This window comes from Streptomyces sp. NPDC005263 (assembly GCF_042872365.1).
Lineage (GTDB): Bacteria > Actinomycetota > Actinomycetes > Streptomycetales > Streptomycetaceae > Streptomyces.
This window is the reverse complement of the sequence record NZ_JBIAKJ010000006.1, coordinates 401710-515003: the sequence shown is the minus strand read 5'-3', so window position 1 is coordinate 515003 and position 113294 is coordinate 401710. Positions and strand designations below refer to the sequence as shown.

Annotated in this window: 99 protein-coding genes and 3 pseudogenes (2 of these 102 only partly in view); 57 read left to right on the top strand and 45 right to left on the bottom strand. The window is 71.6% G+C overall.

Annotated elements, in window-relative coordinates:
* Positions 1-905: the 3' portion of a 4,5-dihydroxyphthalate decarboxylase gene (locus tag ACFYRY_RS28235; protein WP_389151409.1), read on the top strand. It extends 94 nt beyond the left edge of the window; the window shows 905 of its 999 coding nt (coding positions 95-999); its start codon lies beyond the left edge, outside the window; its stop codon occupies positions 903-905.
* Between the two features lie 188 nt (positions 906-1093).
* Here ACFYRY_RS28235 and ACFYRY_RS28230 read toward each other — a convergent pair.
* The 3 genes and pseudogenes from ACFYRY_RS28230 to ACFYRY_RS28220 all read right to left on the bottom strand — a co-directional run.
* A pseudogene (locus ACFYRY_RS28230) lies at positions 1094-1375 on the bottom strand (helix-turn-helix domain-containing protein); the annotation flags it as partial.
* A gap of 8 nt (positions 1376-1383) precedes the next feature.
* Positions 1384-2387, bottom strand: a pseudogene (locus ACFYRY_RS28225) (IS481 family transposase); the annotation flags it as partial.
* Positions 2384-3355, bottom strand: a complete 972-nt coding sequence (locus ACFYRY_RS28220; RefSeq protein WP_389151406.1) for an SDR family NAD(P)-dependent oxidoreductase — start codon at positions 3353-3355, stop codon at positions 2384-2386. The gene ACFYRY_RS28220 and the pseudogene ACFYRY_RS28225, both read right to left, overlap by 4 nt.
* A 55-nt stretch (positions 3356-3410) precedes the next feature.
* Between ACFYRY_RS28220 and ACFYRY_RS28215 the strand changes: the two genes are divergently transcribed.
* The 3 genes from ACFYRY_RS28215 (at position 3411) to ACFYRY_RS28205 (ending at position 5003) form a co-directional block, all read left to right on the top strand.
* Positions 3411-3833: a MerR family transcriptional regulator gene (locus ACFYRY_RS28215; RefSeq protein WP_389151403.1), complete on the top strand. Its 423-nt coding sequence runs from the start codon at positions 3411-3413 to the stop codon at positions 3831-3833.
* Positions 3834-3984: 151 nt separating this feature from the next.
* On the top strand, positions 3985-4491 hold the full coding sequence (locus ACFYRY_RS28210) for a GNAT family N-acetyltransferase (RefSeq protein WP_389151400.1): 507 nt from the start codon (positions 3985-3987) through the stop codon (positions 4489-4491).
* Positions 4492-4598: 107 nt separating this feature from the next.
* Positions 4599-5003 carry a VOC family protein gene (locus ACFYRY_RS28205; protein ID WP_389151397.1) on the top strand — a complete coding sequence of 135 codons (405 nt, stop codon included), beginning with the start codon at positions 4599-4601 and terminating at the stop codon, positions 5001-5003.
* Here the strand turns inward: ACFYRY_RS28205 and ACFYRY_RS28200 are convergent.
* The gene (locus tag ACFYRY_RS28200; protein ID WP_389151395.1) at positions 4983-5672 is read right to left on the bottom strand and encodes a helix-turn-helix domain-containing protein; all 690 of its coding nucleotides are present in this window, start codon (positions 5670-5672) and stop codon (positions 4983-4985) included. The two genes, ACFYRY_RS28205 and ACFYRY_RS28200, sit on opposite strands and share 21 nt — an antisense overlap.
* 57 nt (positions 5673-5729) lie before the next feature.
* Entirely contained in the window at positions 5730-6893 is a 1164-nt protein-coding gene (locus tag ACFYRY_RS28195) for a YihY/virulence factor BrkB family protein (protein ID WP_389151393.1), read from the bottom strand.
* Positions 6894-7339: 446 nt separating this feature from the next.
* Here ACFYRY_RS28195 and ACFYRY_RS28190 point away from each other — a divergent pair, with 446 nt between their 5' ends.
* The 20 genes from ACFYRY_RS28190 to ACFYRY_RS28095 all read left to right on the top strand — a co-directional run bounded on the left by ACFYRY_RS28190 (position 7340) and on the right by ACFYRY_RS28095 (position 29914).
* Positions 7340-9781, top strand: coding sequence for a Pls/PosA family non-ribosomal peptide synthetase (locus tag ACFYRY_RS28190; protein ID WP_389151390.1), 2442 nt, complete (start codon positions 7340-7342; stop codon positions 9779-9781).
* A 103-nt stretch (positions 9782-9884) separates the two neighbouring features.
* On the top strand, positions 9885-11993 hold the full coding sequence (locus ACFYRY_RS28185; protein ID WP_389151387.1) for an amino acid adenylation domain-containing protein: 2109 nt from the start codon (positions 9885-9887) through the stop codon (positions 11991-11993).
* A gap of 59 nt (positions 11994-12052) precedes the next feature.
* Entirely contained in the window at positions 12053-13048 is a 996-nt protein-coding gene (locus ACFYRY_RS28180) for a TauD/TfdA family dioxygenase (protein WP_389151384.1), read from the top strand.
* On the top strand, positions 13045-14079 hold the full coding sequence (sbnB, locus tag ACFYRY_RS28175; protein WP_389151380.1) for a 2,3-diaminopropionate biosynthesis protein SbnB: 1035 nt from the start codon (positions 13045-13047) through the stop codon (positions 14077-14079). Before ACFYRY_RS28180 ends, sbnB begins: the two co-directional genes overlap by 4 nt.
* A gap of 36 nt (positions 14080-14115) precedes the next feature.
* Positions 14116-15087: a 2,3-diaminopropionate biosynthesis protein SbnA gene (gene sbnA, locus ACFYRY_RS28170; RefSeq protein ID WP_389151377.1), complete on the top strand. Its 972-nt coding sequence runs from the start codon at positions 14116-14118 to the stop codon at positions 15085-15087.
* 143 nt (positions 15088-15230) lie between these two features.
* On the top strand, positions 15231-16865 hold the full coding sequence (locus ACFYRY_RS28165) for an acyl-CoA dehydrogenase family protein (RefSeq protein ID WP_389151374.1): 1635 nt from the start codon (positions 15231-15233) through the stop codon (positions 16863-16865).
* Between the two features lie 534 nt (positions 16866-17399).
* The gene (locus ACFYRY_RS28160; RefSeq protein WP_389151371.1) at positions 17400-18695 is read left to right on the top strand and encodes a hypothetical protein; all 1296 of its coding nucleotides are present in this window, start codon (positions 17400-17402) and stop codon (positions 18693-18695) included.
* A 155-nt stretch (positions 18696-18850) separates the two neighbouring features.
* Positions 18851-19423 carry a GNAT family N-acetyltransferase gene (locus ACFYRY_RS28155; RefSeq protein ID WP_389151368.1) on the top strand — a complete coding sequence of 191 codons (573 nt, stop codon included), beginning with the start codon at positions 18851-18853 and terminating at the stop codon, positions 19421-19423.
* Positions 19424-19550: 127 nt separating this feature from the next.
* Positions 19551-19634 (top strand): putative leader peptide, encoded by an 84-nt coding sequence (locus ACFYRY_RS28150; protein ID WP_356763453.1) that lies wholly within the window; start codon positions 19551-19553, stop codon positions 19632-19634.
* 126 nt (positions 19635-19760) lie between these two features.
* On the top strand, positions 19761-21458 hold the full coding sequence (locus tag ACFYRY_RS28145; protein WP_389151365.1) for a nitrite/sulfite reductase: 1698 nt from the start codon (positions 19761-19763) through the stop codon (positions 21456-21458).
* Positions 21455-21634: a hypothetical protein gene (locus ACFYRY_RS28140; RefSeq protein WP_389151362.1), complete on the top strand. Its 180-nt coding sequence runs from the start codon at positions 21455-21457 to the stop codon at positions 21632-21634. The genes ACFYRY_RS28145 and ACFYRY_RS28140 overlap by 4 nt, the downstream gene beginning before the upstream one ends.
* Positions 21631-22350 (top strand): phosphoadenylyl-sulfate reductase, encoded by a 720-nt coding sequence (locus ACFYRY_RS28135; RefSeq protein WP_389151359.1) that lies wholly within the window; start codon positions 21631-21633, stop codon positions 22348-22350. Before ACFYRY_RS28140 ends, ACFYRY_RS28135 begins: the two co-directional genes overlap by 4 nt.
* A complete protein-coding gene (cysC, locus tag ACFYRY_RS28130; RefSeq protein ID WP_389151356.1) occupies positions 22347-22922 on the top strand; it encodes an adenylyl-sulfate kinase in 576 nt (191 codons plus the stop codon). Before ACFYRY_RS28135 ends, cysC begins: the two co-directional genes overlap by 4 nt.
* The gene (gene cysD, locus ACFYRY_RS28125; RefSeq protein WP_389151353.1) at positions 22919-23857 is read left to right on the top strand and encodes a sulfate adenylyltransferase subunit CysD; all 939 of its coding nucleotides are present in this window, start codon (positions 22919-22921) and stop codon (positions 23855-23857) included. The genes cysC and cysD overlap by 4 nt, the downstream gene beginning before the upstream one ends.
* A gap of 2 nt (positions 23858-23859) precedes the next feature.
* Positions 23860-25194, top strand: a complete 1335-nt coding sequence (locus ACFYRY_RS28120; protein ID WP_389151350.1) for a sulfate adenylyltransferase subunit 1 — start codon at positions 23860-23862, stop codon at positions 25192-25194.
* 223 nt (positions 25195-25417) lie between these two features.
* On the top strand, positions 25418-26527 hold the full coding sequence (locus ACFYRY_RS28115) for an aliphatic sulfonate ABC transporter substrate-binding protein (protein ID WP_389151347.1): 1110 nt from the start codon (positions 25418-25420) through the stop codon (positions 26525-26527).
* 12 nt (positions 26528-26539) lie between these two features.
* The gene (locus ACFYRY_RS28110) at positions 26540-27343 is read left to right on the top strand and encodes an ABC transporter ATP-binding protein (RefSeq protein WP_389151344.1); all 804 of its coding nucleotides are present in this window, start codon (positions 26540-26542) and stop codon (positions 27341-27343) included.
* Entirely contained in the window at positions 27330-28235 is a 906-nt protein-coding gene (locus ACFYRY_RS28105) for an ABC transporter permease (protein WP_389151341.1), read from the top strand. Before ACFYRY_RS28110 ends, ACFYRY_RS28105 begins: the two co-directional genes overlap by 14 nt.
* 5 nt (positions 28236-28240) lie before the next feature.
* On the top strand, positions 28241-28981 hold the full coding sequence (locus ACFYRY_RS28100; RefSeq protein WP_389151338.1) for a sirohydrochlorin chelatase: 741 nt from the start codon (positions 28241-28243) through the stop codon (positions 28979-28981).
* An 84-nt stretch (positions 28982-29065) separates the two neighbouring features.
* The gene (locus tag ACFYRY_RS28095) at positions 29066-29914 is read left to right on the top strand and encodes an aldo/keto reductase (RefSeq protein WP_389151335.1); all 849 of its coding nucleotides are present in this window, start codon (positions 29066-29068) and stop codon (positions 29912-29914) included.
* Positions 29915-29917: 3 nt separating this feature from the next.
* Here the strand turns inward: ACFYRY_RS28095 and ACFYRY_RS28090 are convergent, their stop codons facing one another.
* The 3 genes and pseudogenes from ACFYRY_RS28090 to ACFYRY_RS28080 form a co-directional block, all read right to left on the bottom strand.
* Complete coding sequence (locus ACFYRY_RS28090) at positions 29918-30469, bottom strand: DUF1697 domain-containing protein (RefSeq protein WP_389151332.1); 552 nt, start codon at positions 30467-30469, stop codon at positions 29918-29920.
* A gap of 148 nt (positions 30470-30617) precedes the next feature.
* Positions 30618-31694 carry a CU044_5270 family protein gene (locus tag ACFYRY_RS28085; RefSeq protein ID WP_389151329.1) on the bottom strand — a complete coding sequence of 359 codons (1077 nt, stop codon included), beginning with the start codon at positions 31692-31694 and terminating at the stop codon, positions 30618-30620.
* Positions 31691-32086, bottom strand: a pseudogene (locus ACFYRY_RS28080) (RNA polymerase sigma factor); the annotation flags it as partial. The pseudogene ACFYRY_RS28080 and the gene ACFYRY_RS28085, both read right to left, overlap by 4 nt.
* A gap of 172 nt (positions 32087-32258) precedes the next feature.
* Here ACFYRY_RS28080 and ACFYRY_RS28075 point away from each other — a divergent pair.
* The gene (locus ACFYRY_RS28075) at positions 32259-34505 is read left to right on the top strand and encodes an MMPL family transporter (protein ID WP_389151327.1); all 2247 of its coding nucleotides are present in this window, start codon (positions 32259-32261) and stop codon (positions 34503-34505) included.
* 99 nt (positions 34506-34604) lie between these two features.
* Here the strand turns inward: ACFYRY_RS28075 and mgt are convergent, their stop codons facing one another.
* The 4 genes from mgt to ACFYRY_RS28055 form a co-directional block, all read right to left on the bottom strand.
* Complete coding sequence (gene mgt, locus ACFYRY_RS28070) at positions 34605-35795, bottom strand: macrolide-inactivating glycosyltransferase (protein ID WP_389151324.1); 1191 nt, start codon at positions 35793-35795, stop codon at positions 34605-34607.
* A 42-nt stretch (positions 35796-35837) separates the two neighbouring features.
* A complete protein-coding gene (locus ACFYRY_RS28065; RefSeq protein WP_389151321.1) occupies positions 35838-36401 on the bottom strand; it encodes a hypothetical protein in 564 nt (187 codons plus the stop codon).
* Positions 36398-37840, bottom strand: a complete 1443-nt coding sequence (locus ACFYRY_RS28060; RefSeq protein ID WP_389151658.1) for a sensor histidine kinase — start codon at positions 37838-37840, stop codon at positions 36398-36400. The genes ACFYRY_RS28065 and ACFYRY_RS28060 overlap by 4 nt, the downstream gene beginning before the upstream one ends.
* Positions 37841-37983: 143 nt before the next feature.
* Complete coding sequence (locus tag ACFYRY_RS28055; RefSeq protein WP_389151318.1) at positions 37984-38673, bottom strand: response regulator; 690 nt, start codon at positions 38671-38673, stop codon at positions 37984-37986.
* A gap of 140 nt (positions 38674-38813) precedes the next feature.
* Here ACFYRY_RS28055 and ACFYRY_RS28050 point away from each other — a divergent pair, with 140 nt between their 5' ends.
* Positions 38814-39746: a DUF3152 domain-containing protein gene (locus ACFYRY_RS28050; protein WP_389151315.1), complete on the top strand. Its 933-nt coding sequence runs from the start codon at positions 38814-38816 to the stop codon at positions 39744-39746.
* A 16-nt stretch (positions 39747-39762) separates the two neighbouring features.
* On the opposite strand, the gene ACFYRY_RS28045 is transcribed toward ACFYRY_RS28050, so the two are convergent.
* Genes ACFYRY_RS28045 through ACFYRY_RS28035 form a run of 3 tightly spaced genes read right to left on the bottom strand, consistent with a single transcriptional unit; the run spans position 39763 to position 42799 of the window.
* A complete protein-coding gene (locus ACFYRY_RS28045; RefSeq protein ID WP_389151313.1) occupies positions 39763-41043 on the bottom strand; it encodes an ABC transporter substrate-binding protein in 1281 nt (426 codons plus the stop codon).
* Positions 41043-41876, bottom strand: coding sequence for a carbohydrate ABC transporter permease (locus tag ACFYRY_RS28040; RefSeq protein ID WP_389151310.1), 834 nt, complete (start codon positions 41874-41876; stop codon positions 41043-41045). The genes ACFYRY_RS28045 and ACFYRY_RS28040 overlap by 1 nt, the downstream gene beginning before the upstream one ends.
* Positions 41873-42799, bottom strand: coding sequence for a carbohydrate ABC transporter permease (locus ACFYRY_RS28035; protein ID WP_389151656.1), 927 nt, complete (start codon positions 42797-42799; stop codon positions 41873-41875). The genes ACFYRY_RS28040 and ACFYRY_RS28035 overlap by 4 nt, the downstream gene beginning before the upstream one ends.
* Positions 42800-43011: 212 nt before the next feature.
* Here ACFYRY_RS28035 and ACFYRY_RS28030 point away from each other — a divergent pair, with 212 nt between their 5' ends.
* Positions 43012-43875, top strand: a complete 864-nt coding sequence (locus ACFYRY_RS28030) for a phosphotransferase enzyme family protein (RefSeq protein ID WP_389151307.1) — start codon at positions 43012-43014, stop codon at positions 43873-43875.
* Positions 43876-43945: 70 nt separating this feature from the next.
* On the opposite strand, the gene ACFYRY_RS28025 is transcribed toward ACFYRY_RS28030, so the two are convergent.
* From ACFYRY_RS28025 to ACFYRY_RS28010, 4 genes are all read right to left on the bottom strand, one after another.
* Positions 43946-44668, bottom strand: a complete 723-nt coding sequence (locus ACFYRY_RS28025) for a 3'-5' exonuclease (protein WP_389151304.1) — start codon at positions 44666-44668, stop codon at positions 43946-43948.
* 147 nt (positions 44669-44815) lie between these two features.
* On the bottom strand, positions 44816-46105 hold the full coding sequence (locus ACFYRY_RS28020) for an SAV2148 family HEPN domain-containing protein (protein WP_389151302.1): 1290 nt from the start codon (positions 46103-46105) through the stop codon (positions 44816-44818).
* A 64-nt stretch (positions 46106-46169) separates the two neighbouring features.
* Positions 46170-47519, bottom strand: coding sequence for a copper amine oxidase (locus tag ACFYRY_RS28015; RefSeq protein WP_389151299.1), 1350 nt, complete (start codon positions 47517-47519; stop codon positions 46170-46172).
* A 55-nt stretch (positions 47520-47574) separates the two neighbouring features.
* A complete protein-coding gene (locus ACFYRY_RS28010) occupies positions 47575-48411 on the bottom strand; it encodes a Tat pathway signal sequence domain protein (protein ID WP_389151297.1) in 837 nt (278 codons plus the stop codon).
* Positions 48412-48609: 198 nt separating this feature from the next.
* Here ACFYRY_RS28010 and glgX point away from each other — a divergent pair, with 198 nt between their 5' ends.
* From glgX to ACFYRY_RS27995, 3 genes are all read left to right on the top strand, one after another.
* The gene (glgX, locus tag ACFYRY_RS28005) at positions 48610-50727 is read left to right on the top strand and encodes a glycogen debranching protein GlgX (RefSeq protein ID WP_389151294.1); all 2118 of its coding nucleotides are present in this window, start codon (positions 48610-48612) and stop codon (positions 50725-50727) included.
* A gap of 128 nt (positions 50728-50855) precedes the next feature.
* Positions 50856-53231, top strand: coding sequence for a malto-oligosyltrehalose synthase (gene treY / locus ACFYRY_RS28000; RefSeq protein WP_389151291.1), 2376 nt, complete (start codon positions 50856-50858; stop codon positions 53229-53231).
* A 208-nt stretch (positions 53232-53439) separates the two neighbouring features.
* On the top strand, positions 53440-54690 hold the full coding sequence (locus ACFYRY_RS27995; RefSeq protein WP_389151288.1) for a M14 family zinc carboxypeptidase: 1251 nt from the start codon (positions 53440-53442) through the stop codon (positions 54688-54690).
* A gap of 112 nt (positions 54691-54802) precedes the next feature.
* Here the strand turns inward: ACFYRY_RS27995 and ACFYRY_RS27990 are convergent, their stop codons facing one another.
* The 3 genes from ACFYRY_RS27990 to ACFYRY_RS27980 form a co-directional block, all read right to left on the bottom strand.
* Positions 54803-55222, bottom strand: a complete 420-nt coding sequence (locus tag ACFYRY_RS27990) for an SSI family serine proteinase inhibitor (protein ID WP_389151285.1) — start codon at positions 55220-55222, stop codon at positions 54803-54805.
* A complete protein-coding gene (locus ACFYRY_RS27985; RefSeq protein WP_389151282.1) occupies positions 55219-56583 on the bottom strand; it encodes a M14 family zinc carboxypeptidase in 1365 nt (454 codons plus the stop codon). Before ACFYRY_RS27985 ends, ACFYRY_RS27990 begins: the two co-directional genes overlap by 4 nt.
* A gap of 206 nt (positions 56584-56789) precedes the next feature.
* Positions 56790-57341 (bottom strand): FHA domain-containing protein, encoded by a 552-nt coding sequence (locus tag ACFYRY_RS27980; protein WP_389151280.1) that lies wholly within the window; start codon positions 57339-57341, stop codon positions 56790-56792.
* Between the two features lie 186 nt (positions 57342-57527).
* Between ACFYRY_RS27980 and treZ the strand changes: the two genes are divergently transcribed.
* Positions 57528-59273, top strand: coding sequence for a malto-oligosyltrehalose trehalohydrolase (gene treZ, locus ACFYRY_RS27975; protein ID WP_389151277.1), 1746 nt, complete (start codon positions 57528-57530; stop codon positions 59271-59273).
* 115 nt (positions 59274-59388) lie between these two features.
* Here treZ and ACFYRY_RS27970 read toward each other — a convergent pair whose 3' ends face one another.
* The 7 genes from ACFYRY_RS27970 to ACFYRY_RS27940 form a co-directional block, all read right to left on the bottom strand.
* The gene (locus tag ACFYRY_RS27970) at positions 59389-60345 is read right to left on the bottom strand and encodes an aminoglycoside phosphotransferase family protein (protein ID WP_389151274.1); all 957 of its coding nucleotides are present in this window, start codon (positions 60343-60345) and stop codon (positions 59389-59391) included.
* Positions 60346-60389: 44 nt separating this feature from the next.
* Positions 60390-61517, bottom strand: coding sequence for an aminopeptidase P family protein (locus ACFYRY_RS27965; protein ID WP_389151271.1), 1128 nt, complete (start codon positions 61515-61517; stop codon positions 60390-60392).
* 174 nt (positions 61518-61691) lie between these two features.
* A complete protein-coding gene (locus ACFYRY_RS27960) occupies positions 61692-62276 on the bottom strand; it encodes a PDZ domain-containing protein (RefSeq protein WP_389151269.1) in 585 nt (194 codons plus the stop codon).
* A 126-nt stretch (positions 62277-62402) separates the two neighbouring features.
* Positions 62403-64559: a germacradienol/geosmin synthase Cyc2 gene (gene cyc2, locus ACFYRY_RS27955; RefSeq protein WP_389151267.1), complete on the bottom strand. Its 2157-nt coding sequence runs from the start codon at positions 64557-64559 to the stop codon at positions 62403-62405.
* A 98-nt stretch (positions 64560-64657) separates the two neighbouring features.
* Positions 64658-65902, bottom strand: coding sequence for a damage-control phosphatase ARMT1 family protein (locus ACFYRY_RS27950; protein WP_389151265.1), 1245 nt, complete (start codon positions 65900-65902; stop codon positions 64658-64660).
* Between the two features lie 72 nt (positions 65903-65974).
* Entirely contained in the window at positions 65975-66622 is a 648-nt protein-coding gene (locus tag ACFYRY_RS27945; protein WP_389151262.1) for a ScbR family autoregulator-binding transcription factor, read from the bottom strand.
* Between the two features lie 67 nt (positions 66623-66689).
* Positions 66690-67559 (bottom strand): ScbA/BarX family gamma-butyrolactone biosynthesis protein, encoded by an 870-nt coding sequence (locus ACFYRY_RS27940; RefSeq protein ID WP_389151259.1) that lies wholly within the window; start codon positions 67557-67559, stop codon positions 66690-66692.
* 216 nt (positions 67560-67775) lie between these two features.
* Here ACFYRY_RS27940 and ACFYRY_RS27935 point away from each other — a divergent pair, with 216 nt between their 5' ends.
* From ACFYRY_RS27935 to ACFYRY_RS27925, 3 genes are all read left to right on the top strand, one after another.
* Entirely contained in the window at positions 67776-68423 is a 648-nt protein-coding gene (locus tag ACFYRY_RS27935; RefSeq protein ID WP_389151256.1) for a ScbR family autoregulator-binding transcription factor, read from the top strand.
* A complete protein-coding gene (locus ACFYRY_RS27930; RefSeq protein WP_389151253.1) occupies positions 68420-69274 on the top strand; it encodes an NAD(P)H-binding protein in 855 nt (284 codons plus the stop codon). Before ACFYRY_RS27935 ends, ACFYRY_RS27930 begins: the two co-directional genes overlap by 4 nt.
* A 186-nt stretch (positions 69275-69460) precedes the next feature.
* Entirely contained in the window at positions 69461-70420 is a 960-nt protein-coding gene (locus tag ACFYRY_RS27925) for a lytic polysaccharide monooxygenase (protein ID WP_389151250.1), read from the top strand.
* A 42-nt stretch (positions 70421-70462) separates the two neighbouring features.
* Here ACFYRY_RS27925 and ACFYRY_RS27920 read toward each other — a convergent pair whose 3' ends face one another.
* Positions 70463-71113, bottom strand: coding sequence for a Tat pathway signal sequence domain protein (locus tag ACFYRY_RS27920; RefSeq protein WP_389151247.1), 651 nt, complete (start codon positions 71111-71113; stop codon positions 70463-70465).
* Between the two features lie 646 nt (positions 71114-71759).
* On the opposite strand from ACFYRY_RS27920, the gene ACFYRY_RS27915 reads away from it, so the two are divergent.
* Together ACFYRY_RS27915 and ACFYRY_RS27910 are read left to right on the top strand one after the other, a co-directional pair.
* A complete protein-coding gene (locus ACFYRY_RS27915; RefSeq protein ID WP_389151245.1) occupies positions 71760-72452 on the top strand; it encodes a DUF6230 family protein in 693 nt (230 codons plus the stop codon).
* Positions 72452-72982, top strand: a complete 531-nt coding sequence (locus ACFYRY_RS27910; RefSeq protein WP_389151242.1) for a DUF6114 domain-containing protein — start codon at positions 72452-72454, stop codon at positions 72980-72982. Before ACFYRY_RS27915 ends, ACFYRY_RS27910 begins: the two co-directional genes overlap by 1 nt.
* 88 nt (positions 72983-73070) lie before the next feature.
* Here the strand turns inward: ACFYRY_RS27910 and tatA are convergent, their stop codons facing one another.
* Positions 73071-73346, bottom strand: coding sequence for a Sec-independent protein translocase subunit TatA (tatA, locus tag ACFYRY_RS27905; protein ID WP_389151239.1), 276 nt, complete (start codon positions 73344-73346; stop codon positions 73071-73073).
* An 81-nt stretch (positions 73347-73427) separates the two neighbouring features.
* Here tatA and ACFYRY_RS27900 point away from each other — a divergent pair, with 81 nt between their 5' ends.
* Entirely contained in the window at positions 73428-74945 is a 1518-nt protein-coding gene (locus tag ACFYRY_RS27900) for an LCP family protein (protein ID WP_389151236.1), read from the top strand.
* A gap of 5 nt (positions 74946-74950) precedes the next feature.
* On the opposite strand, the gene mgtA is transcribed toward ACFYRY_RS27900, so the two are convergent.
* Together mgtA and ACFYRY_RS27890 are read right to left on the bottom strand one after the other, a co-directional pair.
* On the bottom strand, positions 74951-77521 hold the full coding sequence (gene mgtA, locus ACFYRY_RS27895; RefSeq protein WP_389151233.1) for a magnesium-translocating P-type ATPase: 2571 nt from the start codon (positions 77519-77521) through the stop codon (positions 74951-74953).
* The gene (locus ACFYRY_RS27890) at positions 77511-77864 is read right to left on the bottom strand and encodes an ArsR/SmtB family transcription factor (protein WP_389151230.1); all 354 of its coding nucleotides are present in this window, start codon (positions 77862-77864) and stop codon (positions 77511-77513) included. Before ACFYRY_RS27890 ends, mgtA begins: the two co-directional genes overlap by 11 nt.
* 480 nt (positions 77865-78344) lie before the next feature.
* Between ACFYRY_RS27890 and ACFYRY_RS27885 the strand changes: the two genes are divergently transcribed.
* From ACFYRY_RS27885 to ACFYRY_RS27865, 5 genes are all read left to right on the top strand, one after another.
* Positions 78345-79349 carry a sugar ABC transporter substrate-binding protein gene (locus tag ACFYRY_RS27885; protein WP_389151227.1) on the top strand — a complete coding sequence of 335 codons (1005 nt, stop codon included), beginning with the start codon at positions 78345-78347 and terminating at the stop codon, positions 79347-79349.
* A gap of 63 nt (positions 79350-79412) precedes the next feature.
* Positions 79413-82076, top strand: a complete 2664-nt coding sequence (locus ACFYRY_RS27880; protein WP_389151225.1) for a nitrate- and nitrite sensing domain-containing protein — start codon at positions 79413-79415, stop codon at positions 82074-82076.
* Positions 82077-82090: 14 nt separating this feature from the next.
* A complete protein-coding gene (locus ACFYRY_RS27875) occupies positions 82091-82522 on the top strand; it encodes a roadblock/LC7 domain-containing protein (RefSeq protein ID WP_389151222.1) in 432 nt (143 codons plus the stop codon).
* 22 nt (positions 82523-82544) lie between these two features.
* Positions 82545-82904: a DUF742 domain-containing protein gene (locus ACFYRY_RS27870; RefSeq protein WP_389151219.1), complete on the top strand. Its 360-nt coding sequence runs from the start codon at positions 82545-82547 to the stop codon at positions 82902-82904.
* Positions 82891-83463 carry an ATP/GTP-binding protein gene (locus ACFYRY_RS27865; protein ID WP_389151217.1) on the top strand — a complete coding sequence of 191 codons (573 nt, stop codon included), beginning with the start codon at positions 82891-82893 and terminating at the stop codon, positions 83461-83463. Before ACFYRY_RS27870 ends, ACFYRY_RS27865 begins: the two co-directional genes overlap by 14 nt.
* A gap of 19 nt (positions 83464-83482) precedes the next feature.
* Here the strand turns inward: ACFYRY_RS27865 and ACFYRY_RS27860 are convergent, their stop codons facing one another.
* Together ACFYRY_RS27860 and ACFYRY_RS27855 are read right to left on the bottom strand one after the other, a co-directional pair.
* Positions 83483-84985, bottom strand: a complete 1503-nt coding sequence (locus ACFYRY_RS27860; RefSeq protein WP_389151214.1) for a M81 family metallopeptidase — start codon at positions 84983-84985, stop codon at positions 83483-83485.
* A gap of 66 nt (positions 84986-85051) precedes the next feature.
* Entirely contained in the window at positions 85052-86350 is a 1299-nt protein-coding gene (locus tag ACFYRY_RS27855; protein WP_389151212.1) for an ROK family protein, read from the bottom strand.
* 174 nt (positions 86351-86524) lie between these two features.
* Here ACFYRY_RS27855 and ACFYRY_RS27850 point away from each other — a divergent pair, with 174 nt between their 5' ends.
* Genes ACFYRY_RS27850 through ACFYRY_RS27830 form a run of 5 tightly spaced genes read left to right on the top strand, consistent with a single transcriptional unit; the run spans position 86525 to position 92896 of the window.
* Positions 86525-88318, top strand: coding sequence for a peptide ABC transporter substrate-binding protein (locus ACFYRY_RS27850; protein ID WP_389151210.1), 1794 nt, complete (start codon positions 86525-86527; stop codon positions 88316-88318).
* A gap of 3 nt (positions 88319-88321) precedes the next feature.
* Positions 88322-89281 carry an ABC transporter permease gene (locus ACFYRY_RS27845; RefSeq protein ID WP_389151207.1) on the top strand — a complete coding sequence of 320 codons (960 nt, stop codon included), beginning with the start codon at positions 88322-88324 and terminating at the stop codon, positions 89279-89281.
* Positions 89278-90156 carry an ABC transporter permease gene (locus ACFYRY_RS27840; RefSeq protein ID WP_389151204.1) on the top strand — a complete coding sequence of 293 codons (879 nt, stop codon included), beginning with the start codon at positions 89278-89280 and terminating at the stop codon, positions 90154-90156. Before ACFYRY_RS27845 ends, ACFYRY_RS27840 begins: the two co-directional genes overlap by 4 nt.
* A complete protein-coding gene (locus tag ACFYRY_RS27835; protein ID WP_389151202.1) occupies positions 90153-91964 on the top strand; it encodes a dipeptide ABC transporter ATP-binding protein in 1812 nt (603 codons plus the stop codon). Before ACFYRY_RS27840 ends, ACFYRY_RS27835 begins: the two co-directional genes overlap by 4 nt.
* On the top strand, positions 91961-92896 hold the full coding sequence (locus ACFYRY_RS27830; protein WP_389151199.1) for an ROK family protein: 936 nt from the start codon (positions 91961-91963) through the stop codon (positions 92894-92896). Before ACFYRY_RS27835 ends, ACFYRY_RS27830 begins: the two co-directional genes overlap by 4 nt.
* 145 nt (positions 92897-93041) lie before the next feature.
* On the opposite strand, the gene ACFYRY_RS27825 is transcribed toward ACFYRY_RS27830, so the two are convergent.
* Positions 93042-93998: an ABC transporter substrate-binding protein gene (locus ACFYRY_RS27825; RefSeq protein ID WP_389151196.1), complete on the bottom strand. Its 957-nt coding sequence runs from the start codon at positions 93996-93998 to the stop codon at positions 93042-93044.
* A 389-nt stretch (positions 93999-94387) separates the two neighbouring features.
* Between ACFYRY_RS27825 and ACFYRY_RS27820 the strand changes: the two genes are divergently transcribed.
* Genes ACFYRY_RS27820 through ACFYRY_RS27805 form a run of 4 tightly spaced genes read left to right on the top strand, consistent with a single transcriptional unit; the run spans position 94388 to position 98842 of the window.
* Positions 94388-97300, top strand: coding sequence for an ATP-binding protein (locus ACFYRY_RS27820; protein WP_389151193.1), 2913 nt, complete (start codon positions 94388-94390; stop codon positions 97298-97300).
* A complete protein-coding gene (locus ACFYRY_RS27815) occupies positions 97297-97773 on the top strand; it encodes a roadblock/LC7 domain-containing protein (RefSeq protein ID WP_356763176.1) in 477 nt (158 codons plus the stop codon). The genes ACFYRY_RS27820 and ACFYRY_RS27815 overlap by 4 nt, the downstream gene beginning before the upstream one ends.
* Before the next feature lie 36 nt (positions 97774-97809).
* Positions 97810-98256, top strand: coding sequence for a DUF742 domain-containing protein (locus ACFYRY_RS27810; RefSeq protein ID WP_389151189.1), 447 nt, complete (start codon positions 97810-97812; stop codon positions 98254-98256).
* The gene (locus ACFYRY_RS27805; protein WP_389151186.1) at positions 98243-98842 is read left to right on the top strand and encodes an ATP/GTP-binding protein; all 600 of its coding nucleotides are present in this window, start codon (positions 98243-98245) and stop codon (positions 98840-98842) included. Before ACFYRY_RS27810 ends, ACFYRY_RS27805 begins: the two co-directional genes overlap by 14 nt.
* Before the next feature lie 68 nt (positions 98843-98910).
* On the opposite strand, the gene ACFYRY_RS27800 is transcribed toward ACFYRY_RS27805, so the two are convergent.
* The 6 genes from ACFYRY_RS27800 to ACFYRY_RS27775 all read right to left on the bottom strand — a co-directional run bounded on the left by ACFYRY_RS27800 (position 98911) and on the right by ACFYRY_RS27775 (position 104370).
* Positions 98911-99579: an ABC transporter permease gene (locus ACFYRY_RS27800; RefSeq protein WP_389151183.1), complete on the bottom strand. Its 669-nt coding sequence runs from the start codon at positions 99577-99579 to the stop codon at positions 98911-98913.
* The gene (locus ACFYRY_RS27795; protein WP_389151181.1) at positions 99576-100289 is read right to left on the bottom strand and encodes an ABC transporter permease; all 714 of its coding nucleotides are present in this window, start codon (positions 100287-100289) and stop codon (positions 99576-99578) included. The genes ACFYRY_RS27800 and ACFYRY_RS27795 overlap by 4 nt, the downstream gene beginning before the upstream one ends.
* Positions 100286-101443, bottom strand: a complete 1158-nt coding sequence (locus ACFYRY_RS27790) for an ABC transporter ATP-binding protein (protein ID WP_389151178.1) — start codon at positions 101441-101443, stop codon at positions 100286-100288. The genes ACFYRY_RS27795 and ACFYRY_RS27790 overlap by 4 nt, the downstream gene beginning before the upstream one ends.
* A gap of 125 nt (positions 101444-101568) precedes the next feature.
* The gene (locus ACFYRY_RS27785; protein WP_389151175.1) at positions 101569-102306 is read right to left on the bottom strand and encodes an FAD:protein FMN transferase; all 738 of its coding nucleotides are present in this window, start codon (positions 102304-102306) and stop codon (positions 101569-101571) included.
* A gap of 2 nt (positions 102307-102308) precedes the next feature.
* Positions 102309-103022 carry an FMN-binding protein gene (locus tag ACFYRY_RS27780; RefSeq protein WP_389151172.1) on the bottom strand — a complete coding sequence of 238 codons (714 nt, stop codon included), beginning with the start codon at positions 103020-103022 and terminating at the stop codon, positions 102309-102311.
* 10 nt (positions 103023-103032) lie between these two features.
* Complete coding sequence (locus ACFYRY_RS27775) at positions 103033-104370, bottom strand: ferric reductase-like transmembrane domain-containing protein (RefSeq protein WP_389151169.1); 1338 nt, start codon at positions 104368-104370, stop codon at positions 103033-103035.
* A 90-nt stretch (positions 104371-104460) separates the two neighbouring features.
* On the opposite strand from ACFYRY_RS27775, the gene ACFYRY_RS27770 reads away from it, so the two are divergent.
* Genes ACFYRY_RS27770 through ACFYRY_RS27760 form a run of 3 tightly spaced genes read left to right on the top strand, consistent with a single transcriptional unit; the run spans position 104461 to position 107728 of the window.
* The gene (locus ACFYRY_RS27770) at positions 104461-105219 is read left to right on the top strand and encodes a response regulator transcription factor (protein ID WP_389151166.1); all 759 of its coding nucleotides are present in this window, start codon (positions 104461-104463) and stop codon (positions 105217-105219) included.
* The gene (locus ACFYRY_RS27765) at positions 105216-106673 is read left to right on the top strand and encodes a sensor histidine kinase (RefSeq protein ID WP_389151163.1); all 1458 of its coding nucleotides are present in this window, start codon (positions 105216-105218) and stop codon (positions 106671-106673) included. Before ACFYRY_RS27770 ends, ACFYRY_RS27765 begins: the two co-directional genes overlap by 4 nt.
* A gap of 53 nt (positions 106674-106726) precedes the next feature.
* On the top strand, positions 106727-107728 hold the full coding sequence (locus tag ACFYRY_RS27760; RefSeq protein WP_389151160.1) for an NAD-dependent epimerase/dehydratase family protein: 1002 nt from the start codon (positions 106727-106729) through the stop codon (positions 107726-107728).
* 60 nt (positions 107729-107788) lie between these two features.
* Here ACFYRY_RS27760 and ACFYRY_RS27755 read toward each other — a convergent pair whose 3' ends face one another.
* Complete coding sequence (locus ACFYRY_RS27755; RefSeq protein ID WP_389151157.1) at positions 107789-108901, bottom strand: sensor histidine kinase; 1113 nt, start codon at positions 108899-108901, stop codon at positions 107789-107791.
* 5 nt (positions 108902-108906) lie between these two features.
* Complete coding sequence (locus tag ACFYRY_RS27750; RefSeq protein ID WP_389151154.1) at positions 108907-109623, bottom strand: response regulator transcription factor; 717 nt, start codon at positions 109621-109623, stop codon at positions 108907-108909.
* A gap of 103 nt (positions 109624-109726) precedes the next feature.
* Here ACFYRY_RS27750 and ACFYRY_RS27745 point away from each other — a divergent pair, with 103 nt between their 5' ends.
* The 3 genes from ACFYRY_RS27745 to ACFYRY_RS27735 are packed head-to-tail and all read left to right on the top strand — an operon-like array spanning position 109727 to position 111866.
* Positions 109727-110452, top strand: a complete 726-nt coding sequence (locus tag ACFYRY_RS27745) for a glycosyltransferase family 2 protein (RefSeq protein ID WP_389151152.1) — start codon at positions 109727-109729, stop codon at positions 110450-110452.
* Entirely contained in the window at positions 110449-111069 is a 621-nt protein-coding gene (locus tag ACFYRY_RS27740; RefSeq protein ID WP_389151150.1) for a DUF2064 domain-containing protein, read from the top strand. Before ACFYRY_RS27745 ends, ACFYRY_RS27740 begins: the two co-directional genes overlap by 4 nt.
* Positions 111066-111866, top strand: a complete 801-nt coding sequence (locus ACFYRY_RS27735; RefSeq protein WP_389151147.1) for a class I SAM-dependent methyltransferase — start codon at positions 111066-111068, stop codon at positions 111864-111866. The genes ACFYRY_RS27740 and ACFYRY_RS27735 overlap by 4 nt, the downstream gene beginning before the upstream one ends.
* Positions 111867-112191: 325 nt before the next feature.
* Here the strand turns inward: ACFYRY_RS27735 and ACFYRY_RS27730 are convergent, their stop codons facing one another.
* Positions 112192-113294, bottom strand: the 3' portion of a protein-coding gene (locus tag ACFYRY_RS27730; RefSeq protein WP_389151144.1) for a molybdopterin-dependent oxidoreductase. The gene runs 142 nt beyond the window's last position; only the last 1103 of its 1245 coding nucleotides appear in the window; its start codon lies beyond the right edge, outside the window — the gene reads right to left on this strand; its stop codon occupies positions 112192-112194.

The following is a 113294-nucleotide window of genomic DNA, read 5'->3' as shown; positions in this document are numbered from 1 at the left end:
CGATGAAGACGGCAGCGACCCTGCCGGAGCTCTTCGAGCGGCTGATCCGCGGAGACGAGTTCGACGTCGCCGAGCTCGGGCTCACGTTCTACCTGCGGCTACTGGGGTCCGGACTGCCGTTCGTGGCACTGCCGGTCTTCCCCAACCGCGTGTTCCGTCACTCGTGCGTCTTCGTCAACGTGCACAGCGGGATCACGAAGCCGAGCGATCTTGCGGGCAGGACCATCGGCGAGTTCGGCGTCTACGGTCAGGACTCCGGTGTGTGGGCCAAAGGGATCCTGATGGACGAGTACGGATTCAAACCCGAGGAGAGCCGTTGGGTGATCGGCGGCCTGGAGCACCCCACTCCCCCCTTCGACTTCATCCCTCATCCGCACCCGCCCGAAGTCGACGTTCGTGTCGCGCCCGAGGGAAAGACACTGAGCGCGATGCTCGACGCCGGTGAGATCGACGCGCTGTTCTCCGCGAACGTCCCGCAGTGCGTGCTGGACGGATCCCCGAACGTCGCTCGGCTGTTCCCCGACTTCGAGCCGCTGGAACGCGACTACTACCGGCGAACCGGCATTTTCCCGATGATGCACACCATCGTCATCCGGCGGGAACTGCTGCGGGACCGTCCTGGACTCGCGCACGACGTCTACCGTGCCTTCTCCCGGGCGAAGGACGTCGCCGCCGAACGCTACCGCCAAAGCCGCAGGCTCTTCCAGGTCCAGACCATGATTCCGTGGATGAACGCCCTGGTGGAACGCAACGGTGAAGAGTTCCCCGAGGACTGGTGGCCCTACGGCATCGCGGCCAACCGCGCCGCCCTCGACACCTGCCTGCGCTATCACCACCAGCAGGGGCTGACCAGTCGTCAGTGGAGGATCGAGGACCTCTTCGCGGCGGAACTGCTGGACACTTGACTTGCTCCTCGGGCTGAAGCCCGAGGATTCTGGCCTTCCCGACCGTTGCTGTGCCGCTACGCGGCACAGGGTTGGGTCGGGAATCCGTGGCTTCCTGTTTCTTCGCGCTGTGCCGGGATGGCTCCCGGTCTTACCGGCGCTCCGCAGGCCGTCACCGCCAGTCCGGCGGCCGTCTTCACGTTGATCGCGGACTTGCACCGGGGCGGGCCCATTCTCGGGCCCTTCCGCGCACCCTTGAGGGAGGCGAAAAAGTTGCGGTACGCCCTCTCGGCTTCCCGCAGGGACTGCTACAGGACGACGGCGGACACCTCACCCAGCCAGAACCGCTCCGGCGTCCGTTTCGCTTCCGTGATCAGGCAGGTGGACAGCTGCCCGGCCGTCGGGAACGGCCGCCCGGCCTTACGGGCGTCCTCGCGGGCACGCACGGCATCGTTGAACACGACACGAGCACACCCGAACGCCCTGGCCAGCGCGGCCTGTAGGAGGGCCGAACGTTGGTGACGCCGTTCTTGAGGCGTGCTGCGGGCGGCAGGCCGCCCGTTCCGCTGTGCGGGCGGTGGTAGTTGTAGTGGATGTTCCAGTTGCTGAGGGCGGCGGCGCGGTCTTCTTCGCTGGTGAACTCGCGGGCGTAGAGGATCTCTTCGGCCATGATCCGTTGGTAACGTTCCACTTCCCGTTGTGGCGGGGCGTGTAGGGCTTGGTCTTCTGGTGCCGGGTTCGGTTGCCGATGATGCGGGCGAAGTCGCGCGAGCGGTAGCAGGCGCCGTTGTCGGTGACGACGCGCTGGAGGTGGTTGATGCCGTGGGCGGCGAACCAGACCTTCGCCCGGGCCAGAAAAGCGGCTGCCGTGGCGCCCTTCTCGTCAGCGAGCGGCTCGGTGTAGGCGAGCCGGGAGAAGCCGTCGATGGCGGAGTGGAGGTATACGTAGCCACGCTTCGCGCCCGCTGACTTCGCGCGGCCTGCTGCCTTGGCCTCTTTGGAGTCGCGACCGTGGATACGCCAGCCGCCACCGTGGGGAATCCGTCCGACCTTCTTCACGTCCAGGTGCACCATGTGGCCGGGCCAGCGGGCGGTGATCTTGCCTGGCGTCCGGTTGCTGGCTCCGCACGGATCGAGGAACCGACGGCGTCCGAGTCCCAGCCGGGTCAGATGCCGTGTGACGGTGCGGCGGTTGACCGTGCAGCCAAGCTCGGCCAGCTCGTAGGTGATCCGCTGCGCGGACCACTTCTTCTGGCGCCGCCAGGATTCGATCTTCTCGATGACCCATGCCGGGGTCGCACGCGGGATGTGGTGTGGGGTCGACGGACGGTCGAGCAGACCGAGGTCACCATGACGGCGCCACCGGTGGACCCACTTCGAGGCGCACGCCCGAGAGATGCCCATCTCAGCGCCGACGTGCGCGATCGGGCGGCCACGGCAGCGTTCTACGAGGCGACGTCGGCCTTCGATGGTCAGTGGTGCGTTGCGGTGTGGTGGCGTCATCGGATGATCGGAGCGGTGCCGGTCGCGGCGATGGACAGGTCCCACAGCCGTGCGGCTGCATCGGGGGCGATGGCGTAGGCGCGGACGCCGCCGTCGTCCATGGACGCTTCGGGGGCGGAGATGCCGGCGATGTCGCAGTCCTCCAGGTAGAGGCCGCCGCGGTCGGCGAGGAGAGGGGAGGTGGCGGCCCACAGGCCGGTGGCGGCGCCCTGGGAGGGGACCTTGAAGTCGGTGGCGATCACGTTGCCATGCTCGTCCACCCACCCGCGGTCGATCTGTTCTTGGAGTGCCATTTCCCGCTGCAGCCCGGTGATGATCTTGCCTGGATGAAGTGAGAACGCCCGGACGCCGTCGCCGCGCCCGAGCGTGTCGAGGTGTACGGCGAAGAGGGCGTTGGCGGTCTTGGCCTGGCCGTAGGCCAGCCACTTGTCGTAGCCGGTGCGGAAGTGCGGGTCGTGCCAGCGGATGTCGGTCAGGGTGTGGCCGGCGGAGCTGTTGACCACGACGCGTGCACCGTCGGCGGCGGCCAGGAGCGGGTAGAGCTCGCAGACGAGGGCGAAGTGCCCGAAGTGGTTGGCGGCGAGCTGGCCCTCCCAGCCGGGTCCCACGCGCCGTTCGGGAGTGGCCATGACTCCGGCGACGGCCATGAGCAGATCGAGCCTGGCCAGGGAGTCGCGGATGTGTGCGGCGGCGGCCCGCACGCTGGCGAGGTCGGTCAGGTCCATGGGGATGACCTCGCAGCCCTTCACATTCGCGAGTGCGGCCCGCGCGATGTCAGGCCGGCGCGCCGGAACGATGACGCGGGCTCCGGCGGCCGCGAGGGTACAGGTGGTTTCCAGGCCGAGCCCGGAGTAGCCCCCGGTCACCACGGTGTTCGTGCCGGACAGATCGAGGCCCGCGGTGACGTCCTGGGCAGTGCTGGTGGCGGAGAAGGGCGAGCCGAGCGGCTGTTGATCAATGCTGGTCATGCCGTCGAAGCTACGATCTAGAGCGAGGTCTAGATCAAGTCCTAGACTGCGACGCATGGCTGGCACCGAGACTCCTGCAACGCCACTGAGCATCGGCGACGTGGCCGAGCAGACCGGACTCAGCGTCCACGCGCTGCGCTTCTACGAGCGCGAGGGACTGCTCGTCGGACCGGTCCAGCGAACCTCCGGAGGCCGGCGACAGTACAGCGCGTTCGACGTCGACTGGCTGCTGATCTGCGTCAAGCTACGGGAATCCGGGATGCCGCTGGCCGACCTCAAGCAGTTCGCCGAGCTGGTGCGGCACGGTCCGGGAAACGAGGCGGAACGCCTGCAGCTTCTCGAAGCCCACCGGCGGCGCGTCGACGCACAGATCCAGGCACTGGAGGAGTGCCGGTCCGTCATCACCTGGAAGGTCGGCGTCTACGCCGACCACCTCGCCCGCGGCAAGGCCGAAGGACTCTGGGACCCCACGACCTGAAACCTCACCGGCAGCGTCAGCAACCTTCTGCCCCGCAACATCTAGTGCCGCATCAGGCAACGTTCACCCTGCACGCAGCCGCCGCCGGTGGATCGCAGTCGGGGGACGCTTAATCGGTGGCGTCCTGCGGCGTGCTCTGGACAATACGTCCATGCGTATCCGAGCCGTGCGCCTGGAGGAACTGCCCGTGCTTCAGGACATCGAAAGGGCCGCCGGGCAGTGCTTCCGGGACATCGGCATGCCGGAGATCGCCGAGGACGAGCCGCTGCCGCTCGGTGAGCTCGCCGGCTATCACCACGCCGGGCTGGCCTGGGCCATGGCGGACGACGCCGACGCCCCGGTCGCCTACCTGATCGCCGACCGCGTCGAGGGCAACCTCCACGTCGAGCAGGTCTCGGTGCACCCGGACAGCGCGCGTCGCGGTGTCGGCCGGTCGCTGCTGGAACACCTGGCGGCCCATGCCGGGCGCGAGGGCGCGCCTGCCCTGACCCTCACCACGTTCACCGAGGTCCCGTGGAACGCCCCCTACTACGCACGCTGTGGATTTCAGCTCATCGACGACAGCGGGCTTACTCCCGGTCTCCGGAGGATCCGTGAGCGGGAGGCGGCACACGGCCTGGACCGGTGGCCGCGGGTCTGCATGCGCCGGGATGTGTGACACCACGGTGCCGTCACGAAACGCCCGGCTCGGCGCGGGCCCGTGACCTTCGGGTGACGTCCGATTCGTTCAAGACTCACCGTCGCCGCGCTGCCTACCGTGGCCGTATGACTCCACGATTCGACGCGATCGGCATGGTGGCCTCCGACATGGCCGCCTCGATCGCCTTCTACCGTCGTCTCGGCTTCGTGTTCCCCGACGGAGCCGAGAAGGAACCGCACACCGAGGCCGGGCTGCCGGGCGGGCTGCGGCTGATGCTGGACAGCGAGGAGGTGGTCCGCTCGTTCGATCCGGAATGGCGGCCGGCGGCCGGGGACGGACGCATCGCGATCGCCCTGCTCTGTGAGAGCCCGGCCGAGGTGGACTCGGTCTACCAGGACATGGTGGGCGCCGGGTACCGGGGCCCGCGCAAGCCGTGGGACGCCGTGTGGGGGCAGCGTTACGCGAGCCTGCTCGACCCGGACGGCAACGGCGTCGACCTGTTCGCGCCGCTAACCGGAGCGGGCCAGTAGCCGGCTGAGCGGCATGCCCGCCAACTCCCGTACGTCCCTTGCCAGATGGGCCTGGTCCGCGAACCCGGACCGGGTCGCTGTCTCCGCGAAGGGGACCCCGGCGCGGGCCAGCGTGAGGGCGCGTTGCAGTCGGAGCACCCGGGCGAGTGTCTTGGGGGCGTAGCCGAAGGACGCCAGGGAACGGCGGTGCAGCTGGCGGGCGCCGAGGCCGAGTTCGTCGGCGACGGCGGCGACCGGGCGGCCGCTGTCGAGGGCGGTGACGAGCCGTCGTAGGAGCGGGTCGGGGGGTTCGGTGGCGGCGGCCCAGCGCAGGGCCACCTCCTCCAGGCCGCTCGCCGGGTCGGCGGCGGCGTTCACCTGCGCGGTGAGCCGCCGCACCTCGGCGGCCGGACGGAGGTTGGCCAGCAGCACCCGCCGGTCGCACAGCTCGTGCGCGGGGACGCCCAGGAGGGCGGGCGCGGTGCCGGGGTAGAAGCGCAAGCCCGCCCAGTCGCTCGCTCCGTCGGGGGTGACGTGGGCGTGCGTGTCAGGACCGGCGACCAGCAGCCGACCCTCGTTCCACAGCAGGTCCATGCAGCCGTCGGGCAGGACAGGCCCCGCCGCGGACCCGGACGGGGTGCTGGTCCACACCACCGCTCCGGTCAGCCGGGACGTCCACTGCGCGTACACATGCCCGAGGCTACGCCGTGCGGCGGGCCGCACCCCGCACCCCGGGCTTCGCGGTTTCTAGGACCCCTCCGGCTTGTGCGGCGGGTGCGGGTGGGTGTTCTTCACGTGGGTGCGCAGGCGGGAGGTGACGTCCTCCGGGGGCAGGAAGCGGGACCAGCGTTCCGGGAACTCGGAGGGCATGTCGGGGTCGTCCGGGTCGTAGGGGGCGTGCGGGTCGGACTCGCGGGCCGCGGCCGCGCGGGCCACGTACTCGGCGACCTGGGCGTCACGCATGCGTTCGTTGGCGGCGCGGGCCGCGGCCGTCGCGGCGGCCGGCCAGACCCGGTCGATGGCCGCGTTGACCGCGGCGCCGACCAGGACGGCGAACGCGGACACACCGATCCACAGCAGCACGGCGACGGGCGCGGCGAGCGAGCCGTAGATGGTGGGGCCCTCGACGGTGTTGGTGAGGTAGATACGCAGCAGGAAGCTGCCGAGCACCCACATGGCGAGGGCGACCAGGGCGCCGGGCACGTCCTCGATCCACGGGGAACGCACGGGCACCGACACGTGGTAGAGCGTGGTCAGGAAGACGATGGACAGCACGATGACGACGGGCCAGTAGAGGACCTGCACGACCGTCGTGGACCACGACACGATGTTCACCACCGCGTCCGGACCGGCCACCATCAGCGGCAGTGCGACCGAACCGATCAGCAGCGCCACGACGAACAGCAGGAACGCCATCAGGCGGGTCTTCACGATGCCGCGGACACCGTCGAGGCCGTACATCACGGTGATGGTGTCTATGAAGACGTTCACCGCTCGGGAGCCCGACCACAGGGCGAACAGGAAGCCGATGGAGATGACGTCGGGCCGACCGCCCTTCATCACGTCGTGCAGGATCGGCTGGGCGATCTGTGCGACGCCCTTGTCGGACAGGACCGTGCGCGAAGCCTCCAGGAGGTTGGTCTCCAGGCTCGCGATGGTGTCGGCGCCGGTCCAGTCGTCGACGTAGCCGAGCAGCCCGATCATGCTGAGCAGCAGAGGGGGGACGGACAGCAGCGTGAAGAAGGCCGCCTCGGCGGCCAGGCCCAGGATCCGGTACTCCATGCACGAGTTGACGGTGTCCTTGAGCAAGAGCCAGGCGGTCCTGCGCTTCGAGACGTTGCGGTAGAGGGCGCGCGCCCGGTGGAGACGGCCGGAGGCGTGTGGTTGGGGAGATTCGCTTGCTGCCTGCACGATCCAACGGTATCCGTCGCGTGAGGCTGCGCTCATCCCGCGGTGTCCCCGCCGTGATTGCGCGGCGATCGATAATCGCTCATGCGTAAATCGAACCATTTTTCTGTCATGTCCGCGTTGGCCGGAATGTCGCACCCGGGGAGGCCGAATCCGAAGGACGCTCACACGGGCCTTTCAGTGAACCCCCTGGTCGGAGACGAAAAGGGCTCGAAAACCTGTCCGGTCGATTCGATGAGCGCCGCCGAAAAAGCGCCAATGACTGAAATGCCCTTGAAGCGTTCATGAATTACTCGCAAGAATTCCGACTGCATTGAAGCGCCCTCGACCAGGGCGACCTCACACATCCGAGCCATTCCACCCCTTTCACGCGGGCATCACGTTCCTCTTCTTTTTCATCTTGTCGCATTTCATGTACGACGTATCAGAAACAGCAACAAGGAGCGCCCGTGGGGGGAATCTCCGGCGCCGGCACCGAAAGCGTTCTGGCCGAGGTGCTGGCCGGTGTAGTACGCAAGGAACACGTACCGGTCGACAGTCACTTCTTCGACGATCTGGGCGCCAACTCACTGGTCATGGCCCACTTCTGCGCCCGTGTCAGAAAACGCCCGGAGCTGCCCGCGGTGTCCATGCGGGACGTCTACGGGCATCCGACGATCCGCCGGCTGGCAGCGGCTCTCGCCGAGACGCCGGCCGAGACACCCGTCGCCGTCCCGGCCGAGCCGCCGCCCGCACCGGGCAGCACGGCACGGTACGTCCTGTGCGGCACCCTGCAGTTCCTGGTCTTCGCCGGGTACTGCCTGCTCGCCGGGACAGCCACCGCCCGCGGCTACGACTGGGTCTCCGGCGGCGACGGCGTGGCAGCGGTCTACGGCCGCTCGGTGGTCTTCGGCAGCGCCCTGTTCGCCGCCGCCTGCGCTCTTCCCGTCCTGGCGAAGTGGCTGCTGGTCGGCCGCTGGAAGGAGACCGAGTTCCCGGTCTGGAGCCTCTCCCATCTGCGTTTTTGGACAGTGAAGGCGTTGCTGCAGGCCAACCCGATGGTCCTGTTCGTCGGCAGCCCGCTGTATGTGCTGTACCTGCGGGCGCTGGGCGCGCGCATCGGCCCCGGCGTGACGATCCTGTCCCGCTCGGTACCGGTCTGCACCGACCTGCTGACCGTCGGCGCCGGCACGGTGATCCGCAAGGACTGCCACTTCCTGTGCTACACGGCGCGAGCCGGCCGGATCCGTACCGGCCGCGTCACCCTGGGCAGCGGGGTGTACGTCGGCGAGAAGACCGTCCTCGACATCGGCACGACGATGGGCGACGGCTCCCAACTCGGCCACTCCTCCGCCCTGTACGACGGCCTCACGGTCCCGGCGGGCCAGCGCCGGCACGGCTCACCGGCCCAGCGCACCGACGTCGACCACGTCCGGATCCCGCCGGCGCACTGCTCCACCGCGCGCCGGTTCGGATACGGGCTGGCGGGCCTGCTCCAGACGCTGCTGCTGTACGTCCCGCTCGGCGTGGGCGGCGCGCATCTGCTGCTCACCGCGGCCCCCGAACTGGAGGTGCTGGTCGCGCCGGACTCCCAGGACCTGGCCTCGGCCCGCTTCTACGTGGAGGCGCTCGCCCTGTCCGTCGCGCTGTTCGCGGGCTTCCTGGTCATCGGCCTGGCCGTGGTGACCCTGGTGCCCCGGCTGCTGCGGCCGTTCCTGCGCCCGGACCGGGTCTACCCGCTCTACGGCTTCCACTACTCGGTCCAGCGCGCGATCGCCCGCCTGACCAACATCAAGTTCTTCACCTGGCTGTACGGCGACAGCTCGTACATCGTCCCCTATCTGCGGGCCCTCGGTTACGACCTCTCGACGGTGGAGCAGACCGGCTCCAACTTCGGTACCGAGGTGCGGCACGAGACGCCGTATCTGGCCACCGTCGGCAGCGGCACGATGGTCGCCGACGGACTGTCGATCGTGAACGCCGACTTCTCCGCCACGTCCTTCCGGGTCTCGCGCACCACGATCGGTGCGCACAACTTCCTCGGCAACCACATCGCCTATCCGGCGGGCGGCCGCACCGGCGAGAACTGTCTGCTGGCCACGAAGGTGATGGTCCCGCTCGACGGGGAACTCCGCGAGGGCGTGGGCCTGCTCGGTTCGCCCTGCTTCGAGATCCCCCGCTCGGTGGAGCGCGACACCCGTTTCGACCACCTGCGCGAGGGCGACGAACTGCGCCGCCGGCTCAGCGCGAAGAACCGGTACAACCTGCGCTCGATGGGCCTGTTCCTGTTCATCCGCTGGCTGCACTGGTTCGGTCTCACCGTGCTCGGCTTCGCCGCCGTCGACCTGTACGGCGTCCACGACGCCGTCGGCGGCCTGCTGATCGGCGCCGGTCTGATGGCGTCCCTGGTGTTCACCACCTTCTACTACGTCCTGGTGGAACGGCTGATCGGGCACTTCCGGCCACTGAAGCCGCTGCTGTGCTCGATCTACGACCCGCGCTTCTGGCGGCAGGAACGCCTGTGGAAGATGCCGGACAACCACCTCGTGGTGCTCAACGGGACCCCGTTCAAGAACCTCGTCTGGCGGCTGCTGGGTGTCCGGCTCGGCCGCCGGGTCTTCGACGACGGCTGCTCCATCACCGAGCGCACGCTCACCGCCATCGGCGACGACTGCACGCTCGCCGCGCACACCAAGGTGCAGGCCCACTCGCAGGAGGACGGCACGTTCAAGTCCGACCACATCACGATCGGCGCCGGCTGCACGCTCGGTACCGGCTCGCTCGTGCACTACGGCGTCTCGATGGGGGACGGCGCCGTACTCGCTCCCGACTCCTTCCTGATGAAGGGCGAGGAGATGCCTCCGGGGGCGCGGTGGGGCGGCAATCCGGCGGTCGCACCGCGGCACACCTGACCGCGTCAGGCGCGACAGGCGCCGCCTGTTCGCACCGCACACAAGCGCAACACGCGCAACACGCGCAACACGCGCAACAGCAAGGGCAATGGGGGAATCAGGCATGGCAACAGTTCCGCGCTGGGCGCTCGATCCGGTGCCGGGTACGGCCGAGTACGACGTGCCGCTTCCGGTGGGGGTGACCGCCGGGCCCGCCGAGGTGCTCGCCGCCCACCAGCGGGTCCTGGCGGCGCTGTCCGGCGAGAGCGAGACCACCACCGACGACTCCGGGCTGCGGGTGAGTGTCACCGGCCGCACGCTGCGGCTGCGGTACCGCACCGATCTGCTGGACGCCGAGGCGGCCGCCCGGGTCGCGGGCTACCACCTCACCGCCCTCGCCGAACCCGAACGACGGAGCCTGTTGTCCGAGGACGAACTCCGGTACCAGCTGGAGGGACTGGCGGGCCCACGCCGGGAGCTGCCCGACCGGCGGGTCCACGAACTGTTCGAGGAGCGCGCCGCCGCGCACCCGGACGCGGTGGCCGCCGTCCAGGGCGAGGAGTGCTGGACGTACGCCGAACTCAACTCCCGGGCCAACCAGTTGGGCCGGGCCCTGCTGGCACGGGGCCTGGAGCGCGAGGGCGTGGTCGCCGTCGTGATGGAGCGGAACCTGGACTGGATGGCGGCCGTGCTGGCCGTCCTGAAGGCCGGCGGGGTGTATCTGCCCGTCGAGCCGCACTTCCCGGCCGCGCGGGTCACCGCCACCCTCGACCGCGCGGGCTGCGGCCTGGTCCTCACCGAGCAGGGCAGCGACGCCGCCGTCGAGGGGACGGCCCGGACCCTGTTCGTGGCCGACGCGTACGCCGAGGCCCACCCGGACGGCGATCTCGGGGTGTCCGTCTCGGCCTGTCAACTCGCCTACATCTACTTCACGTCCGGCTCCACCGGTGAGCCCAAGGGCGCGATGTGCGAGCACGCCGGGTTCCTCAACCATGTGCTCGCCAAGCTCGACGACCTCGGGGTCGGCGCCGGGGACGTGGTCGCGCAGACCGCGCCCCAGTGCTTCGACATCTCGCTGTGGCAGTTGCTGGCCGCGCCGGTGTCCGGCGGGCGGACCCTGCTGGTCGGCCAGGAGACGATCCTGGACGTGCCCCGGTTCGTGGACACGGTCGAGCGGGGCCGGGTCAACGTGCTCCAGCTCGTGCCGTCGTACCTCGAAGCCGTGCTCGCCGAACTGGAGCAGCGACCGCGTGCGCTGCCGGACCTGCGCTGTGTGTCGGTCACCGGGGAGGCGGTGAAGAAGGAGCTGGTCGAGCGCTGGTTCACGGCCCGGCCCGGGATACCTCTGGTCAACGCGTACGGGCTGACGGAGACCTCGGACGACACCAACCACGAGGTCATGCTCCGGGCGCCCGACGAGGACCGGGTGCCGCTCGGGCGGCCGATCGCCAATGTGCGGGTGTACGTCGTCGACGAGGATCTGACGCCCGTGCCGCTGGGGGCGCCCGGCGAGATCGTGTTCTCCGGGGTCTGTGTCGGCCGCGGGTACGTCAACGATCCCGAGCGCACGAAGGCCGCGTTCACCGATGACCCGTACCGGCCAGGTGAGCGGCTGTACCGCAGCGGCGACCACGGGCGCTGGCTGCCCGACGGGAAGCTGGAGTTCCTGGGCCGCCGGGACAGTCAGGTGAAGATCCGGGGCTTCCGGATCGAGATCGGCGAGATCGAGAACGCGCTGCTGCGGGTGCCCGGCGTCCGGGACGGCGCGGTGGTCGTGGTCCGCGGCACCCGGCTGGCGGCCTTCTGCACCGGCCCCAAGCCCGTCGGCGCGGACACGGTACGGGAGCGGCTGGCCGCCTCGCTGCCCGCGTACATGGTCCCGGCGGTCGTCCACTGGCGTCAGCGGCTGCCGCTGACCGCCAACGGCAAGACGGACCGCCGCACGCTCACCGCGCTCGCCGAGGACCTCGACGCGGGCACCGGCGAGGGCACCGGGACGCCGGACCGGCCGGGGACGCCTGACGAGCGGCGGATGGCCGCCGCCTGGGCCGAGGTGCTCGGTGTCCCCGAGGACCGGATCGGCCGTCTCGACCACTTCTTCGACCGCGGCGGCACCTCGCTGGCGGCCGTGAAGCTGGCGATCGCCCTGGACCGGGCGATCACCCTCAAGGACGTCACCCGCCATCCGGTCCTCGCGGACCTGGCCGGGCTCCTCGAACGACCGGCCTCGTGAACCGCGGGCGCCTCTCCCCGATCGACCGCTCAAGCGCACCACCCGAAAGGAACACCGAGATGCCGCCCTCGCCTGAGACGCTGCTCCCCGACGTCGAGTTCGCGCCCGGCAGTCCGCCCCTGGTGCACGCCGACGCCGCCGGCGATCCGGCGCGCTGGACCGCCGCGCACCGCGACGCACTGCGGGCCACGGTCGCCGGGCACGGCTCGGTCCTGGTCCGAGGGCTGGGCCTGACCGACGCCGTCGGCACCGAAGCCGTCTTCCGCCGCCTCACCAGCGATCGCCTGATGGCCGACCGGGAACCCTTCGCGCCCCGGCGCCGGTACGCGGACGGCGTGTACTCCTCCACCAAGTGGCCGGCGAACCAGCAGATGTGCATGCACCACGAGTCGAGCTACGCGCTGGAGTTCCCGGGCCTGCTGCTGTTCGCCTGCCTGGAGGCACCCGGCGCGGGCGGCGCGACCTGCCTGGCCGACGGCTCGGCGGTGCTCGACGCGCTGCCCGCCGAACTGACCGAGCGGTTCGAACGGGAGGGCTGGCTGCTGAACCGGACGTACAACGACGAGATAGGCGCTTCGGTGGCAGAGGCCTTCGGCACCGACGACCGCGGCGCCGTCGAACGGTACTGCCGCGGCAACGGCATCGCCTGGGAATGGCGGCTCGACGGTTCGCTGCGCACCAGCCAGCACCGCAGCGCCGTGGTCCGCCACCCCGTCACCGGCCGCCGCTGCTGGTTCAACCAGATCGCCTTCCTCAGCGAGTGGACGATGGATCCCGAGGTCCGCGAGTACCTGGTGGACGTGTACGGACCCGACCAACTGCCGTTCACCACCCGCTTCGGCGGCGGCGACCCGATCGACGAGGACATCGTCCGCACGGTCAACGAGGTGTACGAGGCGCACACCGTGCGCGAACCGTGGCGCGCCGGGGACCTGCTGCTCGTCGACAACATCCGCACCGCGCACAGCCGGGAGCCCTTCGACGGCCCGCGCGAGGTGCTGGCCGCGCTGGGCGACCCGGTGCGGCGCTCCGACTGCGAGGTGAGGACCGTATGAGCACCGTCCAGAGCGTGCCGCCGTTCGCGGTGATCACCGGCGAGCAAGTCCAACGGGCGCTGCACGGGCGGGAGTCGGAGATCGGCGAGCTCGTCGAGGGCGTGTACCGGCTGCATGGTGCCGGTGACTCGGTGAACCCGCCCTCGTACTTCCTGCGTTTCCCGGACCGGCCCTCGTCACGGATCATCGCGCTGCCCGCCTCGCTGGGCGGGCCGCTGCGGGTGGACGGCGTGAAGTGGATCTCCAGCTTCCCGGAGAACACCAGGTCGGGGCTGCCGCGGGCGTCGGCGGTGCTGATCCTCAACGACCCCGGCACCGGCTATCCGTACGCCTGTCTGGAGAGTTCGGTCATCAGCGCCACCCGCACGGCGTCCTCGGCGGCGCTCGCCGCGCACCGGCTCGGCGCCGGGCGGGAGCGGCCGCGGCGGGTCGGATTCTTCGGCGCCGGTCTGATCGCCCGCTACATCCACACCCATCTCACCGCCACCGGCATGGAGTTCGAGGAGACGGGCGTGTACGACCTGTCCGCCGACAGCGCGGCGGGCTTCAGGGGGTACCTGGAGCGGTCGGGCGCGCAGGGGCGGATCACCGTGCACGAGAAAGCCGAATCCCTGGTGCGGTCGAGCGACCTGCTGGTGTTCGCGACGGTCGCCTCCACGCCGCACGTCCACGATCCGATGTGGTTCGCGCACCATCCGCTGGTGCTGCACGTGTCGCTGCGGGATCTCGCACCGCAGATCCTGCTGGGGTCCGCCAACTTCGTCGACGACGTCGAGCACTGTCTGAAGGCGGAGACCTCTCCGCACCTGGCCGAACAGGTCACCGGGAGCCGGGAGTTCGTCAACGGCACGCTGGACGACGTACTGACCGGGCGGGCCGCCGTCCCGACGGACCGCACGGTGGTGTTCTCGCCCTTCGGGCTGGGGGTGCTCGACCTCGCGGTCGGCAGGTTCGTCCACGACGAGGTGGCCCGGCAGGGCGAACTGCGCGTCGTCGACGGGTTCTTCCACGAGCTGCGCCGGTACGGCTGACCGACGGGCACGTGGTGCACGAGGAGGGGGGGCAGCATGCCCGTCATTTCCGATCCCGCGCAGTTCAACGAGGAGGATCTCTACGTCGACCTGCGGGCCGCGTTGGGACTTCCGCTGTATCTGAAGTGCGAGGGGTTCAACTTCGCCGGGTCGGTCAAGCTGAAGGCCGCTGCCGAGATGGTCGACGCGGCCGAACGCGAGGGCCGGCTGCGACCCGGTTCGGTCCTGGTCGAGTCGTCGTCGGGGAACCTGGGCGTGGCGCTCGGCATGATCGCGGCGAGCCGGGGCCACCGGTTCCTGTGCGTGACCGACGCGCGCTGCAACCGGGCGAGTGTCCGCCTGATGGAGGCGCTCGGCAGCCACGTCCACATGATCGACGAGCCGGACCTGCACGGGGGGTTCCTGGGCGCCAGGATCGCGTACGTGCGGGCACTGTGCGCGGCCGACGAGAGATACGTGTGGCTCAACCAGTACACCAATCCGGGGAACTGGCGGGCGCACTTCCGCACCACCGCGCCCGCCATCGCGCGCAGCTTCCCGGACCTGGACGTCCTGTTCGTCGGGGCCGGCACCACCGGGACCCTGATGGGCTGCGCCCGCTGGTTCTGGCAGTGGCGGCGCCGGGTGCGGGTGGTCGCCGTCGACAGTGTCGGCTCGGTGACCTTCGGCGCCACCCCGGGCCCACGCATGATCCCCGGGCTCGGCACCAGCGTGCCGCCGCCGCTGCTTGACGAGTCGTACGTCGACGACGTGGTCCACGTCGAGGAGAAGGACACCGTACGGGTGTGCCGTCTGCTGGCCGGGCGGGGCTTCCTCTTCGGCGGCTCGACCGGGACCGTGGTCAGCGGGGCGGGCCAGTGGCTCGCCCGGCACGGCGGTCGCGAGCTCACGGCCGTGGCCATCGCACCGGACCTCGGCGAGCGCTACCTCGACACCGTCTACCGCGAGGGCTGGCCCGCGGACGTCACGGAGACGGAGGTGCCGGCCGCCTTGGCAGGGCTCGCGTGAGCGGCTCGCCGGAAGGCCCGGTCCGGGGAACGGGCCGGGGCGGGCGGGCGCGGCGGCCGACGGACCGCACCTCCCGCCTCACCCGCCCCCGCCGCCCGCCATGTCATGGTGGTGACCTCCGCCACGAGGGGTAGGTTCCTGACATGGCAGGCAGCACCCACACTGTGACCAATCAGCCTCCGCCGCTGGTCGGATATGACGTCTTCACCGCCGACCGCGCCCTGACGGACGCGGTGGAGCGGCACACCGACGCCGGTCTGCTCGACGAGGTGCGCGGCGAGCTGGCCGCGCTCGGCGAGGCCGCCGGTTCGGCGCAGGTACAGGAGTGGGGGACGCAGGCCAACGAGAACCCGCCGCGCCTGCGCACCCACGACCGCTACGGCCACCGCCTCGACGAGGTCGACTTCCATCCGGCCTGGCACCGACTGCTCGGCAAGGGCGTCTCGGCGGGCCTGACCGCGGCCTGGACCCGGCCCGCCGGGCATGTCCGGCGCGCCGCCGCGTTCCTGGTGTGGACGCAGGTCGACGCCGGCAACCTCTGTCCGCTGTCCATGACCCACGCCGCGGTGCCCGCCCTGCGCACCGACCCCGCGCTCGCCGCGGAGTGGGAGCCGCGGCTGACGTCCATGGTCTACGACCGCGGGCTGCGGCCGGCCCCGACCAAGGCCGGGGCCCTGTTCGGCATGGGCATGACGGAGAAGCAGGGCGGCAGCGACGTACGCGCGACCACCACGGCCGCCACCCCCCTCGCAGAGGACGGGACGTACGAGCTGACCGGGCACAAGTGGTTCTGCTCGGCGCCCATGTCGGACGGCTTCCTGGTGCTGGCGCAGGCGCCGGAGGGGCTCACCTGCTTCCTGGTGCCGCGCGTGCTGGCGGACGGCGACCGCAACGTCTTCATGATCCAGCGCCTCAAGGACAAGCTGGGCAACCGGTCGAACGCCTCCGCCGAGGTCGAGTTCGACGGGACCTGGGCGCGCCGGGTCGGCGAGGAGGGGCGCGGGGTACGCACCATCATCGAGATGGTGGCGGCGACCCGCCTGGACTGTGTGCTGGGCTCGGCGGGCCTGATGCGGCAGGCCGTGGCGCAGGCCGTCCACCACTGCACGTACCGCGAGGCGTTCGGTGACACGCTCGCCGACCAGCCCCTGATGCGCAACGTGCTGGCCGACCTCGCCCTGGAGTCCGAGGCGGCGACCACCCTCGCGCTGCGGCTCGCGGCGGCCTACGACGACGGTGGTGAGCAGGAGCGGGCGCTGCTCAGGATCGCCGTGCCGGCCGCCAAGTACTGGGTGACCAAGCGGTGCCCGCCGGTGGCGGTGGAGGCCGCCGAGTGCCTGGGCGGCAACGGGTACGTCGAGGAGTCGGGCCTGCCCCGGCTGGTGCGCGAGTCACCGCTCAACTCGATCTGGGAGGGCGCCGGGAACATCCAGGCGCTGGACGTGGTGCGGGCGTTGCAGCGGGAGCCGCAGGCCCTGAACGCCTTCCTCGTGGAGGTCGGCAGGACCCGCGGCGCCGATCACCGTCTGGACACGGCGGTCAAGGACCTGCTGACCGAACTCGGCGATCTGGACGGCGTCGAGGGACGGGCGCGGCGGCTGGCCGAACGGCTCGCGCTGGTGCTCCAGGGCTCGCTGCTCGTGCGGTACGCGCCCTCGGAGGTCGCCGACGCGTTCTGCGCGTCCCGCCTGGGCGGCGACGGCGGCGCGGCCTTCGGCACCCTGCCGAGCACCCTGGACCTGGCGTCGGTGGTGGAACGGGCCCGGCCGGAGTTCTGACCCGTCGGAGGCGCCGGGCGGCCTGATCCGCCGATGGCGCGATCTGCGCGGCGCCGGTACTGACGGTCTGATCCGCGCCGCCCCCGGGGAGGCGCCCCGGGTGTCCGGGCGCGGGACGCGGGGGTGATGCCGCGCCGACACGGCACCACCCCCGCCGTGGGCCCTCTCCAGGGCGGTGACACCGCTCGGGGCGGCGTCCCTCAAGTTTCGGACACAGCGCGCCCGCCCCGCCAGGGTTGCGGGGGGTTGCAACTTGGTGGTGTCTGTGTGCGGACTGTGCCCTTCCGTCCTGCCCTTCCGTCCTGCCCTTTCATCCTGCCCTTCCGTTCTGCCCGGACGGCATGATGAGACGGTCGGTCAAGACAGCTGGTCGGCCTCGTTCCCCTGCACCCCAGGAGTACATCTTCCGCATATTTGCAGGGTCTTCGTCCCGCACGGGCCCCGACTGCCGTAGCATCCCTCTACGGGCCACCCCACCTGCTCCTCGGTCAACGTACGGATCACCAGGCGCAGTTGCCCGCCTCGGGAGGATGCATGAAACAGCGCGGCAGACACCGTCGGCGCAAGCGGGGCAGGGCGGTGCGTGCCTTCCTCGCCGGGACCGCCCTCGCGCTGACCGGCGCGGCCACCATGATCAGCGTTTCGCAGGCCACGGTAGACGGCAACCCCGGGGCGCTGAAGCCCCTTTCCTCGACCACCGACACCGCCGCGCTGGGGCTCCAGGCGCAGCGGGTACCGCAGGCCTCCCTGGACCGGCTCGCCTCGGCGATGGGCCGGCCGGTGGGCGTCGACGCCGTCCTCGACCACGCCGACAAGAGCCTGCGCGCCCCGGACTCCTGCGCGGGCGAGGAACACAGGGCGCTGCCCGTGGAGCCCGCCGCCACCCGCGCCTACTGCTGGAACGCCGCCGACACCCGCTCCTGGCGGGCCGGCGCGGTCACCACCTCCGGGGACGCCGACGACGACGGCGTCTGGGGCCAGAACCGGGTCATCCTCTCCGGCTGGTCCCAGGCCACCGGAACGCCCGGCCGCGGTCTCGCCCGGGTCGCCTTCGTCGACGCCAACGACCTGGGCCACCTCCGCTACACCTCGGTGCTGCTGGTCGTCCCGGTCGACGGCGGCCGTGACTACCGGGCGCTCGCCTCGCGGCTGTCCGGCATGGTCTGGTACGAGGACAAGCTGCTGGTCACCGCCGACGACAAGGGGCGCGACGCCCTGTACGTGTACGACATGAACCGGGTCCAGCGCACGACGGTGGACGCGGACGCGGTGGGCCGGGTGCACGGCGGCTGGGCGGCGCACGGCTACCAGTACGTGCTGCCCGCCGTCGGGTCGTACCGGCTGACCGGGACGGACGGCGCCACCCGCCCCGAGAGCATCTCCCTGGACCGCACCACGACACCCGACAGCCTGGTCGCGACCTCACAGCCCGCCGGCGACGAGGACGGGCCCACTCGCCTGTGGCGCTACTCCTTCTCCACGGCCCCGACCCTGACCGCCCGCGCCGGACTGCTGGCCACCGACACCACCGGTCGCGCCGACCCGACCGAGGTGTACCGGACCGACGGCTCCGACATCGGAGGCGTCCTGTCGTACCACGACAGTTGGTACGTGGCCCGCGTCGGCTCGGGCGACGGACACGGCACGCTGTGGCGGCAGACCCGGGACGGCGCGCAGGCCACCCGGTGCGGGCCCGAGGAACGGCGCAACTGCTGGATCCCCGACACCCCGTCCCTCTCCTACTGGGAGGAGAGCGGCGAGGTCTGGACCCAGTCGGAGCGAATGCTCTTCGCGCTGCCGCTGGCCTCGATCGACAGGGCCCTCGAGTAGGGAGGCGGCCGGGCAGCGCTCCCAGGCCCGGTAGCTCGCAGGCCCCGCGGCTTGCAGACGCAGGCCCCGCGGCTCACTGTCGTCGGCCGGTAGCTCGCGCGGAGCGGTCGGGTGGCGATCGACAGACCGATCGGGCTCGTGATTCTCTGACCGCCATGACCAACATCCCCGTGACCACCTGGTCCCTGGAGCAGACCTCCCCGACCGACCTCCTGCCGGCCGCCGCGCCGGAGGGGGACGTGCGGATCGTGCGCGCCGAGGTCCCCTCCCCCGAGTTCAGCCGCTTCCTGTACGCGTCCGTCGGCGGCGACCTGCGCTGGATCGACCGGCTGAGCTGGACGTACGCCCGGTGGCAGGAACACCTGAACCGGTCGGGAGTGGAGACCTGGGTGGCCTACGACCGGGGGACGCCCGCCGGGTACGTGGAGCTGAACGCGCAGGACGACGGTGTCGTGGAGATCGTGTACTTCGGCCTGATTCCGGCCTTCCGCGGGCGGCGGATCGGCAGGCACCTGCTGTCGTACGGGGCCGCCCGCGCCTGGGACCTCGCGGACCGCCAGCCCGGAGTGCCGCCGACCAAGCGGGTGTGGCTGCACACCTGCAGCCTGGACAGCGAGCACGCGATGAACAATTATCTGCGGCGCGGCTTCACGCTCTTCGACACCAAGGTCCAGGAGGAACCGCAGGTGACCGCACCCGGCCCCTGGCCCGGTGCCCGACTTGGCTGACCTGCGCGGACAAGACCGCGTCGGCAGCATGTGACTGACACCACCTTCGTCTCACCATTCGAGACAAGGATGTCCACATCGCAGACAAAGCTGGACTGTGTCCAGATCGCCATGACACGCTTCCGCCATGTCTGGAACTGGAATTGCCTTGGTGAGTCGGCGGCACGTCGACCTCGGCCGCATGTCCAGCGCCATCTGTCCATCGATCTGACAGCCCCGGCAATGCCCGACATTCCCCTTCTGTCTCATTTCCACGCAGCGTCGCGCACATCCACTCCCGTGCGCGCATGCGCAGGTCAGAGCAGCTTATCCGCCTGTCCCGAAGGACGTATCAACCATGGCCGCCACCCCGCAGAAGCCTGACGCCGCGCCCGTCCGCCGCAAGGTGAGCCGTCACCGCGGTGAGGGTCAGTGGGCCGCGGGACACTTCACCCCGCTCAACGGCAACGAGCAGTTCAAAAAGGACGACGACGGTCTCAATGTGCGGACACGCATTGAGACGATCTACTCCAAGCGCGGGTTCGACTCGATCGACCCCAACGACCTGCGCGGCCGGATGCGCTGGTGGGGTCTGTACACCCAGCGCAAGCCCGGGATCGACGGCGGCAAGACCGCGATCCTGGAGCCGGAGGAGCTGGACGACAAGTACTTCATGCTGCGGGTCCGCATCGACGGCGGCCGGCTGACCACACGCCAGCTGCAGGTCATCGGCGAGATCTCGCAGGAGTTCGCGCGCGGCACCGCCGACATCACCGACCGGCAGAACATCCAGCTGCACTGGATCCGGATCGAGGACGTGCCCGCGATCTGGGACCGCCTGGAGGCGGTCGGCCTGTCCACCACCGAGGCCTGCGGTGACACACCCCGCGTGATCATCGGCTCGCCCGTCGCCGGTATCGCCGAGGACGAGATCATCGACGGCACCCGGGCCATCGACGAGATCCACGACCGGTTCATCGGCAGCAAGGAATTCTCCAACCTGCCCCGCAAGTTCAAGACCGCCATCTCCGGTTCCCCGCTCCTGGACGTCGCCCACGAGATCAACGACGTGGCGTTCGTCGGAGTCGAGCACCCCGAGCACGGCCCCGGCTTCGACCTGTGGGTGGGCGGCGGCCTGTCCACCAACCCGAAGATCGGCGTCCGGCTCGGCGCCTGGGTCCCGCTGGACGAGGTCCCCGAGGTGTGGGCGGGCGTGGTCGGCATCTTCCGCGACTACGGCTACCGGCGCCTGCGCACCCGCGCCCGGCTGAAGTTCCTGGTCGCCGACTGGGGCCCGGAGAAGTTCCGCCAGGTCCTTCAGGACGAGTACCTCAAGCGCCCGCTCGCCGACGGCCCCGCGCCCGCCGCGCCCGTGGAGCGCTGGCGCGACCACGTCGGCGTGCACCGGCAGCGGGACGGCCGTTTCTACGTCGGCTTCGCCCCGCGGGTGGGCCGGGTGGACGGCGCGACGCTCACGAAGATCGCGGAGCTCGCCGAGGCCCACGGCTCGGGCCGGGTCCGTACCACCGTCGAGCAGAAGATGATCGTCCTCGATGTCGAGGAGGCGCAGGTCGAGTCGCTGGTCGAGGCCCTTGCGGCCCTCGACCTGACCGCCAAGCCGTCCCCGTTCCGGCGCGGCACCATGGCCTGCACCGGCATCGAGTACTGCAAGCTCGCCATCGTCGAGACCAAGCAGCGCGGCTCCGCCCTGATCGACGAACTGGAACGCCGTATCCCCGAGTTCGACGAGCCGATCACCATCAACATCAACGGCTGCCCGAACGCCTGCGCCCGTATCCAGGTGGCGGACATCGGTCTCAAGGGGCAGCTGGTCCTCGACGGGGACGGCAACCAGGTCGAGGGCTACCAGGTGCACCTGGGCGGCGCGCTGGGTCTGGAGGCCGGCTTCGGCCGCAAGGTGCGCGGTCTGAAGGTCACCTCCGACGAGCTGCCCGACTACATCGAGCGCGTCCTCAAGCGCTTCCAGGAGGAGCGCGAGGAGGGTGAGCGCTTCGCCGCCTGGGCCACGCGCACATCCGAGGAGGCCCTCTCATGAGCGAGCGGGCCGCCCCCTTCTACTGCCCCTACTGCGGCGACGAGGACCTGCGTCCGAACGAGGAGAGTCACGGTGCCTGGGAATGCGCGGCATGCAACCGCGCATTTCAGCTGAAGTTCCTCGGGCTGCTGGCCCGGGGTGTTCAGCGTGCCGACAACGGACAGGACCAGATATGAGGACGGCGCAAGAAACCCGTACGACCGAGGAGTTGAAGGCGCTCGCCGAGCAGGCGGGCCGCGACCTCGAGGACGCCGACGCGCTGGAGATCCTCCAGTGGGCGGTCGACACCTTCGGGGAGCGCTTCTGCGTGACCTCCTCCATGGAGGACGCGGTGGTCGCCCATCTCGCGTCCCGGGTACGCAGGAGCGGCTCCCCCGTCGACGTGGTCTTCCTCGACACCGGCTACCACTTCCCGGAGACCATCGGTACCCGCGACGCGGTGGAGGCCGTGATGGACGTCAACGTCATCACGTTGACGCCGAGGCGGACGGTCGCCGAGCAGGACGCCGAGTTCGGGCCGAGGCTGCACGACCGCGACCCCGACCTGTGCTGCAAGATGCGCAAGGTCGAGCCGCTGGAGGAGGGCCTCAAGGAGTACGCGGCCTGGGCGACCGGGCTGCGCCGCGACGAGTCCCCGACCCGGGCGAACACCCCGGTCGTCGGCTGGGACGAGAAGCGCCAGAAGGTCAAGATCTCCCCGATCGCCCGCTGGACCCAGGACGACGTGGACGCGTACATCACCGAGCACGGTGTCCTCACCAACCCGCTGCTGATGGACGGCTACGCCTCCGTCGGCTGCGCACCCTGCACCCGCCGCGTCCTGGAGGGCGAGGACGCGCGCGCGGGCCGCTGGGCGAGCCTCAACAAGACCGAGTGCGGACTGCACGGATGACGACCACTGTGCTGTCGACGAATCAGGAGGACCAAGTGACGACCGGAGCCACCGTCTGGCTCACGGGTCTGCCGAGTGCCGGCAAGACCACCATCGCGTACGAGCTGGCGGGCAGGCTCCGCGCCGCGGGCCACCTCGTCGAGGTGCTCGACGGCGACGAGATCCGCGAGTTCATCTCGGCGGGCCTCGGCTTCTCCCGCGAGGACCGGCACACCAATGTGCAGCGCATCGGCTTCGTCGCCGAACTGCTGGCCCGTAACGGTGTCAAGGTGCTGGTCCCGGTGATCGCGCCGTACGCCGACAGCCGCGAGGCGGTGCGCAAGCGCCACCAGGACGGCGGGGCGGCGTACGTCGAGGTGCATGTGGCGACCCCGGTCGAGGTGTGCAGCGACCGGGACGTCAAGGGTCTGTACGCCAAGCAGGCGGCGGGCGAGCTGACCGGGCTCACCGGGGTCGACGACCCGTACGAGGAGCCCCTCTCGCCCGATCTGCGCATCGAATCACAGCACCAGACCGTCCAGGAGTCCGCAGCCGCGCTGCACGCGCTGCTCACCGAGAGGGGACTGGCATGACGACGACCGCAGCCAAGGTCGAGGAGGGTACGGACACCCCGTACGACCTCTCGCACCTGGACGCGTTGGAGTCCGAGGCGGTGCACATCTTCCGCGAGGTGGCGGGTGAGTTCGAGCGGCCGGTGGTCCTGTTCTCCGGCGGCAAGGACTCCATCGTCATGCTGCATCTGGCGCTGAAGGCGTTCGCCCCCGCGGCGATCCCCTTCTCGCTGCTGCACGTGGACACCGGGCACAACTTCCCCGAGGTGCTGGAGTACCGGGACCGCACGGTCGACAAGCACGGTCTGCGGCTGCATGTCGCGTCCGTGCAGGACTACATCGACCGGGGGGTGCTCAAGGAGCGCCCGGACGGCACCCGTAACCCGCTGCAGACGCTTCCGCTGACGGAGAAGATCCAGGCCGAGAGGTTCGACGCGGTCTTCGGCGGCGGTCGCCGCGACGAGGAGAAGGCCCGCGCCAAGGAGCGGGTCTTCTCGCTGCGGGACGAGTTCTCGCAGTGGGACCCGCGCCGCCAGCGCCCCGAACTGTGGAACCTGTACAACGGACGGCACGCTCCCGGCGAACACGTCCGCGTCTTCCCGCTGTCCAACTGGACCGAACTCGACGTGTGGCAGTACATCGCCCGCGAGGGCATAGAGCTGCCCGAGATCTACTTCGCCCACGAGCGCGAGGTGTTCCGGCGGGCCGGCATGTGGCTGACGGCCGGCGAGTGGGGCGGGCCGAAGGACGCCGAGACCGTGGAGAAGCGCCAGGTGCGCTACCGCACGGTCGGCGACATGTCCTGCACCGGCGCCGTCGACTCCGACGCCACCACGCTGGAGGCCGTGATCACCGAGATCGCGGCATCCCGGCTCACCGAACGCGGCGCCACTCGCGCCGACGACAAGATGTCCGAGGCCGCGATGGAAGACCGCAAGCGCGAGGGGTACTTCTAATCATGAGCACGCTCACGACCGAGGAACTCTCGGAAACCACCCTGCTGCGGTTCGCCACCGCCGGCTCCGTCGACGACGGCAAGTCCACCCTGGTGGGCCGTCTCCTGCACGACTCCAAGTCGATCCTCACCGATCAGCTGGAGGCCGTCGAGCGCGCCTCCGCGAGCCGTGGCCAGGAAGCCCCGGACCTCGCGCTCCTGACCGACGGCCTGCGGGCCGAGCGGGAGCAGGGCATCACCATCGACGTGGCCTACCGCTACTTCGCGACGCCCCGCCGCCGGTTCATCCTCGCCGACACCCCGGGCCATGTGCAGTACACCCGCAACATGGTCACCGGCGCCTCCACCGCGGAACTGACGGTGATCCTCGTCGACGCCCGCAACGGCGTCGTCGAACAGACCCGCCGGCACGCCGCGATCGCCGCCCTGCTGCGCGTCCCCCACGTGGTCCTGGCCGTCAACAAGATGGACCTGGTGGACTACCGGGAGACCGTGTTCGCGGACATCGCCGAGGAGTTCACGGCGTACGCGACCGAGCTGGGCGTCCCCGAGGTCACCGCCATCCCGATCTCGGCTCTCGCCGGTGACAACGTGGTGGAAGCGTCCGCGAACATGGACTGGTACGGCGGGCCGACGTTCCTGGAGCACCTGGAGTCCGTGCCGGTCGCCCACGACCTCAGCCACTGCCACGCCCGGCTGCCCGTGCAGTACGTGATCCGGCCGCAGACCGCCGAACACCCCGACTACCGGGGGTACGCGGGCCAGATCGCGGCCGGTTCCTTCCGCGTCGGCGAGCAGGTCACGGTGCTGCCGTCCGGCGGCTCGACGAAGATCTCCGGCATCGACCTGCTCGGGACGCCGGTCGACGTCGCCTGGACCACCCAGTCGGTGACCCTCCTGCTGGAGGACGACATCGACATCTCACGCGGTGACCTGATCGTGCCCAGCAAGGACGCGCCGCCGACCACCCAGGACATCGAGGCGACCGTCTGCCATGTCGCCGACGCCCCCCTGACCGTCGGTCACCGGGTGCTGCTCAAGCACGGCACCCGCACGGTGAAGGCGATCGTCAAGGACATCCCGTCCCGGCTCACGCTCGACGACCTGTCCCTGCACCCGCACCCGGGACAGCTCGTCGCCAACGACATCGGCCGGGTGAAGATCCGTACCGCCGAGCCGCTGCCGGTCGACTCCTACGCGGACTCGCGGCGCACCGGCTCGTTCATCCTGATCGACCCGAACGACGGCACCACGCTCACCGCGGGCATGGTCGGCGAGTCGTTCGCGGCGCCGGAGCCCGTCAAGGTCACCGCCGAGGACGACGGGTGGGACTTCTGACCATGGACTCCACCGACTTCTACTCCTCGTTCGCGAAGGAGGGCGGCCGCGTCGGCAGCGGTGCCCTCGGCAGTGGGCAGGGCGGGGTGGCGCGATGTGTGCGCTGACGTTCGCGCACTGCCTGCGCGCCCGCACCCCCCACCGCTGTAGACGAAAACCTGCCGACCTCCCGGCCACGACCTGAAAGACCGTGACCGCCGGGCCAACGAGGGGAACACCTCCCGTGCCTGCCAACCGATCCACCCTCATACGCCGCGGCCTGGCCGCCGCCGTCGCGCTGCCTCTGCTCACCCTCGCCGCCTGCGGCTACGGTTCCAAGGCACAGGACGACCAGACCGCCAAGGTCGCCGCCGGCGCGAAGAAGATCGACGGCCTCGACTCAGTCAAGATCGGGTACTTCGGCAATCTGACCCACGGCACCGCCCTGGTGGGTGTGCAGAAGGGGTACTTCCAGAAGTCCCTCGGCGCCACCAAGGCCCAGTACCAGATCTTCAACGCGGGTCCCTCCGAGATCGAGGCCCTCAACTCCAAGTCGATCGACATCGGCTGGATCGGCCCGTCCCCGGCGATCAACGGCTACACCAAGTCGAACGGCAAGAACCTGCGCATCATCGGCGGTTCGGCGTCCGGCGGTGTGAAGCTCGTGGTCGACCCGAAGAAGATCAAGTCCCTCAAGGACGTCAAGGGCAAGACGATCGCGACTCCGCAGCTGGGCAACACGCAGGACGTGGCGTTCCTCAACTGGATCGCCGATCAGGGCTGGAAGGTCGACGCGGAGAGCGGCAAGGGTGACGTCTCGGTCGTCCGCACGGACAACAAGGTCACCCCGGACGCCTACAAGTCCGGTTCCATCGACGGTGCGTGGGTGCCCGAGCCGACCGCGTCCAAGCTGGTCGCCGAGGGCGCGAAGGTGCTGCTGGACGAGTCGTCGCTGTGGCCGGACAAGAAGTTCGTGATCACGAACATCATCGTGCGGCAGGACTTCCTCAAGGAGCACCCGAAGGCCGTCGAGGCGGTGCTGCGGGCCTCCGTCGAGGCGAACAAGTGGATCAACGCCAACCCGGACGCGGCGAGGGCCGCGGCGAACAAGCAGCTGGCGGCGGACTCCGGCAAGGCGCTGCCCGCCGACGTCCTGGACCCGGCCTGGAAGTCGATCCAGTTCACCAACGACCCGCTGGCCGCCACCCTCAACACCGAGGCGGAGCACGCCGTCAAGGCCGGTCTGCTGGAGAAGCCCGACCTGAAGGGCATCTACGACCTCACGCCCCTCAACAAGGTCCTCAAGGCCGAGGGTGAAAGCCCGGTCGACGCCGCCGGCCTCGGCACGAACTGACCGCAGACCCCGATGAGTTCCCAGGAGGTGACGACCATGGCCACGACCTTCGCCAAGGCCGCCGAGACAGTGGAGCACGCGGCGCGCATCGAGCACGTCTCGAAGTCCTTCGCGGGCCCCACCGGGCAACAGCTCGTGCTGGACGACATCAGCATCGACGTCGCACCGGGCGAGTTCGTCACCCTCCTGGGGGCCTCGGGCTGCGGCAAGTCCACACTGCTGAACCTGGTGGCGGGGCTGGACAAGCCCACCGTCGGGTCCATCACGACGGACGGCCGCGCGGCCCTGATGTTCCAGGAGCACGCCCTCTTCCCGTGGCTGACCGCGGGCAAGAACATCGAACTCGCCCTCAGGTTGCGGGGAGTTCCGAAGAGCGAACGCCGGACCAGGACCGAGGAGCTGCTCGAACTCGTCCGGCTGAAGGGCGCGTACGGCAAACGGGTGCACGAACTGTCGGGCGGTATGCGTCAGCGTGTGGCGCTGGCCCGGGCGCTCGCCCAGGAGAGCAACCTGCTGCTGATGGACGAGCCGTTCGCGGCGCTGGACGCCATCACCCGGGATGTGCTGCACGACGAGCTGACGCGGATCTGGGCGGAGACCGGCGTGTCCGTCCTCTTCGTGACGCACAACGTGCGTGAGGCGGTGCGGCTCGCGCAGCGTGTGGTGCTGCTGTCGTCCCGGCCGGGCCGCATCGCGCGCGAGTGGACGGTCGACATCCCGCAGCCGCGCCGCATCGAGGACGCGCCCGTGGCGGAACTGTCCGTCGAGATCACCGAAGTACTGCGTGGGGAGATCCGCCGCCATGGCCAGCACTGACGCGAAGACGACCGACGGGAGCGCCAAGAACGGCTCCGCGCTGGCCGGCATCGAGGCGGGTCTCGACGCGCTGGAGAGCTCGGTCAGCGGACGGCCGCCGTTTCGCCAGACCTTCCGCGAGAAGATCCTGCCGCCGATCACCGCGATCGTCGTGGTCCTGGTGGTCTGGCAGGGACTGATCTCCCTGAAGATCGTCGACGACCCGTCGAAGCTGCCCTCCCCCGGCGCCGTGTGGGCCGAGGCCGAGGACGCGTGGCTCAAGGGCACGCTGCTCGGCTACATCTGGACGAGCGTCTCGCGCGGTCTGTTCGGCTTCGCGCTCGCCCTCGTCATCGGCACGCCGCTGGGCTTGCTCGTGGCGCGGGTGAAGTTCGTGCGCGCGGCGATCGGGCCGATCCTGTCCGGTCTGCAGTCGCTGCCGTCGGTGGCCTGGGTACCGGCCTCCGTGATCTGGCTGGGCCTGAAGCCCGAGATGATGTACGCCGTGATCCTGCTCGGCGCGGTCCCCTCGATCGCCAACGGTCTGGTGTCCGGCGTCGACCAGGTGCCGCCGCTGTTCCTGCGCGCGGGACGGACCCTGGGGGCGACCGGTGTGCGCGGCATCTGGCACGTCGTCCTGCCCGCCGCGTTGCCCGGTTATGTGGCGGGACTGAAGCAGGGGTGGGCGTTCTCCTGGCGCTCGCTGATGGCCGCCGAGATCATCGCGCAGGCGCCGGACCTCGGCACGGGCCTGGGTCAGCTGCTGGAAGTCGGCCGTACGAACAGCAGCATGGCCACGGTCTTCCTCGCCATCCTGCTCATCCTGTTCGTCGGCATCGCCATCGACCTGCTGATCTTCAGCCCGCTGGAGCGGTGGGTGCTGCGCAGCCGCGGTCTGCTGGTGAAGAGCTGAGCCTCATGCACAAGAAACCCGTCCTCCTGGTCATCGCCCACGGCAGCCGCGACCCGCGGCACGCCGCGACGGTGCACGCCCTCGTACGGCGGGTGCGCTCGCTGCGCCCCGGCCTGCGGGTGGAGACCGGTTTCCTGGAGTTCAACGTCCCGTCCGTGCAAGGGGTGTTGGAGTCGCTGGCGGCGCAGGACGTGGGAGAGGTCGTGGCGCTCCCCCTCCTGCTGAGCCGCGCGTTCCACGCGAAGTCGGACATCCCGGCGGTCCTGCGGGACGCGCCGCCGCGGCTGCGGATCCGGCAGGCCGAGGTGCTCGGCCCGTCGCCGCTGCTGCTCACCGCCCTGGAACGGCGGTTGCACGAGGCGGGGCTGACGCCCGCCGACAAGTCCTCGACCGGGGTCGTCCTGGCCTCGGCGGGGTCCACCGACCCGGAGGCGATCGCAGTGATCGCTGAAATCGCGCGGGAGTGGCGGCACACCGGTTGGTGCGCCGTGCGACCTGCGTTCGCCTCCGCTGCTCTGCCCCGTACCGAGGACGCGGTACGGGAACTGCGGGCCCTCGGCTGCGAGCGGGTCGCCGTCGCGCCGTACGTCCTGGCGCCCGGTTTCCTCCCCGACCGGATCGCCCGGGGCGCGGCAGGGGCGGACGTCCTGGCGGAGGTGCTCGGCCCGTCGCCGGAGGTGGCGCGGGTGCTGCTGGAGCGGTACGACGCGGCCCGGGTGCCGCTGCTCGCGGCCGTGGGGGCGTGACGCCCCCTGACGCGGGGCGCGGCGATCCAACGCGACAGCCCGCCCCCTGCCCGGCCGGAGCGCTCCTGCAATAGGCTCGGCCGAATGATCCAGGACTCCTTCCCGCTGGGCGGAGAACTGCCCGTACGGCGGCTCGGCTACGGCACCGCACAGCTCACCGGCCCGGGCTACTGGGGCCCGCGAGGTGATCCGGCGGACGCGGTGGCGGTGCTGCGGCGGGCGGTGGAGCGCGGGGTCACGCTGATCGACACTGCGGACAACTACGGCCCGTCGATCGCCGAGGAACTCGTGGCCGAGGCCCTGCACCCGTACCCCGAGCACCTGGTGATCGCCACCAAGGGCGGCGTGGTGCGCACCAGCGACACGGCCTGGCACATCGACGGGCGGCCCGAGCGGCTGCGGCAGATGTGCGAGGCGAGCCTGCGCAGGCTGCGGCTGGAGAGGGTCGACCTGTACCAGCTGCACCGGCTGGACCCGGACGTCCCGATGGCCGAACAGCTGGGCGTGCTCGACGAGTTGCGCGCCGAGGGCAAGATCCGGCACATCGGCCTCGACACCGTCACCGTCGAACAGCTGGAAACGGCCCTGGAGTTGACGTCCGTGGCGTCCGTCCAGAACCGCTACAACCTGCTCGACCGTGCCTCGGAGCCGCTGCTGAGGGTGTGTGAGGCGCGCGGGGTCGCGTTCCTGCCGTGGTTCCCGCTGGGCAACGGATCGCTGACCTCGGATGCGGTGTGCGCCGACATCGCCGCCGCGCACGGTGCCGGGCCCGGCCAGATCGCCCTGGCGTGGCTGCTGCACCGCTCCCCGGTGCTGTGTCCGACGCCGGGCACCGGCTCCCTCGCGCATCTGGAGGAGAACCTGGGCGCCGGTGCCGTGGAGCTGTCCGCGTCCGACCTGACCCGGCTGGACGCACTGGTCACGGCGGACTGAAGGTCACGCCGAGCCGGTCATCCGCACCAGCTTGAGGACGGTGTTCCAGTTGCGGCTGGTGGCAATCACGCCCTTGTTCAGCCGGGGCTTGGAGAGGTGCTCGGCCAGCTTGGAGCGGCCCAGGCCGTTCGGGGCGTAGAGGTACAGGGCGCGGTCGCCGAGCCGGAACTCCTCCGGGAGGTAGGCGGCCCGGTCGATCTCGGCGAACCGTTCCTCGTCGACGGGGGCGGAGAAGTAGGTGACGTGCAGTTGCCTGGCCTCCAGGTCGGCGGCCGGGAACGGGCAGTCCTCGGCGATCGCGCTGAGGTAGGCGTGGTCGCGCACGATCACGTCGACCACGAAGCCGAACCGCTTCTCGATCGCCGCCGCGATCTCGTCGGCCAGCGATTCCTCGTCCCCGTGGTCACTGGCGAACACGGCCTGGCCGCTCTGCAGATACGTGCTCACGTCGTGGTGGCCGACGCTCTCCAGCAGGGCGCGGAGGTCGGCCATCGGGACCTTCCTGCTGCCGCCCACGTTGATCCCGCGCAGCAGCGCCGCATACGTCGTCGTCATCCGCACACCTTAGGGGTCCTTTCACTATGAGCGCCCGGGGCACGCGCCCTGATCGGACGCTCATAGTGAAAGGACCCCTAAGGCAGCTGCCGACCCCCGCCGGGGCAATTCGGCGGGGGCTGTGTCGTCGGGCGGACACCCTCAGGCGTCAGCCGGCCTTCCCGGGCTGCTGCTTGTTGCCGTCGACGACCGCGCGCTGGGTGATCGCGCTGGTGAACACGACGGTGCCGGCCTTGAACTCCCCGTCCTTATCGGCCTTGACCTGGACGGTGCGCTCGCCGAGCAGCTCCAGGGTCTTCCTGTCGAAGATCCACTCGGTGCGTTGGCCGTCGGTGTCGTTCTGCCGTGCCACCGCGATCCCGTGACGGCCCGTGGCGTCGACCGCGTCGTCCACGGTGACGACCCCGGGGATCTTGGCGGCGGCCTTGTAGAGGGCGGCGGTGAGGTCCGCGGGCGGGTAGCTCTCGGCCAGCAGGTCGCCTATCGCGACGAAGGCCGCCTGATCACGGGGGACTTCGGGGTCCCGGTCGGCGTCCGACACCTGGTAGATGTGCCGCAGCAGCGCGTCGGGGTCGGTCGGCAGCTTGGCCAGGAGGTTGTACGCCGAGCTCACCGGGTTCGGCCCCGCCAGGGTCATGCCCTCGTCGCTGGTCTCGCCCGCTTCGATCAGCCAGCCGTCCTTCCCGTCGGGGGACATCCAGACCCGACGGTCGTGCAGCTTCTGGCTGACCACCGTGGTCTTGTCGTCGACGGTCTTGGGGTACGTACTGGCCACCTTCGAGGCGATGTAGACGAACTGGCCGTCGTGCACCGCGGGCGCGGAGGTGTCGGCGGCGGCGAGGGAGATGCGGTCGAGCAGCTGGGGGGCGCCCTTGGGGTCGGCGGCGCCGACCCGGGTGGTGAGCGCGGGTCCGGTGGCCAGGTCGGTCTTGCCGCCGTCGTCGTTGCCGCCGGACAGGGCGAGACCGGCCACGACCGCGCCGGCCAGGGCGAAGGCTCCCGCGGGCAGCAGGATCGCGCGGCGCAGGAACGGGTTGCGGCGCCGCGGGGCGGGGGCCGGGCGGGCGCTGGTGCGGTCGGTGCGGAGGTCGTCGTGGATCTGGGCCATCATCTGCTCCTTGTGGAACTGGTGGCGGCCCGCCGGCAGGTCCCGCTCGACGGAGGGCAGGAGTCCCTGGGTCTCCGTCCACTCAGCCGGGTGCGGCTGGGAGGGGCTGGCGTTCATCGGTTTCCTTCCTGTGCGGACCGGATCACGTATCCGCGATCACCTGTTGTCTGCCGGTCCGGGGTGGTGGGTTCCCGTTTCTTTCGGAGCAGTTCGGCGTCGGCGAGTCCGCGCAGCTTGCCGCGGGCGCGAGACAGCCGGGAGCGGACGGTGCCGACGGGGATGCCGAGGGCGCGAGCGGCTTCGGCGTACTCCATGCCCTCCCACAGACACAGCGTCAGGACCTCGCGCTCGGGCAGCTTGAGGGCGCTGAGGGCGGTCAGCGTGGCGCTGATCCGGCGCCGGTCGTCCACGCGTGAGGCGGTCTGCCCACTTCGGAGACCTGTGACGTGTTCGACAGATTCTCGGCCATGCCCAAGCCGGGCTCCGCCGGCGGACCGGGCACCCCGGTAGATGTAGGGGGCCGTCGTCCTACCCAGTGGGGAGAGGCGGTCACCGGGAGGATGATTCCGGCCAGTGGGAGCTCACCGAGCAGCACGAGGTGACGGGTTTATCCGCGTCATACCTTCGAAGTGAAAGGTGGCGGCAGGGGGCTGTCACCGCTCACGAGGGGGCAAGCCCATCATGGGGAACGGAGATACGCGGGTGCGGGGCCTGGCCGCGCGGGCCGGCGGCTGGAGTGCCCGGCACCGATGGGCTGCCGTGGGGATCTGGGTGCTGTTCGTGGTCCTGGCGATGGGGCTCGGTTCGGCGGCCGGCACGGTCGAGGTCAAGGACAGCGACCAGCTCGGCGGCGAGACCCACACCGCAGCCAAGATCATCGAGGACGCGGGGATCGAGGAACCGGCCGGGGAAACCGTTCTGGTCCAGGCACGGGGCGGCTCGGGCAAGGCGACCGACGCCGACTTCCGGACCGCCGTCGACTCCGTCATGAAGGCCGTCGAGGGGACCGGCCAGGTCACCGACGTGACCTCGCCGTACGACACGAAGACGATTTCGCGGGACGGCCGCAGCGCGCTCGTGCGGTTCGACATGCGCGGCGACTCCGACACCGCCGGCGACCGGGTCGAACCGGTGTTGAAGGCCGTCGAGGGCGTACAGAAGGAGCACTCCTCGCTGTGGATCGAGGAGATCGGCGGCGCCAGCATGAACAAGACGTTCGACGACGCGTTCGGCGACGACTTCCAGCAGGCCGAGTACTCCGCGGTGCCGGTGGCGCTGGGCATCCTGCTGATCGCGTTCGGCGCGCTGGTCGCGGCGCTGCTGCCGGTGGCGCTCGCGCTCACCGCGATCATCGCGACCACGGGTCTGATGGGTATCGTCAGCCACCTCCAGCCGATGGACAACACCTCCAGCTCCGTGATGCTGCTGGTCGGCCTCGCCGTGGGCGTCGACTACTGCCTGTTCTACCTACGCCGCGAGCGCGAGGAGCGGGAGGCGGGACGGGACCCGGAAACCGCTCTCCGGATCGCCGCGGCGACCAGCGGCCGGGCAGTGATCGTCTCCGGTGTCACGGTGTGCGTGGCGATGGCGGGCATGCTCTTCACCGGGCTCGCCACCTTCGAGGCGATGGGCCTGGCCTCCCTGATGGTGGTCGCGGTCGCCATGGTCGGCTCGGTGACCGTTCTCCCGGCACTGCTGTCGCTGCTCGGCCACCGGGTGGAAAAGGGCCGTATCCCCTTCCTCAAGCGGCGCAACAACGGCAGCAACGGCAGCCGGTTCTGGTCGGCGGTCCTGAAGGGGGTGCTCGCCAAGCCGTGGGTCTCCGTCCTGGTCGCGGCCGGCGCGCTGCTCGCCATCGCGGCGCCCGCGGTCGGCATGAAGACCCAGAACCTGACCCTGGACAAGGAGTTCGGCGACTCGCTGCCCATCGTGCAGACGTACAACCGTGTCAACGAGGCGTTCCCGGGCGGCTCGGGGCCGGCCACGGTCGTGGTCAGGGCGGAGGACATCAACGCCGCCGACGTGCGCGACGCGTTGGAGGAGTTCAAGGAGCAGGCGGTCAGCTCGGGCGCCTCGCGCGGCCCGGTCGAGATCAAGCTGCACGACGCGCAGAACGTGGCCTTCGTGTACGTCCCGCTGGTCGGCGGCTCCGACCAGGACAAGGCGGGCGCGAGTCTGGTCAAGCTGCGTGACCAGGTACGGCCGGCGACGCTCGGCAAGGTCGACGGAGTGCAGGCGCCGATCACCGGAGAGGTCGCGGGCAACAAGGACTTCAACGACCAGCTGATCGGCTCGGTCGCGCCGGTCTTCGCCTTCGTCGTGGTGTTCGCCTTCCTGCTGATGCTGCTGTCGTTCCGCTCGCTGACGATCGCGATCACCTCGATCGTGCTCAACCTGCTGTCGGTGGGCGCCGCCTACGGCATTCTCGTCGCCGTCTTCCAGCACGGCTGGGGTGCCTCACTGGTGGGCGCGGAGGGCGTCGGCGCGATCGTGACCTGGCTGCCGCTGTTCCTCTTCGTGATCCTGTTCGGCCTGTCGATGGACTACCACGTCTTCGTGGTCTCGCGAATCCGTGAGGCGCGGCTGCGGGGCCGTACGACGAACGAGGCCATCCAGCACGGAGTGGTCACCACGGCGGGTGTCGTGACCAGTGCCGCGGTCATCATGGTCGCCGTCTTCGCGATCTTCGGGACGCTGTCCATGCAGTCGATGAAGCAGATGGGTGTCGGCCTCGCGGCGGCGGTGCTCATCGACGCGACGATCATCCGGGGTGTGCTGCTGCCGGCCGTGATGGCGCTGCTCGGCGAGCGCAACTGGTACCTGCCGAAGTGGCTGCACCGGCTGCCGGACCTCACCCATGACGAGGCGCCCGAGGACGTGGTCCGCCCGGCGGTGCGCGACGACGAGGGTGAGCGGCTGGGGGTCTGATCCCCCTGGAGAGGTGAACCCTCCATGACTGAGGGCCCGTTGGTCACCGGGGTGCCAACGGGCCCTCTGCCGTGCGTGGTCTCAGGGGGCGGACACCCCCTACGGCAGCTTGGCCTCGATGAGGTCGGCCGCGCGCCGGGTGCCGCCCTCCTCGGCCATCTCCGCCTGGACGGCCTTCAGTCGCCGGGCCACCTCCGGGTCGTCCACCAGGGCGAGGGCGGCTGCCCGCAGCGCCTCGGCGGTCGCCTCCTCCGCGGGGAGGTGACGGGCCACGCCGAGCGACTGGAGCACGTCCGCGTTGCCGAACTGGTCCACGGCCTGCGGTACGGCGATCATCGGGGTGGCCGTGGCCAGGCCCTCCTGGCTGCCGCCCGCACCGGCGTGCGTGACGAACAGGTCGGCCTGCTTCAGGATCGCCAACTGCGGCACCCAGGACCGTACTTCGACGTTGCTCGACAGGTCCCCGAGTTCGGCGGGGTCGACGTGCCTGCCGACCTGGAGGACGACGTGCCAGCCGGGCAGGTCGCCGAAGGCCCTGACGCACTCCCGGTAGAAGGCCGGCTGCTGGGTGAAGGTCGACCCCAGCGAGACGAGGACCACCTTCTCGGCGTCGGCGGGGCGGTGCCACTCCCCGTCGGCCGTGCGGTCGCCCTGACAGGCGCCGACGAAGCTGTACACGCTCTCGTCGACCCGGTCGGCGTTCGGCTGCAACGCCCTCGGGATCAGCACGAGGGAGCGGTCCGGGCGGCCGACGAAGTCATCGTGGTGCAGGGTGATTCCGTTCTCCTCCAGCCAGGCGTGGAAACGGGCGAGGTAGGCCTTTCCGCGTTCGGTGCTCTTCGGCTCAGCCCACATCGCTTCGGCGACCTCCTTGTCGTAGCCCTCCCAGGCGACGAGGTTCGGCGACAGGGAGATCGCGGGCACGCCCCAGCGGTGCGCGAGGACCCGGGCCGGGTACGCGGTGATGTCGTGCAGCACGAGGTCGGGCTCGTCGCCCTCGTACGCGTCGGCGAGCTGCGGCAGCGCCTGGATCGCGTCCGCCAGGAAGATCTCCACGTGGTCCAGCAGAACGGAGCCCCAGGCCGACGGGTCCTCGTCGGGGCCGGGCAGCGTCGAGTGCCACGGCTTGACCTCGGCTCCGACTGCGGCGATCTTCTCGGCGAACAGGGGTGGAATCGCGTAGGTGACCCGGTGCCCCCTCGCCACCAGCTCCCGGATCACTTCGAGGCTCGGGTTCACATGGCCGTGGGCGGCGATGGAGAACATGGCGATGTGAGCAGGACTGGTCATGGGGACGACCCTAGACGAGACGAGCCGTCTCGTACAATGCGATTAGCCCTCGCCCGGGCAGTCCACATCCGCCCCCTCCGTACGGACGCCGTCCGGCTGGGTCAGGGACACCTGCTTCGGGGGCACCCCGGGGGAGGCGATCCGCTGCGTCTCCAGGGCCGTACAGATGAGCTGCGCCACTCCGAGGTTCCTGCCGTCCATCTCCGCGATCACCGAGAGCTGGACGGCGTCGTCGCTGGTCCGCACCGTCACGAAGCCGTCTGTGCCGACCCTCGTCGGGGCCGGGGCCGCGCCGTCCGCGGGCACGGCCGTCGGAAGCAGGGCGACCTGCGAGGGCAGCTCAGTCGTGACACCTTTCACGCTCTCCTGGTCGGTCGGCCCCTGGAGCAGCGCATCCATGGCCGTCCGCACGTCCACCCGGCCGTCGACAGAGCGATTTACGCCGAACAGCCCGCCGTCGACCACCAAGTACACCCGCACCCTGGCCTCGATCCCGCTCGCCGGGCCGCCCGCCTCGACCACGTCGGTGGCGGGGATGCCGCAGGCGGTGAGCACGGCCGGCAGCAGAAGGAGCGGCGACACACGGCGAACCAGGGCGCTTTTCATGACCAGCTCTCTTCGGACGGTCCGCGCAGCGGCAGTTCCACGGTGAAGACGGCTCCACCCTCGGGCCGATTCGCGGCGCGGACCGTACCCCCGTGCAACCGGACGTTCTCGGCGGCGATCGCGAGGCCCAGACCGCTGCCCTCGGTGCGGGTGCGGGCGGCGTCCGACTTGTAGAAGCGTTCAAAAACGTGCGGCAGCACATCGGCGGGGATGCCGGGTCCGCTGTCCAGCACCTCGACGACGGCCCGTCGCACAGGTCCGGCCCCGCCTTGCTCCCGCAGCCGCAGCAGTACCGGGCGGCCGCCGTGGCGCAGGGCGTTGCCGACCAGGTTGGCCACGACGACGTCCAGCCGACGCGGGTCGACGGTCGCGCGCAGGGTGTCGGGGGGCGGCAGGTCGGTGCCGACCACGTCGGTCCAGGCGCGGGCGGCAAGGGTGCGGCGCAGCGACTCGGCGAGGTCGATCTGGTCCAGGTGCAGCACGGCCGCGCCCGCGTCGAAGCGGGAGATCTCCATCAGGTCGTCCACCAGCCGGGTCAGCTTCACCGTCTCCTCGCTGATCAGCCGGACGGCGGTGGCGGTGTCCGGGTCGAGCCGGGCGGCGTCCTCGTCGAGGACATCGGTGACCGCCGACATCGCGGCCAGCGGGGTGCGCAGCTCGTGCGAGACGTCGGCGGCGAAACGGCGGGCCCTGGCCTCCATGCCGCGCAGTTCGGCCACCGACCCCTCGAGCGCTGCGGCCGTCTCGTTGAACGTGAGCGACAGATCGGCGAGTTCGTCCGAACCGTCGACGGCGAGCCGGGTGTCCAGCCGGCCCTCGGCGATGCTGCGGGTGGCGCTGCGCAGTGCCCGTACCGGCCGCAGCACCCCGCGCGCGGCGAGCAGCGCGAGCAGCACGGCGAGGGCCAGGGAGGGAATCGTGGCCCGTTCGACGGCGGTGACCAGGGCGTCGATGTACGCCCGCTCCGTGGTCTGCGGCACCGCCAGGAACACCTGGACTCCCGAGGGGTTGATCCACCCCGTGTCGGATGTGGCGAAGGCGACGGACATACCGACGACCAGAACGGTGCGGTCGCCGCGGGCCACTCGCTGGAAGACGGTGGCGGTGCTGGAGTCGACGGCCCGGCGCAGGGCGGGTGTCCGCTCCTCGAACCGGTCGCCGGGCATCGAGGTGGCACTGAGGTCGCCGTACGCGACGAGGACGCGCCAGGTCCCGGCGGACTCGCCGCGGGCCACGCCGGAGGCGAACCGCTGCAGTCCGGCCTGGTCCGGCGGGAAGGCCAGGTCGGGGGCGAGCTGGTCGACCTGGGTGCGCAGAAGTTTGATCACGGTGTCCTGGCCCTGCTGGAGCACGCCGGTGCGCGCCTCACGGAAGGTCAGCGCCCCGGTGGATGCGGCGGTGAGGGCGGCGACCAGCGCGAAGGCCACGACCAACCGCATCCGCAGCCCACGCAGTTGGGGTGCCCTGATCCGGTCCCGCACCCTACGCCGAACCGGGCGCGTGTCCGGGGCCCCCTCCGATGACGTCGCCGAGGCCGTCGGGGGCTTTCCCGAGGCCTTCGCCGAACGCCGCAGTCGGCCCCTCACCGGGCAAACCGGTAGCCGAAGCCGCGCACGGTCTGGATGTAGCGGGGCTCGCGCGGCGGTTCGCCCATCTTGGCGCGCAGCCGTTTGACGCAGGCGTCCACCAGGCGCGCGTCCCCGTGATAGCTGTGCTCCCAGACCGCCTCCAGGAGCTGTTGCCGGCTGAACACCTGGCCGGGCGAGGCGGACAGGGTGAGCAGCAGCCTCAGTTCGGAGGGCGCGAGGGCGACGCGTGCGCCCTGCCGGGTGACCGAGAGTCCCGCCCGGTCGATGGACAGGTCCCCATAGGTGTCGATCTTCGGTATGCCCCCGTCGGCGGGCACCCCGGCCGCCCGGCGCAGAACGGCGCGGATGCGGGCCTCCAGCACCCTGGCCTGCACGGGTTTGACCACGTAGTCGTCGGCTCCGGCCTCCAGCCCGACGACGATGTCCTCGTCGTCGCCCCGTGCGGTCGCCATGATGATCGGCAGCGTCTGGTCGAGGGCGCGCATCCCCCGGCACACGTCCAGGCCGGAGATACCGGGCAGCATCAGGTCCAGCACCACGACGTCCGGCCGGAAGGACCGCAGCCGCTCCAGCCCCTCCTCGCCGGTCTCGGCGGCGGCGACCTCGTGTCCCTGGCGGCGCAGGGCGAGGTCGACCCCCTCCCGCACGGCACGGTCGTCTTCGATCAGCAGAACGCGTGGCATGCGCTCAGTATCCGTACGTCGTCAGCTTGTTCGGGACTCTGTTACCGGATGATCACATAGGCTGACACCCCACGCGTCGTTACTTTTTCGTTACCATTCAAACCCGAACCGATCACATCGCGGTCACAATCTGACCAACCATGACCGCTCGCAAAGCAACTTCTTCCAACAGCCGCAGTCGTCGGAGTGGCCCGTCACACGCCTCCCCGCGCGGACGGAAGGGGCGGCTGTGGGGAGGTCTGGCCGCGCTGACCGTCCTGGGCGCCGCCGGGTTCGCGGCCGTGGGCTGGGCGTCGCCCGGTGGCGGCACCCACCCCGACGCCCGGTCCGCGCCCACGAAACACGCGGAGTCCGACGCCGCCTCGGCTCGGCCGACACACAGCTCCGACACCAAGCCGTCCCGTCCGTCCGGCAGTTCGTCCGCCGGTTCGTCTGGCTCGTCGTCGGGTTCGCCTGGTTCGCCTGGTTCCTCGTCCCGTTCGTCCGACCGGCCTTCGCAGCCCACCATCCCGCTGTCGGGGCCGGGGACGTTCACCACCGCGTCCGGTGGCAGCGACACGGTGGGCAAGGGCAACGTCCTGCGATACCGGGTCGATGTCGAGGACGGCCTCGACCTGTCCGCCGCGGACGTCGCCGAGCAGGTGGAGGACATCCTGGCCGACCGGCGCGGATGGACGGCGGACGGCCACACCGCGTTCCGGCGCGTGTCGAGCGGCACCACCGACTTCGCCGTCCGGGTCGCCACGCCCGGGACGGTGGACAAGATCTGCCGACAGTACGGGCTGGACACCGGCGGTGAGCTCAACTGCAGCGTGAGCCAGAACGTGATGGTCAACCTCAAGCGCTGGCTGCTGGCGACTCCCGTCTACGCCAAGGACGTCACGTCCTACCGCGGACTGATCGTCAACCACGAGGTCGGCCACTTCCTCAAGCACGGCCACGTCGGCTGTCCCGGCCCGGGACAGCCGGCGCCCGCGATGATGCAGCAGATCAAGGGCATGCACGGCTGTGTGCCGAACGTCTGGCCGTACGACGAGAAGGGCCGCTACATCACGGGACCCGGCGTTTCCTGATCCGGGCTCGCGACGCTCAGCGCTGGTAGCGGGCCAACACCAGGTTGCCGTCCTCCTCCAGGCGTCGACGCAGCTCACCGAGGTCGATCGCGCCGCTGTAGTACTCCTGGAAGGCGGGTGTGGCCACCTTGTCCTTCCACTCCGGGTAGCCGCGTACGGACTGCGCGGGCGCCGGGCGCAGATGGGCGGCGAGGGCGGTGCCGGTGGCCCAGCCGTCCTTCGCGGTGTGCAGGGCGGGATCGTTCAGGGCCTGGGTGCCGGTGGGCAGCATCCAGTCGCCCAGGGCGAGCCGGACCATGTTCTCGGGCCGGAGCAGGAAGTCGATGAACTCGGCGGCCTCCTTCTTGTGCGGACTGTCCTCGGCGACGGACAGGGTCTGCGGGCTGACCCCCTGGGTGAGCCCGTCGGCGCCGGCCGGGGCGGGCAGCACCTGCCAGGCGAAGCCCTTCGGCGCCTGCTGGGTGATCTGCTGGCGGTACGAGAAGCCGAGCGGGACCATCGCGTACGTGCCGCCGAAGAAGCCGGGCAGGGTGTCCGAGCCGCCGCTGCCGAGGGTGGTCGGCGAGGCGCTGCCGTCGATCTCGGCCTGGTCGTGGATGGTGCGCGGCACCACCGCGTCGCCGGTCCCGAAGCGGACGGTCATCTTGCCGTCCGCGCCCCGGTGGAAGAGCTGTCCGCCCGCCGACAGGGACAGGTTGAGGGTGGCGGAGACGGGTTCCTTGAGCGGCCAGGCCACGCCGTACCGGCCGTCGCCGCTGAGCCGCTCGGTGATCCGTCTGAACTCCGGCCAGCTCCACGGGTGTTCGGGGGTGGGAATGCGTACGCCCGCCTCCTTCAGCCGGGCCGAGTCGGCGATGAGCACCCGCGGCTCCTGCAAGAAGGGGACGCCGTAGATCCCGTCCCCGAAGGTCGCCGTGTCCCAACTGCGCTGCGGGATGTCCGACCTGAGCCGCTCGGGCAGCAGGTCGGTGAGATCGGCGAGGTAGCCGCCGTACGCGAAGTCGGCGAGGTCGTCCGAGGCGTCGTGGATGATGTCGGGCGCCTCACCGCCCTCGAAGGAGGTGAGCAGCTGGTCGTGGACACTGTCCCAACTCCCCTGGACGTACTCGACCTTGACGTCCGGGTGTGCGGCGTTCCACTCCTCGACCAGGTCCTGGTTGGCCTCGACGGACTCCTGCTGCCAGGCCAGGGACTGGAAGCGGAGGGTGACACGGCCGTCCCGCGAACCGCTGTCGTCGCCGGTGCAGCCGGCGAGCAGCAGGGCCAGCGCGAGGACGCCGGCGATCTTGACGCGCATCAGCTCTTCACCGCCCCGGCCATCATGCCTCCCGTGATCCGTCGTTGGATGATCGCGAAGACGACCAGTGAGGGCAGGGTGGCCAGGAAGGACGCCGCGGCCAGCGGGCCCAGGTCGGCGACGCCCTCCGCGCCGATGAAGTGGGTGAGGACGACCGGCAGGGTCTGCTTCTCCGGCGTCTTCAACAGCACCAGCGCGAAGAAGAACTCGTTCCACGCCGTGATGAACGCGAACAGGCCCGTCGCCACGATCCCCGGCGCGAGCAGGGGCGCCGTCACCGACACCAGCGTCCGCAGCCGCCCGGCCCCGTCCACCGCCGCCGCCTCCTCCAGTTCGGCGGGCACGGCACGCACGTACCCGACGAGCATCCACAGCGCGAACGGCAGCGCCCACACCACGTACACCAGCACCAGCCCCGCCAGGGAGTTGATCAGGCGCAGCTCCTTCAGCACCAGGAACAGCGGGATGATCACCAGCACCAGGGGGAACGCCTGGCTGACGACCACCCAGCCCGTGGCGGCCCTGGCGAGCCGGGTGCGGTGGCGGGCCATGACGTACGCCAGCGGCGTCGCGATCAGTACGGCGATCAGCGCGGCGCCGAGCGCGGCGAGCAGGGAGTTGCCCGCGGCGCGCAGCAGTGGCTGTTCGTCGAAGGCCTGGCGGAAGTTGTCGAGGGTGGGGTCCCGTGGGATCCAGGTGGGGTGCGGACTGCCCAGTTCCCGGGGTGACTTGAAGGCGGTGGAGACCAGCCAGAGGAAGGGGAAGGCGAGGAAGACGAGATATCCGAGCAGGGCCGCGTACTGGCCGACCCGGCCGCCTGTACTGGTCCTCACGCGTCGTCCCCTCCCCTGAGGCGGCCCACCAGGAACAGGGCCAGCAGCACCGAGATCACGGCGACCATCACGCAGCCCATCGCCGCCGCGTAACCGAACTGGCCGTAACGGAAGGCCTCTTCGTAGGCGAAGAGCATGGGCAGGCGGGTCCGGCCGCCGGGCCCTCCGCTGGTCAGGACGTAGACCAGGGCGAAGGAATTGACGTTCCAGATGAAATTCAGGGCGGTGATCGCGAGCGCGACCGGTCTCAGGGCGGGCCAGGTGACCGTCCAGAAGCGCCGCCACGCACCGGCCCCGTCCATCGCGGCCGCCTCGTGGAGTTCGCGCGGGGTGCTCTGCAGGCCGGCGAGGAGCGCGACCGTGGTCTGCGGCATGCCCGCCCAGACGCCGACCACGATCACCGCGGGCAGGGCGGTCCCGAGGCCGCTGAGCCAGTCGCGGCCGTCACCGAGACCGAGGTCGCGCAGGGTCTCGTTGAGAACGCCCGCGTCCGGGTTGTAGACGAGCCGCCACATCACACCGACGACGACCTCGGGCATGGCCCACGGGATGATCGCCAGGGCGCGGGCCAGCCAGCGCAGCCTCAGGTCCTGGTCGAGCAGGAGGGCGAGTCCGAGCGCGAGCAGGAACTGCGGGACGGTCACCCCGACCGCCCAGACCAGGCCGATGCGGAACGACTCCCAGAACAGCGTGTCGTGCAGCAGATCCTGGAAGTTGAGCCCGCCGATCCACTCCGTGGGCTCGGTCCGCCCCGACTGGGCGTCGGTGAAGGCCAGCGTGATCCCGTAGAGCAGCGGGCCCACGCTCAGCACCAGGATCGGGATCAGCGCGGGCAGCACCAGGAACCAGGCCCCGCGGTCGGGCGGCCGTAAGCCCCCGTCGGCGCGCCCGGCGCCCTGCGCCGACCGCTTCGTCGCGGTCATCACGGTCACGTGATCGGCTCCTTCGCACGGCTCGTGACGCATCCGGGCCCGGTGGGCCCCGGTCATGGTCGTGAAGCGGCTCTGCCCCGTCAAGGCACCGCGCACACCGGTCCGACCTGTGCGAATGCGACACTGGCCGGCGGATGGCGGGAACTCGACACCGTCCGGAACCGTGGGGCGACCCGGTACGGACGACGGCACGGAGGCGGACGATGGACGAGGCACGGGCGCGGGACGTACTGGCCGCGGCGGGGGTACTGCCCGGCCGGGCCGGGGACGCGCGGCTGCTCGCCCTGGGCGAGAACGCCGTGTTCGCCGCCGGTGACCTGGTCGTCAAGGTGGGCCGCGACGCCGAACTCCTCGACCGGGCACGCCGGGAACTGGCCGTCGCGGTGTGGCTCGCCGAGCAGGACGTGCCGGCGGTACGGGCGGCGGGCCCCGAGGCGCTGTCGGTCGAGGGCCATCCGGTGACCGTGTGGCACCGCCTGCCCGAGCCCGTACGCCCCGCCGAGCCCCGAGATCTGGCCGAACTCCTCCGCGTGGTGCACGCCCTGCCCGCCCCTTCCTTCGAGCTGCCGCCGCGCGACCTGCTGGACGGGGTGGAGCGGTGGCTGCGGCTCGCGGGCGCGGCGATCGACCCGGAGGACGCGGCGTACCTGCGCGAACGCCGCGACGGTTTCGCGTCGGCCGCCGCCGCGCTGACCCCACGACTGCCCCCGGGGCCGATCCACGGCGACGCCCTCCCCCGCAACGTCCACGTCGGACCGTCCGGCCCGGTCCTCGTCGACCTGGAGACCGTCTCCTCGGACCTGCGCGAACACGACCTGGTCGTCATGGCCCTCTCCCACGACCGCTACGGGATGTCCGCCGCGGCCTACGACTCGTTCACCGAGGCGTACGGCTGGGATGTGCGCGAGTGGTCGGGCTGTTCGGTGCTGAGGGGCGCCCGGGAGACCGCGAGTTGTGCGTGGGTGGCCCAGCACGCACCCAGCAACCCGAAGGCGCGGGCGGAGTTCGACCGGCGAGTGAGGTCGCTGCGCGAGGGGGACCCGACGGTGCGGTGGTACCCGTTCTGAGGTCTGTGGCCGGCGCGCCTGTGGCCCAGAGCGAGACCGCCGTCCCGCCCCCCGGACAGGACACCCCGGCTCACACGGGCTCGTCGGCCAACTCCCGCAGCGGCCACACGCTGTCCACGACCGCGTCCGCGTCGCCCTTGCGGCGCAGGAAGCTCTGGAAGTCCGCCGCCCACTCGGCGTACCACTCGATCTGGCGGCGGTGCAGTTCCGCCGGGCCGAGCTCCGCGACCTTGGCGTGGCGCTCGGCTATCGCGCCGGCCAGCCGGGCGGCGGCGAGGGCGTCGGCCGAGGCCTCGTGGGCGGACTCCAGGACGACGCCGTACTCCTGGCAGACCGCTTCGAGGTTGCGCTTGCCCCGGCGGTAGCGGTCGGCCCAGCGGTCGATCGTGTACGGGTCGACGACCGGGGCGGGGTCGAGGCCGCCCAGGCGTTCACGCAACGACAGCAGGCCGTGGCGTCGCAGCTCGGCCGAGAGCAGGGTCAGGTCGAAGGCCGCGTTGTAGGCGACGACCGGCACCCCCGTCTTCCAGTACGTCACCAGGACGTCCGCAATGGCCTCCGCGACCTGGTCGGCCGGCCTGCCCTCGGTGGCCGCGCGCTCGTTGCTGATGCCGTGCACCGCCACGGCCTCCTGCGGGATCTCCACACCGGGATCCGCCAGCCACTCCCGGCGCCCCAGGGGCTGCCCGGCCCTGACCTCTATCACGGCGCCCGTGACGATACGCGCCTCGCGCGGATCGGTCCCGGTCGTCTCCAGGTCGAAGCCGATCAGCAGCTCGCGGTGCCAGCCCATGGGTGGTTCCCCCTTCGTGGTGGTGCTTTCCCCCAGTGGTTTCCACGATCGCACGCACCACTGACAATCCGCGGACCGCATTCCGCTCAGCGGGCGGACAGTTCGGGACACCGACGAGCGAACCACCCCAAGCGGGGCCCGCTCAGTTCAGGACACCGGCCGCGAATCAGCCCAAGCCGTCTCGAACTCCTCGCGGTACGTGGGAAAGAGACCGGAGTCGTCGGCTTCGCCCGGTTTGACCAGCCTGCTTCCGCCGCGCAGCACCAGCACCGGTGCCTCCATCCCCCGCGAGCGCCGCAGATAGGACTGCACCACGGCGATTCCGTCCGAGCCGTCACCGTCCACCAGGTACGCCGTGAAGCGGGGCGTCTCGTCGTAGACCTGGATCTCGAAGGCCCCGGGGTCGCGCAGCTTGGAGCGGACCCGGCGCATGTGCAGGATGTTCATCTCGACGGCCCGGCTCAACTCGCCCCGCTTGAGGCCGAGTTCACGCTCGCGTCGCTTGACCGCGCTGGAGGCCGGGTTCAGGAACAGCAGTCGCACCCGGCAGCCGGTCTCGGCCAGTCGCACCAGCCGGCGGCCGGAGAAGTTCTGCACGAGCAGGTTGAGGCCGATGCCCACCGCGTCCAGCCGGCGGGCGTCGCCGAAGATGTCCTCGGCGGGGAACTGGCGCATCAGCCGCACCCGGTCGGAGTGCACCGCGACCACGTCCGCGTACCTCTCGCCGACGAGGTTCTCGACCGCGTCCACCGGCAGCCGGCGTGCGGAAGGCAGGTCGCCGCCGGTGCCGAGCATCTCAAGGAGCCGGGCGGAGGCCCGCTCGGCCTGGTTGAGGACGGCCTCGGACAGGGCGCGGTTGCGTGAGACGACGTTCCGGGTGACCTCCAGCTCGTCCAGCGCCAGTTCGACGTCCCGGCGGTCGTCGAGGTACGGCTCGAAGCAGGGCCAGTGCTGCACCATCAGCTCCCGCAGCTGCGGAAGGGTGAGAAAGCTGAGGACGTTGTCGTCGGCCGGGTCGAGCAGATAGCCCTTGCGGCGGCTCACCTCGCGTACCGCGACCGCGCGCTGGACCCACTCCTGGCCGGCCGGTCCGGCCGCGGCGACCACCCAGTCGTCGCTGTGCACGGGTTCGTAGACGGGGCGCAGCACGGCGGCCACGACGGCGCGCAGCCGCTGTTCGACGAGATTCAGCCAGATGTAGGCGCGTCCCGCCCGCTGGGCACGGGTGCGCACCTCACGCCAGGCATCGGCGTCCCAGTCCAGCTCCGGCCCGATGGCACCCGCGTCCATCGGCCGGGCCAGGGACACCGTGCCGGGCGGGGCGTCCGCGGAGTCTCCCTGGTGATTCTCGCCACCAGGGGGCAGCTCCAGCCCTCCCGAGCCCACCCGTGCACCGCCTTCCGCTCCCCCGAGCTCTCCCGGGGCTCCAGGCCCCATCCAAAGATCAAGGAAGAGTACTCCGCAAGCGGTCGGCGGTGCAGCCCGATGGACGGGTCGTTTCTCAACTACGCGGCCGCCAGTGACCGTTCTGCCAGGCCAGGTCGTCGGGAGTGAGCGGATTCATAGCGGTGACGTCCCTCGGGACGATGGAGAATCCCTGCCAGTGGATCGGCATGGGCTGCTGGTCCTCGTCCCGGGCGATGTGGTGGAAGCCCACGTTCATCCAGACGACCGGGTGCGTGAGGGTCTGGCCGTTGACCCACTTGTCCACGGTCTTGCCACCGCAACTGCCCGGGTTGTTACTGGCGAACAGCTCGCAGTTGTTGTACTGGGTGAAGTACAGGTCGTGCTTGGTGAAATTACGGCCCGGGTACTTGGTGCTGGTTCCGGGGACGATCTCGTACGACCGCGCGTGCCCGTCCTTGTTCTTGCCGGACTCGCTGACCATCCGCCACCAGCGGTAGGCCTTGGTGTCGGCCGCCTGTTCCTTGGTGACCTTGGTGCGGGTGGTCTTGGTGGTCGGGGCCTGCTGGCCGGCGGCGGGCGCGGTGACCGCCGAGTCGTACTGCTCGACGCGGTTCTTGGACGAGCCGTCGAGGCCGAAGTCGAGCCGCCAGAAGACGTTGTGGCTGTGGCTGGTGGCGGACGCCTTGGCGGCGCCCTTGCCTATCGGCCAGCCGCGGCCGTCGCCGGCGTCGTAGTCCTCGAAGGAGAGGCTGCCGGTCGCGCCCACGTTCATGGTGACCGTGCCGTCGTCCTGGAAGCGCCACTCGGTCATGTACTCGTACCAGCCGACCTGGTTGACCGTGTAGACGAGCAGGTCCTTGCCCTGGGCCTGGTAGACCTTGTTCGCGGCGTCGCCCTGCATGCGGTAGGCGTGGCCGCGGGAGCGGGTGGTGGTGCACAGACCCTTGACGTTCGGGTTGTCCGAGGTCCAGAGGTCGGGGACCTTGACGGTCTTGATGGTGCCGCCGGGGCATTCGCCCGGCGCCAGGTTCATCAGGCCCTGGGCGAAGTTGAAGCCGGTCAGGTCGTCGTACTCGTTCTTCCCGTCGTCGTACGGGACGTGGATCTGACCGAGCCGGGCGCTGTTGAGGACCTTGATCGGCGCGCTTTCGTCCTTGGGCTGGTAGGAGACGTTCTCCAGGACGAGCCCGGCCTTGTTGTCGTAGCGGTAGCACATCCGCCAGGTCGTACCGCTGTCGAGCTTCTGCTCGATGCGGTAGGCGGCACTGCAGTCGGCGGCCGCCGCGGCGGCGGTCTTCGGCTGGGCGGGCTGGGCGGCGGCCGGCCCGGCGCCGGTGGTCGCACCGGCGGCCAGTGCGGCCACGGACAGGCCGACGGCGGCCCGGGTGCGGGCCCGGCTGGTTCTGGGCGGCCGGGCATCGCTGGTGGAGCGCTTCACGTGCATGGAGAAATGACTCCCTCGCAGGAGGTGCGGGTTCGAAGAGTGGACGGAGGGTGGCTCAGTCCTTGAGCTTGGCGACCTTGCGGGCGCTCAGGTCGATCACCAGGGTCCGGGCGTCGATCCACGACCCGTTCTTGATCTTCGGGAACAGCCGTACGCAGCGGTGCTCGCCGCACTTGTCCAGTACGGCGGGCTGGGCGCCCGGAGTGGCCCGGTAGACCCCGCCGGTCACCAGCAGCTGGTCGGCGGAGGTGAGCGCCTTGCCGGTGGCGTCCTTGTAGTCCGCCTTCAGTCCCGCGCCCAGCGGGTCGGCGATCAGGAGGTTCGTCGCCTCGACGTTCTCCTCCCGGCTCAGCGGCGGCTGGACGCCGCGCTGGGTGTCGGTCCGCACGACCTTCCCGCTGTCGAGGTCGACGGTCCGGGACACGAGGGTGTCGTCCCGGTAGTCGTAGAACGTCACGTCGGCCCGCCTGGGCGCGTCCGGGTCGCCGACCTCGGCGGCCTCGGGATCGGCGAGGTCCACGGTGAGGCGCTGCGGGCCGCGGTCGCCCTCGACGTCCTCGCTGGTGTCACGCAGCTGCTTGTTCAGGGCGATCTGCTCGACGCGCGTGACCTCGTCGTCGGTCAGCGGGTCGCGGCCGGTGCCCTTGTCGCCCTCGGCGGCGGGCTGCTCCACCACTCCGGGCGCCACCGCGCCCTGCCCCTGTCCCTGCTCCTGGCCCGGCTCCTGGCCGGCGGCCTGCTGACCGGCCCGGGTGGTCCCCTGGGTGCCTCCGGTCTCGTCGGCCCCCGCCGTGCCCGGCAGGGTGATCCCGACCATCACGGCGGTCCCGGCCACCGCGATGGCCGCACCGGCCACCACCTTGCCCAGGTGGCGGTGCACTATCTTGCGCACATCTTCCCCCTACTCCCCCAACATCCCCGGGAGTACGTGTCTGCCCCATTTTTTTCGGCTCGCGGTGTGGTCATCGATCACCGCGGGCACTGGTCGCCCGGTAAGAGGGACGTAAGTCATAGGTGGTTCCCTCACTTTCGGGGAGACTCATGACCAAGGCGCACCCGGCGGCCCCACTCACCTGAAAGAGTCGTATCCATGCAGGTCTGGCCTGGAGAGGCGTATCCACTCGGCGCCACGTACGACGGCGCCGGCACGAACTTCGCGGTCTTCACCGAGGCCGCGGACCGAGTAGAGCTGTGTCTGTTGCACGACGACGGCTCGGAGACGGCGGTGGAACTGCGGGAGAGCGACGCGTTCGTCCGGCACGCGTACGTGCCCGGCATCATGCCGGGACAGCGCTACGGCTTCCGCGTGCACGGGCCGTCCGCACCCGAACGCGGTCTGCGCTGCAACTCGGCGAAACTGCTGCTCGACCCGTACGCGAAGGCGATCAGCGGGGCGATCCGCTGGGGCGAGGAGGTGTACGGCTACCACTTCGACGAGCCCGACAAGCGCAACGACCTGGACTCGGCGCCGCACATGATGACGTCGGTCGTGGTCAATCCGTACTTCGACTGGGGCGACGACCGGCGCCCGCGCACCCACTACCACCACACCGTGATCTACGAGGCCCATGTGAAGGGCCTCACCATGCGGCACCCGGGGCTGCCGGAGGAACTGCGCGGGACGTACGCCGCCCTCGCCCATCCGGCGATCATCGAGCACCTCACCGAGCTGGGCGTCACCGCGCTGGAGCTGATGCCGGTCCACCAGTTCGTGAACGACCACCGTCTGGTCGACCTGGGGCTGAACAACTACTGGGGCTACAACACGATCGGCTTCTTCGCCCCGCACAACGCGTACGCCTCCTGGGGCGACCGCGGCCAGCAGGTCCTGGAGTTCAAGTCGGCGGTGCGGGCGCTGCACGAGGCCGGCATCGAGGTCATCCTGGACGTCGTCTACAACCACACCGCCGAGGGCAACCACATGGGCCCGACGCTGTCCTTCAAGGGCCTCGACAACCCGCAGTACTACCGGCTGACGGACGATCCCCGTTACTACATGGACACCACGGGCACCGGGAACTCGCTGCTCATGCGGTCCCCGCACGTGCTCCAGCTGATCATGGACTCGCTGCGCTACTGGGTCACCGAGATGCATGTCGACGGGTTCCGGTTCGACCTCGCGGCGACCCTGGCCCGGCAGTTCCACGAGGTGGACCGGCTGTCGTCGTTCTTCGACCTGGTGCAGCAGGACCCGATCGTCTCGCAGGTGAAGCTGATCGCGGAGCCGTGGGACGTCGGCGAGGGCGGCTACCAGGTCGGCAACTTCCCGCCGCTGTGGACGGAGTGGAACGGCAAGTACCGCGACACCGTGCGGGACCTGTGGCGGGGTGAGTCACGCACACTGGCGGAGTTCGCGTCCCGGCTGACCGGTTCGTCCGATCTGTACCAGGACGACGGACGGCGGCCCCTGGCCTCCATCAACTTCGTGACCTGCCACGACGGGTTCACCCTGCGTGACCTGGTCTCGTACGACGAGAAGCACAACGAGGCCAACGGCGAGGACAACCGGGACGGGGAGAGCCACAACCGGTCCTGGAACTGCGGGGTCGAGGGCGAGACCGACGACCCGGCGGTGCTGGACCTGCGGGCCCGGCAGATGCGCAACTTCATCGCCACGCTGATGCTGTCCCAGGGCGTCCCGATGATCAGCCACGGCGACGAGGTCGCGCGCACCCAGCACGGCAACAACAACGCGTACTGCCAGGACAGCGAGCTGGCCTGGGTGGAGTGGCCGGGCACCGAGGGGCTCGGGCGTGAGCTGCTGGACTTCACGCGCGCGATGGTGGGCCTGCGCAAGGACCATCCGGTGTTCCGGCGCCGGCGCTTCTTCCACGGGCGGACCGTGGAGGGCACCACCGACGAGCTGTCGGACATCACCTGGTTCACTCCGCAGGGCGAGGAGATGACCCAGCAGGACTGGGACTCGCCGCAGGCGCCGGCGCTGGCGGTGTTCCTCAACGGCAACGCGATCTCCGAGCCCGGTCCGCGCGGGGAACGCATCACCGACGACTCGTTCCTGCTGATGTTCAACGCCACACCCGAGACGCTGGACTTCGTGGTGCCCGTCAGCCACGGCCGGCAGTGGGAGGTGGTGGTCGACACCGCCCGCACGGACGCCGTCCCGCCCGCCTCGGGCACGAAGGTGCAGGCCGGCGACCGGCTGACGCTGGTGGACCGGAGCATGATGGTGCTGCAGCGGCCGGTCTAGGCGCCCCGCTGGGACCGGGTTCCCCAGCGCGTCCCGTCCGGTGCCCCCGGGGCGACGGACGGGACGCGCGCGGGGCAAGTGACGGTGGTGATGACACGAAAGGCGGCAGGGCGGGTACGTAGGTCTGCATGACACCTGAGCGATCCGCCCCGGCGGTGCCGACGGCCACCTACCGGTTGCAGCTGCAGCGCGAGTTCCCGTTCTCGGCGGCGGCCGCGGCCGTGCCGTACCTGGCCTCGCTCGGGGTCTCGCACCTGCATCTGTCCCCCGTCCTGGAGGCGGTTCCCGGCTCCACGCACGGCTACGACGTGGTGGATCACGCGCGGGTGCGCGAGGAACTGGGCGGCGAGGACGGGCTGCGGGCGCTGGCGCGTACCGCCCGCGAGCACGGGCTCGGTCTGGTGGTGGACATCGTGCCGAACCACATGGCGGCGGCCCCGCGTCACAACCACGCCCTGTGGGAGGTGCTGCGCGAGGGGCCCGAGTCCCCGTACGCGCGGTGGTTCGACATCGACTGGGAGGCGCAGGGCGGCCAGGTGCTGCTGCCGGTCCTCGGGGGCCCGCTCGGCACCCAGGTCGAGCACCTGGAGGTCGACGGGAACCTCCTGCGCTACTACGAGCATGTGTTCCCGCTGCGGGAGGGCACCGGGGAGCTGCCGCTTCCGCAGCTGCTGGACGCCCAGTGGTACCGCCCGGTGTGGTGGCGGCTGGCCCGGACCGAGCTCAACTACCGGCGGTTCTTCAGCATCTCCGAACTCATCGGGGTGCGGGTGGAGGACCTGGAGGTCTTCGAGGCGACGCACGCCAAGATCCTCCAGCTGCTGCACGAGGGCGTCGTCGACGGCCTGCGGATCGACCACCCCGACGGCCTCGCGGACCCCGACGGCTACCTCCAGCGGCTCCACGAGGCGACCGGCGGTCGCTGGACGGTCGTGGAGAAGATCCTCGCGGACGGGGAGCACCTGCCGGCCTCCTGGCCGGTCGCGGGCACCACGGGCTACGACGCGCTGCGGCACATCGACGGTCTCTTCGCGGACCCGGCCGGGGCCGGGGAACTGCTGGGTCAGTACCGGCGTTTCGCGGCCCCGCAGGCGGACCGGGGCGGGGACTGGGCGGCGACCGTGCGGCGGGCCGCGTACAAGGTGCTCACCCATGAGCTGGCGGCCGAGGTGGACCGGCTGACCCGGGTGGCGAGCCGCCTGTGCGCCACTTCTCCGGAGCCCGCGCTGCGTGACCGCGCTCCCTGGGCGCTGCGGACCGCCCTCCAGGAGCTCCTGGTACGCCTGGAGGTGTACCGGCCGTACTCCTCGGGGGACGCGGCCCGGGTCGTCACCGAGGAGGCGGCGGCGCAGGCCCGGTCGGCCTTCCTGGTCCCCGAGGAGGGCGGCGCGGTCGACGTCGTACGGGACCTGCTGCTGGGGCGCTACGGCGACGGGCCCGGGCACGCCGAGTTCCGGGCCCGGTTCGCGCAGACCTCGTCGGCGCTGCGCGCCAAGTCCGTCGAGGACACGGCGTTCTACCGCTACGTGCCGCTGCTGTCGGCGACCGAGGTGGGCGGCAACCCCGGCGCCCCCGCGGTGTCCCCGGAGGACTTCCACGCCTACTGCGCGCGCGTGCAGCGCGACTGGCCGGCCGGCGGCACCGTCGCGTCGACGCATGACACCAAGCGCAGCGCGGACGTCCGGGCGGCCCTCGCGGTGCTCACCGAGTGCCCGGGGCGGTGGGCGGACGTGCTGGCGGAGGTGACCCGCACCGGGGAGGGAGTGCCGGACGCACAGCTGGCGTGGGCGGCCTGGCAGACGGTGTTCGGGCTCGGCCCGGCTCCGGCGGAGCGGGTCCAGAGCGCCCTGCTGAAGCACGTACGTGAGGCGGGGCTGTACACGAGCTGGACCGAGCAGGAAACCTCGTACGAGGAGGCGGTGGCGGCGTTCGTCGCGGCCGGGCCGTGCGGGGTGCCGGGCGAGCGGGTCACCGCGTTCCGGAGCACGCTGGAGCCTCACATCCAGGCGAACGTGCTGGGCACGGCCCTCGTCCAGCTGACGATGCCGGGCGTGCCGGACGTGTACCAGGGCACGGAGGGCGAGTACCGGGCGCTGGTCGATCCGGACAACCGGCGGCCCGTTCCGTTTCCCCCTGAGGACCCGGGCGACAAGGCCGCGGTGACACGGGCGGCGCTGCGGTTGCGCGGGCGGCGGCCGGATGTCTTCGGCGACGCGGCGACGTACGCGCCGCTGACCGCCGAGGGTCCCGCTGCGGGTCACTGCCTGGCGTTCGTGCGCTCCGGGGAGACTCTGACGGCCGTGACCCGGCTGTCGCTGCGGCTGGCGGAGGCGGGCGGCTGGCGGGACACCCGGCTGCCGCTGCCGCCGGGGCGGTGGGCCGACGTGCTGGCACCGGGGCGGGAGTTCACGGGGCACACCAGCGTGGCGGAGCTCTTCGACCGGCTTCCGGTGGCGCTGTTGGAGCGGGTCGGGGAAGAGACGGAGGACACCAGGGAGGCGTAGGCGGAGGGACGGTACGGGTGATGGCGTCGGCTCCCGGACAGGGGTCGCCTTCCGCGGCCGTCGGCCGGAGCCCACGGCCGGACCCGCCGTCGTACCCGCTGCCGGTGAATGCATCCGGGCGCCCCCGGAGCCTCCCGCTCGCTGAGCTTGACACGTCCACGGGACCGTGGGGTACTGCGCATGGGGAAGCAGGGCGGACGTCACGGGGGTGAGTCTCCTGCCGGAGCTGCGTTATCTCACGGTTGCCGAACTGGTCGCGTCCGCACGTGCGTTGGCCGCTCATCGGCCCGGCGTGTGTGTCCTGAGACAGGTCGGCGTGTCACGGGCAGGCAGGCCCCTGCACCTGCTGTCCGTGGGCCACGCCCGACGTGCAGTCCTGGTGGTCGCGGGCGCCCACTCCAACGAGCCGACCGGCGCCCGCACCCTCCTGACGGTCGCCGAACGGGTGCTGCGTGAACGGGAGTTGAGAGACGACACGTCCTGGCACTTTCTGCTGTGCGCGGACCCCGACGGGGCGAGCCTGCATGTCACTCCGGCGCCCCGCAGCCTGTTCGAGTACCACCTCGGTTTCTACCGGCCCGCGGGACCGGAGCAGCCGGAGTGGTCGCCGTCCCTGCTGCCGTCGGACCGGCTGCCGCCGGAGACGCGCGCCCTGACGGCCGTCATCGACGAGCTGCGGCCCTACCTCCAGGTGTCCCTCCACGGCACCGATGTGGGCGGCAGCTGGGTGCAGTTGACGAAGGAGGTGCCCGGCCTCGCCGAGCCGTTCGCCAGGTCCGCGGCGCGGGCGCACATCCCGGTGGAGACCGGCGCCTCGGACGCGGCGGGCTGGCCGGCCTCCGGACGGGGTGTGCATGTGATGCCTGCTCCGGGTGCGGGGGCCGCGTACCCGAGCATGCCGGACGACGCACGTCGGTGCACCTGGTACCACGTGCACCGGTACGGCGGCCTGACCGCGGTGGTCGAGGTGCCGATGTGGGCGAGCGACCTGGTGGACGACCCGGCGCCGCACCCGGCGCCGGCGGTGGCGATGCGCCGGCTGGCGGACCGGCTGCTGCGGGACACCTCGGAGCTGGAGCGGGTGCTCGCCGACGCGCGGCCTCGGCTGACGGCTCTGGGCGGCCCGCTGCTGCGGGCCGCGGACTGGGGGCTGGAGCTGGTGCCGGGACTGGCCGCGGACTGGACGCACACGCCGCCCGCCGACGGCACGCGGGCGTACGTCGGCAGTGTGGACGCGTTCGCGCGCCGGTTGCCGTTGCGGGCGGCGGCGATGCTGCTGCGGGTCCTGCGGGAGACCGACGACCCGGTGGCACCGCGCCTCGAACAGCTCGTGGCGGCCTGGAGCGATGCCTTCACGGAACGTTTCCTGGCCCGCTGGGTGCCCTTGGCGCACCAGGTGGAGCACCAGTCCCGCACGGTGGTGGAGGTGGCGCTGCACGCGCGGGAGAGAGCGGCGTGAGGGCGGCGTGAGGGCAGGGTGACAGGACGCCGCCGAACGGCCGCGGCACGCGCGGGCGGGGTCACCGACCGGTCACCCCACCCGCGCGTGCGCCCTGGTCACGGCGGGGCTGTCAGTTGTCCAGCGCGAAGACCGCTCCGGTCCGCGCCTTCATCATGCACGCGTTGCTGAAGGTCTCCGCGTAGGCGACCGGGCGTCCGTTCCACTGCCCGCGCGCGTGTGCGGTCACCGGTGCGTGGACCATCGTGCAGTAGGTGTCGGTGGCCGGGAGGGCGTCGATGTCGCCGTCGGTCGTCTCCAGTTGCGCGCAGGCCTCGGCGGCCCGCTGGTGACCGCGGGGCGGGTCGCACATCAGCAGGGTGCCGCGCGATTCCCTGGAGCGGGCGTCGCCCGAGGTGACGGAGACGTAGAGCCAGTTGCCCGGGGCGGTTTCCTGGGGGGCGGCCTGCGCCGGGGTCACGAGGGTGAGCAGAAGGACGGCCGCGGCGGGCAGGCCGCCCCGGAGCGCTTTCGCTGTGGTGGTGTATGTCATTCCCGATGCATCGGCACGGCGGCCTGCGATCCCCACCCCGGCTCACCCGAACGGGAACAGGCGGGCGCGTACCGCCCGGCGAGTTCGCAGGCGGCGAGCACCACCCGGGACTGGTACTCCACCTGGCGGGCGACCGGGATCCAGCGTGCGCCGCAGCCGTCGCGGTAGTCGGCGCACCACTCGTCGATCAGGCGGTCCAGGCCGGGCAGCACCCAGGCGGGTCCGGCACCGGCCCGGGTCACGAGCTGGTGCAGCAGCCCCGCCGTCCGCAGGGCCAGGCGTCGCCCGGCGATGCGCAGTGCGGCCAGATGGGCGGCGCTCAGGTTCGGCAGCGGGCGGACGCCGTCGGGGACGTCGGGGTCCCACGCGTCGGCGAGGCCGGGGCAGACCAGCAGGTAGTCCTCGACCGGGGCGAGCAGCCGGGCCGCGTCCGGGACGGTCGAGACCTGGGGGCGGATCCGGGCGAGGAGCAGCTCCAGGAGTCGCGCGTCGTGCCGCAGGGCGTGACTGACGGTCCGCAGCACGCCGACCCGGTCCGGTGACGGGCCGGCGACCTCCACGGCGGCCACGCCCCACATGGGTGCCTCGACGACGGCGGTCACCGTGCCGTGCCGGTGCGGGTGGTACCAGGTCGACTCGACGGCGGCCTCGGTGATGGCCGCGGCCAGGTCGCCCGGCCTCGGTGGCGGTATCCGGTACACGGCCGGCCCCAGGCGTGGCCAGTACAGGGTGTCGTACGGGCCGAGTTCGCGCGGTATGCCGAGCAGGGTCGCGGTGTGGGCGACGTGCTGGGCGAGGCCGGGCAGGTCGCGGGTGAGCTCGACGAAGCCGCCGCCCACGTCGACGCCGTGCAGCGAGCACTGGAAGAAGGGCCGCAGTTCGTCCTGGAGGTCGAGCAGGGCGCGAGTCTCCGGCAGGGCCGCGGCGGCCGCGCCGTCGGGCAGCCATTCGGGCTGTTCCAGGAAGCCGGGCCGGAAGAAGTTCCGGAAGTAGCGGCCGAGGGTGTAGGGGCCATGCAGCCAGTTCTCGTTGCGGCGCAGACCGTCCGGGTCGAGGCAGAGCAGCAGGTTCCAGGTGACGTCGGCGCCCGAGGTGAGGGCCGGGTCGGCCAGGGCCCGCTCGGCCAGCCGCAGGACGGTCGCGCCGCCCACGGGTTCGTTGGCGTGCGGACCGGCGACGGCGAGGGCCTGGCGGCTGCCGTGACCGACGGACAGCAGCCACAGCGGGGTGCCCGCGCGGGAGGTGCCTACTTGGCGCAGTCGGGCTTCTTCGGGGTGGCGGGCGACCAGCGCGGCAGCCCGGGCGCCGAGTTCGTCGACGGTCGGGTAGCGGAGGAGGGGCGGCAGGGCACACCTCCACAATGCGGGGCCGACGTTTCACCTGGTGTGCATGGTGTACGCACAGTCAGTCACGTGTTGACGGGTACGTCAACACCGTGAAGGGCAAAGGGAATTGAGCCGACACCACACGTAAAGCACAGGCCAGAGCTAAGGGTCGACTCAGCTAACAGCGACGGCTCGGCGGACAGCGGCGGTCCGGCTCGGCTCGGCCAGGAGCCCGGGTCCGTTCAGTCGACCGAGAGCCGGAACGCCATCCGGCCGAACCCGACCTGGTCGCCCGGGCGGACCACGGCCGCGCCGATGACCCGTCGCCCGTTCACCGTCGTGCCGTTGGTGGAGCCGAGGTCCCGCACCACCCACATGCCGCCCTGCCTGCTGAGTTCGGCGTGCACCCGGGAGACCGTCTCGTGGGTCAGCCTGAGGCCGTTGGCGGGGTCGCGGCCGATGCGTAACGGGTGGCCGGCGCCGGGGTGCGGCAGCAGCAGCTTGGGGAGCCGCTCGGCCTGCCAGGCCCTGCGCAGCCGTACCGTGAAGCCGGAGACCGCCTCGACGGTGCCGAACACCAGGCGGGAGACGCGGCTCTCCCGGGGCAGATCGGCGGTGAGCACGGCGAGTTCGTCCAACCGGCGGGCGGCGAGCGCGAGTTCCATGCGGTGGATGAACGTGTCGTGCGAGAGCCGGCCCATGGCGACGCCGTCACGGAGCACCTTCAACGCCTTGTCGCGCTCCGCGTCGGACAGTCGCGCGGGGAACGTGTTGAACTCGAAGGACGACGTCACCCTCGTGATTGTCGGGCAGCCGGAGCCGGGTGTCCAGAAAACCCGCGAACGGCCGGTCCGCGTGCGTGAGCGGCGGCACCTGCCGCGACACCTGCCGCAAAGGGGAGGATTGTCCGGCGTACTGATCGCGTTTGAAGCACCATGGACGGGCTAGATCACCGGTGAACAGACGAAGGGGGACCGTCCGTGCAGTTCGAGGTGTGGGCACCACAGGCCACTCGTGTGACGCTCCAGTGCGACGGCGCCACGAGCGCGTTGGAGCGCGATCCGGAACGCCCTGGCTGGTGGGTGGGACAGGCGCCGGCGCAGGACGGCACGCGGTACGGGTTCGCCCTGGACGACGGTCCGGTGCTGCCGGACCCGCGGTCACGCAGGCAGCCGGACGGCCCGGACGGGCTGAGCGCTGTCGTCGATCACGAGCGGTACGCGTGGCGCGCCCAGTGGGCCGGACGGGCGCTGCCGGGCGCGGTTCTGTACGAGCTGCACGTGGGCACGTACACCCGCGAGGGCACCCTGGACGCGGCCGCGGAGCGCCTTGAGCATCTTGTCGAACTGGGCGTCACCCACGTCGAGTTGATGCCGCTGTGCCCCTTCCCGGGGGTGCACGGCTGGGGGTACGAGGGCGTCTCGCTGTGGGCGGTGCACGAGCCGTACGGCGGCCCCGAGGCGCTGAAACGCTTCGTCGACCGGGCCCATGAGCTCGGCCTGGGCGTCATCCTCGACGTGGTGCACAACCATCTCGGCCCCTCGGGCAACTACCTCCCGCGGTTCGGCCCGTACTTCACGGACACCCATCACACGCCCTGGGGTTCCGCGGTCAACCTGGACGCGCCCGGATCGGACGAGGTGCGCGCGTATCTGCTGGACAGCGCGCTGTCCTGGCTGCGGGACTACCGGCTCGACGGGCTGCGCCTCGACGCGGTGCACGCACTGGTGGACACCCGTGCCCAGCACTTCCTGGAGGAGCTGTCGACGGAGGTGGACGCGCTCGCCGTCGAGGTGGGCCGGCCGTTGTTCCTGATCGCCGAGTCGGACCTGAACGACCCGCGGCTGGTCACCCCGCGCGCGGCGGGCGGCCTCGGACTGCACGCCCAGTGGAACGACGACTTCCACCACGCCCTGCACGCCGCGCTGACCGGCGAGTCCCAGGGCTACTACGCCGACTTCGGCCGCGCCCCTCTCCGGGCGATCGCCAAGACGCTCAGCGGGGGTTACTTCCACGACGGCACGTACTCCAGCTTCCGGGGCCGGCACCACGGGCGCCCGCTGGACCGCTCACGGGTGGCGGCGCACCGGCTCCTCGGTTACAGCCAGACCCACGACCAGGTCGGCAACCGCGCCCAGGGCGACCGGCTGTCGGCCACCCTCTCCCCCGGCCTGCTGGCCTGCGCGGCCGCGCTGGTGCTCACCGCGCCCTTCACACCGATGCTGTTCATGGGCGAGGAGTGGGCGGCGGGCACCCCCTGGCAGTTCTTCACCGACCACACCGACCCCGAGCTCGCCGAGGCCGTACGGCGGGGCAGGCGCCGGGAGTTCGCCGCGCACGGCTGGGCCGAGGAGGACGTCCCCGACCCGCAGGACCCGGCGACCCGCGACCGCTCCTGCCTCGACTGGTCCGAACCCGACCGTGAGCCCCACGCGCGCGTGCTGGCCTGGTACCGGAGCCTGCTCGCGCTGCGGCACGAGCAGGCGGACCTCACCGACCCGGACCTCGCCGACACCAAGGTGGCGTACGACGAGCAGGAACGCTGGCTGGCCTTCCGGCGCGGGGACGTCCGGGTGGCCGTGAACCTGTCCAAGGAGGCGGCCACCATCCCCCTCGGCCCTCGCCCCGCACGCGTCCTGGCCGCCTGGGAGCCCGTGCAGGCGCCGGGCGCGGCCGGGATGCTGCATGTGCCCGGGGAGTCGTGCGTGGTGCTGTTGCAGGAATGACCGACCGGTCCATCGACAGGTGCACCGACGGGTGCGGGGCGCGGTCGCGGGCGTGACCCAGCCCCGCAGTTGCACGGTCGCGGGCGTGGTCTCGGCGGGGCCCCGCTCCCGCGCCCTACGGCTGGGTGCCGTCGCTCTCCTCGTCGCGCAGTTCGGTGACGCGTTCCAGCAGGATCGCCTCCCAGGCGCGCCGCAGCCGGGTTCTGAGCAGCGGCAGGGAGCGGTCGTCCCGGCCCTCCAGACGGGCGTCGAGGTGGATGACGGTGTCGCAGCGGGCGAGCCACAGGCCGCGCAGACAGGGGCGGGCGCCGTAGCCGGCGAGGGTGGCCGCGCGAACGGCGGCCGGGGAGCCGACGGCGAGCGCGAGACCCGCGATGTCCTCGGCGGGGTCACCGACGACCGCGCCGGTCCAGTCGAGGACGCCGCGCACCCTGCCGTCCGCGCTGACCACGAGGTGCTCGCCCCGGAGGTCGTGGTGGACGAGGACGGCGCTGCCCGGCTGCGCGGCGAGCTGGACCGCGGCCGTCGGCGCGAGCTGGTGCAGGCGCGCGGGGTCGAACTCGTCCGCCGCGGCGAGGCGTTCGGCGGCCTTCCCGGCTGCCCTCCGCAGGGCCTCCAGGGAGCGTGGGGCGGTGCGCGGCACCCCGAGCGCCTCGGCCTGCCGGACCGGCACCTCGCGCAACCCGGTGAGCAGTCCGGCCAGATCGGCCTCGCCGACGGCGGACACGTCGTGCTCCTCCCCCGAACCGCCGGGCACCATGGTGTCCAGGGTGTAGGTGAGCCCGGGTGCCCACTCGCCCTGCGCCACGCTCATCGGCACCGCGACCGGCAGGTGGGGGCGCACCAGGTCCCGCAGGCGCAGTTCACGACGCCGGCGGGCGGCGGCCTCCCGGTCCGGGTCGAGGCGCAGCACATGGCGGGCGCCGACCCACCAGGCGGCGTGTCCGCCGCCCGCGACGACGGGCCGGACCTCGGGCGCGGCGGCGTCCTGGGCGTCGGCCCCGCTGTCAGTGAGCAGGGAACGGACCAGTCGGCGGACGGTGTCCGCGGTGGGTGTCGGTTCCTGGGTCATCGTCGTGCCGCTGTCGGTCGGGGACGTGGGGGCTCCTGCTGCTGTCAGTCGACTATGACCATCTCCCGGCTGGTGGCGTTGAGGCGGCGTCCGCCGTCCTCGGTGACAGTGACGATGTCCTCGATGCGTACCCCGAAACGCCCGGGCAGGTAGACGCCGGGTTCCACGGAGAAGCACATGCCGGGCACCAGGGGCTGCTCCTCGCCCTCGATCATGTACGGCGGCTCGTGCGTGGTGACGCCGATGCCGTGGCCGGTGCGGTGGATGAACCGGTCCCCGTACCCGGCGTCGGCGATGACCGCGCGGGCGGCCCGGTCGACCTCCTGGCAGGCGACGCCGGGCCGTACCGCCCGGAACCCCGCCTCCTGGGCCTCGCGGACCAGGTCGTGCACCCGGCGCTCCTCGTCGGTGGGCTCGCCGACGTGGACCGTGCGGGAGGTGTCGGAGCCATAGCCCGCCTTGAGGCCGCCGAAGTCGAGGACGACCATGTCGCCGCGCTCGACGACGCGGTCGCCGACCTCGTGGTGCGGGTTCGCGCCGTTCGGGCCGGAGGCGACGATGGTGAAGTCGACCTGCTCGTGCCCGTGTTCGCGCAGCAGCCGGGCGAGGTCCGCGGCGATCCGGGACTCTTCGCGGCCGGCGAAGGGAACCTCGCGGATCTCCTCGAACGTGGCGTCCGCGGCGGCTCCGGCGGCCGCCAACAGCTCCAGCTCCGCCGCGTCCTTGACGGCACGCAGCATCGGCAGGGCCTCGGTGAGGGAGGCGTACGAGGTGCCCGGGAGTGTCCTCTGCAGGCCCAGCAGATGCATGGCCCAGGCGTTGTCGCTGATGCCGAAGCGGCCGCTGGTGTCGAGGAGCGCCGCGGTGGCGGCGTAGGGGTCCTCGCCGTCGGTCCAGTCGTGCAGGGTCAGCGCGGGCGCGCCGATGGCTCCGGTGGCGTCCGGGGCCTCCAGGGTGGGGACGACGAGGACGGGGTCCTGGTCGGGGGCGAGGACCAGCAAGGTGAGCCGTTCGGTGGCCGCGGTGGGCGCGTAGCCGGTGAGCCACACCAGGTCCGGTCCCGGCGCCACCAGGAGCCCGGCGAGTCCCGCGTCGCCGGCCGCCCGCGCGGCGCGCCGCATACGAGCCCGGTAGTCGTCGGCGGTGAAGGGCGCGGGCGTGCTGCCGGTCATCCGGTCCTCCCTGGGCGGGTGAAAGGGGCTACGGGCAGCATCCTGCCCGCACTGCCGGGGCCGCGCGAGCCGGTTGTCACGCCTTTCACGCCTTCCTCGTGCTCGGATCGCCGCACACCCTCCACAAACGCGGGGAAACCGCCCGGGGACCGTTCGTACCGGGAGCCGCCGTGCTCATGTGACGACGCCCGGGACGACCGTGAGCCGCTGGTAGCCCCCGCTCCGGTGGCGGACGGTCACGACGACCTCCTTGCCGGGGCGGGCCCGGGTGACGACGTGTGCGAGGTCGGCTGCCGAGTCGACGGGGGTCCGGCCGAACGCGAGCAGCACGTCCCCCCGTACCAGGCCGGCCGCGTAGCCGGGGCCCGGGACGTGCACGCCGACCACCAGGGCGCCCGCCTTCCTGGCGTCCACGGCCTCCAGACCGAGCATCGCACCGCCGGGCGCCGACGCGGGGCCCGCGAGTGCGGAAGGACTCGGGTCCGCCGAGGCGGACGGGCCGGCGTGACCGCCTGCCACGACCTGCGCCGCCTGCCGCTGCAGCTCGCCGAGTCCGCCCTTGCCGATCACCGTGGCGCCGACCCTGCCGAGGCCGGCCCCGGACAGGACCAGGACCGTCCCGACGAACAGGGCGAACAGCAGGGCCCGCAGCCGCCGGCCCCGCCGTCGTGCGGCATGCGGGCGCCGGGCGGGAGCGGACCTGCCGCCGCCGGATTCCCCGCCGGGCATCGGCTTGGGACGCAACGCAGTCTGTTCCATGGATCGCCTCCGGCTGATGCTCTACCCGGGGCGTCGGCGCACCACGAGCCACGAACGAGTGAGACTGGCCGGTGGTCGGGGAGGGGAAGTCATACCCGTCGGCACGCCGCCGCTACGGAGCCGGGGTCAGCCGACCGGCAGCGCCGGTGGTGTGTCCGGGAGGAAACCGTGGGCGCGGCGGGCCAGGTAGTCGGCCTTGTAGCGGTCCACCTGGCGGTGCCAGTTCAGGATGCCGGCGAGCCAGTTCCGCAGGTCGGCCACGTAGTTCGCCATGATCTCGCGGGCCTCGTCCGAGAGGTCGAAGTCCTCGTACACGATGGGCAGTTCGTGCCGGACGACATGTTCGAACTGCTCCATGCGCTGGGTCATCAGGTCGTGGACGACATTGAGGGCGGTCGGGTAGTCGATGCCGAAGAAGTTCTGCACCACGAGGATCGCGTTGTGGATCTCGCCCTCGTACTCGATCTCCTTCTGGTACGAGAACACGTCGTTGACCAGGCACGCGTAGTCGATGGCGGCGTTCTCCAGCGAGCGGACGGGGCCGCTGCGGTAGACCTCCGGCGGGACGGCGGGGCCGTGGCCCATCCGGCACATGCTCAGGGTGAGGTCGGAGCCGAAGGTGGCGCGCCGCATCTCCAGGTAGTCGACCGGGTCGGGGATGCGGTGGTGGAGCTGGTTGGACAGCTCCCAGACCCAGCTCTCCGTCATCACGTTCACCGCACGCTTCAGGGTGCGCCGTTCGTCGGGGGTCATCGCCGCCGTGGTACGGGCCCACAGGTCGGCGAGTCCGCGCTCCATGGCGTTGGCCGGGACGACGGTCTCCTCAGCGTCGACGGGCATGCAGTCCGACAGCCGCTGAGTGGTCAGGCGGGCGGCAGCCAGGTCGCGGCGGTGGCCGAAGACGAGCGGGTAGTAGTCGTCGCCGTAGGTGCCCCAGGCCAGCCAGTGGGAGCTGAGGTCGAGGGCCTCGGGGGTGGCGTCCGGGTCGAGGCCGGCCGAACACAGCGGGAGGTCGGCGGCGGCGAGCTTGTCCTCGTCCCACACGCCCTCCTCCAGGATGCCCATGCGGTGCGCCCACTCGGTGAGCCGGGAGCGGGCCCCGTCCAGATGCGGGCTGAGCTCGACCTGGAAGGGCATGTGGAAGTCGGGCAACCGGGATGGGCCGACCTTCTGGTAGGGCACATGGGTGTGGGCGCGCAGCCGCTCCACGCCGGCCGAGGCGAGCAGCGCGCGGACGTCGGCGGCCGAGGTGCCGGGGCCGGTGAGGCCCTGCCAGGGTTTGCTGGACGTGGCTCGCGCGTTCATGTACCGGCTGGAGCGCAGGTGCCATTCGTGGCCGCCGGACTGCCAGTCCTGCAGTCCCTGGGTGTACTGGGCGACCGCGGCAAGCTCCGGCGGGGTCAGGCCCTGTTCCAGGGCCACGGCGGGCACCTCGGTGAACGCGGTGTGCTCGAACTGGTGCAGACGCGAGGTCAGGATGTCGTTGACGGTGTCGGCGGCCTCCTGGGTGGTGCAGCCGAAGAAGGTCTCCAGGACGAGCACGCCGTTGCTGAGCTCGCCCTCGTCCTCGACCTCCCGCTGGTAGGAGAACAGGTCGTTGCGCAGGTGGACGCCGTCGGAGAAGGTCTCCATCAGGACCCTCAGCGGCCTCGAACCGGCGACGGAGGCGGGGACTTCGGCGGTCGCGTACTCGACGAGGCCGGCGGACCAGGGGGCGCCGCCGACCTTGCGGCGCATCTCGATGTACTCGACCGGGTTGGCGATCCGCCCCTCGTTGATGTTGGACAGCTCCCACAGGGACTCGTTGAGCAGGTGCTCGGTGGCGACGGAGAACCGGCGGCGCCAGTCGGCGGACATCGACGGGACCGTGCGCTTCCACAGGTCGGCGAGGCCCGCCTCGACCGGGTTCTCGGGCTCGGGCATCGGCGTGGACAGGTCCATCGGCATGAACAGCGGCAGCCGGTCCAGGTAGGCCTTGCCGCCGGCCCGGTCCTGGGTGCGCTTGAAGATCTCCAGGAAGTGGTCGTCGAAGAAGAACACCCACACGTACCAGTCGGTGATCAGCGAGAGGGCGGGGCCGTCGCAGTCGGGGTGCGTGTAGGCGCAGAGCAGGCCGTAGTCGTGCGCGTCGAGGTCGGCCTGCTCCCAGATCCCGGAGCCCTCCAGCATGCCCATCTCGCGCGCCCACCCGGTCGAGTGGGCTCGGGCCTCGTCCACGTGCGGGTTCAGCCGCGCGGGATACGGCATGTAGAAGTGCGGGAGTTCGAAGGGCTGCTGCGTCATGGCCGGGCCCTACCCAGGGCCCTTCGACGGCATCCGCACGCCGGGACATGATCACACCATCGCGTGAATCAGGGCGAATTCCACGCGACGGGGCCTGCTCAGTGCCTGGCCTGGATCAGGGCATGGGTACCGCTGGTGCGCCAGCGCTGTCCCTCCGCGGCGACCAGCGCGGCCTCGGTGTCCGGGTCGAGGCCGGTGATCACGTCGGACTTCAGCGTGCGCAGGGCGGCCACCGGGCCGGGGAAACGGGCGGTGACGTCGGCGAAGGGCGTGGTCGCCGGGTGCCGGCGGTCCCCCACCAGGCGGCGGTAGTTCAGGTCGCCCTTGAGGATCGTCAGGTGCGCCGAGGCGAGTTCCGCGCGGAGGTCGTCGGGCATGTCGGCGTACGGCAGCGGGGCGCAGGAGAAGGGGTGCGCGCGGACCGTGAGGCGGCCGTCGGTCATCGCGGACCAGAGCCGCCGCCCGTACGCGGCGGCCTCGCCGGGGGCCCGGGTCAGCCGGCGCAGCGCGTCGACCACGTCGGCTGTGGTGGCGTCGGAGACGTAGTACGGGTACGGCTTGACGTGCAGGACGGCCCGCTGGATCCGCCCGTGGGCGAGGAGGTGGGCGACGAGCAGCAGGTCGGGGATCAGCTCGCGGCCGGCGTTGTCGGCGATCAGGCAGAGAGTGCCCGCGCCCCCTGATCCTCCTGGGCTTCCCGTACCTCCCGTGCCGCCGACGCCTCCCGCCGATGCGAGCAGGGTCCAGAGGGTGTCACTGTCGTCGGCGACCAGGCTGGGCGCGGCGGCCTGGGCCTCGGCTGCGGCGTCCGAGAGGCGGAAGCCGAGGTCGGCCCGGTTGCCCCACAGGGAGCCGTGCAGCAGGGCGGCGGCCTGTTCGCCCGCGGGGCGGCCGGCGAGGTCGTCGAGGGCGGCCAGTTCCTGGTCCGTCTCCCGGGAGTCGAGTTCGGCGAGCTTGAAGGGACGGAAGGGGTCGACGCCCTGCCAGGGGCCGGGCCCGAAGTAGCCGACGGCGTCCAGGAGTCGGCGGTAGAAGTGGCTCTCCGACCACAGCCACGGCACGTCGAACCAGGAACGGCCGACGTGGTCGTCCATGCCCCAGAGCGACCAGAGGTCCCGGTCGTGCGCGTCGGCCGGGAGCGGTTCGATCACGCCCTTGACGCAGCTCGCGAGCAGCGCGTCGAGGGCGTCGTGCTGTTCGGGGCCGTACGGGAAGGCCTCCCGCACCTGCCGGATGATCGCGGGATGCCGCTCGGCGAGCACGCTGTGCGGGAACGAGCCGGGTTCGTCGGCGAGGATCACAGGCGCGGACGGCACAGGACCGGACGGCGGGGTGTCGAACATGCGCCTCACCGTATCGCGAGGATCTCGGCCACCGGCTGAACCTCCCCCGCCCAGCCCCGGGCCCGTCCCTCCTCACATCGTCCTGATCTCCCGCTCCAACTGCGCGATCAGGGTCAGATAGCGCGCTCGCCGGGGCACCGGGACCATGCCGCGGATCATCATGTGCCACATCTCGGCCAGTCTGCGGGGCTGCCGGGTCACGGATTCGAGGGAACTGCCCACGACGCGGGTGCCGACGAAGAAGCAGACCAGCGAGTGGGCGACGGTGTCGACATCGGTCTCCGGATGCAGGTCGGACTCCTTGACCGCGCCCAGGAGTTTGCGGGAACAGAGCTCCAGCCACTCCGTGAAGGGGTGCCGCAGCGGCGGGCGCACCGCCACTCCCCCGGTGGCCAGACGGAGGCCGGCCCGGGGAATCGGGTCCTCGACGGACAGCCGCGCTATGCCGAAGGTGATGCGCATCAGCGACTCGAGCGAGGTGCAGCCCCGGCCGTCCACGTCACTCGCCAGCCGCCGTGAGGCACGGGACTGCAACTCCATGATCGCGTGGGCCAAGTCCTCCTTGGCCGCGAAGTGGAAGTACAGGGCGCCCTTGGTGACTTGGGCGTGCTCGACGATGTCGCTCAGGCTGGTCGACTCATAGCCGTGCTGGTCGAACAGGTCGGCGGCGGCCGTGATGATCGTCGAGCGGGTCTGCTCGGCGCGTAACTGCCTCGGCATCGACGGAACACTCCTGCGGGAAAGAACGGGTCATGCCGTTTGTTTCAGACTCCACTTACACCATAGCTCACCACGCGGCGATGTCGACCGTGCACTCGAAGACCGTCGAATCGCCCTGTCTTCCCACGACTTGTACGGCACTCCCGACCCCGTCCGTCGCCTCGATCCAGGCGGGTTCCTCCAGTTCGGCGTAGCGATCGAAGGCGATCCGGAACGACACCGGCGAACCGGTCCCGCCGGTGTGCGCGCGGACGGCCTGGCGGGCGGCTTCCAGCAGCAGCATCCCGGGGACGTGATCAAGCGGATGATCAAAGAAAACGGGGTGTGCGGTATCTACGCGCAGCTGCCACCGGCCGGGGCGGTCGGCCGGGGCGAGGACCACGTCCGCGGGCAGCGCGCGGCCCACCGTCGCGGGGGGCAGCGGGGGCGGCAGCGGCAGGGGGGCCACGGTCGCGGCGGTACGGCCGCCCCGCAGCCGCCGGTAGACGGGCTCGCTCAAGCAGGTGAACACCACCCGCGTCGCGGTCGCGACCAGCTCCCCGCCGCGCAGCACCTGAGCCGTGTAGCGGGCGCCCACCGGACGGCGGCCGCGGTACTGGACGTCGACGAAGTCGACCTCCACGGTCAGCTCGGCGGGGACCGCTCCCACGGCCAAGTACTGCGGAAACGTGTCCACTTCGAATGTGTGGAGCACGAAGTGATGGTCCATCGGCACGTCGTACTCGGCGTGCGCGATCAGCGTTCCGCTCTGCCGCACCGTCTCCACGACGAGCAGCGGATCGTACGCGGACCGGTCCGCGGACACGTGTAAACCATGTGCGCGCGGCCACTGCGCCGACACGGAGAAACGGTGGTCCGCGGTCCGGTGCCAGCCGGTGAGGAAGGTTTCCGCGACCGCCGCGCGGTGAACGAGTTGACGGGGCACGGTCCCCGTCATGGACGGGGTTTCGGCAAGTTGCCGCGGTTGAGGCATGTCTCTCCCTACGGTCCCCGAGGGCCATGTGCAGACGATGAAACGTCCACGTGGGTGAGCGTCAGAGTACGAGCCGACCGGTTTGTTTTCAATGAGATCGGTCTCCGGCGCCTTATGATCGGGGCCACTGCGGCACACGAATGCGGGCACCGGCCAAGTCGGCGCAGCGGAGGGGCTCTTATGGCACAACAGGAGCGCGCCATCAGGACGCGCAGGGCGATCCTGGAAGCGGCGGGTGCCGTCTTCGACGAACACGGCTACACGACCACCACCATCGCCATGGTGCTGGAGCGGGCCGCCGTCACCAAGGGCGCCCTGTACTTCCACTTCCCGTCCAAGGAATCCCTCGCCCAGGCGGTGCTGGACGAGCAGGTGCCGTTCGGGGCCGTGCCGCCGCAGCCGTGCAAGTTGCAGGAGGTCATAGACATGACCTTCGTGGTCGGCCAACGGCTGCTGAGCAACGCCCTGCTGCGGGGCAGCGTACGGCTGGCGGTTGACCAGGCGACGCCGTCCGGTGTCGATCACGGCGAGCCGTTCCGCCAGTGGGCGCAACGGCTGACCTCGCTGCTGGAACGGGCGCGGACGCAGGGCGAGTTGCTGCCCACGGTGGATCCGCGGGAGACGGTGGAGCTGCTGGTGGGGTCGTTCACCGGCATCCAGCTGATGTCGCGGGCCCTGTCCGACCGGGACGACCTCGGGCACCGGTTGTCGGTGCTGTGGGCGCACGTCCTGCCGAGCATCGCGGTGCCGGGGCTGCTGCTGGCCCTGGACAGCAAGGCCGACCGCGGCGCCCGGGTCCTCGCCTCGCTCGACGCGGCCGCGTCGTGATCCTGCTGACCGGGGCGACCGGTACGGTCGGCGGACTCACCGCCCGGCTGCTGCGCGGCACCGAGCCGGTACGCCTGCTCACCCGGGACCCCGGGCGGGCAGCGGACCTCGCGGGACCGCTCGCCGAGGTGGTGGGCGGGGACTTCGAGGACCTGGCCGGCCTGCGGCGGGCGCTGGCCGGGGTGCGGTCGGCGCTGCTGGTCACCGTGAATCCGCTCAGCCACGCCCATGACGAGAACTTCCTGACGGCGGCCCGCGCGGCGGGAGTCCGTCATGTGGTGAAGCTGACGACCCTGTCGGTCACCGAACCCGAGGCCACCGATCTGGTCACCGAGTGGCACCGGGAGAACGAGCGGCTGCTGCGAACCTCAGGCCTCACCTGGACCCTGTTGCGGCCGCGGGCCTTCATGTCGAACACCCTGGGCTGGGCGCGTGCGATCCGGGAGGACGGCGAGGTGCGCGCCCCGCACGGCGACACGGCGACCGCGGCGGTGGATCCCTCGGACATCGCGGAGGTGGCGGTGCGGGCGCTGACCGACCCGGCGGAGCACGCCGGGCGGACGCACGCGCTCACCGGGCCCGAGGCGGTCAGTCCGGTGCGGCAGACGGAGATTCTCTCCGAGTTGCTCCGACGTCCCCTGGCCTTCGTCGAGTTGACGCAGGATCAGGTGCTCGAGGGGCTGCTGCGACGCTATCCCGCCCCGGTGGCGCGGGCCCTGGCGGAGAGTGCCGCGCGGGGGCGGGCCGGGACGAAGGGGCGGGTGGATCCGACGGTCGCCGACCTCCTGGGCAGGCCCGCGCGCTCCTACCGGGCCTGGGCCGCCGAGCACCTCGCCGCGTTCCGGGCCTGAGGGACGTACGGGCGACGCATGCCCCGGGCACGGCGGAAACGGCGATGGTCGGTGGTGTGCGGGCGCGGCGCGGTGAACGCGCCGGGGCGGTTGTCCGTATGGCACGGGAGCAGACCGCCTTGGCCGGGAGCAGACCGTTCCCGTCCGAGGCACGCCGTTCCCGTTCCTCCCGAGGAGACGATCCGGATGCGCCGGACGACCGCACATCGCACCGCCGCTGTGGCGATGGCCACCGCGAGTCCCCTGTTGCTGGGTGTGTGGGCGGCGGCGCCCGCCGTGGCGCACGGCGCCCCCACGGACCCGAGCAGCAGGGTCTTCGGCTGCTCCCCCGACGGACAGCAGACCGGCACCGCCGCCTGCCGGGCCGCCGTCGCCGCGAACGGGTCGCCCTTCACGGCCTGGGACAACCTGCGGGTCGCGAACGTGAACGGCCGGGACCGGCAGACCATTCCCGACGGGAAGCTGTGCAGCGGCGGGCTGCCCGCCTATCAGGGCCTCGACCTGGCCCGCGCCGACTGGCCGTCCACGCGTCTGACGCCCGGCGCCTCGCTGACCATGCGGTACGCGTCGACGATCCCGCACACCGGCACGTTCAAGCTCTACCTCACCAAGCCCGGCTACGACCCGGCGAAGCCGCTGACCTGGTCGGACCTTCCGGACAAGCCGTTCGCGCAGGTGACGGACCCGGCACTGACCGACGGGGCGTACCGGCTCAGCGCCACACTGCCGTCCGACCGGACCGGTCGGCATGTGCTGTACACGATCTGGCAGAACAGCAGTACGCCGGACACGTACTACTCGTGCTCGGACGTGGAGTTCCCCACCGCGAAGAGCTCAGGCGCCCAGGCCGGCGGAGGGTCGGACTCGGCCACGGACGGCAGCGGTGACAGCAACGCCGTGTCGCCCGCGAAGTCCGCGGCGCCCGCGAAGTCCGCGCCGCAGAGCCCGACGCCGACCGCGCCGACGCCGACCACCGCCGGCCCCGGCGGCAGCGCCGAGGCCGACGCCGCCCCGCAGAGCACTCCGGTGGCCTCCGCCGCCGACTCGGGCTCCGGCCCGTCCACACCGACAGTGGCGGGCGGCGCCGCCGCGGTGCTGTTGCTCACCGGGGGCGCCGCCCTGGCGCTGCGGTTGCGCCGACGCTGAACGCCGGGCGTCGCGACGGGGCGAACGTTGCCTGTTACGGCACTAGTTGACGAACACCGGCGCGGTGCCGTCCGAGACCGGGGCGTACTTCGCGGTGAAGTAGCCGTTGGCGAAGCACAGCGAGGAACCGGACGTCTTGGTGAACTGCTGCTTGGTGAAGGTGATGCTGTTGTCGGCGTTGTCGGCCTTACCGGTCAGGCTGGGCGTCTGGTAGACGCAGTTGATGCTGCCGAGCAGGGTGCGCAGGACGACCGTGGTCTGGACGGCGGAACCGCTCGGCGCGGTGACCGTGACGGTGCCGTCCGAGTTCACGGCGGTCGTATACGGCAGGTTGTTGACCGTGATGCTGGTGACGCCGGTGACGCCGACGACGTTGGCGCTGCAGCTGCTGCTGTCGAAGCTGTGGCCGCTGAGCGACTCGGTGGCCGTGCCGGGGGCGGCCGGGTTGTCGGTGACCTTGGCGGTGAACTGCGACTTCGTGCAGGAGATGCCGCTGGTGCCGGTCGCGCTGGAGTAGAGGGTCGCGGTGGTGCCGGTGGCCAGCGGCGCGGTGAGGACGTCGCCGACGGCGACGGGCGTACCGCCGAGCCCGCCGGTGGTGAGGACCGGGCTGTCGGCCGCGGACGCGGGGACGGCCGCCAGGGTCAGGGCGGCGACGGCTCCGGTGAGGGCGAGGAGGGAACGGGTACGCATGGGGTGCCTCTTTTCTGGGGGGCGGATTCTTCCGCGGTGCGGGTTTGGCTCCCCGTGCAGGGGGACGCGGTTCGGGTCCGCCGTTGCCGGCCCGTGACGCCTTCTCCGTACGTGACGGACCGGCAACGGCAGCCCGACCGGTGACCGGCCGGAGACCCAATGAGGGAGGGACTCCGGACGGGCCGGGTGGGAGGGCGGCCCGGTACGGCCTCAGGGGGGAAGCGACCGTGTGGGTGCCGTGAAGGGTCTGACTCGGGCAGACATGCCCGCGCTGGACAGAACGTCCGGGAAACGGCTGGATCCGGCGCCACGGATCCGGGGGGAGCCACGGAGAGTTCTAGACCTGAGCGTCAGTCAACGTCAAGGGTTTGCAAGGCAGTTAGGCGTTCTGCGAGGCCTTTTTGTCATCCGGGGCAGCAGTTGGATCACAGGTGGCACATAATCGACACCGTTTTCGCACAACTTGCTTGACCCTCGAATGTAACCACGGGTAACTTTCTGGCTGGCTACTGATGCGTAACGAGAACGTCCCTGCATCCACCGGGAGTTGCGGGGAGGCGTGCGCACCGTTCGCTGTCCGCGCCAGGACAACGTGCCAACTGAACCTGAAGCTGAACTGCATTGACTATGCCCACGGGAGCAGCACATGGCCTCGTCCTCGGACGCCACATCGTCCGCCGGTAACACCCCAGAGAACCCGGAAAGCGGTTCCGCCACCGAAGTGTCCGCAGTCCCCGACGGCTCCGCCCGGCGCGGACGGGTGCGGGCGCGGCGGGCCGCGATCATGGCGGTGCCGGCCGCCGCGGTCGCCGCGGGGCTCGCCATCCTGACCGCCGAGGGAGCGCTGGGTGTGCAGTTCGCCATCTCCGGCATGCCCTTCACGGTCACCGCGAAGGAGCTCAACGGCACCGGATTCGAGCAGTTCGGCGGTCTCGACAGCATGGCCGAGGGGAGCCCGAACGCGGGCGACACCGGTGGCCAGGTGCTGGTCGTCACCTCCGCCATCAAGAACGCCACGCTCGACTCGCTGTGCCAGAGCGTCGACCTGGGCGGCACCAACCTGCTCATCAAGGCCGGCAGCGGGTCGCAGAAGGTCAAAGCGAGCGACCTGACCACCGACTCGACCGAGCTGACGGGCAACGCCTCCTTCAACAACATCGAGATCGGCAACGACGCCAGCACGCTCACCAAGGCCGGTGTGAAGGGGCCGATCGGCGTCTTCAGCCAGCAGGCCGACACGGTGCGCATCGCCAACCTGCGGCAGACCAACTACGCCACCACCGCCGGCGTGTTCAAGCTGCCTGGTCTGAAGCTGAGCTTCAGCGACAAGGGCTGCTGATGTCGGGCCGGCCAGGTCAGGACCCGCGCGCCGCCTTCCAGCAGTGGCGGGCCCGCCGTCCGTTCTGGGGCGGGCTGCTGCTCGCCCTGGGCGGAGCGGAGATCCTGCTCACCGAGAAGGCGTCGCTCAAGGTCGTCATGCACATCGGCATGCAGGGCCTGGCCGGTTACCTCCTGCCGGGCCTGATGGTGCTGCTGGGGCTGCTGATCCTCTTCAATCCCGCGCAGCGCCTCTTCTACTCGATCACCGGCATCCTGCTGTCCCTGGGCACCTGGCTCACCTCGAACCTGGGCGGCTTCTTCATCGGCCTGCTGCTGGGGGCGGTGGGCAGCTGCCTCGCCTTCGGATGGCTGCCCGACCAGGCGCCGCGCGTGAGCCGACGGCAACGCCGCAGGACGGCCCGCGAGGCGAAGGCACTCCGGACATCCGACGAACAGGCCGCTCAGAACGAGACGGCGCACGGCGAGACGGCGCACGGCGAGACGGCTGAGCGGCGGGCCGGTCAGCGCCAGACCGTCGAATCCGCCTGAGGCCCGCACCACCCGGCCGTCCGGCGAGCCCATCGGGCATCCGGGCGGCCCGGAGTCATCCGGCACGCATGTTCCACCCCAGGGGCGCTCACCGCCCGGCGGCGGGCGGCTCCGACACCGGCACGTTCACGGACGCCGGAGGCACGGTCGCGTCTGTCACGTTCGACGCCACCGCGGGGCCCGCCTCCGCCTCCGCCGGGGGTGACGCGCTCTCGTCCTTCAGCGCCTTCGCCTCACTCTTGAGGATGCGCATCGACTTGCCCAAGGCCCGCGCCGTGTCCGGCAGTTTCCTCGAGCCGAACAGCACGATGACCACGATGGCCAGGACCAGCAGGTGCCAGGGTTCCAGTCCGTTGCGCAGCATGACAGCCCTCTCACTTTCCCTTGCCCAACAGTTGCTACATTGCGCAACTGTACAACCCAGAGTGAGGCCAGGAGGGCGCCGATGACCGTGAGCAGCCACCGCAGGGCGGCCCCGCCGCGACACCGGCCCGCCGGACGCCGGGAGCGCCGACGTCGGCGCGGCGGCCGGGCCCGGGGCGTGCTCGTGGTCTGTCTCACCCTGCTGGTGCTCACCGGAGCCGGAGCCGGCTGGCTCTACCTGCGGCTCGACGGCAACATCAGCACGTTCGACGCGGGCGGGCTGTCCGACCACCGGCCCGGGTCCGGCTCGTCGAAGGGCGAGAACGTGCTGGTCATCGGCTCGGACGCGCGCACCGGCGGCAACGCCGCCCTCGGTGGCGGCGACAAGAACGACATAGGCCGCTCGGACACGACGTTCCTGCTGCACATATACGCCGACCACCGGCACGCCCTGGCCGTCTCCATCCCCCGCGACACCCTGGTCACCGTCCCGTCGTGCAGACTGCCGAACGGCAGGTGGACGAGCGCACAGACCGACACCATGTTCAACGCGGCCTACTCCGTCGGCCAGACCGCCCAGGGCAACCCCGCCTGCACCCAGAACACGGTCGAGCAGCTCACCGGCCTGCGCGTCGACCACACCGTCGTGGTCGACTTCAAGGGCTTCGCCCGCCTCACCGAGGTGGTGGGCGGGGTACAGGTCTGCCTCCCGCAGGACGTCTACGAGAACGACCTCGACCCCCACCGCACGACCCCCGGCAAGCTGCTGTTCAAGAAGGGGGTGCAGACCGTCTCGGGACAGCGGGCCTTGGACTACGTCCGCATCCGGCACGGCATCGGTGACGGGTCCGACATCGGCCGTATCAAGCGCCAACAGGCCTTCGTGGCGAGCCTGTTGAAGGAGGTGAAGAGCAAGGGCCTGTCCCCGGCCAAGCTGCTGCCGCTGGCCGACGCGGCCACCGAGTCGCTGACCGTCGACCCCGGCCTGGGCTCCGCCGACAAGCTCATCTCGTTCGCGATGTCCCTGAAGGACATCGACCTGCACAACACCAAGTTCGTCACGCTGCCCTGGCGGTACGAGGGTTCACGGGTCGCGATCGTGCAGCCCGACGCCGACGACCTGTGGGCGGCGCTCAAGGCCGACCGCACGATCGACGGCAAGAACGCGGGCGGGAAGCGCCGCGCGTCCGCGGCCCCCTCCCCCACTCCGGCCTCCGTCTCCGTCTCCGGCGACGGCATCGACGTCGCCGTCTACAACGGCACCACTGTGACCGGCCTGGCGGCCCGGGCCGCCGCCGCGCTCACCGCGGACGGCTTCACGGTCACCGGTACGGCGACGGCCTCCGCCCAGGACCACCCGGTCACGGTCGTCGAGTACGGCCCGGGACTCAAGACCCCGGCCCAGACCGTCGCCCGGGCCTTCCCGGGCGCCGCGATCATGCCCGTCACCGGCTCCGGAATCAGTGTCGTCCTGGGCCAGTCCTACGCCGACACCCCCGACGTGAGCGCCTCGCCGACGCCGACCGCCGTGCCCTCGGAGGTCGCGGACGGAGCCCGGTCCGCAGACGACAACCCCTGCTCGAACCTGACCTACGGCTGACGTCTCTAGGGCCACGCCCGGGCCGCGGTCAGCGCGAGGGCGTACAGGCCGAGGACCGCGGCGAGCAGCAGGTAGAAGGTGGCGGGCAGGGCGGTCATGCCGAGCGACGCGCCCAGCGGGCTCGGTGGCAGCAGCAGGCCGGCGACGCCGAGCAGGGCCGCCGCCCACCCGACCGGGCCCCGGCCGCGGCCCTCGGCGACGCCCCGGCCGGTGCGCAGCAGCAGCATCACCAGGGCCTGGGTGAGCAGGTTCTCGGTGAACCAGGCGGAGTGGAACACCGTACGGTCGTCGAGCGCGTCGGGTCCGCGCAGCGCGAGCGCGAGGACGGCGAAGGTGGCGAGGTCGGCGATGGCGTTCAGCGCGCCGAAGCCGGTGATGAACCGGAGGAAGGCGCGTGGGCGCAGCACGGCCGGCCGGCGCAGCGCGGCCGCCCCGGGACGGTCGTGGGCGAAGGCGAGCTGGGCCGCGTCGAAGCACAGGTTCTGCGCGAGGACCTGGGCCGGGAGCATCGGCAGGAAGGGCAGCAGCAGGCCCGCGGCGAGCATCGCGAGGACGTTGCCGACGTTCGAGGAGAGCGTGACGCGCAGATAGGAGGCGATGTTGCCGGCGGCCTGCCGTCCGGCGGTGACCGCGTGCCCGATCGTCTCGAGCCCCTTGTCGGCCAGGACCACGTCGGCGGCCTCCCGGGCCGCGCCCACGGCGTTGCGGGGCGCGATGCCGACGTCCGCGGCGCGCAGGGCGGGCAGGTCGTTGACCCCGTCGCCGAGGAAGCCGACGGTGTGCCCGGCGGCCCGCAGACCGGCGACGACACGGGCCTTGTCGGCGGGGGTGCAGCGGGCCACGACGGTGGTCCTGCCCAGGGCGGTGTCGGACCCGTCGGTGCCGTGCGCGTCGGCCGGTCCGCCGGCCACGCGTACCTCCCCCGGGTCCAGTCCCAGGTCGCGGCAGGCCCGCGCGGCCGTGGCCGGATGGTCGCCGGTGAGGACCGTGAGGGTGACGCCGAGGGCGGTGAGCCGGCGCAGCGCGTCGGCCGCGGCCGGGGCGAGGGCGTCCCGGAAGGTGACGAAGCCCCGGAAGGTCAGGCCGCGTTCGTCGGCCGGCGTGTACCCGCGGGTGCGGGCCGGCCGGTCGGCGGTGGCCACGGCCAGCAGCCGCAGTCCGGCTTGAGCCTCGTGTGCGGCGAACACGCTCAGCCGCTGACGCTCCGCCGCTTCGAGCACGCAGCGTTCCAGTACGTCCTCCGCGGCGCCCTTCACGACCAGGGTGTGGGTGCCGAGGGGGCCGTGGACGACCGCGGTGGCCAGCCGCCGTACCGGATCGAAGGGCACGGCGTCCACGCCGTCCTCCTCCTCGCCGACCGGACCGGCGGCCTCCAGGAGGGCCTCGTCGAGGGCGTCCGGGGCGGGCAGGTCGGCGAGCTGCAGGGTCCACCAGGCGTTGACGGCGGCCCAGCGCAGCACCTCGGGGTCGTCCCGCCCGGCCGGGCCGACGGACCGTTCCACCACCGGACGGTCCTGGGTGAGGGTGCCGGTCTTGTCGACGCACAGCACGTCCATCGCGCCCAGGTCGTGCAGGGCGGGCAGCCGCTTGACGATCACGCCGTGGGTGCGGGCGAGCAGCGCGGCTCCGCGCGCCAGGCAGATCGTGACGATCACGGGGAGCATCTCGGGCGTGAGTCCGACGGCCACCGCGACGGCGAACGGCAGGGTCTCCAGGCCCCGGCCGCGCAGGGCGGCGTTGGCCATCAGGACGAGGGGCGGGGTCAGCAGCATGAACCGGATCAGCACCCAGGAGATGCCGAACACGGACCGGTCGAAGGCGCTCTGCGTCCGCCGGCCGGGCCCCGGGCCGTGCGCGGCCGCCAGCCGGGTCCGCGGGCCGGTGGCGAGGACGACGGCGGTGGCGCTGCCCGTGACCACACCGCTGCCCTGGAAGCACAGGTACGGCGCCGCGAAGGCCCCGTCCGCGCCGCCGCCACTGCCGAGGTGGCCGGTGCCGGCCTCGTCCCCGGCCGTCTTCGCCACCGGCGCCGACTCCCCGGTCAGTGCCGCCTGGTGCACGGTCAGCCCGCGGGTCCGCAGGAGTCGTACGTCCGCGGGGACGAGGTCGCCGGGACCGAGGCGGACCACGTCCCCCGGGACCAGGTCGGCGACCGGTATCTCCCGTGGCGACGGGCCGGGCGGCCCGCCCTCCTCGCGCCGCAGGACGGTGGCCGTGCCGGCGACCAGGGCGCGCAGCGCGGCCATGGAACGGTCGGCGCGGCGCTCGCCGCTCGCCCGCAGCACGCAGCTGACGGCGACCAGCGCCAGGATCACCGTGGCGGTGCCCCAGGAGGCGACGGCCGCCGAGACCAGGCCCAGACAGAGCAGTACGGCGGTGAAGGGGTCGCGCAGCCCGCGCACGAGGCGGCGGGGCCAGGAGGGCGTACGCGGTTCGGGGAGGGTGTTCTCGCCGGTCCGCGCCAGCCGGGCCTGAGCCTCGGTCTCGGTCAGTCCGCGCGGGCCGGTGTCCAGTCGCCGCAGCACCTGCAGGGAGGTGTCCTCGGCGGGCTCGGAGGCCGCGCGCTCAGAGGCCACGGAGGTGGCGCGCCGGGGCGGCGCCGTCGGACAGCCGGCCCACCATCAGCCGCACCACGTCCACGACGGCCGCCTGCTCGTCGGCGTCGACGAAGTACACCTGCCGGCGCCCCTCACGACGGGAGCGGACCAGACCGGCCAGCTTCAGCTTGGTCAGGTGCTGACTGACCGCGGGCAGCGCCCCGCCGACCCGCTCCGCGAGCCCGGTGACGTCGCTCTCGCCCTGGGCGAGCGCCCACACGATGTGCAGCCGGGCGGCCGAGGCGAGCAGTCCGAAGGCCCCGGCGGCCTGCGTGAGCACGTCGGCGGAGGGGTCGTCGAAGCCGTGGTCGGCCGTCGTCATCGTCCTGGTCCTCCTGTCCACCGCCCGCGCTCCCGCCGTGTCCGACGAGCCCCTCGCGTCCGTCACGCCTGTCACGTCCGTCATGTCCGTAGTGCCCGAGGGAAAGTATGCGGGGAAAAGTCGCGGGGGCGGATTCAGTCTAGGGCGCCGGAAACACCGCACTGCGCTCCGGGCGCCGCGCCCTTACCGGCGGGTCGGCGGGATCCGGGCCGGGTGGCCCGCGAGTACACCTCCCAGGGCATGCCGATGCGGCCGCGCACCTTCGCCGAGGCCGCGGAGTTCTTCGCGGGACTGGACCGCGACAGAGATGATCACGATGCGGCACCGACAACTCAGTGCGAGCGGCCGATCACTTGACTACCGGCGGTCACACACGATTGGCTCCAAGCCAATGAAGTTTCAACCGGTCAGGGCGCCTTGTGCGCTTCGACCGTACTTTTGTGTTCCTCTTGCTCGGCCGCACAGCGAGGTGCCTGCTCCATGAACACTCCTCCCCCACCTCAGGCCTCCCCCAGATCCGTCCGCACCGCCGTGCTGGCCGCCGCTCTCTGCCTGCTCCTGGCCGGCTGCTCCGGATCCGGCGGCTCCGGGCTCGACGCGAACGCGGACGGGGCGGAGAGCGGCGGGACGAAGGTCGTCCTGATCACCCACGGCGGCCACGGGGACTCGTTCTGGGACCTGGTGCAGCGGGGCGCCCAGGCCGCGGCCGCCAAGGACGGCGTCGACCTGACGTACGTGAGCGACCCCGATCCGGTCAAGCAGGCGCAGTTGGTGCGGGACGCGGTCGACGACAGAGTCGACGGCATCGCGGTGACCCTCGCCAAGCCGCAGGCGATGAAGGGCCCGGTCGCCGAGGCGAAGGCGGCCGGTATCCCCGTGGTCGGTCTGAACTCGGGTATCGACGCCTGGCGTTCGCAGGGACTGCTGGAGTTCTTCGGCCAGGACGAGAGCCTCGCGGGCCGGGGCGTCGGCGAAAAACTGAACGCCCTCAAGGCCAAGCACGCGCTGTGCGTCATCCACGAGCGGGGCAACGTCGCCCTGGAGGCGCGCTGCGCCGGCGTGAAGAAGACGTTCTCCGGCCGGACCGAGATGCTCTACGTCGAGGGCACCGACCTGGACGCGGTGGACGCCGCCGTCACGGCCCAACTGCGGCAGGACCCCTCCATCGACGAAGTCGTCACGCTGGGCGCCCCGTTCGCGCTGACCGCGGTCAAGGCGGTGAAGGCGTCGGGCAGCAGGGCCAAGGTCGCCACCTTCGACCTGGACAAGAACCTGATCAAGGCCGTGCGCGACGGGGACGTACAGTTCGCGGTGGACCAACAGCCGTATCTGCAGGGCTATCTCGCCGTGGACGCGCTGTGGCTGTACCGGACCAACGGCAACGTCAGCGGCGGCGGGGTGGCTCCCGTGCTCACCGGGCGCGCGTTCGTCACCAGGGCGAACGTCGCCTCGATCGCCCGCTTCGCCGCCTCCGGAACCCGCTGACGGTCCAACCCCCCGCCCGCTCCCCCTTCCGCTCTCCTCCCCGCTGATCGCTCAAGGAAGACCATGTCTGGACGGACAGGTTCTCGTCGCCGCCTCGGCTCCATACGTCTGTCGCTCATCCTCCTGGCACTGGTTCCGAGCGTCACCCTCGCCGCCCTGTGGGGTGTGACGACGACACAGATGTTCTCGGAGGGCCTGCGGCTGCGCTCGCAGACGGAACTGAGCCGCTCGACGGGCGCCATGGGTACCGAGGCCACGTTGGCGCTGCAGCGGGAACGCGGCCTGTCGGCCGCCTGGCTGGCCCGGCAGCCCGGCTCCCGGGCCGCTCTGGACCAGGCGCGCCGGGAGACGGACAAGGCGGTCACGAAACTCGTCGGCCGGTCCGACGCCATCCGCGAGGCCCCCGACCGGATCGCGGACCGCCTCTACTCGGTCGTCGGGTCCGTCGGCAGCCTGGAGTACTACCGGGGCCAGGTGGACGACCCCACCGACATCACCGCCGAGCAGGCCCTGGGCCAGTACACCTCGATCATCGACGACCAGATCCACGCCTTCCAGGAGCTCTCCCAGGTCGACGACGGCGACCTCACCTCGCAGGCCGGTCCGCTGGTCGCGCTGGAGCACGGCGCGGAGCTGGTCTCCCAGGAGGACGCGCAGCTCACCCTCGCCTGGCCGTCCGGGTATCTCGACGAGAAGGCGTGGACCACGTTCGGCCAGATGGTCAGCACCCGCCGCTGGATCGTCCAGGACCAGATCGTGCCCTCGCTGCGTGGCACCGCGAAGACGCAGACCGAGCGCATCCTGCAGAGCCCGCAGTGGCAGACCCTGCAGTCGATCGAGGACCAGGTGATGCGGGCCCGGGCGTCCGACGGCCAACGCCGGGTCGCGCTGCCCGACCTGCGCGAGCAGTGGACCGCGGCGCTGCGGAAGGTCTCCGACCAGTACGGCGACCTGATCCGGCAGCAGACCGCCGCGCTGCTCGCAAAGAGCGCCGACAAAGCCGACGGGCTGCTCGTGACCGCCGCGTCGCTGAGCGCCGGCGGACTGGTCGCGCTGCTGCTGTGCGCGGCCATGTCCTGGCGGATCACCCGCTCCCTGTCCCTGCGGCTGCGGGGCCTGAGGGAGGCCACCCTCGGTCTGGCCGAGGAGCGGCTGCCCGACGTGGTCCGGCGGCTGGAGCGGGGCGAGACGGTCGACGTGGACCTGGCGGCGCCCCCGCTCGACTACGGCTCGGACGAACTCGGCCAGGTGGCACAGGCGTTCAACACCGCCCAGCGCACCGCCGTGGTGACCACCGTGGAACTCGCCGACACCCGGCGCGGTTTCCAGAAGGTGATCCTCGGCATCGCCCGGCAGAGCCAGAACCTGGTCAACCTCCAGCTCAGCCAGCTCGACGCGCTGGAGCGCGAGCACCAGGACCCCGACGTGCTCAAGGGCCTGTACGAACTGGACTCCACGGCGAGCCAGTTGCGCCGCTACGAGGAGAACCTCGTCATCATCAGCGGCGAGCAGCCGCGACGCAGCTGGACCGAACCGGTCGCGCTGATCGACATCCTGCGCAGCGCGGTCGGCGAGGTCGCCCAGTACCAGCGGGTGGAGGTGGACACCGAGGAGGAGGTGTGCCTGGCTCCGCCCGCGGTGGCGGACGTGATCCATCTGCTGGCCGAACTCATCGACAACGCCACCGCGTACTCCCCCGCGCCGAGCCCGGTCGGGGTGCGGGCCGCGATGGTGGCCAAGGGGCTGGCCGTCGAGGTGGAGGACCGGGGTCTTGGCATGTCGGAGGAGGACTACGCCTCCCTCAACGCCCAGTTGGCCGATCCGCCGCAGTTCGACGTGGTGGCACTCGCGGACGACCTGCGGCTCGGCATGTTCGTGATCTCCCGGCTCGCCAGACGGCACGGCATCGCCGTCACCCTGCGTCCCTCTCCGTACGGCGGCACCACGGCGATCGTGCTGGTCCCGCACGACATCGTGGTCCCGGAGGCCGCCGACGACGACGCTCCCGACGTACCGGACACCGCGCCGGCCCACGGGACGGCGGAGGCCGGGAACCCGCCGGGGACGGCGGACGCGCGGGCCGGGACGGACCCGGAGACCGCGCATGTCCCCTCACCCGCGAGCGCCCCGGGGACCGACCAGGATCCGGTGCCGCTCCGTGGCGCCGCCCGGCCCCTCCTCGCCGCGCGGACGGCCCCCGCCCCCGCCACCGCCGCCGCTCCCGTCCCCCGCGCCGACGGGCTCACCCCGCTGCCGCGCCGCGTACCGCAGACCAGCCTGGTCGCCGAACTCCGGGAGGAGGCCACCCCGCAGGACGCGGCGGACGCCGCCGACGCCGATGAGTTCACCGCGGAGCACGCCGCCTCCTCACTCGGCGGCTTCCAGGCCGGCACCCTGCGGGCCCGGGAGGAGCAGGAGCCGGGAGAGGACAAGGACCGTCCGGGCGAGGGCGAGGACATGTACCGCCCGGGGGACGACACGGACCGCCCGGGAGCGGACGAGGACCCTCCGCTCCAGGACGATCGCGAACCGGTCCAGGACAGCGACGTGCCCGCCCAGGACGCGCCCGCCCAGGTACCGGACCGCGACGCCCCCGCCCCGGCCCAGGACGCCCCCGCACCGCCCAACCGGAAGGACTCACCCCCCACGAGCACCCTCGCCGCGCACGTGCCCTCCGCGGACGCCGCCGACAGCCCGACCTCTCCGACCTCCCCGACCGAACGCTGACGAAGGACACCGTCATGACACGCCCCACCCCCGCCACGGACACCCAGCTGGACCAGTTGCTCACCGGTCTCGTGGACCGGGTCGCCGACGTGAACCACGCCGTGGTGCTCTCCGAGGACGGACTGGTCGTCAGCAGGTCCACCGGGTTCGTGCGCGACGACGCCGAGCGGCTCGCCGCGACCGCCTCCGGTCTGATGAGCCTCAGCAAGGGCGTCAGCCTGGACTTCCGCGGCGGTCCGGTGCGCCAGGCGCTCATCGAGATGGCCAACAGCTTCCTGATCCTGACCTCCGCGGGACCCGGCGCCCACCTGGTCGTGCTGACCGGGCCGGGCGCGGACGTCGGCGTGGTGGCGTACCAGATGAACATGCTGGTGAAGAAGATCGGCGAGCACCTCAGCGCGGCGCCGCGGGCCCATGTGGGCCCCGCGGACGCCGCCGGCGAGTGACGGGCGACGAGTGACGAGTGAGGTGAGCGGAAGCGACGCGGCGGGCCGGCTGGTACGGCCCTTCGCCCTGATCGGCGGCCGCACCCGGCCCAGCCGCGCCGACTTCACCCTCATCACGACGGTGACCGCGGTGGTCCCGCCCCCGGACCGGGCGCCCAGGCCGCAGCCCGAACAGACCCGGATCCTGCGCCGGTGCGTGCGGCCGGTGGCCGTGGCGGAGCTGGCGGCCCTGCTTGACCTGCCGGTGAGCGTGATCGTCATCATGCTCTGCGATCTGCTGGAGGCCGGCCTGATCACCGCCCACCCGCCGCATCCCGTCTCGCCCCGCACGCCCCACCTGGACCTGCTGCAGAAAGTGAGGGACGGCCTTGGCCGGCTCTGACGCCGCCACCCCCGCGGCACCCGACACCGTCAAGATCCTGATCGCCGGGGGCTTCGGCGTCGGCAAGACCACCATGGTGGGGTCGGTCAGCGAGATCGCGCCGCTGCGCACCGAGGAGTCGCTGACCTCCGCGGGCCTGGGCATCGACGACCTCCACGGCATCGAGGAGAAACGTGCCACCACGGTGGCCCTGGACTTCGGCCGGATCACCATCAGCGACGAACTGGTGCTCTATCTCTTCGGTACGCCCGGGCAACAGCGGTTCTGGTTCATGTGGAACGACCTGGCCGTGGGCGCGCTGGGCGCGGTGGTGCTCATCGACGTCCGCAGACCGGAGTCGAGTTTCGCCGCGGTCGACTTCTTCGAGCGACGGGGCATCCCGTTCGTCGTCGGCGTCAACGGCTTCCACGGCCTCCATCCGTACCCGGCCGAGGACATCCGGGAGTCGCTGGCGCTGCCCGACCACGTGCCGGTGCTGCTGTGCGACGCGCGTGAGCGCGCCTCCGCGCGGGACGTGCTGATAGCCCTGATGGACCGGGTGATCGCCGAGGCGAACTAACTTCGGGCGACCGGGCAGCTCACTCGTCCGGTCCGCCGAGCGGCTCGTCGCTGGGTGCGATCAGCCGGGCGGAGAGGTCCGGGTCGGGCATCTCAGGGTCGAAGGGGAACAGCGGCCGGCGGACGCGGTGGTGGCCGAGGCGGGTCAGGTCCTGGTCGACGCCGCCCGGGGTGAGCGCCATCTTCCAGTCGGCGGCCATGCCGAACAGCTCGGGCTCCAGATAGCCGATCTTGACGAGCACGACGTCGGCCGCCCTGGGGTCCAACTCCAGGTCGGTGAAGTCGTGTTCGTGGTGGTACGGCTTGCGCAGCCCGGTGAGGATCACGTGCACGCTGCCCACCCGCAGCACGACCTCGGTCCCCGCGTCCCGGTCGCCCTGCCGTACCGCGTGGACCACGCCGGTCAGGGTGAGCGGGCCCGCGTGCCGGTCGTCGACCTCGGCGCCCGCGGTGACGGTGACGCTCGCGCCGACTCCGGCTCGCGCGGCGGTCTCGACGGCGGCCGGTCCGGGCAGCGAGGCGTAGATGACGACGGGGCCGGACGGGTCCTTGAACTCCGGGCGGTCCAGGACCTGTCGAAGGCCCCAGGTGACGTCACCGGCGCCGCCCGCGGTCGGGTTGTCGCCGGTGTCGCTGATGAAGTACGGGCGGGCGGGGGAAGCCAGCGCCGCGTCGAGGCACTCGTCCAGGGTGCCGGTGGGGGCGACGAACGCGAAGTCGTGCCGTGCCGCCCAGAAGCCGTGCGCGAGCCGCTCGGCACCGGCGGTGACGGCGGCCGTCGACGGGCCGGTGACGACCACCGCGGCCCGGTTGCGGGGTTCGTCCGCCCAGGCGTAGCCGACCCAGATCGCCGCGTCCGTCACTCCCTCGGCCGCCGCCACCTCCTCGACGGCCGCGTACACGCCGCGGGCGGGTTCGATCCGGGTGGAGGTCTGCTCGCCGGCCAGCAGCACCGGCACCGGCACCCACGCCTTGGCCGGTCGGGGCGCCCCGCTCGCCAGCAGCTCCACCAGGTTGCGGGCGGCCCGCTCCTTGGTCTCCATGGCGTCCTCGTGCGGGGCCATGCGGTAGCAGGTGATCAGGTCGCTGCGGTGGACGAGTTCACGGGAGACGTTGCCGTGCAGGTCCATGGAGGTCGACACGAGGACGTCGGGGCCGACCACCTCGCGGACGCGGTGCAGGAGTTCGGCCTCGGCGTCGTCCAGCCCCTCGACGGTCATGGCGCCGTGGATGTCGTACCAGAGGCCGTCGAGGGGGCCCGACCGCCGTAGCCGGTCGAGGAGTTCGGCGGTCAGTTCGGCGTACGCGGACGCCGTCACCGTGCCGCCGGGCAGGGCCTTTCCGACGAGGGCACCGCGCCAGTCGGCGGCCTTCCGCAGGGGCTGCCCGGGGGCGAGGAAGGGGTAGCGGGTGAGGACGTCCGCACCGCGCAGTGGGTGGAAGGCGGGGGCCTCGGTCCGGGCCGGGGAGAAGGTCGAGGACTCGATGCCGAGTCCGGCGATCGCTATGACGGGCAGGGACATGGTTCCTCCGGGGGCTCGGGACGGTCCGGGGACGGGACGCGGGCTGTCAGGACGGGACGGCGGTGCTCAGGACTGGTGGCCGGTGACCGCGTGCAGCGCCTGCGCCAGCGCCCGCTGCAGCGCGAACTGGCCCGCGCCGACCAGACCCGCGTCGGCGCCCAGGCCGGCCCGTTCGATGACCAGGTGCTCGGTGACCAGCGGATGGCAGCCCTCGTACAGCTGGCTGCGGACGGCGGCGACGAACGGCTCCAGGGTGGAGAGGATGCCGCCGAGGTACACCGCGTCGGGGTTGAAGAAGTTGACGTTCGCGGCGAGCACCCGGCCGAGGTAGCGGCCGGCTTCTCGGACCGCGCGGGTCGCCTCGGGGTCGGCGTCGGTGGCGAGCCGTACGACGTCCTCGGTCGACGCCACGTCACGGCCGCGTTCCCGCAGGATGCGGACCAGGGCGGCCCCGGAGGCGACAGTCTCCAGGCAGCCGGTGTTGCCACAGGAGCAGGGCGTGTCCTGGGCGGCCTCGACGCGGACGTGGGTGATCTCGCCGGCGGCACCCGTGCCGCCCCGGTAGAGCCGCCCGTTCGCGATCACGCCCGCGCCGATGCCGGAGCCGGCCTTCACCATGATCGACTGGCGGTGTTCCACGGGCCGCACACTGTGCTCACCGACGGCCATGCAGTTGGCGTCGTTCTCGATGGCCACCGGGACCCCGAACCGCTCCTCCAGCCAGTCCCGCACCGGGAACCTGTTCCAGCCGGGCATCCGGGCGGGCAGGGTCACCAGGCCCGGCTCGACGTCGACCGGCCCGGGCAGGCAGAGGCCCACGCCCCGCAGCAGGTCACGTCCGTGCCGGTCGGCGAGGCTCTCGAGGGTCTCGGCCAGTCCGGGCAGCGCCGCCTCGGGTCCGTCCGCGGTCGGGAACGGCACGGTGGACACGTCGGTGAGTCCGCCGCCGGGGTGGACGACTCCCACGTGGGCGTGCTTTCCGCCGAGGTCGGCCGCCACGGCGTACCCGTCGCTGCCGCCGAGCCGCAGCACCTTGCGCGGGCGCCCGCCGGTGGACGACAGCGTGCCCTCCTCGGTGACCAGACCGTGCGTGAGCAGTTGGCCCACCGCGAACGAGACCGTCGACGGGGCGGCGCCGAGCAGGCCGGCCAGCTCCGTGCGGGTCGTCGCCTGCCCGGACGCGAGGAGTTCCAGGACGCCCTCGGTCAGCGAGGAGAACCCGGAGCCGTGCTTCCGGCGGGTCTGGCTCGTGGGCTCCGGACGCTTCGCCCGAGGGCTGCTCGGCTGAGGGATCCTCGGCTGCCGACCGATCGGCTGCCGACCGATCGGCTGCGGACTGTTCGGCTGCGGACTTTTTTCAGGCATGAAGGAAGTAACTTCCGTCGTCGGCGGTCGAGGCCCTGAGCGTAGGCCAGTCAGAGCCTTTCGCGGCTTTTTCCAGAACGGCAGAAACAGACTTTTTACCGTGGAGCGTCTGTTTCTTCGCATCAACGAGGCGTTCACTGGCTCCGCCCCGCTTCTGTTTGCCTGAGGAGAGCCATGTCCCCTGCCCGCACGAGACTCCTCGCCGGTGCCGCCCTCGGCGCGGGCACGCTGCTGCTCGCCGCGTGTTCCGGGTCGAGCGGCACGTCATCGGCGTCGCACGACACCATCAACTACGCGCTGCCCGCGAACTTCACGCCGAACTGGATCCTGCCGATCGGCACCGCGGCCCACCTGAACACCAACAACATCTCCATCGCGAACACCCTGTGGGAGCCGCTCGTCGCCTACGACGGCTCGACCGGGAAGATCGCCTGGAACAAGGCCGGTTCGGTGGCCACGGCCGCCGACTTCGCGTCCGACGGAAAAAGCGTGACGATCACCTTGGGCGGCCGCCACTGGAGCGACGGGAAGCCCGTCACCGCACGAGACGCCGAGTTCTGGTTCAACCTCATCAAGGCGAACAAAGCCCAGTGGGCGGGCTACAACCCCGGCAAGGCGCCCGACAACTGGACGTCCTTCAAGACCGTCGACGCCCGCCACTTCACCATCACCTTCGACCGCGCCTACAACTCCCAGTGGATGCTCGCCAACGAGCTGAACAGCATCACCCCGCTCCCCCAGCACGCCTGGGACAAGACGGACGCCTCGGCGAAGGTGTCCGACGCCGACCGCACGGCGGCGGGCGCCAAGCAGGTGTGGACGTACCTCAACTCCGCGGCGAAGAACATCTCCGGCTACGCCTCCGACCCGCTGTGGAAGACCATCAGCGGCCCCTACGCCGTCAAGTCCTTCTCGACCGCCGGCAAGGTCGTCCTCACCGCGAACAAGAAGTACGACGGTGGCGAGAAGCCGGGCATCCCGACCGTGAACCTGCTGCCCTTCACCACGGCGGACGCCGAGAAGAACGCGCTGCGCTCCGGCAGCGTCGACTACGGCTACATCGAGGCCACCGACCTCGACCAGAAGGGCAGCTTCACCTCGCAGGGCTACACCGTGAAGCCGTGGTCGGGCTGGGCGATCACCTACATGCCGTACAACTTCAACAACCCGGCGATGGGCCCGGTGTTCAAGCAGCTCTACGCCCGGCAGGCGGTCCAGCGGTCGATCGACCAGACTACCTTGGCGAAAGTCGTCCTCAACGGGACGGCGGTGCCCGGGTACGGTCCGATTCCGCAGGGCCAGGCGTCGGACTTCGTGTCCCCCGTGCAGAAGAGCAACCCGTACCCGTTCTCCACGTCGGCCGCACGCGCGCTGCTGACCGGCCACGGCTGGAGCGAGCAGGGCGGGGTGATGACCTGCACGAGTCCCGGCAGCGGCGCGGCACAGTGCGGTGCCGGGGTCGCCAAGGGCACGAAGTTCGCGATGCAGGTGCTGTCGCAGTCCGGGTCGACCGTCACGGACAACATGATGAGCGCCATCCAGTCCTCGTTCGCGAAGACCGGGATCAAGTTCTCCATCAAGACCGCGCCGGTGAACTCGGTGCTCTCCCAGACCCCGCAGTGCACGTCCGGCCAGTCGATCTGCAAGTGGCAGCTGTCGTTCTTCGGTACGGCGGGCAGCTGGTACTTCAACGCCTTCCCGACCGGCGACTCGCTGTTCCAGTCCAAGGGCGGCTCGAACTTCGGCAACTACTCCAACCCGGCGGTGGACAAGCTCATCTCCGCGTCCACGACGTCGAGTTCGAACCAGGCGATCCAGCAGTACAGCGCGGCCCTCGCCAAGGACCTGCCGGTGATCTGGCTGCCGGAGCCCGTCTACCAGGTGTCGGTCATACGCAACGGCCTCGGCGGTTTCTCCCAGGACTCGCTCGCCAACTTCCACCCCGCGCAGTGGAAGTGGACCAGCTGAGGCATGGACACCCTCGCGTACCTCACCCGGCGGGTCCTCCAGGCCCTGGCGGTGATCCTGATCGTCACGGTCGTGGTCTTCTGCCTGCTGCACGCGCTGCCCGGGGGTCCCGCGCGCGGGATCCTCGGCCCGCAGGCGACGGCCGGGCAGATCGCCTCGTTCAACCACGAGCAGGGCCTGGACCGCCCGCTGCCCGTCCAGTACCTCTACTACCTGAACACGCTCGTGCACGGTGACCTCGGCACCTCGTACACGCTCAACGAGGCCGTCTCCCGGCTCATCGAGCAACGGCTGCCGAAAACCCTGGTGCTGACGGTGCTGTCCGCGCTGGTCGGTCTGGTGCTGGCGATCCCGCTCGGCATGTGGCAGGCGGTGCGCCGCAACAAGCCGGCCGACTACGTCATCACCACGCTGAGCTTCGTCGCGTACTCCACGCCCGTGTACTTCCTGGGGCTGATCCTGGTGCTGCTGTTCACCCAGACCCTGCGCTGGTTCCCGTCCCAGGCGCCTCAGGGGGACACCCTGGCGCAGGTGTTCGCGGATCCCGCGGCGCTGGTGCTGCCGGTGGTCACGGGGGCCGCGTCCATGATCGCCGTGTTCAGCCGGTACATGCGGGCGGCGACCCTGGAGAACCTCTCCGAGGACTACGTCCGCACCGCGCGGGCCGGTGGCGCACGGTCGGCGGCGATCCTGTGGCGGCACGTGTTCCGCAACTCCCTCACCCCCGTGATCGCGATGCTCGGGTACTACGTGCCCGTGCTGTTCGGCGGCGCGCTCGTGGTCGAGCAGCTCTTCAACTACCCGGGCATGGGGCTGCTGTTCTGGTCCGCCGCGCAGTCCTCCGACTATCCGGTCCTGCTGGGCTGCGTCCTCGTCATCTCCGTCGCGACGGTCGTGGGCACCCTGCTCGCGGACGTCGTCCAGCGGATCGTCGATCCCCGAGTGAAGGCGGGCCGCGCGTGACTGCCGTACTCCAGACCGCATCCGTCGAGCCGGTCGCCGGACACCGCCTGTCCCTGCGCCGGTTCGGCCGCAACAGGCTGGCCGTCGCCGGGCTCGCGGTGGTCGTCCTGTTCCTGTTGTTCTGCTTCGTCGGTCCGCTGCTGTACTCCACCGACCAGACCCACACCGACCTCACGCAGGTCAACCTGGCGCCCGGCGGGGCGCACTGGCTGGGCACCGACGCCGTCGGGCACGACGAGCTCGGGCGGCTCATGTACGGCGGGAAGGTGTCACTGCTGGTCGGGCTCGCCGCCGGGCTGCTGGCCACCGTGATCGGCACCCTGTGGGGCGCGGTGGCGGGGTACGCGGGCGGCTGGGTGGACGCGGTGATGATGCGGGTGGTGGACGCCGGGATCGCGATCCCGGCGCTGTTCATCCTGCTGGTCGTCTCCGCGATCACCACGCCGGGTGTGCCCGGCCTGATCGTGATCCTCGGTCTGGTGTCGTGGCTGGTCCCGTCCCGGCTGGTGCGGGCGGAGACGCTGACGCTCAAGAACCGTGACTACGTGCTGACGCTGCGCGCGACCGGCGGCACCCACGGCCGGGCGATCCTGCGGCACATCCTGCCGAACTCCGTGTCGACCATCGTCGTCGCGGCCACCTTCCAGGTCGCCGACGCGATCCTGCTGGTCGCGTACGTGTCGTATCTGGGCCTCGGCGTCCAACCGCCGTCGACCGACTGGGGCGGCATGCTGTCGGCCGGTCTGACGGCGGCGTACTCGGGGCGCTGGTGGCTGATCGTGCCGCCGGGCCTCGCGATCATCCTCGTCGTGTGCGCGTTCAACGCGATCGGCGACGGGTTGCGCGACGCCTTCGACGTGAGGGGACGGGGATGAACAAGGTGAGCACGGACATCCTGCGGATCGAGGACCTCGGGGTCACGTTCACGACGGACACGGGCGACGTGCCCGCGGTACGCGGTGTGTCGCTGCACGTCCGGCCCGGTGAGACATTGGCGCTGGTCGGCGAGTCCGGGTCCGGGAAGTCGACGGTGGCGTTCGCCGCGATGGGGCTGCTGCCGGGCAACGCGCGGGCGTCGGGGCGGGTGGGCGTCGACGGTACGCAGATCGTCGGCGCCGGTGAGGCGGAGCTCGCCCGGCTGCGCGGCCGTACCGCGTCGATGGTCTTCCAGGAGCCGGCCACCGCGCTGGATCCGCTGACCCGGGTCGGCCGGCAGATAGCGGAGGTGGTCCGCAATCACCGGCCCGTGTCGCGGGCGGAGGCCGCCCGGGCCGCGGTGGAGCTCCTGCGCAGGGTCGGCATCCCCGATCCGGAGCGGCGGGCGTCGGCGTTCCCGTTCCAGCTGTCGGGCGGTCAGCGGCAGCGGGTGGTCATCGCCATGGCGATCGCCAACTCGCCCGCCCTGCTGGTCGCGGACGAGCCGACCACCGCGCTCGACGTCACCGTGCAGGCCGAGATCCTCGATCTGCTCAGGGGGCTCGCGGCCGACTCGGACACCGGCGTGCTGCTGGTCACGCACAACATGGGCGTGGTCGCCGACTTCGCTGACCGGGTGGCCGTGATGCTGCGGGGCGAGGTGGTGGAGACCGGTCCGGTGGAGGAGGTGCTGTTGCGGCCCCAGCACGAGTACACCCAGCGGCTGCTGGCCGCGGTACCGCGGCTGAGGGTGAGCGGAGCGGGCGCGCCTGCGGCGGGCGGGTTCGGGCGGGCGTCTGCGGGGGAGCCGGGGGTAGCGGGGGCTCCGGCGGGCCCGACGGACCCGGGGTCCCCGAAGGCTCCGGGGACCCCGGCCAACCCGGCGGACCCGAAGGCTCCGGTGGATCCGGCGGCTCCGGTGGATCCGGTGGATCCGGCGGATCCGGCGGCCCCCGTGGTCGAACTGCGGGACGTGACCGTGGACTTCGGGCGGGGGCGTGGTGCCGTGCGGGCTCTCGACGGGGTGTCGTTGGTGGTCGGGCCCGGTGAGACCGTGGGGCTGGTGGGTGAGTCCGGTTCGGGCAAGTCGACGGCGGCGCGGGTGGCGCTCGGCCTGGTCGCGCCGGCCGCCGGTTCGGTGTCGCTGTTCGGCGGCGACCTGGGGAGGGCCCGGGGACGGGCGCGCCGGGCCCTGCTGTCCGGCGTGGGGGTGGTGCTCCAGGATCCGGTGGCCTCGCTGGACGCCCGGATGAGCGTGGCGGAGTGTGTGGCCGAGCCGCTGCGTACGCACCGGCGGGGCATGCCGGCAGCCGAGCGGCGGGAGCGGGTCGCGGAGGCACTCGAACTCGTGCGACTGTCACGGGAGTTGGCGGGTCGAGGCCCACGCGAACTGTCCGGCGGTCAGCGGCAGCGGGTGAGTCTCGCGCGGGCGTTGGTGCTGCGGCCGCGGCTGCTGGTCGCGGACGAGCCGACGAGCGCGCTGGACGTGAGTGTGCAGCGGACGGTCCTGGAGGTGATCGCCGAGTTGCAGCGTGAGCTCGGGTTCGCCTGTCTGTTCGTGTCGCACGACCTGGCCGTGGTGCAGGAGTTCGCCCGGCGGGTCGTCGTCATGCGGGCGGGGCGGGTGGAGGAGGAGGGGCCAACCCTGTCCACCCTGTCGCGTCCCGAGACCGAGTACACGCGTCGGCTCATCGCCGCCGTACCGGTGCCGGATCCGGTCGTCCAACGGCGTCGGCGGGCGGCGCGACGGACGGGGGCCACCGCGTGACGCACACGATCGCCGGAGTGGACATCGGCGGTACGACAACCCGCGTGGTGCTGTGCTCTCAGGACCTGGCCGTCCTCGACCGGGTGGAGGTGGCGACCCCGGCGGCCGGGGGCGGCACGGCGATGGTCGGGGCCGCGCTGGACGCCGTAGGACTGCTGCTCGGCCGGACGGGCACGCGGCTGCTCGGGGTCGGGGTGGGCGCGGCCGGGGTGGTGGACGCGCGGGCCGGCCGGATCCTCGTGGCCAGCGACTCCTTCCGGGGCTGGGCCGGGTTCGAGGTGACGGCGGCGGTCGAGGAGGCGTTGGGGGTGCCCGCGTTCCTCGACAACGACGTCAACGCGTTCCTGCGCGGCGAGACCGCGGCCGGCGCGGTGGCCGGCGAGCCGGATGTGCTCGGGATGACGCTGGGCACGGGCGTGGGCGGGGCGCTGTGGTTGGACGGGGCGCTGTACGACGGACCGCACGGCGCGGCGGGTGAGATCGGGCATGTGCCGGGCTTCGGGGACCTGCCGTGCACCTGCGGCGGCCGAGGGCATCTGGAGACGCTGGCGTCGGGGCGGGCGATCACCGCGCGCTACGGGGAGCGCACCGGGCGGACCCGCGGCGCGCGCGAGGTGGCCGAGGCGGCGGGGAACGGCGATCCGGACGCGCTCGCCGTGTACGAGACGGCGGGTGCCGCGGTGGCCCGGGCCATGCTGGTCACCGCGGGTCTGCTCGACGTCACGACCTTCGTGGTCGGCGGGGGCGTCAGCCGGGCCTGGACGCTCGTCGAACCGTCGATCGGGCGGGCCCTGACCGCGGAGCCCCCGGTCAGCGGGCGCCCGGTGCGGGTGCTGCCCGCGCTGCTGGAGGGTGACGCGGTGGCGGTCGGGGCGGCGGCGCGGGCGCGGGCCGAACTCGGTTCGGACCCGGGATCGTTAACAGCGAGGTAGCGGGGATCCGTCAAGGCCGCCCGAAACATTGACGTGTTCTCCGCCGGCTCCTGCCTTCTGGCCGCTACACCGAACCTGATTCGGTACAGCGGCCAGAAGGCCTGCTCCGCTCCGGAAGGCCCCGCAGCCGTCCCGGAGGCGGGCGTCAGCTCAGGCCGGCCGACTTCAGCCAGGCCTGGGCGACGTCGAGCGGGTCCTTGTTCTCCAGCTGCACCTGGGAGTCCATCTCCAGCAGCGACTTCGTGTCCAGCTTGGCCGAGACCGCGTTGAGTGCGGCCACTCCGTCCTGGGAGAGCCCGGACTTGTAGACCAGCGGGGTCACGTTCGCGAATCCGAAGAGGTTCTTCGGGTCCTGAAGGACGACGAACTTCTCCTTGACGATGGTCGGGTCCGTGGTGAAGATGTCCGCGGCCTGCACGGTGTTCTTGGTCAGCGCCGCCTGGGTCAGCGGGCCGCCGGCGTCCAGCGCCTTGAAGGACTTGAACTTCAGGCCGTACACGGACTGCAGGCCCAGCAGACCCTGCTGCCGGGTCTGGAACTCCGGCGAACCGCCGATGGCCAGCTGGGGCGCTATGTCCTTGAGGTCGGCGAGCGTGGACTGCGAGGTCAGGCTGTACTTCTTCGCGGTCTCCGCGTTGATGCTGACGGAGTCCTTGTCCTCGGCGGGCGCCGAGTTCAGCAGCGTCAGCTTCGAGTCGAGCTTGGACTTGGCGGTGGCGTTCACGGCCTCGGCCGTCTTCTGCTCCGCCTTCGGGTCGAGATAGGCAAGCAGCGAGCCGTTGTACTCCGGCAGGACCGTGATGGAGCCGTTCTTCAGCAGGCCGTACGTGGTCTCCCGGCTGCCGATGTTCGGCTTGTAGGAGACCTTGACCCCCTTGGCCTTCAGGGCCTCGCCGTAGATGTCGGCGATCAGGATGGACTCGGCGAAGTTGTTGGAACCGACGACGACCGTGCCGTCGTCCGCGGTCTTCTCGGCCAGGGGGTCGGAGGTGTCGTCCGAGGAGGAACAGCCCGCCAGCAGGGCGGTGGCGGCGGCGAGTGCCAGGGCGGCCAGGCCGGGACGGCTCCGGAGGGACCTGCTGTGTGCGGCGGTAGAAGTCACGATTTCCGTTCCGGACTCTGGGGGTTGCTCGGAAGCTCTTGCGCTGATCCAATCCAGCCGGTTCTTGGTCAGTCAAGACCAGGCTTATTAACAATTGGCTTCATTGGCCGCACGAGACTGGAGGCGACTCGAACACAACGGCCACCAAATCCGCCAGACCATGGATGAGTCGTGATGGATTCTTGACGTACGGGCGCGCGATCCGGCCCCCGAAGAGGCTGTAGTCTCGCGGACGTTGTCGCCGGTCACAGTGGCGTGCGGGGCCGTATCGGTGGTGTCCTGCCACATCGTCCCGTATCGATCCGTTTTTTATCGATCCCTCCCGTATCGATCAGAAACGGTCACGTGCAGTTCTGCGCGCGCCGTAAGACACCCACGAAGGAGGCCTGGTGTCCACGAGCGAGGTGGGCTCGGCTGCCCAGCCGGGAACACCGTCGGCCCCGGGTGACGCGTCCGGCGTACGGGGTGCCCGGCGGCTACGGGGTTTCGCCGACCGCTGGCCGTTCAGACGCAAGCTCAACGTCCTGGTGGGTGTCCCGCTGGCCGTGGTGGCCGTGCTGCTCTCCTATCTCATCGTCGAGCAGCTGAGCCAGGCCTGGGACGCGGACTCCGCCGCCCAACTGGTGCGGGACAGCTCCGAGGTCGCCGAACTGGTGGACCGGGTGGAGAGCGAGCATCAGCAGGCCATCCTGCTGTCCGTGCGGCACGAGGCCGCGCCCTCGGGTGCCCGTCCCTCCTCCTCCGACTACCGCAAGGCGCAGGCCGCGGTCGACGCCCAGGTCAAGGAGGTGCGCGACACCTTCGGCGACCGGCTGCCGGACACCGAGGCGCAGGCGCTGCGGGAGATCAACGGCCTCAGCAGTCTGCGCGAGACCATCGAGCAGGGCTATCTGCCCGCCGACAACATCGACCCGGCCTACACCAACGCCTCCAAGGGGCTGATCGACGGTCTCGGCCTGGACCACAACGAGGCTCTCGCCGGCACCTTCACCGGCAACCTGCTGGACTCCCTGCTGCGCGCCGACGCCGCCCACAGCGCCTTCGAGACGGCCGTGTTCTCCGCGCGCACCGGTGACAGCAACGCCCTGATCGAGTTCATCGGCGCGGTCGGCTTCGAGAACGAGTACTCCCACCAGGCCGACCGCTTCGCCCGGTTCGCGACCGAGGCCCAGGCGGACGAGCTGGGCGGAATCGAGCACAACAGCTCGCAGGCGACCATCGGCCGGCACTACGCCGAGCTGCAGATCGACCCCGGCAACCTGCAAGCGGGAACGCCCAAGGAGATCCGCGAGGCCTTCACCGAGACCCTCGGCTCCTACCCCGCCTACCGGCTGCAGTCCGAGGCCCGTCTGCAGATCACCGCCTCCCTCATCGGCCAGATCGCCGACCGGGCCGACCACGCGTCGAGCGAGGCCACCTGGCGCGCGGCCCTGCTGCTGGGCCTCGCGCTGTTCGGCTTCGCGGCGTGGATCACCTTCGCGGTCCTCGTACGGCGTTCCGTGGTGCGCCCGGTGCAGGCGCTCACCGGCGCCGCGCGGCAGGTCGCCGACGTCGCCGGACGCGAGCTGGCACGGGTGGCCGACGACGACGCCGAGGACGACGCGCCGCCCCGGCTGCGGCAGGTGCCGGTCACCGCGAAGGACGAGATCGGCGACCTCGCCGAGGCCTTCAACCATGTGCAGACCACCGCGTCCGCGCTGCTGGAACGCCAGGTGCTCAGCCGCCGCAACGTCGCCGAGATGTTCGGCAACGTCGGCCGCCGGGTCAGCAACCTGACCACCCGGCAGCTGGCGCTGATCGACGCGGTGGAGCGCGGCGAGACGGACCCGGCGCTGCTGGAGCGGCTCTACAGCATCGACCACATCGCGGTCCGGCTGCGTCGCAACGCGGACAGCCTGATGCTGCTCGCCGGCATCCGCGAGACGGTCCTGGACTCCGGGCCGCTCGCGCTCACCAACGTGGTCCGGGCCGCCCTCGGCCAGATCGAGGGCTTCCAGCGGGTCCATCTGCTCGCCGGGACCGAGGTCATGGTGGAGCCCGACATCATCGGCGACCTCACGCTGATGGTGGCGGAACTGGTGGAGAACGCCGTCTCGTTCTCGCCCGCGGGCAGCCCCGTGGAGGTGACCGTCCGCAACAGCGCCGACGGCGCGCTGGTGGTGATCGCGGACCACGGTCTCGGCATGAGCGCGGAGCGGATCGCCGAGGAGAACGCCCGCCTGATCCGCCGCGAACGCCTCGACGTGGTCCCGACGAAGGTGCTCGGCCTGTTCGTGGTGGGCGCGCTGGCCCGCCGCTGGGAGGTCGACGTGGCGCTGTCCCGTACCCCGGGAGGCGGCGTCACCGCGGAGGTGACCATCCCCTCGTCCCTGCTGCTGACGATGAGCCCGATGGTCGTGGCGGGTTCCTCGGGCGGTCCGGCGAGGAGCGTGGGGGCCGGTGCGGGTGTGGCTACCGGGCCCGCCGCCGGTTCCGCTGCGGCCCCGGGTTCCGCTTCGGCCTCGGACGGCCGCCCGGGCGTCGCCGGTTCACGGGCGACCGTCTCCGACCCGCGGTCGATGTCCCCGGCGGGCACGGCAGCCATCCCGGCCCGAAGAACCGCTCCGGCCGACGAGCCCGCCCCGCTCCCCCGCCGGGTGCCCAAGCGCACCACGGCCGCGAACGGCACGCCGGCCTCCCCCACCGGGGAGATCGCGTCGGCCTCCCGGACTGCGGACAGCACCCCGGCCACCGCCCCGCACACCGGCTCGACGCCGCCCGGTCCGCCCGCCACGACGGTCGGTCCCGCCCCGGACGACACCACCCCGGCCGCCCCCGGCGCCTCCACCGCCCACCCCGACCCCGCCCGTTGGACCGCCCCCGCCTCCGACAGCGCCCCAGCGCCCCACATCCCCGGGGCCCGGGACAGTGAGCCGGTGTCGTCCGTATCTGCCCGCGGGGACGGGGCCGAGCCCGCGGCTCAGGCCGGTGACGGCGCCCGCCCGCTGCGCCGACGCGTCCGCGGAGCCACGCTGCGTACGACCTTCGGCGCCGACCCCGACCAGCAGACCGCCCGCCGGTCCGCACCCCGCCCCGCCGACGCGGACGCCGTACGGGACGCGCTCGACGAGTTCGAGGCGGCCGTCGCCCGCGCCAACCGCGACAGCGAGGACGAGGTCGGCAGGCATCGCCGGCCGGCCGGTCCCACCTCGCCCCACCGCACCACGGATGACACCCGCGCGCCCCTCTCGACCCCCGCACCCAACCCACCGCACCAGCACCACAACCAGCACCACCACTCCCCGGAAGGAGCGGAGCAGTGAGCACGTCGACAGGTGACACGCCTACGGGAGGCACCACGCCGGCCGATCTGCAGGCCGCCGCAGCCGATTTCACCTGGCTGTTGAATCGGTTCGCCACCGAGACGGCAGGCGTCGTCGACGCCATCGCCGTCTCCTCCGACGGCCTGCTCATCGCCGTCTCCGAGTTGCGTGAGCACGCCGACTCCGAGCGCCTCGCCGCGATCGTCTCCGGCATCACCAGCCTGGCCGCCGGGGCCTCCGGCAACTACGGACTGGGCGGCCTCAACAAGGTCATCATCGACCTGGAGGGCGGTCATGTCCTGGTCTCCGCGATCGGCAGCGGCGCCGTCCTCGGCGTGGTCACCGACAAGGAGGCCAAGCTCGGCAACATCGCCTACGAGATGACGCTGTTCGCCAACCGTGCCGGTGCCGCGCTCAGTCCGCAGCTCGTGCTCGAACTGAAGAACAGCGTCGGCACCGCGTCGAAGCGCTGACCGGGCGCCGCCCGGCCGAGGAGAAAGACACAGCCCATGGCGGACGGCCGCACGCACCGCGGTGCCGACGAGGACGGCGGCGCGCCCCCCGGTCCGGGGGCGGTCGGTCCCGTTGCCGCCGTACGGCCGTTCCTGGTCACCGCCGGCCGGGTGGCCCCCAGCGCCAACGGCCGGACGATGCCCGTCGAGACCCAGGTGGTGGCCACCACCGAGGGACTCGACATCCTCGACCAGCTCTCCTTCGAACAGCACGACATCATCGCCGCCTGCCGCCGGCCGCAGTCCATCGCGGAGATCGCGGCCAGGCTGCGGCTGCACCTCAACGTGGTCCGCATCCTCGCCGAGGACCTGCGCGCGGCGGGGCAGTTGACGGTGCACGTGCCCGACTCCGGCGTCATCCACGACGCTTCCGTCCTGCGAAGGGTTATCGATGGCCTGCGTGCCATCCCCGACTCCCGAGGGGTTCTCCGTGACACCGACTGAACCCGCCACCCGCCCGGCGGCCGCGCAGGCCTCCGTGAGGCCACCGCTGCCGGTCAAGATGGTGATCGCGGGCGGCTTCGGCGTGGGCAAGACCACCGCCGTGGGCTCGATCTCCGAGATCGAGCCGCTGACCACCGAGGCCGCGATCACCGAGGTGGCGGCCGGCGTGGACGACCTCAGCCACACCCCGCGCAAGACGACGACCACGGTCGCCATGGACTTCGGCTGCATCACCATCGACCCGACCCTGAAGCTGTACCTGTTCGGCACTCCCGGCCAGGAGCGGTTCGGCTTCATGTGGGACGACATCGTCGAGGGCGCGGTCGGCGGTCTCGTCATCGTGGACACCCGCCGCCTCGACGACTGCTACGCGGCCGTCGACTACTTCGAGCACCAGCAGATCCCGTTCGCGGTGGCCGTCAACGCCTTCGACGGGCAGGTCCAGCACACCCTGGAGGAGGTCCGCTGGGCGCTCGACGTCAACGAGCGGGTCCCGTTGGTGGTGTTCGACGCCCGCGAGCGCGGCTCGGTGCGCGACGCGCTGCTCGTCGTACTGGAACAGGCACTGGCCCGCACCGAGGGCTGACCCGGCGGTGGTGCGAGCGGGCCCGGGCGACGATCTCGTCACCCGGGCCCGTCGGCGTACGACGTCCCTCAGCCGCTGCGGCGCACCCCCGGCGACACGGCGAGCCGGTGCACCGCCCAGAACAGTCCCAGCGTCACCAGCGCCATCACGGCGACCAGGGTGGCACCGCCGACGACCTTCTCGTAGTTGCGCTGGTAGAGGCCGTCGACGATGTACCGGCCGAGGCCACCGAGCGAGACGTACGCGGCGATGGTGGCCGTGGAGACGATCTGGATGGCCGCCGAGCGCAGGCCGCTGAGGATCAGGGGGAGCGCCACCGGCAGCTCCACCTGGAACAGGATGCGGGACTCCTGCATGCCCATCCCGCGGGCCGCGTCCACCGGGGACGGGTCGACGGAGCGCACCGCCTCGTAGGTGGTGACCAGGATCGGCGGGATGGCGAGGACGACCAGCGGGATCATCACCGGCAGCAGTCCGAGGCCGAGGACGACGAACATCAGGACCAGCAGACCGAAGCTGGGCAGGGCGCGGGCGGCGGTGGCGATGAACGCGAGCGCGTTGCCGCCCCGGCCGGTGTGCCCGGTCAGCAGACCGACGGGGAGGCCGATCGCGGCGGCGATGGCGAGCGCCAGGAGCGAGTACCCGACGTGCTCGCCCAGCCGGGTGGGGATGCCGTCGTAGCCGTGCCAGCGGGCGCTGTCGCTGAAGAACGCGTTGATGAAGTTCAGTACGTTCACTTGACCGCGTCCTCCAGAGCGAGCGTGGCCGGTTCGGGCCGGGCCGCGGCCGCCTTCGGTTTCCTGCGGGCGGCCTTGGGCATCCAGGGCGTGAGCAGCACCCTCAGCCCCACCAGCAGGGCGTCCAGGACGATCGCCAGGACGGCCGTGGTGACCACGGAGTTCACGGCCAGTTCGGGGCGGTGGTAGAACATCGCGTCGGCGAGCAGGTTGCCGAGCGCGCCCTGGTTGCCGATCAGGGTGCCGACGCTCACCAGCGACACGCTCGACACAACCGCGATCCGCAGACCCGCGATGATGGCGGGCACCGCGATCGGCAACTGCACCTGCACGTACCGGCGTACCGGCCCGAAGCCCATGGCGGTCGCGGCGGCCATCGTCTCCTGCGGCACCGACCGCACACCGTCGACGATCGCCGGGACCAGCACCACCAGGCTGTAGACGGACAGCGGGATCATCACGGTGAGTTCGGTCTGGCCGGTGTAGTCGATGAGGACGACGAAGAAGGCCAGCGAGGGGATGGCGTACAGCACGGTCGTGACCCACAGCACCGGCGGGTACAGCCAGCGGAAGCGGATGCACAGCTGGGCCAGTGGCAGCGCCAGCACCAGGCCGAACAGGACCGGCAGCAGGGCCTCGCGCAGATGCAGGCCGATGAGGCCGAGCCAGCTGTGCTGGAGGTCGCTGGGGATGTCGAAGAAGCCGCTCATGGGGCGACCTTGGTGACCGGGGCGGCCGGGGTGTCCTGGTCGGTGGCGCGGCCCTCGGCGTGGGCGCCGCGTATCGCCTCGCCGATGGTCTGCTGGGAGACCACTCCGGCGGCCCGGCCCTCGGCGTCCACGGCGACCGCCCAGCCGGTGGGCGAGAGCACCGCGCAGTCCAGCGCGGCCCGCAGCGACTCGGTTCCGGCGACGAACGGCCGTCCGTACGGCAGGAGTTGCTCCGGCCTGATCTCCCCGGCCCGCAGCTCGCCCGGCTCGCCCCAGCCGAGGGGCTTGCCGTCCAGGTCCGTCACGAGGAGGTAGGGGGCGTCGGCGGTGTCGCGGCCGGTGAGCTGTTCGGCGGTGGAGTCGATCGCGACGATCGGCCCGGTCAGCAGTTCCAGTCCGGTGGACGGGAAGAAGGACAGCCGCCGGATGCCGCGGTCCGCGCCGAGGAAGTCCTCGACGAAGTCGTCCGCGGGGTGCGACAGCAGCTCGGCGGGCGGCGCGAACTGGGCGAGCTTGCCGCCGGTGCGCATCACGGCGACCATCGTGCCGATCTTGACGGCCTCGTCGATGTCATGGGTGACGAAGACGATCGTCTTGCCCAACTCGTCCTGGATGCGCAGGAGTTCGTCCTGGAGTCCCTTGCGGACCACCGGGTCGACGGCGGAGAACGGCTCGTCCATGAGCAGCACCGGCGGGTCGGCGGCGAGCGCCCGGGCCACCCCGACGCGCTGCTGCTGTCCGCCCGACAGCTGGTACGGGTAGCGCTGGGCGAGTGAGGCGTCGAGGCCCACCCGCTCCATCAGCTCCCGGGCCCGCGACCGCGCCTTGTCCTTGCCCCAGCCGAGCATGCGGGGCACGGTGGCGATGTTGTCGACGATCGTGCGGTGCTGGAAGAGACCGGCGTTCTGGATGACGTACCCCATGGACCGCCGCAGCGTGTTCACGGGCTGCCGCGTGATGTCCTCGCCGTCGAGGAGGATGGTGCCCTCGCTCGGTTCGACCATCCGATTGATCATGCGCAGGGTGGTGGTCTTCCCGCAGCCGGACGGCCCGACCAGGACGGTGATCGAGCGGTCGGGTATCTCCAACGAGAGCCGGTCGACCGCCACCGTGCCGTCCGGGTACCGCTTGGTGACTGAATCTATCCGTATCAAAGCGCCGAATACCCTTCGGGTCTGGCAGAAGTTGCCCACTTTTGGCCAGGTGCGGTCCGTTGGGGGGAGAGTGTAGACGGCTCGTGTTGCGGGCATCCGCACGGCTTCGGGGTGGACGCCCGAGGTCACGCCGTCGGCCGCTCCCCCGCCGTCGGGAACCCCGGGGTCCGCAGCACCCCGCGGTGCGCGGTCACCGCGAACACCTCGCAGCCGGGGAGTCCGGCCGCCCACTCGACGCCCTCGGCGCCCATCGCGAAGGCCGCCGTGGCGACCGAGTCCGCCTCGGTGAGCGTCGGGGCGACGACCGTCAGGCTGAGCAGCCCGGTGGCCGGGCGGCCGGTGCGGCCGTCGATGATGTGGTCGCCCCGCTCGTAGCGGGCGGAGGTGGCGACCGCCGCGTCGGTGAGCTCCAGGACGGCGCACACCTGGTCGGCGTGTTCGGGGTGCCGTACGCCGACCCGCCAGGGGCCGCCGGCGGCGACCACGTCACCGCCGGCGTTGAGGCAGAAGCGCCGCGCGCCGGCCGCCCTGAGCAGCTCCGCCGCCCGCTGCACCGACCAGCCCTTGACCACCGCGCAGGGGTCGAGACCCCGGCCGGGCAGCCGCACGTCGAAGGCGCCCCCGGTGGCGGCCCGGTAGTGCTCGCACAGGCCGAGGACCTCGGCGAGGTCCGGGCTCACGGCATCCGCCGACAGCTCCCCCCGGTCCAGCCGGTACACCTCGCTGTCGGGCTTGAACGGGCTGAACCGCACGTCGGCCTCGTTCAGCCACGCGAAGACCGCGTCCGCCGCCGACTCGGGGACGTCCTCGTCGTCGATCCGCAGCGAGACGGGGAAGCCCATGACGTGTTCGACGCGGTGCACGGTCAGGCGCCCTTGGCGTCGAGGGCGGCCTGCAGGGACTCTTTGTAGCCCTCGCTGGTGATGGTGGCCCCGGACACCGTGTCGATGTCCGCGCTCTGCGCCTGGAGCGTCTCCGCGATCAGCTTCGGCACGGCGGCCGTGGTCTGCGGGTGGTTCGGCTGCTGGAGCATCCGCACCGAGCCGATCCGTTCGCCCGCGAAGGTCACCTCGACCTGGACGGGACCCTTCTCCGTGTCGACCGTCGTACCGGCGACGACCTTCTTCGAGGAGACCGACGCGGAGGCCGACGCGGAGGCGGAGGGTGAGGCGGACGCCGCGGCCGCGTTCTTGTCGATCGCGGCCTGCAGGGACTCCTTGTACCCCTCGGTGGTGATCGTCGCCCCGGACACCGTGTCGATGTCCGCGCTCTGCGCCCGCAGGGTCTCCGCGACCAGCTTCGGCACGGCGGCCGTGGTCTGCGGGTGGTTCGGCTGCTGGAGCATCCGCACGGCGGTGATCTTCTCGCCGTCGAAGGTCACCTGGACCTCGACGGGACCCTTCTCCGTGTCGACCGTCGTGCCCGTGACGACCCGGGAGGAGGAGCCGCCGGAGGCGGGGGTGGAGGGGGCCGGTGCGGCGACCTGGCTGGTGGACGACGTGGCGGTCGACGGTTCGTAGCGCCAGACCGGGATCAGACCGGCGATGCTGAGGACCACGACGGGTATCGCTCGTTTCACTGACTCTTCCTCATCCCGCCAGGCTGAAGCGTTCGAAGTGGATCTGCGGCTTGGGCACGTCCAGCTCGCGCAGGCTGCCCAGCACCGCGTTCATCATGGGCGGCGGTCCGCACAGGAAGACGTCCCGGTCGGCGATGTCCGGCACCAGTCGCGCCAGCTCGTCCGGCGCCAGCCGGTCGGGGACCGGCGGCCCGGTCACCAGGTGCAGTTCCGCGCCCTTGGCGAGCGCGAGGTCGCGCAGCTCGTCGTAGAGGACCGCGTCCCGGTCGGTGGCGACCCGGTAGATGACCACCGCGTGGCCCTCCAGCTCCTCCAGGAGGGCCCGGATGGGGGTGACACCGACGCCGCCCGCGATGAGCACGGACTCGGGGCGGGTGCGGTGCAGCGCGGTGAAGGCGCCGTAGGGGCCCTCGGCGAAGACCCGGGTGCCGACCTTGACGTGCCGCAGGGCGGCGCTGCCGTCGCCGGCCGCCTTCGCGGTCAGCCGCAGGGTGCGGCCGTCGGGCGCGGCCGACAGGGAGAACGGGTTGGCCTGCCACCAGCGGTCGCGGGTCAGGAAGCGCCACAGGAAGAACTGGCCCGCCCGGGCGGGCATCCGGTCGAGGTCGCGGCCGGACATGTAGACCGAGACGACGTTGTCGGCCTCGGGGACGACGGCCGTGACCCGCAGTTGGTGGCGCCAGTTCCGCCACAGCGGCAGGACCAGCCGGCCCAGCGCCACCGAGCCGAGGGCGACGCTCCACACGCCGTACCAGTACGCGGTGGCGGCGCCCGACGCGGTGAAGGTCGTCCCGACCGCGACCTGGTGGGTGAAGGCGAGCACCACGGCGACGTACGTGTAGAGGTGGATGAAGTGCCACGTCTCGTAGGCCAGCCGGCGTCGGGCGTGGCGGGCCGAGGCCGCGCCCACGACGAGGATGATGCCGAACGCGACGACCGCGCGCAGCACGCCCTCGACGGTCTCGGCGAGGTCGACGATCTGGTTGACGGGGTCCATGGAGGACGACTGCGCGTAGCCGAAGGTGATGAAGACGGCGTGCGTGAGCAGCGTCCACAGGATGCCGAAGCCGGTCCAGCGGTGCCAGGAGGTCAGCCGGTCCATGCCGATGCGGCGGTCGAGCCAGGGCAGCCGGGCCACCAGCAGCAGCTGGAAGGCCATCAGGAGCGCCCCGTACAGACCGGCCAGCCGGCCCAGCACGATGAGGGTGTTCGAGGCGAAGCCCGCCTGGGTGAAGAAGAAGGTCACCACGGCCAGGTTCGCGGCCAGGACGGCGTACAGGCCCGTGCGGGCCACCACCCTCGGGCGTATCGCCGTGGGGGGCGCGGGGGGTGATTGGACGGTGGTCACGGACAGAACTCCTTGATCCGGGTCCGGGATACCGAGCTTGTCCGGCGGGACCTGTCGAATCACTGTCGTACAACTTTCAAGAGGTTATCGATGTGGCCACGGGCGGGGGCCCGCTCTGGCTTCGCCCGCCGGGTGAAGCACTATGAGCGGGTGGAAAAAGTACGCCTCCTCGTCGTGGACGACGACCCGCCGATAGCCGATCTCGTCGCGACGGTCGCCCGCTACGAGGGCTGGGACGCGGTCACCGCGAACTCCGGCCAGGAAGCGCTGAGCCGCGCCGCCGAGTTCCGTCCCGACATCGTGGTGCTCGACCTCATGCTGCCCGACATCGACGGTTTCGGCGTCCTGGAGCGGCTGCGCCGCTCCGGCACCATGGTGCCCGTGGTGTTCCTCACCGCGCGGGACGCCGTCGCCGACCGGGTGGCGGGGCTGACCCGCGGCGGGGACGACTACCTGGTCAAGCCGTTCGCGGTGGAGGAGCTGATGGCCCGGCTGCGGACCGTGCTGCGGCGCAGCGCCGGGCCCGGGTTCCCGCGGTCCGTGCTGCGGGTGGCGGACCTGACGATGGACGAGGACACCCGCGAGGTGCGGCGCGGCGAACGGCTGCTCACCCTCACCCCGACCGAGTACGAGGTGCTGCGCTACCTGATGCGCAAGTCGCCGACCGTGCTGACCAAGGCGCAGATCCTGGACCACGTGTGGGAGTACGGCTTCGGCGGCCGGTCCAACGTGGTGGAGCTGGTGGTCAGCAGGCTGCGCCGCAAGCTGGACGAGCCCGTCGACGGCCAGGGACCGCTGATCCACACCGTCCGGGGCTTCGGCTACGTGGTCCGGCAGGCGACCGGGTGAGGGGCGCTTTCCGGCACCTCCGCCAGACGTACCGGCGGCTGCGCCTGGGCACCCGGCTGGCGCTGGGCCTGGGCGCGCTGTCCCTGCTGGTGTTCGCGGTCGTGGGATCGGCGCTGACGATGTACATGCGCGACTACCTGGAGCACCAGCTGGGCTACCAGCTGCAGGTCGTCCAGACCGTGCAGACGAAGGACGCCGAGGCCAACGGGACGGTGACGCAGAAGCCGTACTGGGGCTGGTTCACCGCGGTGTACGACGTGTCGGACGACTCGGCCGCGCTGCGCCGGCCCGCCGACATCCCGCACGACATCCGCCCGCTGACCCTGCTGGCCGAGAACATGGCGCACTCCGACACCGAGCTGATGCGCACCGTGCGGCTCGACGGGGAGGGCCTCTACCGGCTGCGGGCCTGCGAGGTCGAGCCCGGGGTGGTGCTGGTCAGCGCCGCGCCCATGGAAGACATCGAGCACACCGTGAACCGGCTGGTCACGGTGCAGGTGATCGCGTTCGCGGTCGCGGCGGGGGCGCTGGTGGTGTTCGGCCGGAAGATGCTGCGGCGCGGTCTGCAACCGCTCAGCGACATGGCGCACACCGCGCACGGCATCGCCTCGCACGACCTGACCGAGTCCGCGTCCCGGCTGCCGCTGCGCGCGGACGGCCGGGACGGCGGCCCGGAGGTGCACGAGCTGCGCACGGCGTTCAACACGATGCTGGAGCACATCGACGACTCCCTCGCGGTCCGCGCCGAGGCCGAGCAACGGCTGCGCCGCTTCGTCGCGGACGCCTCGCACGAGCTGCGCACCCCCCTGATGTCCGTACGGGGTTACGCGGACCTCTTCCAGTACGCCGCCGCCAACGCCCCCGAGGAACGCGAGAGGCACCTGGCCCGGCTGCGGGCCGAGGCGGCCCGGATGGGCGTGCTCCTGGACGACCTGCTGCTGCTCGCCCGGCTGGACGCGGCCGAGGTGGAGACGCCGCTGCGTCCGGTGGAGGCGGACCTGGTGGAGCTGGTCGAGCACGCGGCCGACGCGTTCCGCGCGAGCCACCCGGACCATCCGCTGACCGTGACGCCGGGCCCCGCGGAACTGACGCTGCGTCTGGACCCGCAGCGGATCCGCCAGGTCCTGGACAACCTGCTCACCAACGCGGCCGTGCACACCCCGGCGGGCACGCGGGTGACCGTGGGGGTCCGCGTCGAGTCCGGCCGGGCGCTGGTGCGGGTCGCGGACTCGGGCCCCGGCATCCCGTCCGCCGACCGTGACCGGGTCTTCGACCGCTTCTACCGCGTCGACAAGGCCCGCAGCCGCGACCGCGGCGGCAGCGGCCTGGGCCTCGCGGTGGCCAGCTCCCTGGTGCGGGCGCACGGCGGCTCGATCGAACTGAACGGCGAGCCGGGCTCGACGGTGTTCACGGTGACGCTGCCGACGCGCCCGGCGGGTCTTACGAAGCCGTGACGTGCCGGGCGCGGCCCCCTCGCCCGGGCCGCCCGCGCCCCTAACGTGGCCGCATGCGAGTACTGGTCACCGGCGGTGCCGGGTTCATCGGGTCCCATGTCGTAGCGGCGCTGACAGCGCACGGGCACGAGCCCGTCTGCTACGACGTCCGCGCCGACCCCGCGTCGGACGTGCGGGACCCCTACGCGGTCGGCCGGGCCCTGGCGGGCGTGGACGCGGTGTGCCACCAGGCGGCGATGGTGGGTCTCGGGGTCGGCTTCTCGGACGCGGCGGAGTACGTCTCCCGCAACGACCTCGGTACCGCCGTGCTGCTCACCGCCATGGCCGAGGCGGGCGTACGGCGTCTCGTGCTGGCCGGGTCGATGGTCGTGTACGGCGAGGGCCGGTACGCCTGTGAACGGCACGGGGTGGTCCGGCCGGGGCCGCGTGCCGTCGCCGACCTGGACGCGGGACGCTTCGAGCCCGTCTGCCCCCGGTGCGAGGCCGAGCTGGCACCCGGGCTGGTCGCCGAGGACGCCCCGGTGGACCCGCGCAACGTCTACGCGACCACCAAGCTGGCCCAGGAGCACCTGGCGGCGGCGTGGGCGCGGGCCACCGGCGGGTCGGCGGTGTCGCTGCGGTATCACAACGTGTACGGGCCGGGCATGCCGCGCGACACCCCGTACGCGGGTGTCGCCTCCTTCTTCCGCTCGGCGCTCGCCCGCGGCGAGGCCCCCCGGGTCTACGAGGACGGCCGCCAGCGTCGGGACTTCGTGCACGTGCGGGACGTGGCCGCGGCCAACGTGGCGGCGCTGGAGGCGGGTTCGCCCGCGGGCACGCTCACCGCGTACAACACCGGCAGCGGTGAACCGCACACGGTCGGCGAGATGGCCCGGGCGCTGGCGGCCGCGTACGGCGGTCCGGAGCCGGTCGTCACCGGGGAGTACCGGCTGGGCGACGTACGGCACATCACGGCGGACTCGGCGCGGCTCCGGTCGGAGTTGGGCTGGAAGGCGGGGGTGGGCTTCGAGGAGGGGATGCGGGAGTTCGCGCGGGCCTCGCTGGGCGGGGCGTGATTCTCAGGCCTCGCCGTGCCGGGAACGATGGCCGGCCCTCGCCGTGTCCGGAGTCGCTCCTCAGATCTCGGCTGCCGGCAGGGTCACCTCGAACCGGCATCCGCCGGTCACATTGCGTACGGTGGCCCGCCCCTGGTGGGCCTCCACGATCCCGCGCACGATGGCGAGGCCGAGGCCCGCGCCGGCGGGCGGAGTCCGGGCGTGCGTGCCGCGCCACCCGGTGTCGAAGACCCGCGGCAGGTCATCCTCGGGGATCCCGCCGCAGCTGTCGGTGACGGACAGGACGACCCCGTCCGGTCCGCGCTCGGCGGCGACCGCGACGGTGCCGTCCGCGGGCGTCCGGCGGATGGCGTTCACGAGCAGGTTGCCCAGCACCCGGCTCATCTCCTTGCCGTCCACCTCGACCGGCACCGGCTCGACCCGGGCGCCGACCAGCCGTACGCCGTGCTCGCGAGCCAGCGGGTCGGCGCCCGCCAGCGCGTCGCCGACGAGGTCGTACACGGAGATGCGGCTCGGGGTCAGCGCCAGCGCCCCGGCGTGGATGCGGGAGAGCTCGAAGAGGTCGCCGACCATGCCGTTGAGGCGCTCCACCTCGGTGCGGATCTGCCTGAGGTAACGGCGGGGGTCGGCGGCGACGCCGTCCTCCAGCGCCTCCGACATCGCGCGCAGACCGGCGAGCGGGGTACGCAGGTCGTGCGAGATCCAGGCGACGAGTTCACGCCGGGAGGTCTCCAGGGCGCGTTCGCGGTCCCGGGACTCGGCGAGCCGGGCGCTGGTCTCCTCCAACGCGCGTCCGAGTGCGGCGAGTTCGGCGGTGGCGGGGCCGTCGGGCGAGGTGAAGTCGCCGCCGTCGCCGAAGGAGCGGGCGGCGAGCGCGAAGGCATGGCTGCGGCCCACGACCCAGCGGCCGAGCAGCAGGGCGGTGGCGAGGGAGACCCCGGCGGCCATGGCGACGACGGTGGTGACGACCTTCAGGTCGTGCGCGGACAGGAACATCGCCTGCGCGACGGCGAGGGTGCCCGCGAACATCGCGCTGACGGCGACGGCGGCGACCACGGCGAGATGGGTGACGACCGAGCGGCGCCGGATGAGCAGGACGACGCCCGCACCGAGCACGCCGACCGCGGCGGCGCCGAGGAAGGCGACGAGGGCGATGATGAGGGTGTCACGCATGGCCGTCATCCCTCCTGACCGGCGGTGTCGAAGCGGTATCCGACGCCCCACACGGTCTGGATCAGGCAGGGCCGGGCCGGATCGTCCTCGACCTTTCCCCGCAGTCGCCGGACATGGACGGTCACCGTCGACAGGTCGCCGAAGTCCCAGCCCCACACCTCGCGCATCAGGTCCTCGCGTCCGAAGACCCTGCCGGGGTGCCTCAGAAGGAAGGCGAGGAGGTCGAACTCCCGGATGGTCAGGGCGAGTTCGGTGCCGTTCTTGGTGGCGCGACGGGCCGCCGGGTCCAGGGTGAGTCCGCCCGCGCGGAGGGTGGCCGAGGGCTCGGCGGGCCGGGTGCGGCGCAGCACGGACTCCACCCGCAGGACGAGTTCACGGGGGCTGAAGGGCTTGGTGACGTAGTCGTCGGCGCCGACCTCCAGGCCGAGGATGCGGTCGTCCTCGTCGCCCCGCGCGGTGAGCATGATGACCGGGACGGGCCCGCGCCCGCGCATCCGGCGGCACACCTCCAGGCCGTCCATGCCGGGCAGCATCAGGTCGAGGACGACGAGGTCCGGCCAGTGCGCGGTGGCCCGGGCGAGCGCGGCCGGGCCGTCATCGGCGCGGTCCACGACGTATCCGGCCCGGTCCAGGTACCCGGTGACGACCTCGGCGACCGTGGGGTCGTCGTCCACGACGAGGACCCGCGCCCCGGACAGTGCGTTGGATTGCTGCTGCTCCATGGCGCCAGCCTCGCACCGTTGGCGCCGAAGTGCGGTCCACGGCTCTGGACGTCCGCGTTCCGTAAGGAGCCGGAGTCCGATTTGCCAGTTTCGTCCTCGTAGGGTGAGAGCCGTGACGACCTCTTTCGAACCTGTCCCGGACCCGGTGTCCGTGGACGTCGTACTCCCCTGCCTCGACGAGGCCGAGGCGCTGCCCCGGGTACTGGAACGCATCCCGCCCGGCTGGCGCGCGCTGGTCGTGGACAACGGCTCCACGGACGGCTCCGCCGGCATCGCCCGCTCCCTCGGCGCGACCGTCGTACGCGAGGAGCGGCGCGGTTTCGGCGCCGCCTGCCACGCGGGCCTGACCGCCGCCACCGCCGACATCGTCTGCTTCTGCGACTGCGACGCCTCACTCGACCCGGCCGACCTGGTGCCGTTCGTGCGCGAGATCCTGGCCGGTGAGGCGGACCTCGTGCTCGGCCGGCGCCGCCCGCAGACCCGCGGGGCCTGGCCGCTGCACGCCCGCACCGGCAACCTCGCCCTGTCCCGGCTGCTGCGCCGCCGCACCGGACTGCGGCTGCGCGACCTCGGCCCGCTGCGTGCCGCCCGCCGTGAACCGCTGCTCGCGCTCGGCCTCACGGACCGGCGCAGCGGTTATCCGCTGCAGATGGTGGTGCGGGCCGCCGACGCGGGCTGGCGGATCGCCGAGCACGACGTGCCGTACCGTCCGCGGGCCGGCGAATCCAAGGTCACCGGCACCTGGCGCGGCACCTGGCAGGCGGTGCGGGACATGAGCCGGGTGCTGGCCGAACCCGGGACCGTCGCCGAGAAGGGAGCACGCGCGTGACCTCCTCGCCCACGCTCCTGGTCATCGCGAAGGAGCCCCGCTCCGGCCGGGTGAAGACCCGGCTGACCCCCGCCTTCACCCCCGGCGAGGCCGCCGCGCTCGCGGAGGCGTCCCTGGCGGACACCCTCGACACGGTGGCCCGGACGCCGGCACGTCGCCGGGTCCTGGTCCTGGAGGGCGAGCCCGGCCCGTGGCTGCCGCCCGGCTTCGAGGTCGTACGGCAGTGCGCGGGCGGCCTCGACGAACGGCTGGCCGCCGCCTTCGCGGGCTGCGACGGCCCGGCCCTCCTCATCGGCATGGACACACCCCAGGTCACCCCGGAGCTGCTCACCGTGGACTTCGCGGACTGCGACGCGTACTTCGGGCCCGCCGAGGACGGTGGCTTCTGGGCGCTCGGCCTGGCCGCGCCGGACCCCGCGCTGCTGCGGGGGGTGCCGATGTCGACGTCCTCGACGGGGGCGGTGCAGCGGGCGCGGCTCATCGGCCTGCGGGTGCGGGAGCTGCCGCGCCTGCGGGACGTGGACACGGCGCACGACGCGGAGGTGGTCGCCCGGGCCGCGCCCGGCGGGCGGTTCGCCGCGGCGCTGGCCCGGCTCAGCGCCCCGGCGGCCCGATGAGCACGGTCCGGATCGGACGGCAGCGGACCGCCGTCGCCGACGAGCGCCCGCCCGTCGGCGACGGGGACCCCTGGTCGGCCGACCCCTACGCCGACGCGGTGCGCTCCGGTCGTGGCCCCCTCTTCCTGCGCCGCGGTGACGGCTGGCTGCTCCCGCTGGACGTGGAGCGCTGGTGCGCGGACGCCGACGCGGCCGACCTGGAGGTGCTGCGGCGCTGCGAGGGCGCGGTCCTCGACGTCGGCTGCGGGCCCGGGCGGCTGGTCGCGGCCCTGGGCGCGCGGGGGCGGCGGGTGCTCGGCATCGACGTCAGCGAGGCGGCGGTGACGAGGACCGGGGAGCTCGGCGGACCGGCACTGCGACGCTCGGTCTTCGAGCCGCTGCCCGGCGAGGGCCGCTGGGGCACCGCGCTCCTGATCGACGGCAATGTGGGCATCGGCGGCGAGCCGGCGCAGCTCCTCACCCGGATGTCCGAACTCCTGCTCCCCGGCGGCCTGTTGATCGTCGAGACGGTGCCGGGGCTGGACCTCGACGAACGCGCGCTGGTCCATGTCACCGACGCCCGGGGCAGGACCGGCCGCCCGTTCCCCTGGGCGCGCCTGGGCACACCGGCCCTGCTGCGGCACGCGGACCGCGGGGGCTGGTCCGCCACGGGTCAGTGGGCGGCCGGCGGGCGCTCCTTCGTCGCCCTGCGCAACCGCAGGACGAACAGCAGCGCCGAGCCGCCGAACAGGGCGGCCGTCAGCAGCAGCCAGCGGGTCAGGAACACATCCGCGGGCAGGCCGGTGGCGGAGGCGTAACGGCCCGCCGCCTGCCCGCTGATGAGCGGGAACCAGACGAGCAGGAGCAGGGCGGACAGGGCGGCGGGCACCCGGACGTAGTTGATCCGGTCCCGCCGCCTGCCCGCGGCCCTCACCAGCGCCCGGTCGAGCCCGGCGTACAGCGGCAGCAGCACCAGGTCGTGAAGGATTGCCGCGCCCACGAACCACAGCGCGACCCCGAACCAGTCCCCGTCCACGAGCTGTACGCCCGCATATCCCGCGAGGGCGAACGAGCAGCCGAGCAACAGGAGTTGCAGGGGACTGCCGACGACGATCGGACTGCCGACGACGATCCTCGGTCGCTTCACAGATCTCCTCCGAACGTCATCCGGGCCACCCACTTGGTGTTGAGCACGCCGGGCGCCGCGGGCACGATGACCCGCGCCGGGTGCCCGTGGTCGGGGGTCAGGTCCTCGCCGTTGACGGACAGGGCGAGCAGCGAGAGCGGGTCGGCGACCTGGTTCGCGCGCAGGGCGGCCCGCCGGAACGCACCGTGCGTCTGCAGCGACTCCACGAGGACGTCGGTCGGCTCCTCGTACCCGACGAGCGCGGCGAGGTCCCGCAGCCGCACGCCGCGCCACCACTGGTCGGAGGTCGACCAGCCCTCCACGCAGGCGATGGGCAGGGCCGCGCTGTGCAGCGGGAACCGGCCGGCCAGTTCGGAGCGGCTGAGCCGGACGGTTCCGGTGCGCCCGGTGACGACCAGCCGCCACGCCTCCTCGCCGGTCTGAGCCGGGTCGATCCCGGCGTACGCGGCCGTCTTGTTGATCTGGAAGCCGCCGGGTCCGGTGCCCGGCTCGGCACCGCCGTGCGGGGCGAGCAGGGCGGTCCTGCGCAGCGGCCCGTCGACGTTCTGCCCGGCCGTGGTGGCGAGGAGCAGCAGCGACCCGCCGCCGACCAGCCCGAGGGCACCGCGCCGGGACACGCTGGGCTCGGCGGGGTCCGGGGAGACCAACTCGCTCGGGGGCGCCGACTCGGCTTGTGGATCCCGCACTCGGCGCAGATTACGCAGGGCCGCCGGTGTCTTCAGCACCGCGTGCACGACGAACGCGGAGAAGAACACCCAGGCGCCGTAGAAGTGCAGCGGGTAGAAGGAGCCCGGGAAGACGTAGTCCAGCTGGACGTTGAGCACGCCGGTCACGAACTCGAACAGCGCGCCGCCGACCAGGAGCAGCAGCGAGACGCGTTCCAGGGCGTGCGCGAGGGAGCGCGCGGGCGGCAGCGTGAACAGCTTCGGCACGACCGACCACAGCTTGGCCAGCAGGACCGGGATCAGGGTGATGCCCAGGGTGACGTGGACGCCCTGGTTGAGCCGGTACAGCCAGTGCGGGTCGGTCGGCCACGAGAAGAGGTAGAAGCCGAGGATCCCCTTGTCCGGGGTCTTGTCGTTCACCGGCGACAGGTCCG

Coding starts and splice junctions, on each gene's coding strand:
- ACFYRY_RS27970 (WP_389151274.1), bottom strand. CDS start 60,345: ATGACCCAGGAACCGACACCCACCGCGGACACCGTCCGCCGACTGGTC.
- ACFYRY_RS28150 (WP_356763453.1), top strand. CDS start 19,551: ATGTCTGGAACTGGAATTGCCTTGGTGAGTCGGCGGCACGTCGACCTC.
- ACFYRY_RS28020 (WP_389151302.1), bottom strand. CDS start 46,105: ATGGGGCCTGGAGCCCCGGGAGAGCTCGGGGGAGCGGAAGGCGGTGCA.
- ACFYRY_RS27850 (WP_389151210.1), top strand. CDS start 86,525: ATGTCCCCTGCCCGCACGAGACTCCTCGCCGGTGCCGCCCTCGGCGCG.
- ACFYRY_RS28095 (WP_389151335.1), top strand. CDS start 29,066: ATGATCCAGGACTCCTTCCCGCTGGGCGGAGAACTGCCCGTACGGCGG.
- cysC (WP_389151356.1), top strand. CDS start 22,347: ATGACGACCACTGTGCTGTCGACGAATCAGGAGGACCAAGTGACGACC.
- ACFYRY_RS28215 (WP_389151403.1), top strand. CDS start 3,411: ATGGCTGGCACCGAGACTCCTGCAACGCCACTGAGCATCGGCGACGTG.
- ACFYRY_RS28165 (WP_389151374.1), top strand. CDS start 15,231: ATGGCAGGCAGCACCCACACTGTGACCAATCAGCCTCCGCCGCTGGTC.
- cysD (WP_389151353.1), top strand. CDS start 22,919: ATGACGACGACCGCAGCCAAGGTCGAGGAGGGTACGGACACCCCGTAC.
- ACFYRY_RS28160 (WP_389151371.1), top strand. CDS start 17,400: ATGAAACAGCGCGGCAGACACCGTCGGCGCAAGCGGGGCAGGGCGGTG.
- ACFYRY_RS28050 (WP_389151315.1), top strand. CDS start 38,814: ATGACCGCTCGCAAAGCAACTTCTTCCAACAGCCGCAGTCGTCGGAGT.
- ACFYRY_RS27860 (WP_389151214.1), bottom strand. CDS start 84,985: ATGTCCCTGCCCGTCATAGCGATCGCCGGACTCGGCATCGAGTCCTCG.
- ACFYRY_RS28090 (WP_389151332.1), bottom strand. CDS start 30,469: ATGACGACGACGTATGCGGCGCTGCTGCGCGGGATCAACGTGGGCGGC.
- ACFYRY_RS28100 (WP_389151338.1), top strand. CDS start 28,241: ATGCACAAGAAACCCGTCCTCCTGGTCATCGCCCACGGCAGCCGCGAC.
- ACFYRY_RS28030 (WP_389151307.1), top strand. CDS start 43,012: ATGGACGAGGCACGGGCGCGGGACGTACTGGCCGCGGCGGGGGTACTG.
- ACFYRY_RS28145 (WP_389151365.1), top strand. CDS start 19,761: ATGGCCGCCACCCCGCAGAAGCCTGACGCCGCGCCCGTCCGCCGCAAG.
- treY (WP_389151291.1), top strand. CDS start 50,856: ATGACACCTGAGCGATCCGCCCCGGCGGTGCCGACGGCCACCTACCGG.
- ACFYRY_RS27835 (WP_389151202.1), top strand. CDS start 90,153: ATGAACAAGGTGAGCACGGACATCCTGCGGATCGAGGACCTCGGGGTC.
- ACFYRY_RS28065 (WP_389151321.1), bottom strand. CDS start 36,401: ATGAAAAGCGCCCTGGTTCGCCGTGTGTCGCCGCTCCTTCTGCTGCCG.
- ACFYRY_RS28045 (WP_389151313.1), bottom strand. CDS start 41,043: ATGCGCGTCAAGATCGCCGGCGTCCTCGCGCTGGCCCTGCTGCTCGCC.
- tatA (WP_389151239.1), bottom strand. CDS start 73,346: ATGCTGCGCAACGGACTGGAACCCTGGCACCTGCTGGTCCTGGCCATC.
- ACFYRY_RS28135 (WP_389151359.1), top strand. CDS start 21,631: ATGAGGACGGCGCAAGAAACCCGTACGACCGAGGAGTTGAAGGCGCTC.
- ACFYRY_RS27875 (WP_389151222.1), top strand. CDS start 82,091: ATGACACGCCCCACCCCCGCCACGGACACCCAGCTGGACCAGTTGCTC.
- ACFYRY_RS27750 (WP_389151154.1), bottom strand. CDS start 109,623: ATGGAGCAGCAGCAATCCAACGCACTGTCCGGGGCGCGGGTCCTCGTC.
- ACFYRY_RS28120 (WP_389151350.1), top strand. CDS start 23,860: ATGAGCACGCTCACGACCGAGGAACTCTCGGAAACCACCCTGCTGCGG.
- sbnB (WP_389151380.1), top strand. CDS start 13,045: ATGAGCACCGTCCAGAGCGTGCCGCCGTTCGCGGTGATCACCGGCGAG.
- glgX (WP_389151294.1), top strand. CDS start 48,610: ATGCAGGTCTGGCCTGGAGAGGCGTATCCACTCGGCGCCACGTACGAC.
- ACFYRY_RS27910 (WP_389151242.1), top strand. CDS start 72,452: ATGTCGGGCCGGCCAGGTCAGGACCCGCGCGCCGCCTTCCAGCAGTGG.
- ACFYRY_RS28055 (WP_389151318.1), bottom strand. CDS start 38,673: ATGCCACGCGTTCTGCTGATCGAAGACGACCGTGCCGTGCGGGAGGGG.
- ACFYRY_RS27920 (WP_389151247.1), bottom strand. CDS start 71,113: ATGCGTACCCGTTCCCTCCTCGCCCTCACCGGAGCCGTCGCCGCCCTG.
- ACFYRY_RS27735 (WP_389151147.1), top strand. CDS start 111,066: ATGAGCACGGTCCGGATCGGACGGCAGCGGACCGCCGTCGCCGACGAG.
- ACFYRY_RS27770 (WP_389151166.1), top strand. CDS start 104,461: ATGTGGCCACGGGCGGGGGCCCGCTCTGGCTTCGCCCGCCGGGTGAAG.
- ACFYRY_RS27950 (WP_389151265.1), bottom strand. CDS start 65,902: ATGTTCGACACCCCGCCGTCCGGTCCTGTGCCGTCCGCGCCTGTGATC.
- ACFYRY_RS27990 (WP_389151285.1), bottom strand. CDS start 55,222: ATGACATACACCACCACAGCGAAAGCGCTCCGGGGCGGCCTGCCCGCC.
- ACFYRY_RS28035 (WP_389151656.1), bottom strand. CDS start 42,799: ATGACCGCGACGAAGCGGTCGGCGCAGGGCGCCGGGCGCGCCGACGGG.
- mgt (WP_389151324.1), bottom strand. CDS start 35,795: ATGACCAGTCCTGCTCACATCGCCATGTTCTCCATCGCCGCCCACGGC.
- ACFYRY_RS27945 (WP_389151262.1), bottom strand. CDS start 66,622: ATGCCGAGGCAGTTACGCGCCGAGCAGACCCGCTCGACGATCATCACG.
- ACFYRY_RS27915 (WP_389151245.1), top strand. CDS start 71,760: ATGGCCTCGTCCTCGGACGCCACATCGTCCGCCGGTAACACCCCAGAG.
- sbnA (WP_389151377.1), top strand. CDS start 14,116: ATGCCCGTCATTTCCGATCCCGCGCAGTTCAACGAGGAGGATCTCTAC.
- ACFYRY_RS27925 (WP_389151250.1), top strand. CDS start 69,461: ATGCGCCGGACGACCGCACATCGCACCGCCGCTGTGGCGATGGCCACC.
- ACFYRY_RS28110 (WP_389151344.1), top strand. CDS start 26,540: ATGAGTTCCCAGGAGGTGACGACCATGGCCACGACCTTCGCCAAGGCC.
- ACFYRY_RS28085 (WP_389151329.1), bottom strand. CDS start 31,694: ATGAACGCCAGCCCCTCCCAGCCGCACCCGGCTGAGTGGACGGAGACC.
- ACFYRY_RS27845 (WP_389151207.1), top strand. CDS start 88,322: ATGGACACCCTCGCGTACCTCACCCGGCGGGTCCTCCAGGCCCTGGCG.
- ACFYRY_RS28075 (WP_389151327.1), top strand. CDS start 32,259: ATGGGGAACGGAGATACGCGGGTGCGGGGCCTGGCCGCGCGGGCCGGC.
- ACFYRY_RS28140 (WP_389151362.1), top strand. CDS start 21,455: ATGAGCGAGCGGGCCGCCCCCTTCTACTGCCCCTACTGCGGCGACGAG.
- ACFYRY_RS27760 (WP_389151160.1), top strand. CDS start 106,727: ATGCGAGTACTGGTCACCGGCGGTGCCGGGTTCATCGGGTCCCATGTC.
- ACFYRY_RS27880 (WP_389151225.1), top strand. CDS start 79,413: ATGTCTGGACGGACAGGTTCTCGTCGCCGCCTCGGCTCCATACGTCTG.
- ACFYRY_RS28015 (WP_389151299.1), bottom strand. CDS start 47,519: ATGCACGTGAAGCGCTCCACCAGCGATGCCCGGCCGCCCAGAACCAGC.
- ACFYRY_RS28220 (WP_389151406.1), bottom strand. CDS start 3,355: ATGACCAGCATTGATCAACAGCCGCTCGGCTCGCCCTTCTCCGCCACC.
- ACFYRY_RS28180 (WP_389151384.1), top strand. CDS start 12,053: ATGCCGCCCTCGCCTGAGACGCTGCTCCCCGACGTCGAGTTCGCGCCC.
- ACFYRY_RS28185 (WP_389151387.1), top strand. CDS start 9,885: ATGGCAACAGTTCCGCGCTGGGCGCTCGATCCGGTGCCGGGTACGGCC.
- ACFYRY_RS27855 (WP_389151212.1), bottom strand. CDS start 86,350: ATGCCTGAAAAAAGTCCGCAGCCGAACAGTCCGCAGCCGATCGGTCGG.
- ACFYRY_RS27900 (WP_389151236.1), top strand. CDS start 73,428: ATGACCGTGAGCAGCCACCGCAGGGCGGCCCCGCCGCGACACCGGCCC.
- ACFYRY_RS27885 (WP_389151227.1), top strand. CDS start 78,345: ATGAACACTCCTCCCCCACCTCAGGCCTCCCCCAGATCCGTCCGCACC.
- ACFYRY_RS27890 (WP_389151230.1), bottom strand. CDS start 77,864: ATGACGACGGCCGACCACGGCTTCGACGACCCCTCCGCCGACGTGCTC.
- ACFYRY_RS28205 (WP_389151397.1), top strand. CDS start 4,599: ATGACTCCACGATTCGACGCGATCGGCATGGTGGCCTCCGACATGGCC.
- ACFYRY_RS28025 (WP_389151304.1), bottom strand. CDS start 44,668: ATGGGCTGGCACCGCGAGCTGCTGATCGGCTTCGACCTGGAGACGACC.
- ACFYRY_RS28210 (WP_389151400.1), top strand. CDS start 3,985: ATGCGTATCCGAGCCGTGCGCCTGGAGGAACTGCCCGTGCTTCAGGAC.
- cyc2 (WP_389151267.1), bottom strand. CDS start 64,559: ATGACGCAGCAGCCCTTCGAACTCCCGCACTTCTACATGCCGTATCCC.
- ACFYRY_RS27940 (WP_389151259.1), bottom strand. CDS start 67,559: ATGACGGGGACCGTGCCCCGTCAACTCGTTCACCGCGCGGCGGTCGCG.
- ACFYRY_RS27795 (WP_389151181.1), bottom strand. CDS start 100,289: ATGAGCGGCTTCTTCGACATCCCCAGCGACCTCCAGCACAGCTGGCTC.
- ACFYRY_RS28155 (WP_389151368.1), top strand. CDS start 18,851: ATGACCAACATCCCCGTGACCACCTGGTCCCTGGAGCAGACCTCCCCG.
- ACFYRY_RS27965 (WP_389151271.1), bottom strand. CDS start 61,517: ATGACCGGCAGCACGCCCGCGCCCTTCACCGCCGACGACTACCGGGCT.
- ACFYRY_RS27755 (WP_389151157.1), bottom strand. CDS start 108,901: ATGCGTGACACCCTCATCATCGCCCTCGTCGCCTTCCTCGGCGCCGCC.
- ACFYRY_RS27960 (WP_389151269.1), bottom strand. CDS start 62,276: ATGGAACAGACTGCGTTGCGTCCCAAGCCGATGCCCGGCGGGGAATCC.
- ACFYRY_RS28105 (WP_389151341.1), top strand. CDS start 27,330: ATGGCCAGCACTGACGCGAAGACGACCGACGGGAGCGCCAAGAACGGC.
- ACFYRY_RS28060 (WP_389151658.1), bottom strand. CDS start 37,840: ATGCGGTTGGTCGTGGCCTTCGCGCTGGTCGCCGCCCTCACCGCCGCA.
- ACFYRY_RS27935 (WP_389151256.1), top strand. CDS start 67,776: ATGGCACAACAGGAGCGCGCCATCAGGACGCGCAGGGCGATCCTGGAA.
- ACFYRY_RS27810 (WP_389151189.1), top strand. CDS start 97,810: ATGGCGGACGGCCGCACGCACCGCGGTGCCGACGAGGACGGCGGCGCG.